The following is a 115,343-nucleotide window of genomic DNA, read 5'->3' on the forward strand; positions in this document are numbered from 1 at the left end:
ATTATAAGCAAGTTGTCTATAATATGGTGCAATATCTGCTAAAATAGGAGTAGCATTAATATTGAGTGCCATCATCGTTGTATTAGTAGAAACACTCATTATTATCCCATAGTATTGACTTTGTTTTTCTTGGATTATCTTATGTAATATCTCTTGTATCTTACTTTCTAAGAAAGCATTATCCTTGCCTAAATCTCTTGCTCTATTTGCTATATTTTTTATTTCTTCTTTTATAAATCTTTCTTGTTGTTCTTTGCTATGAAATACAAAGAGTTTTACTATATAATCATAAGGAGGTATTATCTTTCTAGCTCCAGGCGCATTAAAAGTATATAAAGCTTTAATATTATTTCTATTTTTATCATCACATAAACTTAAAGTAAGTATTTGAGCTAGAGCTCCACCTAGAGAGTGTCCTGTAATGTTAAGAGAATCTTTTTCTTTGATTTGTGGATAATCTTTAATACAAGCTTCATAAAAGTTTATCATATCTTCATATTGTGCTTTAGGTACAGAACCCACAGCCAAAGAAGCATCAGCTACAAACAAATCTTTGAAAGAACTTATTTCTGTTCCTCTAATGGCTAAAATATAATTGATATAGCCGTATTCACTTGTATAGCTAATCTCTTTAGATTCTGTATTCTTTTGTTTTCTTTTTTCTCCAAATAAAGTTGCAGAAAAACCTGAATTTGTATTAGGGCAATGTTTTAATAAATCATAGCGGGAAAAGAATTGTTTGGCTTGGGTTGGTGAAAAGTCGCCTTTGAGTTTGCCGATAGTAATTTCTTTCTTAAAAAATAAGTCGTATTGATATACTTCGTAATCTTTATAAGTCAAGTCCAATATATCGGTTTGAGCAATACACTTATTAGACAAACTGCCTTCTATAGTCTTGTCTTTAATTTTAATAAAAGAATCCTTATTATTTGTTACCAAATCAAAATGCCCATAACTAGCTTGAGCTAATTCTGCGTTATCTCTGAGCTTTTTTATCATCTTTCTATTTTCCATTTGTATCCTTAAATTATTTATAAAGATTGCCACAAGCAAGTTTGTCGTCTGTTAAGCTAAAATCCATATTTCCTTCATGACCACTTAATACATATCTTCTATTATGCCAATGTGGGCTTACACGCATATCAATAATATTTTGTAAAGACATTTGTATATTTCTTGGTTTTAATGCAAGATTGTCTATTTCTATCCTTTCTTGAAAATTTGAAGGAATTTTATAAACATCGTAATAGTAAATATAAAGCCATATGTCTATCCTAGCATCTTCTTTTAGATGTCGAAAATCATCAATATCACCCAGACTTTTCCCAAAATATCCCAAAATTTTATTATACTTCTCTTCATTATTAGGTAGCTCATTTAACTTACATAGTTTTCTAAACTCCCAATAACTTGGCTCTAAATAAAAAGAATAAGGCGTATAGTAAAATATCCCTAAAGCTATAAAAATTAAAAAACCATAAAATATTTTTTTCAATTTAATATCCTAAATAACTAATTCTAAATGCTTTATCAAGTTAAAGTAACCGTAAGCTGCCATTCCTAATTCTGCGTAGTCTTTGAGGTTATTGATTGCTTGTTTCATCTTTTTTATCCATATAAATTATAATAAATGTTATGATGTGTATAACAACACCTATTGAGTAAATAACGATATCGCGAGTAATAATAAGCAACAACAAATAGCAACAAATAGCAACAAATAGATTTTTTATTTTTCTCGCTTTGTCATAAATCAAGTAATAAAAATAGGGTAGTAGTGGAAGAATAGAAAATATTAAAAGAATTAAAATAGCTAATGAAAAACTTTCTAAAAAACTTTTATCGCTAAATATCATATAAAAAAAACCATACAAACTTAATATTGTTCCAAACACTAGCCAAATAATATAAATAATTCTTAATGGTTTCATCATATTTTTTTCCTAAACCCCACCACAAATTTACCTTTCTCTTTATCGTAAAATAGTGTAGCAGAAAAACCTGAAGTAGTGTTTGGCTGATGGAATTTAATTTCATATCTTTGAGAGAAATTTTTCACCCTAAGCATTATCATATCACCAATCAACATCAAATCCTCCATTCACCACTACAATCTCACTAACTCTTTTCTTTTCTTTTTCATCTTCTTTACGGATACATTCATCTATCCCTAAAGCAAATTCAAATTTTATCTTTTTTGCCTTATAAGGAGTCATAAAAGCAAAAATATATTCAGTATAATTTGGCATTTTATCTTTAACTTCTTCTTGACTTAGTTTTAAAGCTTTGATATTTGTATAAGAATGAAGTTGCTTAAATTCTCCTATCCCATAGTCTTTATCCTTATAGTTTTCATAGGCTTCTTTGTAAATTTTAGGAATGCTTTGAGGGATTATAAAATAAATATAAATCAGATTAGTATCAATTTTAAGTTTGATTTGTTTAAAAAGCATCTCTTTTTTAAATTCATTCTTTAGACTTTCTAAGAGGGTTAGAGTGTTTTGTGAATTTTCTTGTTCTTTGTCTTTGATTTCTAAGATTTCTTTTTCTAAATTGAGTTGTGTTAAAGGTTCATTTTCTTGTCTTGGATTATCATTTAAACTAAACCTATAGATGGGTAAATTATCTTTTTGAAATCTATCACTTTTATAATGCAATCTTATCATAGGCTCTTGAAGTTTTGTTAAGCTTTTGCTTTGTTGTTCTAATCCCTCTAAAGGATTAAAACTATGATCAAAAATAAATTGATTGAGCTTAGGCACACACTTTAAAGCAAAGCCTTGATTTGTGATTGAATTACTCACTAATTCTTGCAAGATAACAAATTCATCATTAACTTTCTTTTGAGATAAAGAACCTTTAACATTGACAACACGAGTGCAAGGAACACTCACCCCTGCTATGGTATGAGAACAGCCTTGTATCTTTGAATTTAAATAATCACTTTCCAAGATTAAAGGCACTCCATTTGATTTAAAGCTTTTTCCTTTGTTTGATTTAAGGATTACCTTACCTCCGTGAGGACATCTAATCACATCATCTTCAAGCACAGCATATAAAGAAGCTTTGCTTTGTTTGGCTTTTATTTCTAGTGCTTTGTTTTGATTTAAGGTTAATCTTGTTTGTTCTAGTGTTTTGATGTTTTCTTTATGGGTGAGTTTAAGTTTAATCTTTAAGCTTTCATTACTAAGAGAGTAGTTTAAAAGTGTTAAGGTAAGGTTATGAAGATAAATAGTGAGTTTTCCCTTATCAAGTGTTTCATCTTTAGGGGCAAAGTAATAACTTGGTTGTTCTTGTTTAATGTTTCCTTCTTTGTCTAATTCTCCAAAGAAGAAAGGATGGTTGGGGAGTTCTTGGGAGCCTTGGAGGTGAAAACCTTTAAAATGTATATCAGTATAACCTTGATTCTCTAATTCTAAGACATCTAATATTGCCTCATTTTTTCTTTCAATAAACACACTAGACATTGTTTGTTTGCCCTTGTTGCAAAAAGTCTCTATAATCCCCATAATCTTTTTGCTCCCCTATAATATTTTGAGCGAAATACTTTGGATATTTATCAAAGATATTTTCTTGTATTTGTATTGCCAAAGGATGAGGATTTTTTTCAAAAAGTATAGGCTGCTCATACCATAAAGAAATATTATGACTAGGGATATTTTTATCATAGATAAATTTATCAAAAACAAACTGGCTTTGAGAATCGGCTTTAAGATATTGTTTGTCTTTTTTGTCATATATAATTAAACTTATTTTTGTTTGCAAATTAGGTATATATTTTAATCTATCTTGAAAATAAGAAGCTATACAAAAATGAGTATTTAAACGCATAGCAACATCATCTTCTATTGCTTGTATTTCTATATTTCTTGGAAAAGCTTTTAGTTGATTATTGCTAATATGATTTGTAAGACGATTGAGTCTGGTGTCGTTTAAAAGATTGCTTTGTAAAAGAAATTCGCAATATTGACTATAAGATTTTAATCCTTGTTCACAATCCCAAGTTGGATCTATACTACATAAAATAGAATAATTTTGGTAAAAAAGTTCCACATCATAAAGCAAAAGAAAAATCGCATCATTTTTAGAAAGTGGATTTTTGTAGGTGTCTTTTTGGTTATTGTAATAATTAGGTTTCATATTTTGAATATGGCAAATAATGTCATAAGGGGTAATAGCTACCGATTTGTCGAATTTACTTGCTCCTATTAATTGAAGCTTATCCATCACAAAATCTACACAAGAATTGCCTACTACTTTATAATCTTTAAATATATTTCTTTGATTGCTAAAAATTTTTGAGCTTTGTCTTATATCATTACTTGATAAAAGGGTGTGAAAGAGAATTTGTTTAGCTATTTTCTCATATTCATTTTGATTTATTTCGATAACCTTGCTAAAACATTTTTGAAATGTTTTTAAAGGTCGCATTGTTGTAAGATGATGTTCTGGACTATACATAAAAAAGTCTTTGTCATCTTGATTTCGTGGTATTCTAGGCAAAGATTGATTTTTCAATTCTTCTTTATTCTTACTATCTATATTTTGCTTTTTTTCTTCAAATTTATCATTCCAATGATTATTTTGAAAGACCTTACCACCTGTGTTATGTTGATTTTTTTGATAATTATTAAATAAACTTGTTTTATAAGGTCCAAATCCAAAAAATCCTTCAATAGAATCTAAATTGCTATATGAAGACTTTGCAAACTCATTAAATAAATTTTCAAATTCATCAAAGCTCATTTCATTTTTCAGGTAATCATTACCTATATTTTTGATATTTTTTACCCAAATAAAAAACGGCTCTGTAATATCTGCATAGCATTGCCTAAGAAAAGTAAAATTATCATTAAATTCTTTTCGTAATATTTCATTAAAATCTTTATCATTTACTTTTGTCTTATCTAACTCAGTATCTATCCAAGCTTTAAATTCATCACTTTCATCAAAATAATATTCGTATTTTTTACTTAATTCTTGTTGTAAATCAAAAAGAGTATTTTCATCTATAAAACATCGCATTTTATCTATATTAATTTTACATTGATTGGCTTGTTCTAGCATATTATGTTTTAAATAATGTTGATACAAATTTTCTTGTATTTTTGTTTGCATATTGCTACATTGCACTTTCTCTCTTTTTAGTCCTAAGAACACATGAGGGTTTCCTTCGCTACCCATTGCAAAACCCCAATCATTAACATAGATTCCAAGAGAGTATTTGTAATTAAAAATCATTATTAAGTTCCTTGAGTTTTAAAATATCTATATCCCTTCTCTAAATTATTAAGATAATTTAGTTCATCCAATGAGCTTTCAAACACAAAATCATAATTGTAGTCCTTGTTTAGCTTAATAAAATCATTTGGTTTATCTAATAACCTTTCAAACACAATATAAATGCAATTTTCACAATTTTTATCTCTTTTTAAACTGCCTATCATCTCTTTGTTTTGTATTATTTGAGAGTTATTTATTGTAACGCTGTCTATTGAATTATAGTTTCTTTGTATTGTATTTGGAAGAAGCAATAAGTTAAATTTCCACTCATTCCAACCACCATAATAGCCCAGTTCTTTTATATAAACATATACAAGTCTTTCTGCTAAATATATGAATTCAATGCCCACAAACATATCCACATCTTTATTCTTAAAGCCATATCGATTTGTTCTAGCATAAAAGCTATCTTCATTTAAATCATTTTTTTCTATTTCTGTTAATGGTCTAGCATAAAGCACTCTGCCCAATTCTTGTTGTGAAAATTTTTTAAATTCTTTATACTGAGAATCTAAGAAATTTGGTATAAATGCTCTTAAGCTTGTAGGATAATAATAGCCTTTTACCACCGCAGGTATAATTAAAGCCAAAAGTAAGCCCAAAACAATAGAGGTTATTTTGGGCATTTTGATAAAAAGTATAATTAAAATTCCCATTGCTATCAATAGAGCAAAAAGCATAGGGCTTATAGTAACAAGTATAATGAAAATTCCAATGAATCCTAAAATAACATAGCTTATTTTACGCATATTTTCTCTCCTGTAAAGATAAGATTAAAGGCACTCCATTTGATTTAAAGCTTTTTCCTTTGTTTGATTTAAGGATTACCTTACCTCCGTGAGGACATCTAATCACATCATCTTCAAGCACAGCATATAAAGAAGCTTTGCTTTGTTTGGCTTTTATTTCTAGTGCTTTGTTTTGATTTAAGGTTAATCTTGTTTGTTCTAGTGTTTTGATGTTTTCTTTATGGGTGAGTTTAAGTTTAATCTTTAAGCTTTCATTACTAAGAGAGTAGTTTAAAAGTGTTAAGGTAAGGTTATGAAGATAAATAGTGAGTTTTCCCTTATCAAGTGTTTCATCTTTAGGGGCAAAGTAATAACTTGGTTGTTCTTGTTTAATGTTTCCTTCTTTGTCTAATTCTCCAAAGAAGAAAGGATGGTTGGGGAGTTCTTGGGAGCCTGTAAGGAGGGTGGAGTAAAAAAAGAGTGAAGGAGTGTAGCTTTGAAATTCTTCAAAGGTAAAATCCGCTGTTTTTTCTAGTCTAAAAAGTTCTTCATAAATACTTTGACAATCAATCACAGCCTTATCTTCACAAAGCAAATAGATGCTTTTTTTATCTTTATGGATAGAGTATAAAAAATTTTGACTTATCATCATTTCCCTTAGGCAATATCCACTTTAGCTTTTCCATTAAAATATAATGCTTGAGAAATTTTACAAACTCCGCCTAAATATAATTCATCCCAAATTTGATTGATTATATGATAGGCTTTTGAGTTGTATCCATAAATTTTATGGATATTATCAATTTTTTCAAGGCATTTTAAATCTTTATCAACGATGATAAAAATTCTAAATTCTCCAAGAGCGATTTTATAAGCTAAATTGTCTTTTTGATTGATAAAAGAGCAGTCTTTTCTATATTTATCAAAGTCATTTTGATGAAGGATTAAAATATAATATTCTTTTTCTTGTGCTTTTAAGATGAAGTCTATGATTTCATCTTGCTTGATGATAGAGCTTTGATAAATGCTAGAATAATTTTCATCGGTATAATTTTCATTTTCTTGCATTATAAAAGCAATTTGAGAAAGAAAGAATTCAAAAGAATTTAATGCTTCATAATTATTTTTTGAAACATTTTTATTGATTTTATGATTTTTAGTAATAAAAGTTTTTGTATATATCTCAATATTTTTCATAAAATGATTTAAATTTTCTAAACTTTCTTTTAAAGAATTATTTTTGATTATTTTGTTTTCATTTTCTTTAAGTTCTAAAAGATAAGTATAAAAATAAAGAGTGGTAACAAGAGACTTTATAGAGTGGTCGTTTTCTCCTGTGTATATACCTAAAGCATTATTTGCTCCATATTGAGCTGATGCGATGAGTTCAATGTATCCATTGTCGTAAATATGCGTGATTTTTTCTGAAATATCTATGGTATATTTTCCCAAAATATCTCGCATAATTTTTATGGTATTAGGATTTACAATTACATTAGGAGAATTCCAACCATAAATACTAGGAGCATTAAAGGTATAAACTTCGCTAGGACTAAAAGATAATTTATCTTTATGTTTTTTATCACAATAAATAAAAGCCATTTGGGCTAAATATCCTCCTAAGGAGTGTCCTACAAAGATAATTTTATTTGAATCTATCCCATTTAAAATGGGTGCTATATTTAATAAAAATTGCTTTAAAGCATTAGCTTGGAAATCTCCTTTGCCAAAGGTTAAATTTGCATCTTGAATTGCGTCTAAAATAGTTTCCCAATCTGTCTTAATGTTTTTGAAGGAAATTTCCGTTCCCCTAAATCCCACCACAAATTTATCTTTCTCTTTATCGTAAAATAGTGTAGCAGAAAAACCTGAAGCAGTGTTTGGCTGATGAAATTTAACCTCATATCTTTGGGAGAAATTTTTAGCTTGGAGTTCGCTAAATTCTCCGTTGAGTTTATCAAGATTTAAAGCTTCATTAGATTCATTTCTCATTTTTGTAAAAATATCATTACCTTTTTCTAAATTGATTAAAACTTTTTGTTCTTGATATTTTTGACTTATTGCGTGTTCTAAATTAATTTTGATTTCTTTATATTCTCTAGGATAATTTTCATCTTTGATTTTTTCTTTTTTAGAATTTAGTTCAAAAATATTTCTTTTGTCAATAAATTCAAAATAAAAATAAGCAGCTTGGGCTAATTCTGCGTAGTCTTTGAGGTTATGGATTTGGAGTTTATTTTTCATTTTAATCCCTATAAATAATAAGCTTACATTTTATCTTACCATAAAATAAAAAGAAGTAGAGAAAAGTAGAGAAAAGTAGAGAAAAGTAGAGAAAAGTAGAGAGGAAATTTCCTTCTAAATTTGATAGATATTATTAAAAAAGATAATGTATAGATACCAAGTGCTATCATATAGTTTAAAAAGCTTCCCGCAATAAATAAAAATAAATAAAAATAAATAAAAATAAATAAAAATAAATAAAAATAAATAAAAATATTTTTAGACTCGATGACTTTTTTCAGCACCAAGTATGATAAATATGGTAATAATGGATAAGAATAGATAAAAAATGAACTCTTCAACATATCGCCAAAAAATTCCATATCGCTAAAATAGGCATACAAAGAACCGTATAGTAAAATGATTCCCCAAAACACCACCCAAATAATATATAAAGATTTTAACACTTTCATCATATTTTTCCTCTAAATCCCACCACAAATTTACCTTTCTCTTTATCGTAAAATAGTGTAGCAGAAAAACCTGAAGTAGTGTTTGGCTGATGGAATTTAACCTCATATCTTTGAGAGAAATTTTTAGCTTGGAGTTCGCTAAATTCTCCGTTGAGTTTAGGATAAATAACAAAAGAATCATCGATGATTAAATACTCATTATAGTTTTTATATAATGCTTTAAAATATTCTAAATTTTCTAAATCGTCTTTATTCTTAAAAAACCTTGTTTGAGATATTTTATAATCATCAGCTTTTTGTTCTTTGATATAGTCGAAGTTAAAATAACTTGCCCAAGCAAGTTCTGCGTAGTCTTTGAGGTTATTGATTGCTTGTTTCATCTTTTTTATCCATATAAATTATAATAAATGTTATGATGTGTATAACAACACCTATTGAGTAAATAACGATATCGCGAGTAATAATAAGCAACAACAAATAGCAACAACAAATAGCAACAAATAGCAACAAATAGCAACAAATAGATTTTTTATTTTTCTCGCTTTGTCATAAATCAAGTAATAAAAATAAGGTAATAATGGAAGAATAGAAAATATTAAAAGAATTAAAATAGCTAATGAAAAACTTTCTAAAAAACTTTTATCGCTAAATATCATATAAAAAAAACCATACAAACTTAATATTGTTCCAAACACTAGCCAAACAATATAAATAATTCTTAATGGTTTCATCATATTTTTTTCCTAAATCCAACTATAAATTTACCTTTCTTTTTATCGTAAAATAGTGTAGCAGAAAAACCTGAAGTAGTGTTTGGCTGATGGAATTTAATTTCATATCTTTGGGAGAAATTTTTAGCTTGGAGTTCGCTAAATTCTCCGTTGAGTTTATCAAGATTTAAAGCTTCATTAGATTCATTTTTCATTTTTGTAAAAATATCATTACCTTTTTCTAAATTGATTAAAACTTTTTGTTCTTGATATTTTTGACTTATTGCGTGTTCTAAATTAATTTTGATTTCTTTATATTCTCTAGGATAATTTTCATCTTTGATTTTTTCTTTTTTAGAATTTAGTTCAAAAATATTTCTTTTGTCAATAAATTCAAAATTAAAATAAGCAGCTTGGGCGAGTTCTGCGTAGTCTCTTAATTTGCTAATTAATATTTTATTTTGCATTATTGCTCCTTAATGTATTGTATTTCTGCGCCCATATCAATGCAGGTTAAAATATTTTCGTCCCAGAAATCCATACTTCCTTCATTACCTGTTGGATAGTAGCGTTTAGTGTGCCAAGTAGCCAAAACCCCTATTAAAGGTAATTTTTGTTTAGAAAATTTTTCTTTAGAATTTGGATATAAAAAAACATGATTATAACCTAATCTACCTTTATTTTTGGGAATATTAGGGGAATAATTAATTGTTTTTGCCCTATAATCAATCATGATACGCGAATTGTAAGCTATTTGCGTATCATGATTCAACTCCTTCCAATCTAAACTATCCAAATCCGTATCAAAATAAGCCAGTATCTTATTATACTTTTCTTCATTATTTGGTAATTCATTTAATTTACATATCTTTCTAAATTTCCAATAACTCAGCTCTAAATAATATGAATAAGGCATATAGTAAAAAATAAAAAGTCCTATCCCTACAATAAAGACTAAAAGCTTTGAAACTTTCTTTTTGGATTTAAAAAGCTATTTAGAAATTAATGTAGAATTGCCCATTATGCTTGTAAACTGACTCTCAAAAAAACAAAATCCCTTTTTCAAATAAAAATCTTATTTGAAAAAGTTCAAAAATTCCATTAATTCTTATGCAATTAATAAGTCAAAAATGACAAAAAATGAGTAGAATAAAGGGTATGAATTCATAGCACATTAAAACGATAGTTAATGTATGAAGATACGAGTTATTTTTTATAAAAATTAAATATTGCTTAAATTCTTATTTTGTAATGATTTGAGAGAATTAAATGGTATGAATATCGCCCACATAGATAATTCTTTGCTATGTAATGAATTTAATTTATTTCCAATAATAAATTTTCTAAAACAGCTTATTATTAAGTTCTTATTGCATCTATATTCAAAACATAAAATCCCGCCACCATCTTCAAAAAATAAAGAAATTTGAGTATAATTGACTTTCTTAATCATAGCAAACCCCATAAGAACATAAGGACTTAAATATGGCTTTAAATTCTTTCATTACACTTGATATTTTAAATTCTTCTTTTTCTTTTAAAATCACTAAAGCAATCATCAAAGAAAGCCTTGAAGAACTTTTTAGTATAGAATGTGAAGGTTTTTTTGAAAGTTTAGATGAGGACTTTCTATTAAGCCAAGATTTCAATTTACATCCTAAAACTTTCATGGACCAAGAAGCGATTTTAAGCATTCATTCTCCTTATGAGAACAATTCCTTACACCTTGATAATAATGAAGTGAAACACTATAAAGGAATCATCACTTATATGCATTATCTTGGAAGCAATCAAGAAAGTGCCAATCATCTCGTAAGTTCTCACTTAAAATCCTTACAAACCAAACACTTCTTTTCTTTTAAACTTGAATCTGTTTTAAAAAGACTTTCTTTAAACAAAGCATCTAGAATTTATACCCATACCAATGCCTTAGAAGTGATTAAAAAAACCTTAGATTTTTATCAAGGCTTACTCAGCAAAGAAATCAATTTTTCTCATCTTCATCTTACCTATCCTAATAAAGAGCTTATTTCTCAATACAATGAAAGTGATTTAGCTTTCATCACAAGATTGGCTCACAATTATGGAATCTTTTTTTATGAAGATGCCCAAACAATTTATTTTTGCGATCATTATGCAAAAGCTCATCTTAAACATCTTAAATATAATGCAAATATCAATAATACTCTTCACGAACCTTGTATCACTCAAATGGATAAAGAGCAAAGTTTAAGAGCTAATTCTTTTACCCATTCTAGCTTCAATGCAAAGAATCCTTCGCATCTTTATTCCTTACAAACACATTTACCTTATACACAAGAACTTAACTCTCAAGCTTCTTATAATGAGCATTGTTATGAGAGTGAAGTTTCTTTTACTCAAGAACCTGATTTAAAGACGAGGCTCACTCTTAAAGAAAGAAGAAATTTAAGCTTAAATGAAAGCTTTAATGCAAAAAGTAATATTTATCATTTAAGCTTAAATGATAGCGTAAAAATAGAGTATGCAAATTCTTTAAATTCTTCTAAGGATTTAGAACAAGACTTTAGGATTGTTGCAAACACTCAAATTTTAATTGATGATGCCTTACTTGCTCATTCTATCAATCCTAAGGATCATTTAGAATTAAAAGATTTAAAACTAAGCAAATCTTATTCTAATACTCTCACACTTTTGCCAAGTCATTGTATCTTTACTCCAAGCTTTAAAGTTAAGCCTAAAGCTTTTAATAGCACCCAAGGAATTGTGATAGGAGAAAGTAAGGAGATAGAAAGTGAGAGAAATACCATCTATACTGATGCATATGGAAGGGTTAAGGTTAGAATGAATCTTTATGCCAATCAAGAAGAATTCGATCATCATCTTTTAAATCCACACACAAAAAACAATCCTAATACAAATCCTTCTAAAGATGCATTAAACCATACATATCAATCATATCATCACACTCCCTTTTTAAGAGTCTTAAGCCCTATTGCAAGCAATCATTCAGGATTTTTTCATATTCCAAGAGTTGGAGATGAAGTCATTGTTTCTTTTTTAGATGGTGATATAGATCAACCTTATGTGAGTGGAAGTTTATATAATAACACCAATCCAAGCCTTATCAATCTTCCTTTTAATGATCATCAAACCTCCCTTTCTTCTAAAACCATAGGCACAAATGAAGAAGGATTTAATGCACTCACTATGTCAAATATAAAAGATAAAGAGCAAATCTATTTAAAAGCCCAAAAGGATTATGATGAACTCGTGCAACATAATTTTTTTCAAAGAATTTTAAATGATAAAGATTCTATAGTGGATGGAATTTATAATGAAAGGATTAAAAAGATTCATACTCAAACCATAGACTTAGCTAAAAATGTCAATGTAGGAGGAGAGTATTTAACCAATGTCGCTCTTTCTAAAGATACGATAGTAGGACTAAGTCATACTTTAAATGTGGGAGTGGATCATAAAGTAAGAGTGGCTAAAAATGCAAGGGAATTTGTAGGGGAGAATAAAGAGGTGGAGATAAGCAACAATCTTCATACCATCATTCATAAAGATGCAATGCAAAATGTAAAAGGGAATAAAAAAGAGGTAGTTGGGGGACACTATAACATTAATGTTAGCAATAAAATGCAAGTTTTAAGTGAAAAAGAAATGGATTATAAAAGCAAAGATAATATTCTTTTTACCAGCAATGAATCCATAGGATTTGAAGGAGATAAAAACATAAGTTTTGTTTCTAACAACATCACAAGTTACGCCAAAACAACGCATCAAATGAAAGCTGATAATGAAGCAATGATACAAGTTGGGGAAACTACTATCACAGCAAATCAAAATTCTGTCATTATCAAAGCGGGTGGAGTAGAAGTTGTTATAGATGCAAAAGGACTAGTTGTTAGGGGTGGTGATGTTAAAGCAGAATAAACATAAGTATCTTATGATAAAAATGAGTAAATTTAAATGAAAGAATTTTTTGCTGAATTTAAACCCTTGTTTAACACAAAGCTTAAAAAAATCCTTTGGACCGTATTTATTTTAGTTTTGGGCTACTATATACTTTTTTATACCGAATTTGAAAATGGTTATGTGAAGATAATGCCTCGTCCTTTTATAGCACTACATCAAAATTGGTATTGCATAAAAGAAAATAGACAACTAGATAGAGACGAAGTATTTGAAAGAGCGACCAAAGATTTGCTTAAAAAACTTTATGATAACGCACATAGAGAAAGATGGTATCACGTAGATCAAGAAGAATGGTATTATAATGATAAATGCTTTTTTAGGGATAAAGAAAAGGAAAGAGAATCGCCTAATTGTCAATTTTTTAGCAATGGAAAGCAATTTGATATTGATGATATTATAAAACAAATTGATTTTAATAAAACCCAAGCAGAAAATCTTCAAAAAATAATGCAAGATTTTAGCGTCGTAAGACCTTTCGAGGAAAAAGAAAAAATTTTAATGGGGGATGCATATGAGCCAAGAGATTTAAAACTTAAATATTCTTTACTTTATGATGATAAGGGAACAATTATTTTTATTGATATTACATTTATGGAAGTTGGTGGGTATGATAGCTTCGTTATACCTTCAAAATTTGGTTATTATGATTATGGCCTAGCACTTAAAATGTATCTTATTGGCAAAAAAGAATCTGATAAAAAATTTGATGAAAAGGATTTGGAATATTGGAAGGACAATGATTTTCGCAGACATTATGATTACTATCCCATTACAAATTGCGGCGAAGTCAAAATACGCAGCAATGATAATTATGAGTGGATTAGTGAGCGAAGCACAGATTCTAGGTTTAACAGGAAAATAAGATGGATTTTTTAAATCTAAAAGGAGACTATGTAGTAGAAATTTTATCTTATTATCTTTGGGGGCAAAGCACTCCACCAAGTGATTTAGCTAGGAAAGATAACCGTGTGCTTATAGGGAAAGACTATCAAGCAAGAGATGAAAGAGCAAGTATAACCATAGAAGCTTCAGCATTTGATTATATGCAATATGTGGATAGATATACAAATGCTACAAATTTTGGAGTGTTTCAAAAATTTTTCAAATATTCATTTAACGAAGAAGAACTGAGACTATTTAAAGATAGAATAGAAAATGGATTTTATGTTTTAGGGTTAGATGATATAGTGAAGAAGCTGTATAAGAAAAATCCGTTTGTTGATGGAGAGGGGAAATACAATGAAGAAAATATGGATGTTGCAATTAGCCATTATGGCCTAGATTCAAACTCGAGCGATTATGCCAAAAGAGCTTTTGCCTTTGGAAGCACAAGAATAGCATTTAATGAAGATGTGAAATTCTATATCAATGCCAAAACTTATGAGCCTTTTTGCCTTTCTAATTTAAAGCTTTATCCATTAGAAGACAATTTTGACTTTGAAAGTGATAATGGCTTTGCAAAAATCATAAATCCTTACCTAGAAAAAAAATTAGACCCCTTAAAAATAGGCAGAATTGTTAATATTAAATTTGTTGATATAGAAAAAATTGAACCAATATCAATTTCTAAAAAATATTTTCAAGAGCTTGAAGATAAAAAACAAAATCGATTAAAATCCATATACTTAATGCCACCAAATTCACCCGCAACATCGTTGTCAACCGCATCATCTGAACCTTTCTTATCATCTAGAGCATTTCTTGCATATTACAACAACAATATCCTACCATCTGGAGTGTTATACACACAAGATGACGATATAAGCACCCACTTGCAAAATTCTACCTTCTCTAGTCAAAGCAAACAAGCTCATTCAACCACTTCCCCATCCTCCCCCAAAGAACCAAGCTTCATCACTCTCATCTTGCAAGATGAATGGGGTAAAGCGATTACAAATGCAAAAGTTATCATTAAAGGTTTTAGATATGATGAGAGTTTAAGTGTAGTGAAGTTAAAAAGAAAAAGTGATACATTAGGAAAGATTAGATTTGATAAGGAAAAGTATTTTAGGGATTGTTATAGCTTTAAAGTGAAGTTAGAGGATAATGAAGCTTATCTTTCTACTCCTTTACAAAATGCTAAAAGAATCTTTAATAATTATGTAAGTCATAAAGAAGGACTCATACTTAAATTTAAAGCGAAAGAGCATTTAGTTTATGATGGCTTTAATGTTTATTATTACAAAGGAAGGGATTTAATCACTTCTTATTTAGCAAGAAGTGGCACAGCTAAAGCAGATAATATAAAACAAAGTGATAAGCAAATCGCACATTATTTTTATCAAGATGAAAAGGATAAGAGTAAGGGGAAAAAGGCTTATTTTTATTATGATGATGCAAGTATTAAAGATCAATTTGGAACTTTACCTGAGGGAAAATATTATTTTAAAATCAATGAAATTGCTAAAGATTTAAATCCTAGTTTTTTAAAGGATTATCCTTTTGAGATAGGAAGAACTTGGGGAAAGTATTGTGTGAGATTATACACAGATAAAGAGTGTTCTAAGACTTCAAAAGAAATCAAAGATAAGGACAAAGAGCAAACCATCATAAAAGATAATTTATATTTATATAGTGTCAATGAAAAAGCAGAATTTGGTAGTAGTGGTAGCATAGGTATGGCACAAGGGGAATTGTTAGAATTATTTCATCATCAAAGTAGATTTGTAGAAGATGAAAGGGAGGGGGTTGTTTGCACTGAAGTAAGTTATCCCAAAAAAGAGACTAAGAAGATTGTATTTGCAAATGAGAATATCGATTTAAATACTTCTTTTGCACCGGGGACTTATATAAAATTACAATTAGAGGAAAAAGAAATAAGCGAAGAATTAACCTGGGCTTATATCCACTGCGAAAGCGAAACAAAAAAAGAAAGTTTTTTAAATGGTGCTTATATCATTAAAACTGATGAACTTGAAATTCTTAAATGCAATATAATAGACAAAACTTCAGCATTTCATTTGCCTATTAGTAGAAATAACGAACCCGTAGAAGAAACAAAAGATTATAAATACTATATCATAGTCTTTGCTTATGATGCTAAAAAAAAGTCCGTGCCTAACGAAGAAGATGCTTATATTATCATTGATATGAGTTTTAGAGTGGGTGTGGGAAGTGATGATGGTGTGAGAGAGAGTGTGCTAAGAAATAACTTTGATAGCAACAATAAAAATATAATTCAGACAAATTGTATTTTTAATGTTTTTGAAGCGATAGAATTTTTAAAAACTTGTCAAAAAATAAAAGAGGAAATCAGCGAAAGTAACAATCTTAATTTTTTCAAAAACTACCCACAACTAGCAGGAAAGATAGCTTATATTTATTATAGATTTGATTTGGCTGATGAAGAATTTATCAAAAGTGTAAGTGATGGAAATGAGTATTTAAAAGAAAGGGAGAGGTTTTATACAATTGCTTTAGAAATTTATAATCAAAATTCTACTTATAAAACAGCTTTTGAAAAAAGACTTCAAAATGAGCTTGTTGATATCAACATTGTGAAAGATTTTTTAAAGAACTTTGCTAAAAGATTAGGAATAGATGAAAAAGATTTGCCTGTCATTGGATATAATCCCCAAAAAGGAGATTCTGGGACATATGATTATAAAGCAAACACATTAAAATTAAATTCAGCTTCAATATATATTGATTTTGTTGATACCATCATCCACGAATTTAGACATTTTTATATTTATCGCATAAAAAATAATTCTCAAAATAGCATAGAAAAATTACTTTATATTAATACAACAGAATTTTATATAATGTGGAATTTTCATATACTATTTAATAGCTATGATAAAAAATGCTTGATTTATGATAGTGTAGAATATGGCACATTAAAATGCTATCTAAATCGAACTTACTATGAAAGTAGAAAAACAGAAAAAAAAGAAGCAGAAGGCAAAGTTGATTGCCCTTTGTATTTTATACAACCAGCCGAAAGAGATGCTAAAATCATAGCAGGAAAATTTAGAGAAAAAATAGGAGCGACAAATGCCTGATAATATAGGTCCATTATTAAGAATGGATAAATATGAACATTTCTTACAAACTAGAAAAGAGCCTCAGGCTATTTATTTAGCCATTAATACAAATATCAAAAGTTTTAATAATATGTGCCCTAGTAAAGAGCAACATTGGTTACTTGGTTATTGGAAAGAAGCTGAACTTAACAAATATTATAACCCTAGATTTGGCATATATCTTGGTAAAATTGTTTTTGATAAAAAGGGTAATAAACTCATTCCAAAATACCTACCTACAAATATTGAAAATTTAGAAGAAGAAGTTAAAAAGATAAAAAATCCTTTATGGCTTGCTAATAAAAATCTTAATTATATTAAACCCGAACTTCACGGCACCACAGAAGGACAAAGCTATTATATGGCAGATCCAAACAACCTAGAATACGAGTGTAAAATAGAAAAAAACACTCAAGTTTTAAGTCAGGTGCAAATCATTTCTTATGTCAAAGAAATTCATAGCAAAAATGTAAAAATGATACAAAATTATATGGATACTATTAATAAAGATTACGGCATAAAACCTTATGTTTTGAGTGATGAAATTTACGATGAATTAGGCAAAGTAGGCATTCTCACAAAAGAACAAGCAGAAAGATTTAAAGAAGGAGGTTATTCAATTAAAGGAATTCCATCACTATTGCTTACTGCACTTGATTATTTAGCAAAGCAAAATAAAAAAGATGAGGATTATTTAATCACTTTTGATGATGAGTATTTTTATGAGTATTTTGTTGAAAGTTTAGAGGGATTTACACTAGCAGAACTTTTTCAAGGTATGCTTCAAAACGAAACCAAACTTCTTTTTAATCCTGCAGCTTATATAGACGATACAAAAGTAAATTATAGAGACTTAAGCAAAGAATTCAATCAGCGTTATGAAAAAGAAATTTTTGAGATAGGATTTGAGAAAAAATATAATGCTTTTATGGATTATTATGACCGCTATTTTGAATATGATGGTTTTTTTCACACGCGTCATTTTGATGGTTTGTTATATGATGACTTAAATTTGGCTTCTTATATAAAATCACCTAATGTTGTCTATTATGAAGAAAAAAAATGGATTGAAAGAAGAAAACTTATCCCCTCTGTTTTAGGAAAATATTATTTTGAATTTGCTTACCAAGAAGGAGTTTATATAGAACTTTTACGCCCTTACTATCCAAGTATAAAAGATTTGCCAGAAGGTTGGGATAATAAAATGCTAGAAAAAGCCAATTATCAATGAAAAAACCTTTTTTTATAAATTTAAAAAATTTAAATGATTTAAACATAGAAATTTCAATCCCAAAGGAGAAGTCAATGTCTCTTTATAAAAAATGCGAAGTTTGTGGAGCAAAAATTAATAAGTTGCAAAATATCTCAAATATATTTTTACTAGGTTTTGGAAAAGAATTGCTTTGTAAAAATTGCAAAGCTAAATATAGAGCAAATTCATTGTTTATTTTTTGTATAGCGTTTTTAATGACATTTTGCTTTTATTTGTATTGTGGAGTTTATTAGAATTTTTTCACTTAAATGCAAATCTAAAAAATACTCTTTTCAGTATTTTTCTATTTATTCTATAAAATGATTTTAATATATTTCATACATTTAGATAGAGTAAAGGAAAATTAAGTGCCTAGTGATAGAAATGTCTTACAGCATATTGATGATTTTGTAAATGGTATATTTGATTCTACGGTTGTAACTGCTTTAGAATTGGGACATTTTATAATAAAAATTGTTGGAATTGAAAATATAGTTTTAAATGATAACACAAAGCAAGATGAAGCCATAGAGCAAACCCAAGTCTTTTTTCAAGCTATTAAACTTATAGTCTCAAATGAGAAAGTGAAAAAAGAAGCATTTGAATTATTAAAACAGGATTTTCAAGAACGACCATTATATTATCTTGGAAGCATCGTTGGTCCTGGTGCCGTGATGTCCCTGATTAAAAAACCAACACAAAAAATTATTTATTTTTGGCGTCAATAAAACCCAACAAGCATTTAATCTTTCCAACGATACCCTCTACCCCTACTACAAAAACATCCAAGAATCTTTTGCTCCCCTATGCTTAATAGATAATAAAAATAGCAATTTATTAAAAGAATTTAATTTTGATGATTTTTCTTGTAGCTTTTATAGCAATAGCATTTTTAATCAAAGCCTTAAGCATTTAAATCTTATGCAAGATGAAAAAGATTATATCAATGAATACAAAATGTTTTTAGAAAAGCTTAAGCAATTTAGCCAAAAGTATAATCACTATAAAATTATGCCTATACAGCTTATCAATAACTTAAAAATAGCCTACATACAAAAGCTTTCTTTAGAAGATATTAATAATATCAACATTAACTCTAAACTTCATCTTTTAAAAGCCTTGTATTTGTGTGAAGATTATGTTTTATTTGATAAGAATAAACAAGCCTTATTTAATGAAGAAAAAATCAAAGAATTAGATTTTAATTCTAGTTTTTATATTATATTCTCATTACACAAAGATAAAATCACAGATACTTATTTAAAAGCAAGGAAAAGGCTTTATAAAAGCATAGATACATTTAAAAAACTTGGCTTTAAAGATTTAGAAAATGCTTATGAAGTTTATATACAATCTTTAATGGCAAAGGAAGAAGCAAAAAAAGATGAAGCAATAAATAAAAACGAAAACTTTAGCATTTCACTCAATAATGCTAAAATACAAAATAATATTATTTTTAAAGGTAAAAAAACTTGCTTAAAACATCAAAAAGAATTTCTACTATAGTTTTTATTGTATTGATTTTTATCATAATTGTTAGTAATGTTTATGACTTTATCTATGAAGCTTTAGAATTTAAAAAAGCCAATGAAAATAAAGCAAGAGAAAATCTTAGCGCTTTAATTAGATGGAGTGAAAATGAGGGCAAAAAAGAATTAGAATTTGCAAAAAACTTATCCAAAGAAACCTATAAACAAGAAAGAGTTACGCAAATGATTATTAAAAATCTTAAGATGATACAAGCTAGCATTGAAGATATGAAAACTTTAACCTCTTACTATCCTACAGAAGAAGATGTTGAGCTTATGAGACAAGCTGGGCATGTTGCAACAGATTCAAATACTGATATTATACTTTATCTTTTATACAATGAAAAAAATATTACAAATCATAAAACTTATTTTTTATTTGACAAGGAAAGATTTAAAGTTTTTGAAGATTTTTTATTTTTTCTAAATACTCGTTTAGAAGAGGATTTTTTACAAAAAGATATTCATAAGTTTGATAGCTTTGATGTAGTTAGAATTGGAATGTATATGAACACCATAATTGGCTATAATTATGCATCTACTGATATGTATTTGAGTGAATTTTTACAAGATTATATTTGTGATTTAAATACCCCTAAAACTATGACAATTTTAAATGGTATGAGTCAAATTAACACTGCTACTGATAAAGTTTTATTGTTTTTTAATAAAGAATTAAAAATACACACTGATAGTTATTTAAAAATGCAATTAGAAAAAGCAATCTATAATTTTAAAAAATTCAAACTCGGTCAAAAACAAATCAATCAACTTCAATCTATACAAACCAAACTCAAAGAGTGCAAATAATGAATGATGAGTTAGAAAAAGAAATATTAACTCAAAAGGAATTAAACGAAACAGAAAAAGATTTGCAAATTGTTTTAAAAGATGCAGACATAGATGAAATAGGAGAGAAACTACTTCAAGAAGTAGAAGATACAAATAAAACGGAAAATTTTATGCACCAAAATGAAGTTCAAGCCATGAAAGGTGCTACTGGATTTATAGACAATACAAGTGATGCAATGTCTAACTTTTTCAAAAACCTCGAACCCTACCTTCTCCCTTTCAAAATCATTATAAAAAGAGCAGATAATACCCTTAGTGCAATTGATGCTTTAATAGAATATCAAAAAACAAAAGATGGTTTAAAAGTGATTGTAAAAATTGGAACTGAATTTATCACTTCAGCATTTTTTAAAATAGGTATGGAAATAATAATCCCGGCAACAATTTCTTCTTTTGTGGCAGTGGCTATTTACACAGGCAGTATGATGTTTGGGATTTTGGCAGGTGTTACTATTGTTAGTATAGCAATGACAACCTTTTGGTGGATTAATGCCAAAATGGAGGCTTGGCTAAAAAAGCTTGGTGTTTCATTTATTGATTTTATTAAAGAATTTGAAACTCACTTAAACTCTAAAGAAAAATATTATTATAACTTGGCACATTGTCATAAAACACAAATTAAAAATATGCAGAAAATTCAACTATATCGTAATGGTAAAATTTTAGAAGATTTGAAGCATTATTATTACCCTTTTTACGACTTTAAAAAAACTCCTACGCTTAATAATAAAAATATTATTGAAAGTATAAATGAATTAAAAAATAATTATAAAATATTGAGCCCAAAGGATACAATAGATAATATCCACATCAATTCAGAACCTTATTTATTAAAAGCCTTGTATTTTTGTGAAAATTTTACCAAACTTAAGCAAAATAATGAAATCCTACTCAATGAAGAAAAGATAAAAGAATTATTCCCCTACGACTCTAGCTTTTATATTATTTTTATCCTCCACAAAGCCAAACTAAATGATACTTATTTAGAGGCGAGAAAAAGGCTTTATGAAAGCATTATGGTGCTTAATCAACTTCAAAATAAAAACATATTAGAACAAAATAAAGAAAATTTTCAACAATACAATCCAGCTTCTCACTCCAAATCCCTAAACCTTTTCATCCTAGAAAACAAAGATAAAAGTAAAAGAATCATCTTTTTAGACAATGCTTCATCGATGTCAAATTTAATTCATCTTTATGATAATCATTGCGATATCTTTCTTAAAAATAAGTCTTTGCTTGATATTAAAAGGATAGAAAAAGAATGTGAAATTGACTTTAAAGCTCTTAATACTAAGGTATTTTTTTATGAAACACTTCTTTTAGGAGCCACTGAAAGTCATCAATTTTTATTTGAAGATAAAGAAGAAAATTTGCTTTATCATTTTAAATATGATAAAGAGAATTTAAGTGCTTTAGGGGATTTGAATATAAGATATCATCATTATAATGCAAAGATTAAACATTATTCTTTATTAGAAGAAAGCTTAAGTATCAAATTGAAGCCTAAAGAAATTCAAAAAGAAATTCTTTATAATGATCAAAGTTTTAATAAACTTTCAAAAGAAGTTTCAACCACTTCCCCATCCTCCCCCAAAGAACCAAGCTTCATCACTCTCATCTTGCAAGATGAATGGGGTAAAGCGATTACAAATGCAAAAGTTATCATTAAAGGTTTTAGATATGATGAGAGTTTAAGTGTAGTGAAGTTAAAAAGAAAAAGTGATACATTAGGAAAGATTAGATTTGATAAGGAAAAGTATTTTAGGGATTGTTATAGCTTTAAAGTGAAGTTAGAGGATAATGAAGCTTATCTTTCTACTCCTTTACAAAATGCTAAAAGAATCTTTAATAATTATGTAAGTCATAAAGAAGGACTCATACTTAAATTTAAAGCGAAAGAGCATTTAGTTTATGATGGCTTTAATGTTTATTATTACAAAGGAAGGGATTTAATCACTTCTTATTTAGCAAGAAGTGGCACAGCTAAAGCAGATAATATAAAACAAAGTGATAAGCAAATCGCACATTATTTTTATCAAGATGAAAAGGATAAGAGTAAGGGGAAAAAGGCTTATTTTTATTATGATGATGCAAGTATTAAAGATCAATTTGGAACTTTACCTGAGGGAAAATATTATTTTAAAATCAATGAAATTGCTAAAGATTTAAATCCTAGTTTTTTAAAGGATTATCCTTTTGAGATAGGAAGAACTTGGGGAAAGTATTGTGTGAGATTATACACAGATAAAGAGTGTTCTAAGACTTCAAAAGAAATCAAAGATAAGGACAAAGAGCAAACCATCATAAAAGATAATTTATATTTATATAGTGTCAATGAAAAAGCAGAATTTGGTAGTAGTGGTAGCATAGGTATGGCACAAGGGGAATTGTTAGAATTATTTCATCATCAAAGTAGATTTGTAGAAGATGAAAAGGAGGGGGTTGTTCCTTTAAAAGTGGAGTATGTTAAGAAAAAAAAGTATGAGCTTGAATTTATCAAAGAAATACAATGGGAGCTTGATAGGCGTAAAAATATAGTAGGCACTGAAAAGGGTGCGGAGCTTATCATTGATGAAAAAGCTTCTTTTGCACCGGGGACTTATGTAGAACTTAAAGCTGATGGATTGAAGGAAAATGCACATATCGTTTGGGTTTTAGCTGAGATTCACAACGAAACAAGACTTCAAAGAATTTTAGATGGTAAAGAAGAATTAGAATTTAAAGATGTAAAGTTTTTAAAGGATGAAAGCGGATATTTTCATCAATGCTATAAATCAAATAGTAAAGCAAATAGAGAATGCAATAAAATAGGATTTTCATTGCCATTAACAAGAACTAATGAAGAAGAATTTGATAAATATTATGCTTTGGTTTTTGCTTACGAAGATAAAATTAAAAGACTGCCTAATTTAAGCGATGCTTATAAAATCATAGATATGAGTTTTAGAGTCGGATTTGGTAGAGATGATAGAGTCCAAGAGCTATTTACAAGAGAAAAACTAAAAGTCTTTAATATATATCATCTTAACCAACAAAAATCAATTAATAGTATTGAAGAAGCAAATTGGTTTTTAAGAGCGATTTTGGAAGATTGTAAAACAGGAGATTTTTTCACTTATCTTAGAACCCACCCTCAACTTGCTGGAAAAATCGCCTATATATATTATAGATTTGATTTGATTAATAAAGAATTTTTAACAAGCGTATCGGAAAAAGATAAAAAAGCCTATCTTTGGGATAGAGATGATAAATATAGTAGCACTATCATTAATGAAATTTTAGCTTTAGAATATAAAGATGGCAAAAGTTTCAAGCAGTTTTACACAAAACTTGCAAACGATGAAGATAGAAATCTTAAAGAGTGTGAAGACTTTTTACAAGCCTTAACCCAAACTATTTGCGAAAAATTTAACCTGCCCTTAGAAAAAGTAGTATTTTTTAACAAAGAACCTAGCACAACCTTATTGTTTGGAGCTTATGGAAATAATAAAATAGGATTAAATCGATGTCTTATTAAAACCCATTTTGAAACGCTTGTAAAAACGGTTTTTCACGAATGCAGACATTTTTACATAGAAAAATATTATCATCGTCATATGGACGCTTTGAGTAGTTATGTGTTTTATTCTAGAAAAACTTACATTGATGAGAGGGTTATTTTCAATGGCTTTCATAAATTCTGTGACTGTAGCCAAAAGAATTTAGTGGATTGTATAATAAATCGTAACCAAAATGCTTATGAAATCCAGCCTAATGAAAGAGATCCAAGATATGTAGAAACCTTCATAGCTAGAAATTTATAATCAAGGAAAACAAATGAGACTTCCAGAAGAGTCGCTTGAATTCTATAAATCCAATATAAGAGAAGATAAGACCATTTATTTAGGCTTAGCAAGTAATGCAAAGATAAAGGGGCTTGATGAAGAATATTTAAAAGAAGGATTTACAGATCCTATTTTTGAAAGCAGATATGCAGGGTTGCTTTCACATCATTGGAGAGAATTTATATTTGAAGTTAGTATTTATTTGGGCAAAATTGTATTTGAAGGGAACAATATCGCCTTTAAAGCCTTTGATGTGGATGAAAATTCTTTTAAAGGGCTTAAAGAGCTTTATTTCAAAGATAAGCCTGATAAAACCATAAACGACTTAGAGCTAAAAAAATACTTTTTAAAGCTTTATAAAGATAATGCCGAGCTTTTAGCTTCTTATATCAATGAGATTAACCAAAACCGAGGCATTAAATTTTACTATGTTGAAGATAGTCAATATTTAGAACAAGATGAATTAGCCGCATCCCTAGGCAAAGTGATACAAACAAATGACTATGAGATCGTGGATTTTGGTGATGATTTATTTTATTCTTATCTTATATGGAGCTTGGAAGATTTTTTAATCCCCTACGATACAGGCTTAGAACAAGATAAAAAAAATTTATTTTTCAATGCAGCCGTCTATAAAATATATGATAATGATTCTATGTATAAAGAAGCAAGTAAAACAAATTATAAAAATTATGATTATCTTAATAATTTATTTTTCTCAGATATCGTCTCCCCCTTAAGATATGGTATAGGATATCTGCAAGAAGAAGTGGAACGCTTTGGGGAAGATTTGAAACACTCCCCAGGGACTCGTTTAACAAGAATTGTAAGCGTTCTTAATAAATCGTATTTCAGCCTAGAAGAAAGACCTTTTGAATATGTGCAATCTCTTGAACGAAAATGAAAATTTAAAGCAAATTTCTATAATATTAGAACACAAACAATATTATTTTAAGGATAAAAATTTTTGCTTGAATTTTCAAAAAAAAGCCGGATTATTATTTTAGGCTTCGCAGTTTTATTTGTGGTTATTAGTAGTGTTTATGACTTTATCTATGAAGCTTTAGAATTTAAAAAAGCCAATGAAAATAAAGCAAGAGAAAATCTTAGCGCTTTAATTAGATGGAGTGAAAATGAGGGCAAAAAAGAATTAGAATTTGCAAAAAACTTATCCAAAGAAACCTATAAACAAGAAAGAGTTACACAAGAAATCATTAAAAATTTTGAAAAGATAAAAACGAGTATAGAAAGCATGCGGACTTTGACTATTTATTCCATTACCGATGAAGATAACAAACTTGCAATAAAAGCTTACCCATGCTATTTTTAGGTCAAATACTGACATTATACTTTATCTTTTAGATAGAGAAAAAACCTTTATAGGACAAAAAACTTATCTTTTGTTTGATGAAAAAAGATTTAAAGCTTTTGAGGATTTTTTATTTTTTATAAATACGCATTTAGAAAAAGATGCTTTGCAAAAAGATATAAAAGGAAATATTTTCTCTGATGTTGTTCCTTATATAAATGCTTTATTTGGAGGTTTTTTGGGGTTTTCATATCTTTACACTAGAGAGATTTTAGAAAATTTCACTTGCAAATTTAATAATCCTAAAACCGTAGCGATTTTAAATAAAATGGAAAAATTAGATGAAACCGCTGGTATGATTATAAAATGATGGATAAAGATTTTTTTATAGATGAGAAATCTAAACAACTTTTTAGGCAAAACTTCAATAAGGCATTAGAAACCTTTCATAATTCATTAACGGAAATTAAATCTATACAAACCAAACTCAAAGAGTGCAAATAATAAATGATGAGTTAGAAAAAGAAATATTAACTCAAAAGGAATTAAACGAAACAGAAAAAGATTTGCAAAAGAATATTTAAGATATAATACCAAATTAAGTTTTAAATGTAAAAATCAAAAATTTGAAGAGCAATTATGAATTTATTTTACAAAATTTATTTTTTTATTTTATATCATCCCATAAAAGCCTTTTTTTATTCTTGTTCTTGCTGTGAGTTCTTTTTCGTTTGTTTATGAATTTATTTTGCCCAAAAAAGAAAAGCAACCATCTCCAATTATACAAATTGCAATAAAAGATTCTGAAAGTATCCCTGATTATATAAGCAATACCAAAAGCAAAGAAATTTTTCTCTCTCAAAAGCCAAGTTTAAAAGATTTATTAGAAAAAATATCTACGGAATATCCCTTAAAATCAGGGCTTAATTTTGGAAAACCCGAATATATTGCAGGGGTTGCCACTGTGGAGAAAGATTGGGGAGAATATATAGAAAAAATTTTGAAAGAAGATAGCGAAGAGCTCTTAAGAAAAGCCAATTCTTGTGAAATTATCAATGCAAAAAGCAAAATGCAATGTTTTATAGAAAAGATAAATTATGTTTTTAAGGTTATAGATTCTCAAAGAAAAAATTGCACACTTGATTTTGTTAATAATGAAGACTTTTATAACAATCTTTATAGTGTAATTTACTTTGCTTTTTATGATGATGAATATGATAGGAGTTTAAAAAAGGAAGGGTATTTCTTTTCAAAGGCTTACTATGCAGCAAGGGTCTATTTTTTAGCAAATAAACAATGCTTCAAAATAAATTAAATAATGGACAACTTAACCGAATTAAGAGAATCATTGACTTATGTCATACCATTGCAAGAATTGCTAGAAAACGAAGAGCTTTTGGAAGAAGCTATTAATCAATATATCAAAAATCACTTAGTCAGCTGGATTTGGTAACAAATTTTATAGAATCAAAAGAAGTGTATCATAAAACTAAGAACTTTAGGAAAGCTATTGTTCATTTTACAAGTAACTTAATTGGCGGAACAGTTGTTGCAGTAGGTATCGTGGGCGGAGTAAGAACTGCTCGGTTGGAAATTACTACAATTACAATTATTCACGCAAATGATATTCCTATTGCAATTGAAAATGCAACCAATAAAGCTTTTGATGCCTATGATAATGCTTTAGATACAATATTAGAATTTATTCTCAATGGCACAGTTTCTCTCGAAACAACAAATTTTCTTAATTCCATATATGAAAGGTTTTTTGCACCAAGAAAATTTAAGAAAATCTGTGATAGCCCCGAAGAATGTCAAATTTTACAACAAGATAACTTTCAAATTCTTATAAACAACTTCTCACTCCACACTCCTACCCTACTCATTCTAAAGAATATAAATTTGCCCTAGCAAAGAAAAAAGAGCTTTTAGCTAAAACAACTTTGACTTCTAATGCTTATATAAAAAGTGATATAAGCTTTATAGATAAAGAATATCTAAACAATATACAAGATTTAAAAGAACAAGAACGAATCATCAAGCAAGAAGAGCAAAAACATCAACTTGCTCTAAAACTTTACAAAGAAACTAATCAAATCAAAAATGCAATTTTTACTTTTTTATTTAAATCTTTAAATGAAAGTCTAAGCTTTCAATTAAAAAAAGAAAGAAGTATATTTTTAAATTCAAATCAAAGCTTAAGCATTATAGCAAGTCAAAATTATTTACTTAAAGTTTTAAGTTTAAAAGAGATAGAAAGTGTTAATGTTAATTCAAATTTTGCACATTTAAGAGCCTTATATTTGCGTGAAAACCTTTTGATTTTAAATAAAAATAATGAAACTTTATTTAATGAAGAAAAAGCAAAAGAAATTTTAGAATATAATGATGATGAATATATCCTCTTTATCTCTCACAAAACCAAACTCAACGACACTTATTTAGAAGCAAGGAAAAGGCTTTATAAAAGCATAGATACATTTAAAATTGGCTAAATGCTTATGAAATTTATAAGAGTTTATAAGTTATAATGAAGACAATGTTAAGGGATATTTTATGAAATTTAAAAAGTTATTTTATCTATCAATTTTTCTTATTATATTTCTAAGTTTAGCTTACACCTTTTTACAGCGACCTTTAGGGCTTATTGTTTGGGATAGGTATTATTATGAGAAGGAAAATCAAATTAGAAAAGGTATATTAAAATTATCCACAAATAATGAAGAAGAATTTAAAAAAGTTTTTTCAGAGCAAAATCTAAATCAAGAATTAAAAATAAATCAAAAAGAATTATTAAATTGTATGCATTATTTTAAAAAAGATTTTAAGCTGATGCAAATTTTAGGTTTAGATAATGCTTATCTTCAAGCTCTTAGAGATAAAGCAAGTTTATTTGGAAGACAAAGTGAGAACAATCTTTATTATTTTTATATCGCATCTAATAGCACTGATTTGGAGGAAATGAATAATTTTATAAGCATTATAGATAAATATACCGCTTTTATTAATGAAATTAATGCATTACCTGATACTAATATTTATACACCAATGAAAATAGCCTTTAACGCTGATTATTTTCTTTTTAATTTCACTCCATTTATTTCAAGTGTAGATAAAAACTTTATTTGCTCCATACCTCAAAAAGAACAATTATTAGAAAATATGATTAATTCTTATAAAAAAATGGGTTTATTATATAAAACAAAACTAAAAGAATTTCAAGAAGTGGTATACTCAATAATATATGGTGAAGACACCAGTCTCTTTATCAATGTTGCCAAAGGAAGATTAAGCGTATGCGGAAAATAATTTAAGTCTAGAAGAAATTTCAATCTCAAAGGAAAAATCAATGTCCCTTTATAAAAAATGCGAAGTTTGTGGATCAAAAATCAATAAGTTGCAAAATGCTTGGAATTTATTTTCAGGTAAATTAGAAATAAAATGTAAAAATGTCAAAAGCAAATATGGTGTTTCTAGTAAGATTGTAGAGTGGATATATGCTATCTGTTTTGAAAATTTATTAGCTTTTCCGCCTATTGTAATTTTAATTGTAGTCTATTTTGGTGGATACTTTTCAAAATATGGGTTATTTGAAATGATACTTTGCATATTGATTACTATTTTTCTCACTAGGAAATCAATCAGCATCATCCTACTTCTTTTTTGCAAATTTAAAAGGCTGGAAAATGAAGGATAAAGAATTAAAAAGGATATTAAAATTATGTTTTTTTATATGTTTTATTTACAACTATGCTTATGCTTTATGCACGGATGATTTTGGTGATGAAGATTTAAAATTTATACAAAAAGCAAATTTAAATCAAGTTAATTTTAAATGTAACATAAATAATCAAACATACTACCACAACAACCTTACCCAAAAAGAATATTTGCAAAACTTGGAAGAACTTAGGGCAATTTACTTTAATCTTAACCAAGAAGAATTAAAAGCATTGAGCTATGCTATCTATCTTAATGAAGCACTTTTTTATCTAAAACTTGATTTATTTTTTTTAAAAAACTTTTTTTCCGCACAAAAAAGTGATATTTTAAATCTTGAAAATCTAAGAAATTCTCACTATAAAAAAATAAAAAGCACCTTGAAGCCAAACCAAATAAAAGAGCTACAAAATTCTTTTACTCTAGCAGAAAAGATTTTGGAAAAAAACCAAATTGCAAAAGATTATGCTGATATTCCTTCTAAACTTATAGAGCAAAGCAAGCAAGAAAATAAACAAATTTTAAAGCATATTGAAAATGCAAACAAGGACATTTTTTCCCTTAAAAATATCAATCAATTAACATTTCTTTACAATGCAAATCTGCTTATAAACGAGGCAAAAAATTATTCGCAAAGATATGAACTTGCTTATGATAAAAAGGAAGCTTTAAGACTTTTAGAAACGCTTTTAAAAAAGATGGATAAAATTTCAAATAAAGAAGATGAGCTTGTGCTTTTGCAAAGCGCTTTAATCACTTATGATAAAGCTATATCAAGCTTAAATATCTCTTTGCCTTTAGATGAGCAAAAGTACAAAAAAATGGCTAAAAGAAAAGAATACATCATTTTAATGGGACGATTTTTTCAAAGCAATGCTTTTGCTTATTTTAATGCAAATATCAAAAAAGAGTTTAAATTTAAAAATGATTTTATTAAAATTTTTCCAAAAAGAACGAGCGAAATTTTAAAGCTCATCGCAATTTACAATAAAACGCAAAAAACCTTAATGCTTACAAAAGAAGCTTTAAGATATAAAGAGTAGATATGTCAGATAAAAATGATTTAATAATACCCGAAGAAATCAAACAAACTTGGGATGAAATAGAACCCATTTTAGATTCAGGAAATACCATTTTACAAATTTTCAATTCTTGTGGAATGATTTGTAAAAAAATTCCTATTGCTGGTGATACTATTAATTTTATTTTAGTTTGGGATGAAGAAAAAAGCGTAATTAAAGCTATAGCCAATTTAGGAATAGATAGGGTAGCTGATTTGACAATTATCTTCTCTATCTTTATGGATTTGGGAATGGCACTTGATAAAATAAAAGATATTGAAAACTCCAGAAAAGAAGCCAAGAAATTTACTTTTAATTTAATCGATTCTCTTGCGCACAATAAAACTTATAAACCCACCGCTCACACCCTCTACCCCTACTACAAAAACATCCAAGAATCTTTTGCTCCCCTATGCTTAATAGATAATAAAAATAGCAATTTATTAAAAGAATTTAATTTTGATGATTTTTCTTGTAGCTTTTATAGCAACAGCATTTTTAATCAAAGCCTTAAGCATTTAAATCTTATGCAAGATGAAAAAGATTATATCAATGAATACAAAATGTTTTTAGAAAAGCTTAAGCAATTTAGCCAAAAGTATAATCACTATAAAATTATGCCTATACAGCTTATCAATAACTTAAAAATAGCCTACATACAAAAGCTTTCTTTAGAAGATATTAATAATATCAACATTAACTCTAAACTTCATCTTTTAAAAGCCTTGTATTTGTGTGAAGATTATGTTTTATTTGATAAGAATAAACAAGCCTTATTTAATGAAGAAAAAATCAAAGAATTAGATTTTAATTCTAGTTTTTATATTATATTCTCATTACACAAAGATAAAATCACAGATACTTATTTAAAAGCAAGGAAAAGGCTTTATAAAAGCATAGATACATTTAAAAAACTTGGCTTTAAAGATTTAGAAAATGCTTATGAAGTTTATATCAATTCTTTAGCTATAAATGAAGATAAAACAACAAATCAAATTAAAGATGAAGAATTCAACAAAGATGAAAAGTTAAATAAAGAAAATAACATAAACAATACAATAAAAAATCCAAATTTTAAAGATGATATTTCTTTAACTTTAAAGCAGGAAAATAATGCAAACAAACAAGAATTTAATCTTTTAAGCTCTCACTCCAAATCCCTAAACCTTTTCATCCTAGAAAACAAAGATAAAAGTAAAAGAATCATCTTTTTAGACAATGCTTCATCGATGTCAAATTTAATTCATCTTTATGATAATCATTGCGATATCTTTCTTAAAAATAAGTCTTTGCTTGATATTAAAAGGATAGAAAAAGAATGTGAAATTGACTTTAAAGCTCTTAATACTAAGGTATTTTTTTATGAAACACTTCTTTTAGGAGCCACTGAAAGTCATCAATTTTTATTTGAAGATAAAGAAGAAAATTTGCTTTATCATTTTAAATATGATAAAGAGAATTTAAGTGCTTTAGGGGATTTGAATATAAGATATCATCATTATAATGCAAAGATTAAACATTATTCTTTATTAGAAGAAAGCTTAAGTATCAAATTGAAGCCTAAAGAAATTCAAAAAGAAATTCTTTATAATGATCAAAGTTTTAATAAACTTTCAAAAGAAGTTTCAACCACTTCCCCATCCTCCCCCAAAGAACCAAGCTTCATCACTCTCATCTTGCAAGATGAATGGGGTAAAGCGATTGCAAATGCAAAAGTTATCATTAAAGGTTTTAGATATGATGAGAGTTTAAGTGTAGTGAAGTTAAAAAGAAAAAGTGATACATTAGGAAAGATTAGATTTGATAAGGAAAAGTATTTTAGGGATTGTTATAGCTTTAAAGTGAAGTTAGAGGATAATGAAGCTTATCTTTCTACTCCTTTACAAAATGCTAAAAGAATCTTTAATAATTATGTAAGTCATAAAGAAGGACTCATACTTAAATTTAAAGCGAAAGAGCATTTAGTTTATGATGGCTTTAATGTTTATTATTACAAAGGAAGGGATTTAATCACTTCTTATTTAGCAAGAAGTGGCACAGCTAAAGCAGATAATATAAAACAAAGTGATAAGCAAATCGCACATTATTTTTATCAAGATGAAAAGGATAAGAGTAAGGGGAAAAAGGCTTATTTTTATTATGATGATGCAAGTATTAAAGATCAATTTGGAACTTTACCTGAGGGAAAATATTATTTTAAAATCAATGAAATTGCTAAAGATTTAAATCCTAGTTTTTTAAAGGATTATCCTTTTGAGATAGGAAGAACTTGGGGAAAGTATTGTGTGAGATTATACACAGATAAAGAGTGTTCTAAGACTTCAAAAGAAATCAAAGATAAGGACAAAGAGCAAACCATCATAAAAGATAATTTATATTTATATAGTGTCAATGAAAAAGCAGAATTTGGTAGTAGTGGTAGCATAGGTATGGCACAAGGGGAATTGTTAGAATTATTTCATCATCAAAGTAGATTTGTAGAAGATGAAAGGGAGGGGGTTGTTTGCACTGAAGTAAGTTATCCCAAAAAAGAGACTAAGAAGATTGTATTTGCAAATGAGAATATCGATTTAAATACTTCTTTTGCACCGGGGACTTATATAAAATTACAATTAGAGGAAAAAGAAATAAGCGAAGAATTAACCTGGGCTTATATCCACTGCGAAAGCGAAACAAAAAAAGAAAGTTTTTTAAATGGTGCTTATATCATTAAAACTGATGAACTTGAAATTCTTAAATGCAATATAATAGACAAAACTTCAGCATTTCATTTGCCTATTAGTAGAAATAACGAACCCGTAGAAGAAACAAAAGATTATAAATACTATATCATAGTCTTTGCTTATGATGCTAAAAAAAAGTCCGTGCCTAACGAAGAAGATGCTTATATTATCATTGATATGAGTTTTAGAGTGGGTGTGGGAAGTGATGATGGTGTGAGAGAGAGTGTGCTATCTAGTGGTTTAAAATCTGATACCGATTTTACAGCAGAATGGAAAAAGTTAAATTTAATCGCTGATTTTTATGATGCTTATAATTTTATAACCCTTTCATTACTTAGCATCCAAGCAATAAATTCTTTAGAGAAGCTAAAAAATTATCCGCAACTTTCAGGAAAAATAGTTTATATTTATCACCGATTTAATGCAGTAAAAATCTATCATCAAATCAAATCAAAAAGCGATATGCAAATAAAATATAAAAATTATTTTCAAGATATCAATGACTACGAAAGCAAGGTTATAAAAGTGCTAAAAGAATTTCAATATAAAGCAGATGAAATTTATCCTATAAAATGGTGGGGGAATTTAACAAGAAAAATTTGTGAAAATTTTAATTTAAACATTAACATTCAAACCATTTCAGGAGACTATGATGGTGCATACGATACGAAAACTTTGACCATATCTCTTAATCAAAAAGACGCAAAAAAAACAAAAGTGATGCTAAAAACCATCATACACGAAATACGCCACGCTTATATGCATCAAAAAGAACTTAAAAATGATGCTTTGCAAAGATATATATATTATACTTATCTATATGTTTATTTTGATAAGAATAAAAATAAAGAGTATTTTGGCACAGATAAGGACGAAACTAAAAATGTATATTTCTTCCAACCAAGTGAAAGCGAAGCTAGAGCAATAGAAAACGATATAATTAAGGAAATGCAATGAGATATCGTGAGCCAAATCTAGAAAAACATAAACAATTTTTACAAAATAGAAAAGAACAAAAGGCGATTTATCTTGCTATTAATACAAATATCAGAAGTTTTAATAATATTTGCCTTAGCGAAGATGTGTATTTTCCAAGTGAATTTATACTTGAAAATGCTCTTAAGGATTATGATTCAAAATTTGGCATTTATTTGGGTAAGATTATTTTTGAAAAAAAGGGAAAAAAGCTTATCCCAAAATATATCCCTACAAGCCTTGAAAACTTAGAAGAAGAATTAGAAAAAATCAATCCTTTATGGTTAGCAGAAAAAAATCCAAACTATATCAAGCCTGAACCAATAAAGCAAATAATTTCTATACCAGAATTTAAAATCTATAATATAGAACACACGCGTGGAGATTACCGCATAAACCAAAATAACTTGGAATTTCAATGTAAAATAGAAAAAAATACCAAAGTTTTAACCAAAGATCAAATTCGCTCTTATGTCAAAGAAATTCATAGCAAAAATGTAAAAATGATACAAAATTATATGGATACTATTAATAAAGATTACGGCATAAAACCTTATGTTTTGAGTGATGAAATTTACGATGAATTAGGCAAAGTAGGCATTCTCACAAAAGAACAAGCAGAAAGATTTAAAGAAGGAGGTTATTCAATTAAAGGAATTCCATCACTATTGCTTACTGCACTTGATTATTTAGCAAAGCAAAATAAAAAAGATGAGGATTATTTAATCACTTTTGATGATGAGTATTTTTATGCTTATTTGGTTTGGAGTTTGCATGATTTTTTATTAGATCTTTCTTGTGGTATGTTTCAAGATGAAACTAAGCTTCTTTTTAATCCCATAGCTTATATGGATGATACAAAAATACATTATAAAGATTTAGAGCAAGAAGTAAATAAGCGTTATGAAAAAGAATTGCTTAATGTGGGGTTTGAAAAAGAAGTGCTTGGTGTGGAATTAGGGTTTGAAAAAGAATATATCTATTTTGACGATTATTATGATTTTAACTTTAATTATACTGGCATTTTTGAATTTAACATAAAGAGCTATTTTGCTTATGATGAAATAGGATTAAAGGCTTATGAGTATGAATTTAAAGGTGTAAAGCGTATTGGGGTTATAGGTCTTAGTTCTGATAGTGCTTTTAATAGCCCTAATTTTATCCTTTCTGAACAATTTTATAGTAACAAAACATTCAAGCTTCCCCCCTCTGCTTTGGGAAGATATTATTTTGAATTAGAATATCAAAAGGAAATTTATATAGAGCTTTTACCTCCTTATTATCCAAGCCTTAATAACCTAGAGGGTTGGGATAAAAAGATGTTAGAAAAGGCAAATTTGAAGATAGTAAATGAGTTTTCTAATAAAGTATATGATAATTAGTAAATTAACATAGTATATAAAATTATATTATAGTATATAATAACATTTATTATAATATTAAAGGATATAAAATGGTTATTGCTGTTGTAAATGAAAAGGGTGGTAGTGGCAAAACCACCATAGCGGTCAATCTTGCCTGTCGTCTCGCTCAAGATGGAGATAGGGTAACACTCATAGATGCCGACCCACAAAAATCAACCGAAGTATTTTCAAATAATCGCAGCCTTTCAGAATTACCGCCTTTATTTTCAAATATCTCAAAAACAGGTGCAGCTCTTAAAGATGAGATTACGATACAAAAAGAAAAAATGATGTTGTTGTAATTGACACAGGCGGACGCGACTCTAAAGAAATGAGAATTGCTATGAGTAGGGCGGATTTGCTCATTATCCCTACAATTCCAAGTCAATATGATGTCGTAGTAATGGATAGAATGCTTGATGTTTTTGACCTAGCTAAAGAAAGCAATGAAAAACTTACAGCTTTAATTTTATTTAATAGAATTTCACCTAATCCTTTACTAGCAAAAGATTTAGAAGATTTAAGAGAATATGTAGCAAGAAGCATTAAAGAGAAAAATTTAAGCGATTTAATTGTTTTAAATTCTTTAATATACGAACGAAGAGCATATAAAAAAAGTGTAGAAGATGGTAAAACTTTAAATGAATTTGCACAAAATGACAATGATAAAGCAATTAAAGATTTTGAACTTTTCTTTGAAGAAGTTGTTAAAATCGGACATCAAATTTTAGAAAGAAGGAATTAAAATGGCATTTAAGCAAGCTCCAAAAAACAATGATTTCAAAAAACTTCAAGAAGATAAATTTATCGAACAAGCGCGTGGTGAAACAAATAATGAAGAAACAAAACCGAAACTAAAACCACTAAATGTTCCACTTCCCATTGAAACAATTAATTTGCTTAAAAACTATCAGCAAACGGAAGGTAAAAAAATAGAAACGCAAAGTTATATTGTCAATGAAGCAATTTTATTATGGTTAAAAAACAAAGGTTTTATTTCATAATCAATTTCGCTTTAAAAAACACTTTTTGGAGATGCTTAAATCTTCTTTTAACTTTTAAAGCAGTTATCATTAATTTAAACCTTAATTTTATTAGATTTATGTCAAAGGAAAGTTTGTAAGGATTTTTATGCCGAAGAAATTTAATATATTGACAAATGATTTTTTTAATGCAGACAAGTCTGTTGTTTTATGTAAGGATACTCTTAAATTAGAATTGGGTTCTGTTGCGATTTTGAGTGGCGCGAGTTCAATAGGAAAATCCTATTTGGCATTAAAAATTTGCGCGAATGCTTTAAATGAAGGTTTTGTTCCATTTTTTTGGAGTTTGGAGGATAAAATTGCTTCAATTAAAACTAGAATTAAAGATATAGAATATTTTTATCCTTTTGAAAGTGAAAAGCTTAATTTTTCAAATGAGAGACCAAATATCATATCATCTGATCCTAATGAAAAATTTAAGAAATAAGTTGATGGAGTTAGCAGATTGTAATTTAATTATTTTGGATACTTTTAGCACTTTTTTCGTATTTAGGCTTTAAAGATCAAAATAATCAAAATGACATTCAAAATTTTTTTAATGTTTTGTCAGAACTTGCTTTTGAAAATAATCAAGCGATTTTAATTTTGCATCATTTAGATAAAACGGGATCAAATCTTATGGGGAGTTCAGTTTTATTTAATTCCCCTAGATTGATTTATAAACTGGAATTTGAAAGTGATAAAAAGAAAAATTCATCTTGCCGAAAAGTAGAAATTCTTAAAGATAGTAATCAAATCAATAGTGATGGATATGCAGAAAAAATTCAGATATTTTCTTATTCTGATTTTGAATTAGAAATTGATGATGCTGAAATGATTAAAAAACAAGATATTGCTCCTGTATCTAGCAAAGAGATCGAGGGTGTTGTAACGATGCAAGAAAGTCGCGGTTTTTTTATTTAAGCTCTAAAAAAAACCTCTTTTTATCAAAAATTTAAAGAAAATAATAATGCTATTGAATTTAATATGTCAAATGGAGTCGGCTCTACTTATAGTATTAAATTAAAAAATTCTCTTTTAACGCAAACGCACAGAAGTATTATAGATGCGTTATTTTTATATATTAAAAATAACACAGATGCCAAAACTGTTAGAGAATATCAGGATAATCTTTTGGATATGACGATTAGGGTAGAGCCTTATACATTTTTAAAATATTATTTAAATAAAACACCATTAAGCTATGGGTGGTTGAAAAAAATTGGATGAAATTTCTCGTTTTGCCTATGATTTAACATACAAAACAACAATTGATGGAAAGGAGCATATTACAACATTAAGAGATAAAAGAATTTTAATGTTTGATTTAAGTGAACAAAAAATTAAAAAGCAAAATGGTGTTGAAGTTTCAACTTTTATTATTACAATTCAACGAGAATATATCAAAAGATTACAAAATGAATCAACCCTTGCCTATGATGAGGATTTGTCAAAAATTCTTGTGAATATAGGCTCATTGGTTGTTCAAGATTTAATTAGATTTTTAACAACTTTTTCAGAAAAGAAAATTTTAACTTTTAGTATTTTTTGTGATATTAAAACATACAAAACATACAAAACAGCTTCTGTGATTTCTAAAATAAAAAAAGAGATTATTAAAAATAAAGATAAACTCACAGAATTTGGTATTAGGATTTATGGGGAAGGGGTTCCCTTTGGTAAGGATGATGATGAAATTTCATATCAAAAATATAAAAATACAAATGATATTGTATTTATATCAGAAGGAAGTGATAGGGTTAAACGATTTATAAGCAAAAAAGACTCTATGAATAAGCTAAATACAAAAATTAATAAATATATCTTGGTTGATCATAATGATGAATTGTCAAATAACTAGATATAACGCGAGCTTAGCAACTTTTACAGATTTTAAGAAATGTCCCATAACGCTTTTTACCACATTTATCTTTATTTTTTCATTTAATATATTCTCTTGATTATTCACTTTTAATCAATCCAAATTTTTGTTTTTGGAACGATTTGATAAAGATAAGGCAAATTTTCTTTGGCTAAATCTCCAAAAGTTTTAACCGCTGAAAGCTCCAACATCAATTGCTCCTTTGTTATTGTAATCAAATTTATATCGCTACATTTATGGTTCTAAAAAGATATTGTTTTTTCTTGTATCTTATTTTTCTTTATAGCTTGATAATGCTCTCATAGTTAAATTTTCAAATAAATGTTTTTGCTCCTTTAAATTACCGCCAATAGCGGCTTTAAGATAGGTAAAAAAGGCATTGTCCTCCATTTCTTCAAAAATTGGACTATAAAGCTCCTTGCTAATAAGACTTAAAGCCATAAGATTAATAAGCTTTGTTGATTTGATAAGCGGAACATTAGCAATAATTTGTTCTAAATCCTCAATATTTAAATTTGCATAATGATTATTTAAAAAAGCACTTTTTTGATTTTGCTTAAGTTCTTTAAAAATTTTATCAAGGATTTTATCTACATTTTCTTTTGTCAATTCCAAAGAATTTTCTTTAAACATTAAAAAGCTATTATCTTGTTTTGTTTCTATAAAATCATAATTTGGCTTTGTTTCTATCAGTTCTTTTATGCCTTCTTTTTCATTAAAATCAGCTTCTACTTTTCCTCTAGGGAGAAGATTGATAGCATCTATGTTATCATCTTGTTTTGGTATAGATTCAAGTTTTTCTTTACTCTCTAAAAGTTCTTTGTTAATTTCTTTACTATCCACAAAGCGAAATTTAAGCAAACCTATCTTAAAGGTATCGCCTAGACTAATGATAACTTCATATCCTGCTTCCATAGGTGAAAAAGAGTCGTTGTAAAATACCTTACTTTCATTCATAGGAGAGATGGTAAAAAATCCTTCTTCAAATCCTATCTTAAGATGTTTTTGGTCAATGTTTTGCTCCTCATCTTGCACAAACAAAAAACATTCAGGTGAAGAACCTATAAAGCCCCCATCTTCATTAAAGATACAAGCCTTATGTCTTGTTTGATTCATTTCGTGATTTTCAATCACAAGTCCAATATTTCCCTTTTCCATCATTTTGCATTCCCTGTAACATTTTCTGTAATTTTAAGTGATTTAAGCGTGGTTATAATGGTATGTATATCGCCTATTAGAGCAAAATCAAAATACATCTTTGTGTTATTTTCAAAAATAAAGCCATAATTATTTGCTTTTTTATTTTCATTAGCAAATCGATACCAAGCCCATTCCCCTTTATAATTTTTCTGGTAACTTAGATTCGAATTCGCATAATTATAAGCTGTAAAATTTAAATTACTACTATGATTAAAATGCTCTGCAATGATTGCTAAATTTGTGTTTAAAGTATGGTCATACTTTGTGCTAAGATTATTGTATCCAAATTCTATAAAAGAAAAATCTGCACTTAAATCAAGGCTTTTGAGCGTATAACTTACTTTTATATTATCATTAGCGTTTAACATTAAATTGGAAAGCACATTTGCTGTAGAAATAAAATTTAAAAAATCTTTGGAAAAATTCATTTTTGAACTCAATTCATTTTTAACACTATAACTATTTTTTCTTTTAATTAAGACCCCATTAAAATATTTGTTTAAAAATCTATTTAAAGTTCCGTTTTTACCAAAAAAGCTTTTGAATGCATCTATACTTAATTCTTCAGAGCTTGTTTCATTAAATGGATACAATAAAGCAACATTGTTGATAAAAGGAGTATAAACTTCATCAAACCACGCTGTGTTAAATAAAGAAATTCCGTGATTTTCGATTAAATTCCAAGCATCTAAAGAAAGTTGTTTATAATACTTTTCAAATCCACCTGGAAGTTTTTTAATATCAGCATTAAAAAGAGTAAAAGCATCATTAGTATCTTTGCTTTTTCCAAGAGCGTAGATAATTTTTTCTTCAGCACTTTGTGTATTTGTCGTTGTAAATTCGGTAATTTTAGTGTGAATTCGCATAATATCAGCACTTAAAAGCTCTAAAAGTTTGACTTCATTTTTATCTTCTGTTTTTAAACCAAGAGCCGAGGTTCCTGCATCGACCAATTTATTTTGAGAATTTAATTGGTGATAAGGTTCAAATACCTTAGTAAAATTAACAAAACTATTTTTAATTTCACTAGCATTTAAACCAAGATTGTATGCTTGAGTGAGTAATAAAGGATCGTTTAAATTTGTATTAGAATTGATAATTGTCAGTAGAGTTTGCACAGGATTTTCTTTTTTAGATAATATACTAAGCTCGTTTAAAAATCCATCTTTTGTATTATATTTTTGTGGAGCAAGAGAATGTAATATGCTTTGCCATTTATTTTGATATGCATCAAGATAAATTTTAAGTATAGCCATGGCTAACGCGTTTTTATCTTCCGTTTTTAAATTTTTATTTGCAAACATAAAAGCTTCAATTTGGGTCGCTTTATCTATATCTGTGTTGAGGCTATTTAAAAACTCAAGCATTCCATTTTTAGTATAAATTCTTTCTATCAAGTCAATTTTGCTACTTGGAGCAAAAACACTATTGGCAGCAAATCCTAAATCATCCTTGAGATTGTATTTTTTTCTTTTTTTCTCATAATTTATAAAATCAAGTAAAATATAAATTCTTTCTGCTCTTGAAGTTTTGCCAAGTTTAAATATACTTGTGCGTATGCTTTGCTCGTTTTCTTTAAAATGATTTAAGTTAATTTTAGTCAGCTCATCGATACCGCTTAAAAAACTCTCATTTGAAATTTGATATTTGCTTAAAACCTGCCAATTTTCATTAATCCAAATTTTAAGTAAATTTTTATCAAGATATTGTTGAGCAAATAAAGATTTATACATGTATAGGGTTTTTACTAGCGTGCTACTATCATTGTCATTTTGTAAAATAAATTCCATTTCTTTAAGCAAAGTGTTTTTAAGCACATCTTCATTTAGTTGATAATAAAACTCTTGAGCCTTTGAAAAAGCTTTATATGAAAGTTCGATTTTAAAATAATCCACAAAATTTGCTTCATTGCCAAGTTGAGGATACACACTAAGGATATTTTTAAGATGTGCTAAAAGCTCAGCCTTTTTGTTAATGTCAAAATTTTCATAATTTTTAGAATTTTGCAAAAGGGCATTAAGATTATATAAAGCGTTGTGTGCTTTTTCTTGTTCATTGATATTTTTAGAAATAAAATGAAAGGATATAAAATAAGTTCCTAGAAAAAGTAAAATTGCTAAGGAAACAAAAGAGATTTTTTTCAATAAATTTTTAACATGACTTAAAGGCGTGTCTTTAAAGATGATATCCTCCAGTAAAGATTTTACAAAAAAACTTTGTTCTGTTTTAATACGACTTGTTTTAACTAGGGCTTTTTTAATATTGTATTTTTCACAAACTGCATCAAGTAAGAAATTTCTTGGAACATTTTCCTGATAAGCACTTACAAAATACATCCCTCTTAAACTAGAATTATTTTTTAAAGAATTCTCGTTTTGAAGTTGTAAAATAAAGTTCTTAGCCAAAGCAAATAGATTATCGAGCTGTTTAAGAAAAAAGTATATTTTATTCTTTTCTTCCAAAGAATGGATGTGATGATTCATACTTGTAAAAGCATAAAATAATGACTGGCTTATTTCTTTAAAATCCTTGTCTAAAATATTCTTATCAATCGTTCCGCTGAAGCTCAAACCAAGGATTTTATTGGCGATTTTTTCATTAAAAATATTCATAAATTCTTTCATACCTTCAAGCAAATCAAGCTTAGAAAAAACGATATAAATGGGAAGTCTTAAATTCAAAGCATTTTCACAATCATTAACCCTTTTGGTAAGGTAACGGATAATGTTTTGAGAGTATTCTTTAGGCTGTGTTAAAAAAAGTTTTGTATCAACAATCAAAACGATGCCATTAAGCTTACTATGAAAAAAATTTTTATTTAAAAAATTCAAAAATGAACGCCAAATGTGTTTCTTTACCAAAAATTCTTTATTTTTATCTATATCATCTTCTGGTAATTCATCGCTACTTTGAGGACTAAAAAATTCCTCTTGAGAAAAATAATTTCCTTCCGTATCAAGCAAAGCTCCATTTTTAGAAACATACAAAGAAAAATTAGTGGTTGATTTATGAAGTTTTTTATAAGATTCCAAACTATCGCTTAAAGGATATTCTATATTTGAGTAGTTAATAAAAGTGCTTTTTCCTGCCCCTTCATTTCCTATAATGATAATAAGAGGTAAATTTTTAGTTTTTATATCTTGTTTCCAAGTATTTTTAGCATCTTTCATGGAAATAAAAAAATTTCTTTTAGCTTTAAATAAAAATTCATTGGCTTCTTTTTTGAGAGCTTTAAGTTTGCTTCTTTTTTCATTTTTAAAAGAAGCAAAAAAGTTTATGATAGGCTTTAAAAGAAAAAATAAAAAAATAAAAAACCAAAGAACAAATACAATTCCAAATCTAAGATAAGGATTGGCAAAAATATAGACATCATTAAAGGCAATTAAAGAACCCCAAAAGCAAAAAAACACACTCATAATAAAAAGAACACTTAAAGAAAAAAGTGCTAAAAAAAGTTTAGATTGTAAAAAATTTTTTATTTTTTGAAACATAGTTTTCCCACTAAAATTAAATCATTTAAAAATTGAAGAAGTATTTTATAAAACTTTTGCATAGTTTATCCTAAATTTTAAATGAAGATGGTATAATTCACATTTTATTTTAAAATAAAGGAATAATTATGGCACAACCAGCTTACATTAAAATCGAGGGTTCTTCTCAAGGTCTTATTTCAAGTGGTGCTTCAACTGAAGCTAGCATAGGTAATCGCTATCAAGCAGGACATGAAGATGAGATTATGGCTCAAGAAGTTTCACACATTGTTGAAGTGCCAACTGACCCACAAAGTGGGCAACCATCAGGGCAAAGAGTTCATAAACCCTTCTCTTTCACTTGCTCACTTAATAAAGCCGTTCCGCTACTTTACAATGCTCTTACAAAGGGAGAAAAGCTTCCAAAAGTAGAAGTGCATTGGTTTAGAACCTCTACAAGTGGAGGAGGAGAACATTTCTTTACGACTATACTTGAAGATGCTATCATCACAAGTATCGATCTTGTAATGCCAAACGCACAGGATAAAAATAATAGTGATAAAACAGAACTTTTCAAAGTTTCTATGAATTATAGAAAAATCATTTGGGAACACACTGCTGCTGGCACAAGTGGAAGTGATGACTGGAGAGAGGCTAAAGCTTAAAGTTTAAGGCTCTTATTTATAGAGAGCCTTAAAACTAAATTTATGATTATAAATTTCACTCATTTTTTCATCTTTATCTATTCAATTTACCCTATCTCCGAACCATCTTTCATTATGATAGTAGTGGCTAATCTTCCCAGTAAATTTAGGACGGATTTGTTGTTTAATCCTTAATATGATGTCTTTTAGCATAGGCTTCTATCTCTTGTCTTAGATATTCAGGGAAGTTGTCCCTATAAATGGCTGGGATAGTGGGGTTGAGTTTTTTATCAAGTTCGCCATTTTTATAAAGTTCTTCTAAATACTCAGGGGTATAGTAAGTAGGTGCGTTGGGGTAGCCTTGATGAGGGGTGAGGGCTAAGATTTTAGCAGGTAAGAGCAATTTGTTTTCTATTCGCTCTCTTGCATCTGCTTCACTCCATTCATTTGGTATATCAAAATCAAAATTTGTAATAAACTTATATATTTTAGACCTACTTGTCTCATCAAATTCCTTCCTACTTTCAGGCGTAGAGTCCTTATCCCTTGGGTCTTTAAGCTTTCCTGCATCTACAAGGTCAAATAAACGAACGATTGGACCTTGATTTTGAGGATCCCAAGCCCAACCATACATAGTATTAAAGTCAATCACCCATTCAACTCCTATAAGTTCATCTAAATAGGGTATCATTCCAAATTTATCAAGTAAGGCTTTATGGTTTTTATTCAGTTCATAAATCATTTGGGCTCTTTGTTTATTCCAATGCAGTCCATCCATTAAAGCAAGTGAGCATAAAATAACATAGGCTAAATTTCTAAACGCATCTTCATCTCCTAATTGAGCTTGTAAAAAGAGAGCTTGATGATTCCTAGCCGTCCAACCTGTCGAGCTCATCTTCATAAAAGCTCTTCTATCTCCTAAAAAACCTCTTAATAAATTCCATTCATTTAATTCTAAATATTGAGAATAATACGCAGCAAATCTGTTTGAGTTTAAATTAGCGAGATAAAAAAACTCTTCATACTCAGGGTTAATGACCTTACCATTATCATCGACTCCAGCTATCGCATCAAGTGGCACATCTAAAATAGCAGGTCTTAATCCACTTCTGATGACTAAATATTTATATCTTTCTCTTTTTGTTTTTAAACTTTCATAATAGGCTTTTTCTTTTTTAGTCCAAGGGGCTATTTTACCTTTTGGGGGATCTTTTAGATAAAGTTCTTGCCAAGCTTTAAATTCTAGTAAGGTAGAACTTTGTCCCGTGTGAAGAGTGGGGTCTAGGTAGATGGGTTGGTAGGATTCTTTGTAGACTTTGGTTAATCTTGCTGCTTCAAACAAAGCCTTAGAATATCTTTGAGTGTATCGACCTGTTTCTTTTGACATTTTTTCAAAAATGATTTTATTACTTCCCTTTTCTACTTTTAAAATTAAAGCATTTTGCAAAATGATCTCATAAGTTTCACTCATCTTTTATCCTTTCTTATCCTAAATATAAACCATCTTCTATGATGATAGTCGTGGCTAGTCTGCCTATGGCTTTGGTAGGAATCGTTGGTTCATCTTTTGAATCTGTTTTATTGTTTGTTTTATTAAGAGTATCGCTAGCTATATTTTTTTCAGCTTTTTCTCCCTCATTCTTTTCTTTGACATACACGGCTTTAAGATTATTTTGTCCTATGATATCTAAAGCCTTAATTAGTTTTCTAGCTTTTCTTTTATCAAATAGATATTGACCTTCTATGAGAGTATTGGTAAAATAATGATTTGCATAGTCTTCAAGGATGGCTAAGGCTTCATTGTATAAACGAATAGGAGCCGCTCTATCATCTTTAAATTTATTTCTTCTTTCTCTTCTTCTAAATTCTTTATACAAAGCACTCGTTGTTTCAAGCTGATAAATCGTGCAATGATGAATTTCTATGTTTTTATAAGCTTTGCTAAAAAATTCCTTATCGCTAATAAAATCTTTAGGCTCTTTCATCTCATCTTTAGAACTCACACCCCTTTTTTCATCGATGATGAGATAGGATAAGAGTCTTCTTAGGGCGAATTCTTGATTTTCTCTTGAGTGCTCGTAGTAAAGATTATACATTAGGCTTAGGTGCGAGACAAAAACTCCCGTGCGAAGCTCTAAACCATAAATGATATCTTTAAAATCAAAACTCATCATTTTAGAATTAATCCTCATGGGATAATACACGAAATCTTCCTTTTCCACTGCCAAAGGTGCGTCGTATTTAAAGGTGTAAAATTTATGAATGGCTAATTTATGGCTTCTTTTTATCGCTTCGTAATGACTTGGAAAGATGGACTCTAAAATGAGATCTAAACCAGCTGAAGTTATAGCTTCTGCGAGGTTGGCTCTAAATTGTGCGATTATTTTTGTTTTATGAAAGCTTTTTGCTTTGGCAAGTGTACTTTGAAGTTGGATATATCCTATCCCAGCTCTTTGGTGATTGGTTGTATCATTATGATAAAAGAACATATTTTTAAGTAGTCTTACATCATCTTTCGTAAGTTTTTCTCCACCTATCTTAATCTCATTTTTTGCGTATAGCTCATTTATGAGTTTTGCTTTAGCTAAGTTTGGTGAAATTTTTTCTAATGTTGCTATGCTATCTAGCTTGTTTGTGATAAGAGCTTGTTTTTTTTCAAAAATTTCCTTTTGTTTTTGAGTGTGAATCAAATCAGCCTTTAAGAAAAATTGACTATATTTTTTAAGCTTTTCTTTATCTTTTAAAACTTCATCATCTATGCTAATTTTTACAAAGGTTTTATCAGGCTGTATTTTTTGCTTGGCAAGATGAAAAAAGCCAAGTTCATTTAAAAAAACTTCATCAAGTCCTTGAGTGAGCAAGGTAGTGAAGATTTTAAAGGCGTGTTCATAGTTTTTAAGTTCATTATCGATAAAGAAATTCATAAAAGGAAAGGCAGAAGCTAGGACTTTAAAGAAAGAAATTTTAAGAAGTTCTTCTAAATTTTTATCTTGCAATTGTTTGATTTGCTCCTCTAAATTTTCATAGTCTAGTTTCTTAAATTTTGTTTCAAAATCCCCATTTTCTTCAAAAAGGGAAAAAGACTCCAAAGGCTGGTTTAAATCTTTTTTTAATCTCTCACAAAGGCTTTGACTGGTAGAAGTTGTGCCTTGAAGAAAAGAATTTAAAAGCTTTTGTATAAAAATATCACTTTTTTCTTTGGTGTGAGTCAGAGTAAAGTTATATAAATAGATACAAAATTTAGCATTATCATACTCTATGTGTTGATATAGCTCCCAATCTATAATGTTTTCGGGTTTTATGGATTGATTATCTCTTTGTTCTTCGCTCAATGGATAATCTTTACATTCTAAATTTTCTTGATTGAAATCGATTTTATGATTGACATTATAGCCCAAACTCATTTGTAAATTGACACTTGGAAATTTTTGGGCGATATGATATAAAGCATAAGCTATAATGAAGCATTCTAAGATACTATAAGTTGTTGATCTTGCTTTTGCTTTTGGTTGGTGTATATTTTCAAAGAGAAATGTTTCAATCAAACTAAGATATTCTTTAATAGCTTCTTTTTCATTAAGTATAATATCTTCTTTGTCTTTAGCTTGTTTAAAATGGCTTGAGATATAAGGTAGGGAAAATTCTTTGTTTGAAAATTCATCACAAATATCTCTTTCTTTATCCCGATATAAATCAAGTATCGTTTTATACTCAGGATATCCGTAAGCATCTGGCGTTGTTTTAAAAAAATCAGCCCTTCGTGCTAAATCTAATAATTCTTCGCGTTCATTTTCAAATTCCTCAATTTCTTCTTTCTCTTTTTCATATTCTTTTTTTGCTATTTTTTGAAATAAAGAAAGCTGTAAAACATAAGGCTTATCGTCTTCATCTTCTACATTTATCTTAAAATTACTATAATCTCTAACGCTATTATAAGTGCTTTGATTTGGATTAAAATTAAAAGATGGTTCTTTTTTTCTGTATTGATCTATGATTTTATTACCAACAATTTGATTTGTTAAAAGCTCTGTAAGCTTGGCGTTATATTTGTTTGGGAAATTTGTAATTAAAAGATAATTTTTCCCCATGCTGCTTGCTGTTTTGTTTTCTTTATTTGAAAAAATCTCAGCAAGGTCAGAGGAGTTAAAATGAGGGCTTTCTATATAGGCAAAATGATTAAATTTCTTAACTTGTTCTTCGGCGTAATTTTTAAGGCTTTTTTGCTCTTCGTAATTTAATTTAAACTTTGAATTTAGCTTAAAGCTTTGCTTTTTTTCTTCTTTTGCTTCCCCTGAATTGGTTTTGTCTTGGACTTGCTGAAAGAATTGATCTGTATCAAAATTCATATCACAATTTGCTTCATAGGCTAAATTTAAAGATAGAAAATGTAAATTTTCACTCATACCCAAAGTAAAACAAGATAAATCAAGTAGATGTTTTTTATCATTTTTTTCTACGATTAAAGCAGAGCTTAAAAGTTTGGTGTTGATATGATTTGCAAACATACCAAATTCACCTGCTAAAAACTCAAGCAGAGGTCCTATGAATACATCGTTGCCTTTTTGTTCTATTTGTTTAAGGCTTAAGGCTAAACTTATAATAGAAAAGCCGACGGATATGCTCACAAAACCTCCCATGATGGCACTTGTGATCATTTTGTGTTTTTCATCATCTAAACTTTTGCCAAATTTGTTGATTTGTTCTAAAAGTCCTTTAAAATTTTGCTCCAAGCTCTCTTCAAGTTCGTTTTTAATAAGTGTGTCAAAAAGTTTATTTTCTCGTATGGCTCGAATTTCTTTTTTAATGGAGTTTTTGTGTTCTTGCAATATTTGTATTAATGGCTCTTTTGCATTTTGTGCTTTTAAGTCTTTGCTTGTAAGATTTTCATCGCTAAGAGCTTTTAAAAGATCACTGATCGTTTGTATGTCTTTCGTATCCTTGAAATGCTTTTGCAAAGCTGATAAAAAATTGATAAAGATATTATTAGGCTTGTAAGTTATAATTTTAATGCCCCTAATGCCATTTGCCTCACTTTCTTTTATGGGTTCAGCTTTTGGAGTTTCAAGGATATAGCCCATCTTATCTTTTTGCAAATCTTTTATATCCATTTCTTCGCTGATAACCCCAAGCGTATGGATATAAATTTGGACATTGGAATTTGCGCGTAGGATTGTAAAAAAATTCTCTATAAGTTCTTCAAAAAGAGATTTTTTAAAAGAATTAAAAATTTCATCTTTATTTTTTAAAAGCTTATGCAAGATATAAAAATCAGCACAAATAAAATCAATCCTTTGGGGTTTCTCACTGCCATTAAGCCCTAGCATATCATTTATTTTCACCCTAAGCATTATCATATCACCAATCAACATCAAATCCTCCATTCACCACTACAATCTCACTAACTCTTTTCTTTTCTTTTTCATCTTCTTTACGGATACATTCATCTATCCCTAAAGCAAATTCAAATTTTATCTTTTTTGCCTTATAAGGAGTCATAAAAGCAAAAATATATTCAGTATAATTTGGCATTTTATCTTTAACTTCTTCTTGACTTAGTTTTAAAGCTTTGATATTTGTATAAGAATGAAGTTGCTTAAATTCTCCTATCCCATAGTCTTTATCCTTATAGTTTTCATAGGCTTCTTTGTAAATTTTAGGAATGCTTTGAGGGATTATAAAATAAATATAAATCAGATTAGTATCAATTTTAAGTTTGATTTGTTTAAAAAGCATCTCTTTTTTAAATTCATTCTTTAGACTTTCTAAGAGGGTTAGAGTGTTTTGTGAATTTTCTTGTTCTTTGTCTTTGATTTCTAAGATTTCTTTTTCTAAATTGAGTTGTGTTAAAGGTTCATTTTCTTGTCTTGGATTATCATTTAAACTAAACCTATAGATGGGTAAATTATCTTTTTGAAATCTATCACTTTTATAATGCAATCTTATCATAGGCTCTTGAAGTTTTGTTAAGCTTTTGCTTTGTTGTTCTAATCCCTCTAAAGGATTAAAACTATGATCAAAAATAAATTGATTGAGCTTAGGCACACACTTTAAAGCAAAGCCTTGATTTGTGATTGAATTACTCACTAATTCTTGCAAGATAACAAATTCATCATTAACTTTCTTTTGAGATAAAGAACCTTTAACATTGACAACACGAGTGCAAGGAACACTCACCCCTGCTATGGTATGAGAACAGCCTTGTATCTTTGAATTTAAATAATCACTTTCCAAGATTAAAGGCACTCCATTTGATTTAAAGCTTTTTCCTTTGTTTGATTTAAGGATTACCTTACCTCCGTGAGGACATCTAATCACATCATCTTCAAGCACAGCATATAAAGAAGCTTTGCTTTGTTTGGCTTTTATTTCTAGTGCTTTGTTTTGATTTAAGGTTAATCTTGTTTGTTCTAGTGTTTTGATGTTTTCTTTATGGGTGAGTTTAAGTTTAATCTTTAAGCTTTCATTACTAAGAGAGTAGTTTAAAAGTGTTAAGGTAAGGTTATGAAGATAAATAGTGAGTTTTCCCTTATCAAGTGTTTCATCTTTAGGGGCAAAGTAATAACTTGGTTGTTCTTGTTTAATGTTTCCTTCTTTGTCTAATTCTCCAAAGAAGAAAGGATGGTTGGGGAGTTCTTGGGAGCCTTGGAGCTTTACTCCACATAGGTATATGGAAGAATTGATAATATCAATATTTTTAGCCCTTAAAATCTTACAATCAATCACTTCTTTATCATAAGCAAAGATTGTTTCTTTTATTTTCTTAAGAGACATAAACTTTCCCCAGATGCTTAGTCATTTTATGATAACTAGAACTCCAGTATTTCTCACTTCTTTTTCCTGCTAAAACATTAAAATAAAATTCATTTCTATCTTTTTGATATTCTTGTGAAATATTGCCATAATTATATTTATGATAAAGTATTCTTGAAATCATTTCATCTTTTAGTTTAAAGATGAAAGGGTAAAATTTGCAAACACTAAAATTATAATGCTTTTGACTTAAATCTAATTCTTGTATAATGATAGCTTCATAATTGTTACTTGCTTTTAAAAGTTTGATTTGCCCATCTTTTTTATCAAAATAAATGAATTTAAAATCACCTTTTAAATTTTCATAATTTGTATTTGTCTCTTTTAATCTTTGAATCAGCTTGTCAAGGAGTTTATCAAGGGTAGAATAGATATTTTCTAATTTCATTTTTTTAGTATGAACTAGTTTAAAGATTTGATAAAGTATTTCATCTTTTGTTTGACATACTGCCTTGAGTTTTTGCTCTAAAGCTTTATCATCAATATAGCAAATATAATCATTATTCATCATAGTTCTAGCCCAATCCCTAAAAGCTTTTGCGCCCTTAATGCTTTTAAGATTATCGTCAATGTTTTGGAATTTAAAGAAGGTGGAGTGAATGAGTTTTATGGTGGGGAAAAGCTCTTTTAAATCATCTAATATAGGAGCATTGGGTATCCATTCTTGAGTATAAATGACCTCTATGCCGATAAAATCTAGTTTATTTAAAACCCAAGTGGTGCAGTTGTGAAAGGGAAATTTATTAAGAGGATAAGAGTTATAATACAAATTCTCTTTCAATGTCTCTAAACTTACCATTTGACTATCATCTTGCGTTAAATTAGGATTCCTATCTTTTGTTTTTTCTATATCTTTTTTAATTTCATTTAATAAGGTTTCATATTGTTCTTTTGAAATTTCTAGGGTAAGGCGGTTGTATTGTTGAAAAACATTAACACTTCTTAACTCATACTCATATTGTTCTCTTTTTTCACTCCAATTTGGAATATATTGATTATTCTCAAAAACTTTGCCCCAATGGTTAGTAGTAGATTTTACGGGTGTAAAACCATAAAAACCATCATTAAATTCATTTGTTTCTAAACTTTCATACCATTTTTGATCTATCTTACCCCATTCTTTGTTTTTAAGATATTCTTGTCTTAATTGTTCATCTACTTTATCAAGTTCATCGGGATGCTTTCTTGTAAGTCCTAAGAAGGCGTGAGGAATGCTAAAATCCATAGGGTCAATATAAATGGTTACGAAGTATGGCATAAATTTTTCCTTATAAATGGTTGAAAAAATAATATCCAAATGCCGCATAACATATCATAAAAATTAACGATAAAAATAAACTTAATTTGTGTATTTTATAAAAGAAATTGATAATAAGAAATAAAACGATGCTTAAGGAAAAAAAACCAACAATTAAAATTGCTATATCATTAATAGTGTGAGTATTAATATTAAAAATCCATTGTGTGGGGTATAATAACCATTGTGTGGGGTATAATAACCATTGTGTGGGGTATAATAACCATTGTAAATTATCATTTTTTATTAGGTAAGAATATATAAATGGTGATATAATTACAACACATAAACACAAAAAACAATCCAATATAAACTTAGTCCATTGAAATTTTTCTTTCATAATAATACTCCCATAATTGACTATCCATAAATACTAGGAGCATTAAAGGTATAAACTTCGCTAGGACTAAAAGATAATTTATCTTTATGTTTTTTATCACAATAAATAAAAGCCATTTGGGCTAAATATCCTCCTAAGGAGTGTCCTACAAATACAATGTTTTTGTTTTCATTTTTGATTATTTTATCCACTTGTTTTAAGAAGTCTAAAAGGGCGGAAGATTGAAGGTTTCCATCAAGAGAAAGGGCTATGTCTTGAACTAAATCCATTAAAATCTCTTCTATTTCATCGATATCGGTTTCGGTCCCCCTAAATCCCACCACAAATTTATCTTTCTCTTTATCGTAAAATAGTGTAGCAGAAAAACCTGTATCATTATCTTGAGTAAAGGCTAATACTTCATAACGATTTACAAATTCATTAGCATTATCTTCATCAAAACTAATATTATAAGCATCAAACACAAGCATAGAGCTTTGGGTTAAGGCTTGGAAGTATGTAGGTAAAAATTGCTTCTTGCTAATTCTTTGTTTGGACATTTCACTGTCAACATATCCAAAACCTTCTTTCCCAAACATCCCATCGTTTAAACCTGTAGAATAGCTAGCCCAGCAAATTCTGGCATATTTATAAAGTTTCATATATTTGGCTTGTTTTTCACACATTAATAGTCTCTTTCTTTTATTTTTTTCTTATATTCATCAATGCCATCGCAACCTAATGTTCTTCCATTTTTAGCAAACATACCTATATCAAGCCAACCATATGTATAATAACTTTTATATAAAACATTTGTTGCAATTTCATAATATTGATATTCTACTTTTTGTATCCTTAATCCCATATTGCTCTCAACAAATTTTACTTTTACAACATTGTTCTTGCCTTTAACCCTATCATAAACTTCTTGATTATAAATCACTTCTTTATCTTTTAAATTCTTACACAAATTCTCAAATTCTTTAAAACTACTTTGCCATTCAAGAGGCACAAAAGAATAGCTAAACCAAGCAATCATAAACAAAGGATAAGGTAAAAACAAATAAAACTTTTTAATTTTTTTATCAATATTAAAAAGTTTAAAGATAAGATAAAAGACAAGCTTTAAAAATAAATATACCCATATAGTAGAAAGTATAAATAAGCTAATCCATCCAAAGAAAGGAAAAGGGGAAAAGGTTAAAAGAGTTAAATAAGTAATATTATAAAAAGTTAAGATGGCAAGGAAAAGATAAAATAAAGTTTGTTTTATATTTTTAAAGAATTGTTTTTTAAAATCATTTGGTTTTTCTTTATGATTAAAATAATGATAAAGCTTATTTTTCATATTATTTTATCCTTTAGCTTGCACATTGTGTGAAGATAGTCAAAGGGAATCTTAGAATCTTTCAAAAGAGAAATAAAGTCCGTCATATAATCATCTAAATCAAAGCTTCCCCTTATAGCTAGAGTATATTCTTTGCTTTGCTTATCTTGGAATAAAGCAGCGTGGAAGCCTTTTAATTGTTTTTTGCATCAAATTTAGGATAGAAATCTAATAAATTATATTTATCAAAGAAATTCTTAGCTTGAGTGGGAGTAAAATCGCCTTTGAGTTTGCCTATTTTTTCTTTTTTCTTTATTTTTGGATTGAGACGATATGCTTTATAATTTTTATAGGTATTATCCATAATATCAGCAAAAGTAATTTGTTTTACGATGGAATTTCCACTAGAATCTATTCTGTCCTTTCCTTCTTTATCTTTTAACACAATAAATGCTTGACTAGTATCGTTTGTCATTAAATCATAATAACCATAAGCAGCCCAAGCTAATTCTGCATTATCTTTTAACTTTTTAATCATTCCCTTATTTGTCATCACTTTGCCTCTTTGGAATCATATTTTCCTTTGCTACATCAACACAACTCAATGTTCTTTCTATCCACTCATAATTGTAGCTTACTCCACGCCTCTCTAAAAAATAGCGTCTTGTATCCCAAGAAATGTCTATTGACATTTGATAAATATTGTATCTATTTATTGGAGATTTGTTGCTTAAAAAAACGCTACCATTCCTGATCTTAAATTTAATTGTTTCTTTTCGCTTAAAGTTGCATATTCGTAGATTCCTTTTTTATAATATCCATTTTCATTGGTTACTTTCCATTTTCCTTTATTCAACTCCTTCCAATCCAAACTATCTAAATCCGTATCAAAATATCCCAAAATTTTATTATACTTCTCTTCATTGTTTGGCAACTCATTTAACTTGCATAGTCTCCTAAACTCCCAATAACTTGGCTCTAAATAATATGAATAAGGCGTATAGTAAAATATCCCCAAAGCTATAAAAATTAAAATAACATAGCGTATTTTCCATTTCAAAACAAGAAGTAAAACTAGAGGTGTGAATATGAAAAATATTAAAACTATCATAATATTCCTTTGTTTGATTTAAGGATTACCTTACCTCCGTGAGGACATCTAATCACATCATCTTCAAGCACAGCATATAAAGAAGCTTTGCTTTGTTTGGCTTTTATTTCTAGTGCTTTGTTTTGATTTAAGGTTAATCTTGTTTGTTCTAGTGTTTTGATGTTTTCTTTATGGGTGAGTTTAAGTTTAATCTTTAAGCTTTCATTACTAAGAGAGTAGTTTAAAAGTGTTAAGGTAAGGTTATGAAGATAAATAGTGAGTTTTCCCTTATCAAGTGTTTCATCTTTAGGGGCAAAGTAATAACTTGGTTGTTCTTGTTTAATGTTTCCTTCTTTGTCTAATTCTCCAAAGAAGAAAGGATGGTTGGGGAGTTCTTGGGAGCCTTGGAGCTTTACTCCACATAGGTATATGGAAGAATTGATAATATCAATATTTTTAGCCCTTAAAATCTTACAATCAATCACTTCTTTATCATAAGCAAAGATTGTTTCTTTTATTTTCTTAAGAGACATAAACTTTCCCCAGATGCTTAGTCATTTTATGATAACTAGAACTCCAGTATTTCTCACTTCTTTTTCCTGCTAAAACATTAAAATAAAATTCATTTCTATCTTTTTGATATTCTTGTGAAATATTGCCATAATTATATTTATGATAAAGTATTCTTGAAATCATTTCATCTTTTAGTTTAAAGATGAAAGGGTAAAATTTGCAAACACTAAAATTATAATGCTTTTGACTTAAATCTAATTCTTGTATAATGATAGCTTCATAATTGTTACTTGCTTTTAAAAGTTTGATTTGCCCATCTTTTTTATCAAAATAAATGAATTTAAAATCACCTTTTAAATTTTCATAATTTGTATTTGTCTCTTTTAATCTTTGAATCAGCTTGTCAAGGAGTTTATCAAGGGTAGAATAGATATTTTCTAATTTCATTTTTTTAGTATGAACTAGTTTAAAGATTTGATAAAGTATTTCATCTTTTGTTTGACATACTGCCTTGAGTTTTTGCTCTAAAGCTTTATCATCAATATAGCAAATATAATCATTATTCATCATAGTTCTAGCCCAATCCCTAAAAGCTTTTGCGCCCTTAATGCTTTTAAGATTATCGTCAATGTTTTGGAATTTAAAGAAGGTGGAGTGAATGAGTTTTATGGTGGGGAGGAGTTCCATAAAATTTCCAGGGATAGTATAAGTTTCATCAATGAGTTCTATGCCTATATTTGAAAGTTTTCTAATGACCCAAGTAACGCAATTATTATCAAGAAGTTTATAAGTAAATTCCTCATTGATAGATTTTAGACTTTGTGGTTTTATATCTTTTGTCATTTCGTAATCTTTTTGTATATCTTGCAAAAGTGTTTCATATTGTTCTTTAGAAATTTCTAAAGTAAGGCGGTTAGAGGGTTTGAAAGTTTGATGACTTCTTAGTTTTTTAAAATCATAAGTGTTCGTTTGTGTATTATTATCCATTACATAGTGGTTATTTTTAAAAACTTTTCCAGCCGTATCATTAATAGAATTTGTTCCCGTTCCAAACCCCCAAAAACCATCATTAAATTCATTTGTTTCTAAACTTTCATACCATTTTTATCAAAATCTTTCCAATCAGCATTTTTGAGTTTTTGCATTTTTATTTCATCGTCTATTTATCAAGTTCATCGGGGCTTTTATCTTTAGTAAGTCCTAGGAAGGCGTGGGTGAGGTCTTCCATTTCCCAATAACATTGATTTTTAAAATCCATAAAACACTCAACCAATGAATATAAATCGTTATGAAATATTTCATTTAACAAGTCCTCCTAGTATTCCAAATAACTTGAGCGAAAGAAATATAAAAGTCATACCTAAACAAAAAGTAATAAGACATCTCCATTTTTTTAGAATGAAACAAACTACTGTAAAAATAATAAAAGTTACTATTAAAAGATAAATTATTTCCCTAAAATGATAACTATAAGCCATAAATATCCAAATAAACGCTATGACCGATAAAATAAGTTTCATCTTACCTTTAATTATTCAAACATTTGCCTTAAAATCTCTTTCAATTCTTTTTGCTTTTTTGGCTCCAAAACAGCAATTTTATTTTTAAATCTTTCAATACTAACACATCTTATTTGGTCGCATAAAATTTTAGCTTTCTTATTTTCAAGAGTAAAATTCACTCTATAAGGTGCTTCAAAACCTTTTGAGCTAATGGGTGCAATCAATCTTGTTTTAAGATAACAAAGTTCATTAGGGGATATAATAACACAAGGTCTAATCTTTTCTATTTCTGCTCCACGAGTGGGATTTAAATCAATCCAAACAATATCAAATTGTTGCCATTTTACCATTGCCACTCTTTTAAATCTTCACTCAAATAATCCTCATTTACCTTTTCTTTTTTAGCCTCTTTTCTTAAAGCTTCACTATCCCAACCACTTCTAACATTTTTTGTTTTAAGCAATAAGCCTTCTTCTACAATTTGTAAATCAATGACACTATTACGCAAATTAGCTTTCTCTATCAAAAGCTTAGGGATTCGAATCCCATAAGAACTACCGATTTGAATTAGCTTTGTCATTATTTTTTCCTTATTATAATTATTTTATAATTATAAAGTAGAAAGGTTAATTGTTTTTATTTTGTTTCAAATTGTAAATAAAAGAAAAACAAAAGGTATTAGCCCTTGCATATCCAGCAAATCAAACTCAAAATTCTATCGTTGAAAAACTTGCAGGTAAATATAAAAATCATCAAAAGCCTCAAGAGAATTTAGAAACAATAAAAGAAAAAGCCATGTTTGAAGCTATGAAGGAAAAATATGGTTATCTCATTGATACAGCAAGAAATCCAAGTTGAGATTTTAAGTGGCGTCTTAATGGAAGCATATTTTGTATCGACAAAGTTTTATAAGATTGACAAAAATGAGATTATACAAGATTTAAAAACCATCATTTGTTTTGAGGGGGTAATTAATAAAATTTTGCTTAAGTTCTTTAAAAGATTTTATCTACATTTTCTTTAAACATTAAAAACACCTCAATACAAAAACCCTAGACCTTGCTTACAATCAACTCGCTGAGAGCTAGGAAGAAGTAGGTAGTTAAAAAATGCTATAATTTAAAATCTTAACATAAAGGAATTTACAATGCTTGGAACAAGATTTGAACTCGATGAAGAAAAAATTTTAAGAGAAAATGAATACGACTTAGAAGACATTTATGCAAAGATAGAAGAACTTGCCACAAAAAGAGCAGGACTGACTAAAGTTTCTAAAAATCATTATGAGTTTAGAGGTGAAAAAAATGCTCAAGCTCATTTAGGAATTTTAGTGTTTAATTGTTTAAAACACTGCGATTGGTTCGCTAAAAATGTAAAAACTTGGGAGTGGCTAGGTGATAGCAATGATGAAAACTATGTGGGTGATTTAATTGCTCTTTTTAAAAAGGACAAGGAAAATGTCATTTGGCAATAGTAAAAAACTCAAATCCATAGCCTTTGATTTAGATACTAAGGCTTTAAAACCTTAAACATTACAAAAGAAAAAGCTCTAAAAATTTCCAAATGAATCTACTTAAAAATTTTTTTTAAGAATACTTATATATAAAAAATTTTCATCTTCTCTAAAGTTGAGTAATTTAAAAGAGAGCATGATTAACTGGATTAGTGGATATGTGTAGGATTGCCGCTCATTAAAAAGCTCGTCAATTTGTTTATATATTCTTTTGCCAAAAGCATACAATAAAACACAAGAAATAATATCTAATGCATTAAAAACTATAAAAGCCCTTATACATCAATTTCTAATTTAACTCATTTTTGTCCAATAATTTCATTGACATTATAAGAGTTTTTTACTTTTATTTATATCTTTATCCATTTCTAGCAAGATGCTAATATTTTCATCAACTCTTACATTATTTGTTTCAATATCCAATAAAACATAAACATACACAAGTAAAATCACAGCTAAAGGAAGTCCTATAAATGTAGCTTTAAAGTATCTTCTTTGGAATTTTTGCCAAAAATTTTCTTTGGTGTGCTCAATATAAGCTTTTGTAAAAGCAAACTCTTCATTTATATTTAAAAGAGGACTTAAAGATGAAGCTATATTATTACAAAGATAAAGTATCCTTTCATTAACATCTTTATTGTTTGAGTATTTGCCCTTATATCCTAATACAAGCAAGGCATAAATAAATTCTAAAAAATCTTTGTTTTTAGCAGGATTGTTAAGCCAAGAAAGAGCGATATCATAAAAATTATCTCCCCCTAAAGTTTCATCAAAAAGTCTAATGGTAAGAGTGTTATTTGCCCACGAACTTGCCATAAAAAGTTCATTTTTCATTAAGCTTTCATCGATGAAGACGCAAAGGCAATACCTAAGCTTAATGATATCCTTTTCATCATACTCTTTAGAGTTGCTTAGTTTTGAACTCCAAGTTAAAATGTCATTGACAAATTCTTCTTTAAGATTTTCTATCGCACTTGTTTCAAGTGAACTGACTTTAGAAAGTCTAAAAGTGAGTAAAAGAAGTTCTAACGCATAGTCAATAACTTTATTATTTTTAAGTCCGCTAAGTTCAGAACTTAAAAGCAAACTTACTTCATTTGTGTCTTGAAAATTCTCTCGCATGATGTGCCTTTAAAATACAGCCCACATTTTTATATCAGGGTTTTTGATATTATGAGTTAAATATAAACTAATCACATTTGCACCCTTAAAATCAGCAAATAGCGGATCTTTTTTGTCTATCTTATAATAAATATATCCATTAAGATAAGGCAAAGCTGAAGGAATATTAGGAATTTGTTCTATATTAATGCCTTTAAGTTGTGTGGCAACGATATTTTTTATCTTACTTTGGGTGTAAAGTTTGCTTTGAGATTTAAAATTTTGAAGTAAATACTCATAACTCGCATCAGCACTGATAGCTAAAAAAATATCAGCTTCTTCCACTATGCCTGCATTATCAAAGAACATATCGTAAAAACCATTGCCAAGACTAGTAACATTTGCCATGGTATAACGAGGTGAAGTGATTTTGGCAAATAAAATGCGTATGTTATTCATCAGCGGAATAAAGCTTTCGTTTAAATTTTGATGTTTGTATGGGATAAATTCTAAAAAAGCACCTTCTGTATTAAAAATTCCAAGTTCACCTTGAAATTCAACAAGTTTTTCATACAAAAATTCAGGATGCAGTTTATCTTTGTGATTGAGATATGAAAAGATAAGATAATATTTTTTAAGCAAATTCAAAGCTAGATAGGTGCTAAAATCAAGAGTGTTTTTGGTTTGGTCTATGCCTTTAAAAATATTACCAAGTATTTCTTTATGTGATTTTATGGAGTATAAAATTTCTTCCAAAAATGCTTTAACAACAGAATTTTTACTGATATCAAGGCAAGTTGGGATAAAACTCTCATCAAGTTCTATTTTTTTATTATTATCTATACTTTTAATTTTGGCGATAGGAAGCTCTAACTCATCGGTTGTGCTATCCCCTAATATACCAAGTTTCAGTCTTAAACTTGCTAAACTAAGGCTAATTTTTTCTTGAGTAAAAGTCATACTTTGTTCACTAACATCTTCTAAATTTTGTATGATATCTTGATTTGTCTCATCATAAATTCTTGAACCAATCATACTCTTTAATGCTATATATTTAGTATCTGGCATATTGTTTAATAAAGCTATATCAGCTACACTCATAAAGCCCAATGGAATTTTTAAAGTAATAATAGAATTGACTAAAGAGTCATATTTTAATTCCAAAGGTTCGGGAAGTAAATCTTGCTGGGGTGCATCAAAAACACTTCCATCCTTGCTAATACCAGAAATTTTTGTAAGAGCTATTTTGCCCTCTATAAGTAATTCCCTAGAAAATTCGATATCTATAATACCATATAAGTTACTACCAACACCAATGGTCTTAACATCGACATACCTTTGCAGATATCTTTCTTGTTGTTCAAAATGAATTTTGTCTATATTTAAGCCATTAAACCAAGCAACTTTGAGTTTATCTGCCATTTTGCTCTTTCTCTATTTTTTTCTTTGTTTTTTTACTAAATTCTTCCACTCTTTTAATGCCCTCGTGCGTAATTTCAAATTTTAAACTTTTAGTCCAAATACCATTAGCATCTTTAGTTTGAGCCCAAACTTTTGTAATTTTTCTAGTATTATTGGCAAAGAGAGCTAACACTCCTATATAAGGAACTTCCTCATCTTCTATTTTTATAATAAAAACATTTTCATCTTGTGGGGCAAGTTGAATTTTTAAAGAATCAATTTTATCTTTACCTAAAACTCCATCTTCTCTAGCGATCAAATCCACTTCATTTGCATTTTCAAATTTTTTAATATCTTTAAGTTGATAGATAATAAGAGTGATTGGAACATCATCGTTTCTATTGTTTAGATTTGAATTTTCAGTGTTATTAAGACTCACGCTTACTGTTCTTGAACAAGCATTAAAAAACAATAAACTTAAAAGCAGAATAAGAATTTTCAAACGCATTTACACCTCTTGTTTAGTAAAAATTTATAAAAATTAAAATCTATAAAGCTTGAAAATTAGCATAAAATTCTTTAAAATTCCATATAATTATATGAAAAAATTTGGAGATTTTATATGTCTTTTTATGAAAAAGTAGAGGAAAATTTAGATCATTTAGAGCTTTATCAGCTTTTAGAAAATGAAATGTCAAAGTATAAAACATTAAATCATGAAAGCATTAAGTGGGATAAGGTCTATGAATGTAGCCTAGAGCTTTTAGAACAACACACTATCGATGCTAAAATTGCTAATTATTTTATGCTTTCTTGCCTTGTCTTAAAAAATGAACTTTGTTTCGATAAATTGTTAAAATATTATGAAAATTTTATGCAAATTTTAACACAGAGTCCAAATAATTTTGGCGATACTAAAAATCAAATTCTCCAAAAGAAAAAAATTAAAAATATGAGTGATTATTTTATTGCCGAATTTAATAAAAATGAATTTAAAGTCTCTCAAAAAATAAACTTAGAATTTGCTAAACTTTTTGAAGAACTAGAAGTGCTTTTAGAATGCAAATTTGCTAAACTTCAAATTCATCAAAAACAAAACATAGATGGAAAAACAAATGTGAGTTCCCCCATAAAACAAGTCAATGTCGATTTAAAAAATACAAACCTTAACTCTTTAAATGATAGAGAATATAGAGCTTTGTTTTTAAATTTGGCAAATGAGCTTTTACAAAATAATGCAGATGACATTAACGCCTATGCCTTTTTTGTAGAAGCTATGTGGGGTAGAATCAAATTAATGCCAGAACATAATGATTATATTACAAGAATTCGTTATGTTGATAAAAATGTAATCAAAATTCTACTTGAATCTAAAGATAATGAACTAGAACACATTAAAATTTTTATGGAAAATTTAGCCTTAAATCCTTTTTGGATAGAGGGAGTCAAACTTTTTTGTGAATTTTTAGAAAAACGCAAAAAAAATACAGCTTTAAAACTACTCATTGTTTTGGTAAGTGATTTTATTACTAAATTTGAAAATATTTCAAAACTTAGATTTGAAAGCGGTGAGCTTATGTGTAGAGAAGAAATTTTCAATTATTTTGTAAGGCAAGAACCAAATTCTCATAAAAACACTCCAAACCCAAAAAATGTAAAAAAACAAAAAGAATTTGAACAAGCCCTTTTTGACATCAACAATGAAAACTACGATAACTCCCTTTTTTATAATATCAATGCTTTACTTGATATGGCAAAACTCTTTGAGGAAAAAGAAATGCCAAAAAATGCTAAAATCATCTACATACAACTTAAAGAATTGATGGAAAAAACACTATTAAAAGATTATTTGTTGGATGATTATCAAAAGGCTAAAGCAAGAGCTGAAAAAAAATAGCCTTCTTTGTTTTTTTTTAATTTGATTTTGTTATAATTAACGGAATTTTTTAACAAAGGATTTATATGTTTGATAATTCTAAAGCTCCAAAAGAGCGTATCAATATCACATACAAGGCAAAAACAAATGGACAAAATGCTGATGTAGAACTTCCGTTAAAATTGATGGTTGTTTCAAATCTTACAGGAAATAATAAGCAAAATCTTGAAGAAAGAGAAGTCCTAACAATCAATAAAAATAATTTTAATCAAGTGATGGAAAAATTAGATATAAACACCGAATTTAATGTGAAAAATACACTAGGCACACAAGCTGAAGAGCTTGAAATAAAGCTCAATATCAAAAGTATGAAAGACTTTTCACCCGATCACATAGCAAAGCAGGTGCCAGAACTCAATAAACTTTTACAACTTAGAGAAGCTTTAATGGCTTTAAAAGGTCCAATGGGCAATATACCAAATTTTAGAAAAGCGGTTTTAGAAGCTTTGAAAGATGAAAAAACCAAAGAAAAATTACTTTTAGAAATTAAACAAAATAACGAAGAATAAAGGAGTTAGCAATGCCAAAAGAAAAAATCATTGAGACACCAATTATCGAAAGCATAATGGAAAAAAGCAAGTATGCAAAAAATGATGAGAGTTATAGTATCGCAAAAAGGGGCGTGGCTGAATTTATATCAGCTATTGTTAAAGATGATAAAGTTGAAGATAAGATTAATAAATTTGCCCTTGATGAAATGATAGCCCATATTGATACTTTACTCTCAAAGCAAATGGACGAAATATTGCACAATGAACAATTTCAAGCTTTAGAATCGACTTGGAGGGGTTTGCACTTCTTAGTTGATCGCACGGATTTTAATGAAAATATTAAAATTAATCTTTTTGATACTACAAAAGAAGAGCTTTTAGAAGATTTTGAAAATAATCCTGACATTACTCAAAGCGTTCTTTATAAGAATGTTTATTCAGCAGAATATGGACAATTTGGCGGAGAGCCCGTGGGGGCTATTATAGCTGATTATCAATTAAGCACAGCAAGTCCTGATATGACTTTTTTAAACAAAATTTCTAGCATAGCAGCGATGAGTCATTCTCCTGTGCTTACAAGTTGTAGTCCAAAATTTTTTGGCTTGGAAAATTATTCAGAACTTGCTAATATACAAGATTTACAAAGTTTGCTTGAGGGTCCTCAATATACAAGATGGAGAACTTTTAGAGAGAATGAAGACTCTAAGTATGCAGGTTTAATGGCAACTCGCTTTTTAACCCGCTCTCCTTATGACCCTGAAGAAAATCCTATTAAAAATTTTAATTATAAAGAAAATGTTCATACTTCACACGATCATTTACTTTGGGGAAATTCAGCCTATGCTTTTGCTACAAGACTAACTGAAAGTTTTGCAAAATATAGATGGTGTGGTAATATCATAGGACCAAAAAGTGGAGGTAGCGTAAAAGATTTGCCAACTTATGTGTATGAAAGCTTTGGCACAATGCAGGCTAAAATTCCAACTGAGGTTTTAATTACAGATAGAAGAGAATTTGAACTTGCTGAAAATGGCTTTATCACTTTAACACTTAGAAGAGATAGTAATAATGCTGCTTTTTTCTCGGCAAATTCTGCCTTAAAACCAAAAGTATTTCCAAACACCCCTGAAGGCAAAGAAGCAGAGACAAATTATAGGCTAGGCACTCAGCTTCCTTACATTTTCCTTATATCAAGACTTGCTCATTATCTTAAGGTTTTACAAAGAGAAGAAATTGGCTCTTGGAAAGAAAGAAGCGATATAGAAAAAGGACTGAATGAGTGGGTGCGTCAATATATATCAGACCAAGAAAATCCACCTGCTGAAGTAAGAAGTAGAAGACCTTTTAGAGGGGCGCAAATTAAAGTTGATGATATAGCAGGAGAGCCAGGTTGGTATAAGATAGGACTTAGCGTTCGCCCTCATTTTAAATATATGGGGGGAAATTTTGAATTATCTTTAGTAGGTAAACTTGATAAAGAATAATCAATGTCTTTACTTAATAGGGTTATCCACGAGCTTGATGAGCAAAATGCCAGTGTTGCTTTTTATGAAAATGAATTTGAAGATATTAAAAACAACATAAAAACACTCCTTAATACCAATCTTGATGATTGTATTATCTTAAATGACTTTGGTATAGGAAATTTTGCCACTATGAATTTTAATTCAAGCGAGCTTTGTTCTTTAATGGCAAAAGAAATTTGCAAACTTGTTGCCAAGTATGAAAAAAGGATTCAAATTACATCTATCACCTACGATAATTCTTTAGGTCCTTGGCAGCTTTCTTTTTTACTTGGTTGTGTGTTATTAAATGATGATTTTCAACAAAGTTTAAGCATACAGATTGTTTTTAAAAGCAACCGATACTGCGAGGTTGTATGAAAGAGGATATTTATTATTATCAAAAAGAACTTGCTTCTTTATATGAAATGAGAGAGCGGTTTGTTAGTCAATTTCCAAAACTTGCTCCTTTTTTATCTCTTGATGGTAAAGACCCTGATGTAGAAAGAATTATCGAAAATTTAGCTCTTTTAACCTCAAAACTTCATAAAGAACTTGATGAAAATATCCCTTATATAGCAGAATCTTTGATTAATATAATTTCTCCAAATTATGTCAATGCTATTCCATCTTTATGTATGCAAGAATTTTACTTTAATGCAAATTCTAAAAAAAATAAAATCCATATTCCCAAGGATGCAAGCATCAAATCAAAATCTATTAATGGAGTAGAATGCGAATTTAAATCATCTTATGAACTCACTCTTCATCCTTTGAAAATCGATGAAGTTTTTCTTGCGAGTAAAGAAAAATTTTATACAATGACTTTAAATTTAAGCACTACTAAGGAAAATTTAGAATTTAAAGAACTTGATTTGAAAAAGTTTTTGCTTTATTTAGGAGATGATGTATATACTTCTAGCATTTTGCTTTTATATTTTCATTTATATTTAAAAAATATTAAACTCATTGCTTATGAAAGTGCAGAATCTTTCAAGCTTGATTCTCAATGTGTTAAAAGAGTGGGTTTTAATCAAAATGAAAGTTTGCTTTCTTATGATGATTTGGGCTTTGAAGCTTTTTCTTTGCTAAGGGAGTATTTTTTCTTGCCTGAAAAATTTAATTTTATTGGCATTGAAGGGCTTGAACTTTTGCAAAATGTAAGAGGCGTTAAGTTTGGGATAGAATTTAGCTTTTCCAAACCTTTTCCTAAAAATTGTATTATTAGAAAAGATTTATTTTCTCTAAGCACAACTCCTATTGTTAATATTTTTACAAAAAATGCCGAACCTTTTATAAATGATGGACAAAAAGATAGCTACCCCATATTTATTGATAGAGTAAATACAAATGCCTATGAAATCATTCAAATTAAAGCCGTAAAAGCTCATAATAGCGATACGGGTTTAAGGGTGCTTAAAAATTATAAAAATTTTGAACGCTTTGAATTTATAGATGAAAATAATGCTGATTTTTATAGTCTAAGCACTAAAAAAAATTCTCAAAATCAAAGTTACAAAACTATTTCTTTTTTTTCAACTAATCATTCTGCTCAAACCATAAGTATTGAAACTTTATGTTCTAATAAAAATCTTCCAACTTTACTTAAAATAGGTGAAATTAATAAACTTGAAGCCATAAAAGATGTATCGACTAAAAATATAAAAATCCCAAGCCCTTTGAGAATTGTGCCAGTCAATGGCACATTATTATGGAAATTGGTTTCCATACTTTCTTTTTCTTATCAAACTATGCTAGATAAAAACGCATTTTTTAATGTTTTAGAAAGCTATAGCTTTGACAATGATAAACAAAGTGAAGAAATTTGTAAGCTTTTAAAACAAAGCATTATAGAGATAAAGGCTCACTCTGCTTATATTATAGATGAGTATATTACAAAAAAAGGCATAAGATGCATTATAAGCATTAAGGATTCTAATTTTTATTCTTTAGGAGAAGTTTATAAACTAGGGCTTGTTTTATCACATTTTTTTGCTTCTTTTGCAAGCATTAATTCTTTTTGCGAGTTAAAAATCAAATGCCTTGATGCTAAAGAAAGCTTTGAATATCCCGTGCAAAATGGCAAGAAAGCAAATTTATGACTCAATATAGTTTTTATAAACTTTTAAATAAATTGCTTCAAACATATGACAAAAAGGAGATATTTTTACGAACCAACAAAAGTCTTAAACACCCACATAAAGAGATAGAAAGTGTGCATTTTAGTCAAGATGAAAAAGCATTTTTAATTCAAATAATGATTAATTTTATGGGCTTGCAAGGAAGCACTTCACAACTTCCTAATTATATGCTTGATAAGCTCTCAAGAAAAGAAGATGATGGAGAAGGATGGACTTTATTTTTTGATTTTTTCAACCACTATATTTTATGGTTTTTTTATGAAATCATAAGTATTAAGAATTATTCAAGATCTTTTAAGCCTGATTTTAGTGATTCTATTTCTCAAGTTTTATTTGCTATGCTTGGTATCAATGATAAAAAAATTGCTAAACAATACTTACCCTTTGCTCCTCTACTTTTGAATTTAAGGCGTCCAAAATACTATATAGAAAAGGTTTTGCAAAGTAATTTTAATCTTAAAGAAAAATTAAGCATTATAGAATATGTTCCTCACAAAATCACTATTTCAAAAAATCAACAAAACCAACTCGGTGTGAAAAACAATATCTTAGGAAAAAACAATATCTTAGGAAAAAGCTTTCTTTCTTACCAAAGTAAAATAGCTATTTTTATACAAGATATTAACTATGTGCAAGCCTTAGAGTATCTACCAAATCAAACTAAATTTAAAGAACTTAAAGAAAGTATAATTTTTTTAACAAATGATGAATTTTGTGTGGATTTGTATCTTAAAGTTAGTATCAGTCATAGAATGCATTTTGTTTTAGGTGATAAAGCACAAGCTAAGCTTGGTTGGGGACTTATTTTAGGCAAGCCAAAGAAAAATTATTATCTTATTCACACCAAGCTTTACGAATAAATAAGCCAAACAAATTTACTTAATCCTTAATATAATGCTTTTTAGCATAGGCTTCTATCTCTTGTCTTAGATATTCAGGGAAGTTGTCCATATAAATGGCTGGGATAGTGGGGTTGAGTTTTTTATCAAGTTCGCCATTTTTATAAAGTTCTTCTAAATATTCAGGGGTATAGTAAGTAGGTGCGTTGGGGTAGCCTTGTTTTGGTAGTATTGCTACAATTTTAGTTTCTAAAATAAAATATTTATATATAATTTTGCCTCTTCCTCGCTCCATTCATTTGATATATCAAGGTTATAATACACAAATTATTGGCTAAAGTAATTCCACTTTCTTTATAAAATTCTCTTCTACTCTCAGGGGTAGAGTCTTGATATCTTGGGTCTTTGAGTGTGCCTTGTTTGATTTTGTCATATAAACTTCTTGTGGCACTACCATCATCAGTGGCATAATTATAAAGCATATTAAAATCCACAACCCAATCCACTACCATCATCTCATCTAAGTAAGGCAGCATTTCAAATTGATCATAAGGAGGATGTTTAGCAAATTCTTCGATTTGCTTGGCTCTTAAAGGGTTTTTATGCATCCCATCTAATCCAAATTCAAATCGTTCTGCATAGTGTTTAAAATCATAAGATAGATTAGTAGAATTCTTATCATACTTTCCTCCTGTCAGCTGTAAGCCAGAAATTCAACTTGACACGATCTAGCTTTAAAGCCGTGCATTCTGCCATAAATAAATATCCATCACTTAAATGAGCTAAGCCTCGATTCTTTTCCACTTCTTTAAAAAGATATTCATATGTTTTAAATTTCTCTTTGTTTTCATAACAAGCATAAGCTTCATAAAGGATATCAATCACAGCACTTCTTAATCCACTCCTGATGACTAAATATTTATATCTTTCTCTTTTTGTTTTTAAACTTTCATAATAAGCTTTTTCTTTTTTAGTCCAAGGAGCAATCATTCCTTTAACAGGTTCTTTTAAATAAAGTTCTTGCCATTGTTTAATTCGAGTAAGGTAGAACTTTCTCCTGTGCGAAGAGTAGGATCTAGGTAGATGGGTTGGTAGGATTTGTAGGGGGAATTTTCCATAGTCTGCCAAGCTTGTAAGAGGGCTTTGGAGTATTGTTTGGTATATTTATCTGTCTTTTTTTCCATTCTTCAAAAATAATTTCATTACTTTGTTTATCCACATTTAAAATTACACTATTTGGTGCCGTAATTTTATAAATCTCACCCATTTCTCATTCCTTTTTTTATTATTACTTTCGATCGTCTTTATCCTAATCTACAAACCATCTTTCATAATAATCGTTGTGGCTAAGCGTCCTATGAATTTAGGACGGATTTGTTGGCTTTCTTCCTTTTTATCTTTGTTTTCGCCAAAGATGTTTCCCAAAATAAGTTCTAGCTTTATAATTGTTTTTAAAGTCATTATGTATATTGGTTATAGGCGCATCATCAATAATTTCATTAAGTTTATTTGTGGATATAAGCAAGAGCCACAAATAAAAATAGGAGCGATATTTTTTGCATTTCTACTATTTTCATTGTCAAATCAGCTACTTCTTTTGAAATTTCACTACCATGTTGAGAGAAATTAATTGAATCATAAAGCTCACACCAATACAAATCTAAATTAATTTTGGAATTATATTAAAATTTTGATAATCAAGAAAAGCTTTTATATCGTGTTGAATGGCAAGTGGTGGAGTTTTTTACTTTCATACTCTCTCACATTTTTGTTAATATGTTTTTGCTCCCTCAAGCTCTAAATTTAAATAACTTTGTTTTTAAAATCAAGCTCGCATAGATTTGAGTGATATTTAATAAAGTTTTCATTAGTGTCTCCTTAATATATTAGTTTTGTTTTGAGTGTTTTGAGAAGTTAAGTTTGCTTCATCGTTTAAATCTTCTTTGTCAAACTCCATATTAGAGCTTACATCCAAGCCTTTCATAAGAATATCATTTGCTTTTGGCATTGAGTCTATGCTTTCTTGCTCTCGTAACAATTCACTCACTTTTGCTTCTAAATTGTTATTTTGATTTTGAGCTTCTTCTCTAAAAATCCTTTTGTTTCTTTCATAACTCTCTAATAACAAATGTTTTAATTCTTTTGCTCCACTTAAATGAGGAATTTGGCTAAGTTTTTCAATATAGCTTGGATATAAATCCAAATAAAGCTCCCGTATGTTTTGTAAGGACTTTTTCAAATCTAAAAAATCAATACCCAAAAACTCACTTGCTTGTTTAAAATAAGAAAGTTTGATTTTATCTTTCTTACCTTTAATACTTAAAGCACATTGTAGATTTGCTAATCCTTTAACCGCATAAATATTAATCACATCATAAACGGGACTTAGTAAGAGCTTATTTTCTTTAAAAAGAAAGCTAATGTTTTTTTTGTGTAAGTCGTTGTTATAAAGTAGAGCATTTGCATAAATATAGGTTAAAAACTTTATTTTTTCTTTTTCTTCCAGTCTTGTTTTTAAAAAATCAGCAATTTGTTCTATGCTTCCTGCATATTTGTCATTGCTTTGCATTAAGGCATTAAGGCTTGTTTGGGTAAGTGCTTTACCATTTTCATCTCTATCAAATCGTTTGATAAGATAATGATAGCTTTTTAATCTTTCATCATATACAATAGCATTAAAAGGTGTTTTAAAGCCAAGCTCTTGCATAAAGCTTACATTCAAATGCTCATTAATCGCTAAATTATAAAAATCATCACTTGCTGGTTTTAAAATAAAATCAGCATAATTTTCTTCAATTGTTTCATCAATGATACTAACTTGAAGTTTGTGCTGGTAACCACTTAAAGATAAGCGTTGTAAAGGCTTGAATTCTTTATTGGGCTTTAAGGCTTGTAAAGAAAGATTAATTTTTAAATCAAGCACATTAGGGAAAATTTGATTGAGCTTTAGATTAGAATTGATGCTTGTTTCACTTAGGGCATTAATATTTTTAGAAAAATAAAAATCTCCTATATTATTTTTTAGATAAGGCAAAAGTTCTAAAGGTTCTTTGAGCCTAAAAGTATGAAGCATTAGCTCAAGGTCAAGCCCCTCAGGTAAAATATCTAAAATTTCATTTATGCTCTCATTTGCGAGAATAAAGCTATCATTTTTTAAGAGATAATAATTTTTATCTTGTATTTTTGCATAGAGTTTGTTGTGTTTAAAGATAAATGTATCACTCATTGTCTTTTCCTGTTTTTTCAAGCTCTTTTAGCTTTTCTTTCATTGATACACCTATGAAGAAAAAGCCAAAAAATAAAAATATTGCTAATACAATTGATGACACAGTCCTTATATTTGGATCAGGCTCCACATTAATAAAAAAATAAGAAAAAGAACCTATAAATCCTGTTACGCAAAAATTCTGCGTTCGCCTAATATTTGTGATTTCCTCTTTAATTCTGTCTAGTTTCATTTTTATATCCTTTCTTGTAAAAGGATAAATTTGAGTTAAAAGCATCATCTCTTCCTAACTCTATTAGCGTGAGCATTTGTAATCTCTTTTAAGCTTTCGCTTGAGCTTGTCTCTAAAATATCACTTCGCTGTTCCTTAGCTCTTAAATCTGCCTCTGCTTGATGTATTTTAGTTTGTTCCTCTAAAGCTTCTTTTTCTTTGATAAATTCTAAGGCTTTTGTGGCTCTTTGTTGTATAAAGCTTTCAATAGGTTTTAACCATTCCTCGCTTAAATTATATTTTGCATGTCTTTTAAAAGTAAAGTGTTTGAGTTTTTCTAAATTCTCAGCGTGTCTTGGTTGGATAAAGAGTTTGAGCTGGGTATCAAAGTCATAAGAGAAGTTGCTAATTTTTTCTATTTTTGCGTTATTAATATTATTTAATTCATCTAGGGTTAGAAAATTCATTAAAGAATAGCCATTATCAAATATAGGTGCTACTCTTAAAAGTTTGCCTGTATTATTATCCACTATCATTCCAAAATTGCCTAAGTGTCTGTCAATATTATAAATTAAAGCATCAAATACGAGTAAATCTTGTAGCTTCTCTACGCCATAAAATTGTGCTATCATATCTACAAGTTCACCTCTTTTTGCAAATTTCCACTCATCATTATCAAAAACTTGATACATAGGTAAATAACCCTCATTTTCACTTGTAAAAATAGGACAAACGCTCACTATCTGGTTATGAAATTCTTTTAAATCATAAGATATGTGTGTAAAATTCATCAAAAAGGCAATTTGAGCCATATAATACTCACTATAAGCTTCTTTACCTCCATTAGCATATTCTTTAGAATTTGCCTTGTAAAGATAAATAACTCCATTATCTCTATGCCAACATTTTTTAAGCATACCATTAGTGGTGTATTCAGGGGAAGAGGTTAAACCTTTAATTTTTAGCAATTCTTCTCCAAATGAAGCTTTTTCAAGTGCTTCGTCAAATTCATTATCATAAAGATTATAATCTTTCCATTTGTAAGCTTTATCTTTAGGCACTATCCAAAAAGAGTCGTTGAGTGAAAGCCCTAAAGAAACATCAATGTAATCCATTAATTGTTCTTTACCATTAATAGCATAAGTTGCAATAATGTTTTCAACAAAGGCTCTATTTTGTGGGACTTTTCTATCTTTAATCCAAAGCTCTAAATTTCTTTCTAAATCATTAAGAGGTAAGTTTTTTGGAAATAATGCACTTTCTATGATTTCAATTTCTACTAATTTTTGATTAAGTTCTATGGTATTTGTAACCATAGATTTTGTTTCGATGTTTTCTACTTTAAATTTTAATACTGCCTTGTCTTTATTCTTTAAAACATAATCCATAATCTATTCCTTAAAAATTTATCTCAAATTATACCAAAGTCTTAACTCCACATAAACTTAGCAAAAATGTCAGTTTTGTGTTTTATAAGGTGTTTTATCACTATCATTTTCCTTTGCATAAGTTTCATCAAATCCACTCTCATTTGTAGGATTTTCACTCACTTCGTTTTTGACATATTCTTTAATCCTATCTTTAAACTCAAGGTATTTATAGTAAAACACCGCCCCTTTTCTTTTAACGCAATTTAGATGGATTAAATCTAATGCCCCTAAGAATTCTCTTTCTTTTTCATTTTTAGCGAGTATGTCTAAATTTGCGACTGAGATATTAAATTGTGGAGTGTATTTTTCCCAAAGCTCCATTAAGAAAAACTCTGCTAAATAATGATTATTGCAAGCGAGTTCTTTTTCATAATCGATTTTAACTTCTTTAAGTTTGATAAATTCCTCAAGCTTTTTAAAGATAATGGCAAAAATGGTATTGCTCTTAAGCTCATTTATATTTTTTACCATAGTTGGTTCTAAATGATGATAAAGCAAGAAAAACTCAGGCACGATTTTGCCATTTTTCATCAGCTTTTTACTTTCTTTATTGACACTTACTTCTATTCTATTGCTCTTTATGTCTTTTCTTGTTTTATAAACATTTTTGCATCTGCTTGCTCTGCTAAATACTCTGTAGAATAGCTTTCATAAGCCCACGCATAACCATTTTTAACCATTTCTTTATTGATGTCTTTTTCATTGAAATAAATTGTGCCGATAAATCTTTGGTATTTATCTTTATTTCTTTAACAATAAGCTAACAATCTCTCATCAAATATCTTTATCAAATCATCTAAAAATGTTTCTATTTTGCTTGGATTTAAGCCTATATGTGTTCCTTGTATGATTGTGGTAATTCTTGGAAAAGTCTTATTGTTTCTTTGTGTTGTTTTTAAGATATTTTCCCAATGATAAGAGCGGTTTCTAAGTGTATGTAAAAGACTTAAAACAATGTTGGCTTTATTGATATTATTGAAAAACGATTTTTCCCATTTTCAAAAAAGAAATAATCTTTGTTTGATTTATCATATTTTTTAAAGCTCATTTGATGAAGATGAATGATTTTATTTTGTAGTTTTTCGTTTTTAATCATATACACTATCGCTCAAGCTACTTATGTGATTAATCCTTTTTAAAGGATTAATGCCTTAAAGGAGTTTGTCCTTTTTTCTATGTATTTTACATTGATAAAATACAATCTTTTGAGAAATAAGCCTTGAGCTTACTTGCTCTAACTTTATTGAAAAATATTCTCACCTATATTTATTCACATTTCAAATTCTAATAATTTTTAAACATATCCTCACCATTAGAGATTTTAAGTGCATTATGATAATTTTTATTTTGTAAGTTTTTACTTAGTTTATGATAACTAGAACTCCAGTATTTCTCACTTCTTTTTCCTGCTAAAACATTAAAATAAAATTCATTTCTATCTTTTTGATATTCTTGTGAAATATTGCCATAATTATATTTATGATAAAGTATTCTTGAAATCATTTCATCTTTTAGTTTAAAGATGAAAGGGTAAAATTTGCAAACACTAAAATTATAATGCTTTTGACTTAAATCTAATTCTTGTATAATGATAGCTTCATAATTGTTACTTGCTTTTAAAAGTTTGATTTGCCCATCTTTTTTATCAAAATAAATGAATTTAAAATCACCTTTTAAATTTTCATAATTTGTATTTGTCTCTTTTAATCTTTGAATCAGCTTGTCAAGGAGTTTATCAAGGGTAGAATAGATATTTTCTAATTTCATTTTTTTAGTATGAACTAGTTTAAAGATTTGATAAAGTATTTCATCTTTTGTTTGACATACTGCCTTGAGTTTTTGCTCTAAAGCTTTATCATCAATATAGCAAATATAATCATTATTCATCATAGTTCTAGCCCAATCCCTAAAAGCTTTTGCGCCCTTAATGCTTTTAAGATTATCGTCAATGTTTTGGAATTTAAAGAAGGTGGAGTGAATGAGTTTTATGGTGGGGAGGAGTTCCATAAAATTTCCAGGGATAGTATAAGTTTCATCAATGAGTTCTATGCCTATATTTGAAAGTTTTCTAATGACCCAAGTAACGCAATTATTATCAAGAAGTTTATAAGTAAATTCCTCATTGATAGATTTTAGACTTTGTGGTTTTATATCTTTTGTCATTTCGTAATCTTTTTGTATATCTTGCAAAAGTGTTTCATATTGTTCTTTAGAAATTTCTAAAGTAAGGCGGTTAGAGGGTTTGAAAGTTTGATGACTTCTTAGTTTTTTAAAATCATAAGTGTTCGTTTGTGTATTATTATCCATTACATAGTGGTTATTTTTAAAAACTTTTCCAGCCGTATCATTAATAGAATTTGTTCCCGTTCCAAACCCCCAAAAACCATCATTAAATTCATTTGTTTCTAAACTTTCATACCATTTTTATCAAAATCTTTCCAATCAGCATTTTTGAGTTTTTGCATTTTTATTTCATCGTCTATTTATCAAGTTCATCGGGGCTTTTATCTTTAGTAAGTCCTAGGAAGGCGTGGGTGAGGTCAAATTGTTTTATAAATTTTTGAAAATCATCTTCTATTATAGTTAAAATATTTGTGTTTAAATATAATTCTTTTTCAAAAAGCTCATCAATATAAATTGTTATATAATGTTTTTCATTATAATTATTCATTTTGAAACGCCCCCATAAAAAAGTGCAAAAGGTATAAATCCTATCAATATTACAAATTCGAAACAAAAGTATATCATTAAGAATAAAAATTGAAATTTAAAAGACATTTTCACAAAGAAAAGCCATATGACTATTAATAGGATATTCATCATAATGAGCTGGGAATAAAATTCCTCTAAAAATGTGGCAAAGATATATGTAAAAATGCAGAAAAAAATATGAATTAAGAAAAAAAATTTATAAAAACTTAAACAAATAAGCCAAAATATAGCGGTAAAAAACAACAATATAGAAATATAAAATAATAAATACATATACCACTTAGATGAATAAATGAAATTATCAAATGAATTTCCGCATAAATATAAAGTAGGCCATAAAGCAAAACATAAGGCAATAAGCCCACTCACCACAAACCATGTAATCTGCCCACTTGTAGTGCTGTCTAAGCCTTTACTTTCTAATTTTGCTTTTAATTTAGAATAAATGGGAATTTTCAAATTTGCTCCTAGCTAATGTGATGGATATTATAATTAAAAATCTCTAAATTTTAACTTCTCATTTATTTCGTTTAACTCGTTAAGACTTTTACTTTCAGTAAATTCTAAAAAGGTATAGGCGAAGTCAAAATTCACTCACTTATCATTACGAGCAAGAGACAAGAACTTTGTCTGCTACAACTTCTTGTTTTTCTTTTAAAGCTCTTTGCGGAGGGTTTTGAAAGGGGAAAATAATTAATCAAAGTAAGTATTGACATTGTATTAACAATATGATAATATCCAAAGTATGAAATTTGAATGGGATGAAGAAAAAAATAAGACTAATCAAATAAAATACGGAATTTCTTTTGATGTGGCGAGAGAAATTTTTGATGACCCTTTTACCCTGTCTTTTCTTGATGAAAGATTTAATTATTTAGAGGAAAGATGGATAAGTATAGGGCAGAGCAAAAATGATAAAATTATAGTCGTAGCTCATTTATTTTATAATGAAAAAGGCGAAGAAATTATAAGAATTATTAGTGCTAGAAAGGCAACTCAAAAAGAAAGGAAAGCGTATGAAAAAATATGATGAATATAAAATGAAAGCAGAATACGATTTTTCACAAGGCATTAGAGGGAGATTTTATAAACCCAAAAAAATATCCACAACATTAAGACTAGATGATGATATTTTGTGTATTTTAAAAAAAAGAGCAAGTGAAAAGAAAATCCCTTATCAAACCCTTATCAATAATCTTTTAAGAGAGCAATGTGAGGGGTTTCAAACAGCCTTAAATAATTTGTGAAAATCTATTAAGCTAAATTTGCTAAAATTCTCTTGTTTGACTTCCCAAGTGAAAGCTTGGCGAAGATTTGACTTGCTCTTTGAGTGGGTTACCCAGCCTAAGTGCTGGGATACTTTAATATGTTTCTCGCTATTTTTTCTTTAATTTTATTTAATTCATCTTTATTAACTTTTGATAAGTAACTTTCAATTCTTTTTGTATCAAATGTTCTTATTTGTCCCAAGAGTGCAACAATGTTTGAGACTATCCAACAATAATATCTAGTTTTTTATTCACGCAATCATTTAAAAAAATATTGATTAAAACTTGATAAGGAACACCTTTTTTCTTTGCCATCTCTTTGAAATAATCAATAGTTGAGTTGTTAAGATTAATTGAAATTTGTTTTTTTAAATTTTTATCCACATAGGGATTTCGTATTGCATTTTTAAAATCATATTCTTTTTTCATAAACGCTCCTTGTATTGTTTTCTCTCTTTCGAGGTAGCTTTTCTAGCAGAAATGATACGAATAGTATCATTTTCTTTATGGCAATGCACCACAAGTAAAATTCTACTTTTATCACTCATACCTAAAAGTAAAAATCTCTCTTCATCTACTGAATGTTCTTCGTCAAAAAGCACTAAGCCATATTCATCACTAATACTGATTTAGCTTCTTCAAATGTTATTTTGTGCTTTGCAATATTTAGCTTTTCTTTAATAAAACTCCACTCATAATTCATACTTCTACCTTATAATTATGTGATAATTATAACATATATTTTATCAAATTATAATCCGCAGACAACACTTTAACCACTCACCCCAAATTCCCCAAAGCCTTCCTAAGCATTTCATTATTTGCCTTAGCATAAATGGTTGTTGTTTGCATACTTGCGTGTCTTAGTATCTTTTGTATAACGACAAGATTGACATTTTGTGAGGTGAGTTTCATCGCTAAGATATGTCTTAAGAGGTGCAGACCTTTTTTATGAATTAAAGCCTTAGCATAAATTCTATTAATGATAATAAAAGCATTGCTCCTGTTTAAAAGTTTTCCATTATGCGTTTGCATAATATAATTACTCTCTTTCAAATACTCTTTAAAATAATCAAGCTCATCATCAATATAAGCTTTTTTAATATAAGCAAATTGTTCCTTGCCTCCCTTAGCAAGTATATTAATTTTTAGCATATCTTCTTCATCTTCATTAAAATCACACAAACGCACTTTTAAGCTTTCTGAAATTCTAAGCCCCGCATAAAGCACTAATTTAATGAGAAGTGCATTTCTAAAACTTGCATAATCTTCTTTTTGTATTTTTAGTCTTTCTATGGTATTTATAAGTCTTTGAATTTCATCATCACTTAAATGCTCAAGCTTTTCTTCTCTTTTTTCATTTCTTGTATTAAGTTTTGAAAAATTAAAAGAGAACTCAAACAAATCTTCATTATTTTCATTAATGAAGGTAAAAAAGCTAGTTATTGCCCTTAGATAAGTAAGTTTTGTTTTTTTTAGAAAACTTTTTATGATTTTTAGACCTTGTTTCCAAATAACTTAAGAAATTTGAAATATAGGAAGTTTTTATTTCTTTAAACTGCATTTCATCACAAAACTCTAAAGAATATTCTCTAAATTCGTTTAAAACTCTTTTATAAAGTTAAATTGTATTCAAAGAATAATTTAAATCCTTAAAATGACAAAAATAAGCCTCAAGCTAAAAGTCTAAATCCTCTAAAAAATCGCCTCTTGTAAGCTTCATTTAAGTTTCCTTTTGTTTTGTATATCATAATAATATATTATGTTATATATTTAACCCTAACCTAAACCCAAAAAAGATAAATTTATGCCTTTATTGAGGTTTATGGATAAGTTATATATTATTATCATTATATCAAAAATATGCTAATAATATAAAATAATAAACAATTAACCTTTTTAAATTAAAAATAATTACTCTAATATGCTATAATATCCTCATAATTTCACAAAAAGGATAAAATATGAAAAATAATGCAGAGCTTTCAAATAAAAACGAAGAAAATATCATTTCAAAAAGAATTCTTTTTAATAAGAAAAGCTTAGAAATGATAAATATGATGTTACCCGCTTATAAAGATGAAATTGATGATAATTTAAAAGAAAGTGAAAAAATCTCTTTATTTATTAATCTTTGTGTAGAAAAAATGTTTAAAAAAGACTTTTTGGATAGGATTAAGGAATTTTAGGATAGATTGGGACGATATTACTCAAAGGCAGCTAGTCTTCTTTAACATTATGTTTTTTAGCATAGGCTTCTATCTTAGCTCTTAAATCTTGTGGGAAGTTATAACGATAAATTGCAGGGATTCTAGGGTCAAGAAGTCTATCAAGCTTATGTCTTTTATAATACCATTCTAGGTTTTCAGGGGTAAAATAATAAGGTGCATTAGGGTAGCCTTGAGGAGGAGTTAGGGCTGCTAGTTTGGCAGTTAATACTAGGGTATCTTTAAATAAAGTAGCCTGACGATCACCCCATTCATTTGGGATATCAGCATCAAATCTTGTTTCCATTCCATTTACATATCCATTCATATAATGATCAAATTCTTTCCTACTTTCTAGAGTAGAATCCACATCTCTTGGGTCTTTTAATTTGCCTTTTTCAATACCATTATATAAAGCCCAAATGATTCTTCCTTCTTCATCAATAGCAAAGCGATACCGATTTAAATCAATCACCCAATCTACCCCCATAATTTCATCTATAAAAGGGAGCATTCCAAATTCATCAGGCTTAATACTTTTAGCTAAATCTTTTACAAATTTAGCTCTTAAGGGGTTTTTGTGTATTCCTGCCATACTTATGCCTATTTCTAAAAGATTGTCAGCATAATTATAAATTCCTCTTTTTATGCTTAATTCTTCATATCCTCCACCTGTAAGTTGAATATATAAAATAAAACATTGTATCATTCTAGCATTAAAGCCATGATTTTTAGAACGCACAAAATATTCAGGCTTTCCTAGTATCCCAGCTGCTATACCCCACTCTTGTCTAAAAAGAGAAGATTTGAAAGTTTCTTTATTATTGCTAACTTCATCATAAATATAAGCATATTCTTCATTGATTAAATATCCTTTTTCATCTACATTACAATATGCCTCATAAGGGATATCTATCACAGCAGATCTTAAACCACTTCTAATAGCTAAATATTTACATCTTTCTCTTTTAGTTTTTAAAGACTTATAATAAGCTTTTTCTTTTTTAGTCCAAGGAGCAATTTTTCCTTTTGGAGGGTCTTTTAAATAAAGTTCTTGCCATTGTTTAAATTCTAGTAAGGTGGAGCTTTGTCCTGTTTTTAGAGTAGGGTCTAGATACTGGGGTTTATAATCTTTGTAGGGGGAGTTTCTTAAGATTTTATCACCTTCAAAAAGAGCTTTGGAATGTTGTTCGGTATATGCACCATTGCTTTTTGTTGTAAATAATATTTTATTGGTATCTTTTTCCACATCTAATATTGATCCATCTGGCGTATAAATCTCATAAGTATCACTCATCTTTTGCCTTTTTTAATTTTATCCTAAATACAAGCCATCTTCTATAATGATAGTGGTGGCTAGTCTGCCTATAAAGTTGGGGGGAGATTTTTGGTCTTTATTTTTGTCTATAATTATTTGGTTGAAATCATTTTGTCTGATTTTATTTTGATTTTGTATCTCTTTTTCTTCAATTTTCATATACATAGCTTTAAGATTATTTTGTCCTATGATATTAAGTTTTTCTAATAATCTTCTAGCTTTATTTTTATCTTCTTTGAATTTTCCTTTTTCATATTTGACATTATAAATTCCATTAGCAAAATCTTGTAAAATTTGTAAAACTTCATTATAAGCGTGGATAGGGCTATCTTCATCTTTTTTAAAAGCATCAATTTGCTTTTCTTTGTTTCTAAAATTTTTAAACAGAGAATGACTACAAGGGAGTTGATATATAGTGCATTTTTTAAGTTCTAAAGAATTTAATTCTTTAGAATAAAAAGTATAATCATCTATAATATATTTTTCTTCTTTCACATCCACTAAAGCAGTTGCATTTCTTTTTCCATCTATAATTAAAAAACATAAAAGCTCTTCTAAAAAAGATATACGATTAAAATCAAAGCTTCTCATATAAAAATTTTTTTGTTCTAAGTCTTTGATTAAAGAATTTAAATTCTCATAATGATAAGTTAAGAAATTAAAATCTTGATTATGATTGAAAGCATTCGCTTTATAATCTAAATGCAAATCATTTGAAAAACTCATAAGAGGGATGATAAACTTAGTATCCTTATATCTTAATCTTTGTTCTTTAAGAATGATTTCAAAAGAAAAAGGGAGGTGAAAGTATTGTAAAGGTAGGCTTAAAAGTTTTTCTGGAATATTATTTTGTAAAAAAGAATGTTCAAAGCTTGGACTAAGCAAAAACTCTTCTTGATTTCTCTCTTTATGCAAATTCATTAAAGCAAGACCCGCAAAAGAAAGTAAGCTTAAGTCTTTTAAGCTTCTTCTTCTTTGAGGGTCAAAATTTAAAGCTTTAGTGTTTGATTTAAATTCTTTCATTGTTTTTAATCCTTAATATGATGTTTTTTAGCATAGGCTTCTATCTTAGCTCTTAAATCTTGTGGGAAGTTATAACGATAAATTGCAGGGATTCTAGGGTCAAGTTTGGCATCTAAATGTCCTTTTTTATAAATCCATTCTAATCTTTCAGGTGTAAAATAATAAGGAGCATTAGGATAGCCTTGAGGAGGAGTTAGGGCTGCTAGTTTGGCATGAAGGATTAAAGTATCATCAAATAATCTAGCCGATTCTTCGCTTCTGCTATCACGAATATCAGAAGCAAAATTCATTCTGTTGCCAAATCTATAAGCGTCGGTTTCTTTATCAAATTCATTCCTGCTTTCAGGAGTAGAATCTATATCTCTTGGATCTTTTAATTTGCCTTTTTCAATATCATCATACAAAGCCCAAATAGAATCGCCTTTACCATCATAAGCAAATTGATACTGATTTAAATCAATCACCCAATCCACCCCTACAATTTCATCTATAAAAGGGAGCATACCAAATTCATCTAATAAACTCTCATAATGATTATCGTGCAAATCATAAATCATTTTTGCCCTAAGTTTGTTCCAATGCTGTCCTGTAAGAAAAGAATTAGAACACAATACTGCTAAACCTAAACTCTTAAAAGCATTTTTATCTCCAAATTGAGCTTGTAAAAACAAAGCTTGTTGTTGTCTTGCTTTAAATCCCACAGCAGCTGTAGGACTAGCTTTAATATTTCCCAAAAGTAAAGCAGACAACTCCCATTCATTAAAAAAAGAATAAGATTTTAATGTTCCACGATGGGCTTTTACTTCATCATAAATATAAGCATATTCTTCATTGATTAAATATCCTTTTTCATCTACATTACAATATGCCTCATAAGGGATATCTATCACAGCAGATCTTAAACCACTTCTAATAGCTAAATATTTACATCTTTCTCTTTTAGTTTTTAAAGACTTATAATAAGCTTTTTCTTTTTTAGTCCAAGGAGCAATTTTTCCTTTTGGAGGGTCTTTTAAATAAAGTTCTTGCCATTGTTTAAATTCTAGTAAGGTGGAGCTTTGTCCTGTTTTTAGAGTAGGGTCTAGATACTGGGGTTTATAATCTTTGTAGGGGGAGTTTCTTAAGATTTTATCACCTTCAAAAAGAGCTTTGGAATGTTGTTCGGTATATGCACCATTGCTTTTTGTTGTAAATAATATTTTATTGGTATCTTTTTCCACATCTAATATTGATCCATCTGGCGTATAAATCTCATAAGTATCACTCATCTTTTGCCTTTTTTAATTTTATCCTAAATACAAGCCATCTTCTATAATGATAGTGGTGGCTAGTCTGCCTATAAAGTTGGGGGGAGATTTTTGGTCTTTATTTTTGTCTATAATTATTTGGTTGAAATCATTTTGTCTGATTTTATTTTGATTTTGTATCTCTTTTTCTTCAATTTTCATATACATAGCTTTAAGATTATTTTGTCCTATGATATTAAGTTTTTCTAATAATCTTCTAGCTTTATTTTTATCTTCTTTGAATTTTCCTTTTTCATATTTGACATTATAAATTCCATTAGCAAAATCTTGTAAAATTTGTAAAACTTCATTATAAGCGTGGATAGGGCTATCTTCATCTTTTTTAAAAGCATCAATTTGCTTTTCTTTGTTTCTAAAATTTTTAAACAGAGAATGACTACAAGGGAGTTGATATATAGTGCATTTTTTAAGTTCTAAAGAATTTAATTCTTTAGAATAAAAAGTATAATCATCTATAATATATTTTTCTTCTTTCACATCCACTAAAGCAGTTGCATTTCTTTTCTCATCAATAATCAAATAAGACAAAAGTCTTCTTAAAAGAAATTCTTTATTTTCTTCAATGTTTTGTTTGATTTCATAATGAAAGGAAAAATGCGTATCAAAAACTCCCGTGCAAAGGTCTATGCCATAAAAAATTTTCTTTAAATCAAAGCTAATGAATTTCGAATTAATCACAAAAGGATAAGTTACAAAATTTTCCCTTATAACCGCCAAAGGAGAATCGTATTTAAAGGTGTAAAGCTGATAAACAATGCTTTCGTATTGTTCTTGTAGAGCTTTAAAATTTGTTGGAAGAAAGATATCTAGTCCTGTTTGCACTGCAGAATCAAGCAAAACTTCAAATAAATTCCATTTCATTGATTTTATAACAGTTTTTTGAATATAAAACATAGAATCAGTTTGATAATAAAGTTCTTTTAATAATTTCACATCTTTTGCATCTAATTTATAGCGTTTTTCTATATTTTTTTTAACCGTGCTAAAGCCAACAACATTAATATCGTTTTTTACCTGTTCTGCCATAAAGGCTATTTTTGTTTTATTGAAAAATAATTCTTCTTTAATTGTGGAAATTTTTTTCGCGGCAATTTCCTTGTTTATAGTCTTAAAATATTTTTTTCCGTGTTCCTTAGCTTCAACTTTTGGGTTTATAAGTAAATATATAATACTAAGTTGTTCGATTAAAACTTCTTTAAAACCTTTTGTTGCGTATTTAACGGAAATATTTGTGATATTTTGAGCTACTTTGATAGGATCTTTAATATGATAAATAAAATTGCCTAAAGGTATAAGGCTACTTATTACTTCCCAAAAGATACTATAATAGAGCTCCATTTTGCTTTCTTTAAGATTGTGTTCTAAAAAACTTTCACCATAAATTTCTTGAAGTCTTTGTTTTAATTCTTCATCTGTCAATTCGAGATTTAACTCTTTTAATAATTCATTGAAAAATTTCTCTATATTTTCGTTTGTTTTTTCACTTTCATTATTTTTCTCTTTATTTTCGTCATTATCTTTATTGCTTTCTATGAAAATATCTAATAAATCTTGAGTGAATTCTCTAACACTAACTTTTGGTTCAAAAATGTGCTCATTGTTTTCTTCAAAAATCCAACAATTATCATCTTCAAATACAAAATATTTTTCCTCCAAATATCTTACGCAAATATCTCCTAGCATATTTTTTATAAATTTTGACTCTAAATTACCAAAAGTCTGTTTTGCTCGATAAAGCTCCCAAGAAATTTGCAAACATTCTTTTATGCTGTAAGGTTTTAATCCTCTTAAAGTTTTTTGTTTAGAATTACTAATTTTTTTAAAAACCATATCTTGCAAATAGCTTAAATATTGGTGGGCTAATTTTCTTTCTTTTTCTATAATAGATTCTTTTTCTTCGTTTTGTTTAAAGAAATTTTTGATACACATATAATTATATAATTTAATATTTTCTAATTTTTTGTCAAAATCTGCTTGTAAATCCATATAGCGCATTGTTGCTGGATTATAATTAAATTGTAACTCTTCACCATAATGTGAAGCAACTAACACTTTATAAACATTTTGCATATCCTCATAAGCTTTTTTACTATCCTCATAAGATTCTTTAGATATTTTCACAAAAGGACTTAATTGTAAAATATAGGGCGCATTTTCATCTTGTGGTATTTCTATACTATATTCACTATAGTCCCTTGTGCTGCCATAAGTCTTTTTTGATGTATCAATACTTTTTTTAATTTTTCTGTATTTATCTTGTATGTTAGCAATTTCTTGTGTTAAACTTTCAGTAAGTCCTGCATTGTATTTACTAGGGATATTTGAAATAATTAGATAATTTTTATTCATTGTAGTGGTATTTAAATTCGTTTGTGCGTTTTGATTTTTTTGTGCAAAAAATTCAACTAATTTGCTTGAGTTAAAATTGGGACTTTCTATATAAGAAAGATGATTAAATTGTCTAATATCTTTTTGCAAATTTTCTAAAATGGTGTTATTTTTTAAATATAAATTGGATAATTTTTGCGTTGGAATGACATTAGCTTTATTGTTACACTCTTGCTCTTTTTGTTTTAAGCTTAAAAAGATTTCATTGAAGATATTTTCAATACTTTTTATTTCTTTGCTTAAAGTGATTCTATAAGCTAAATTTGAAGCGATATTGCTTTCATTGCTTCCAAGATATAGTCCAAAACCACTTAAATCAATAATTTCTTTTTTATCAATAATTAAAACGCAGGATAACAAGCGAGAATTAATATAATGAATAAACATAGCGCATCTAGTAGCTAAAAATGCAGCCATAGGTGTTAAAAGTGTGCCATATTCTTTTTGAGTCAATTCATAATACTCATTTGCAGAACCCATTAAGGAAAATAAACCAGCAGTCAAAATAGCTAGTCCTGTTCCACCCGTAAAAACGGCTGCCACCGTGGCTATTGCAACACCTGCTATAGCACTTAGTATGATCTTAATTTTTTCATATTCTTTTTCTTCGGCGAGTTTTTTAATATGTTCTAACAATTCATCAATGAATTTTTCATAAGTATTTTTTAAAGTGGGACTTATGTTGTTTTTGAAAAAATCCGATTCTACAATGCTTTCAATCTTTTCTAAAACTTTGTTCTTAAACTCGTCAAATTTCTCACTGCTTATATTATCAGTATCGATGTTTTGGATTAACTCGTCTAAGGTTTTTATATCTTTAGAATCTTTGACTAATTTTTTTAAAGTATTGATAAATTCGATACAAAGATTATTTTTATCTGTATAATAAAAAAGATTAAAACCTTTACTTTGTTTTTTATCTTGAATTTCTTCTTCCAAGCCTTTTAAATAAGCTTTAGTGTAAATTTCACTACTTGATAAATCTTTCAAATTTACATTTTGTCCAAAATCAAGCTCATTAAGGGTATGGATATTTACTTCTATATTATTGTGATTATCACAAGTTTGTTTTAAAATTTCTAGTATTTCCATAGCTAATATTTGATTTTTAGATAGGATTTTTTTTTGTTGGAAATTAATATTTTTTAGTATAGTATGTAAAATAGAAAAATTAGGATAAATAAAATCAATCTGCCTAACTTCTTTATTATTGATTGTTAAATTCTTAATAACTTGAATTAACTCTATTTTAGAACTTATAAACACAACAATTCCTTATAAAAACATTATTGCTATTTTTGTTAGAAATTAGCACAAGATTCCATATCGCCACTAAAATGAAAACCAGCTCCCTCATTTCCAGCTAATCTAGGGCGAAAATCTCGCCAAGAAACATAAAAGTAGGGTGTCTTATCTTCGAAATCTTGCCATCATTATCCCTTACAACTTCAATATTTGCCATAAATTCTATTTTATCGTTTATCCATACAGAATCAAAATAATATTTAAATTCGTTTGGGATAATTTTACCATTTAATGTTTGAATTTCAAAGGTTTTTTAGTTTTTAGCGTGGGGTCTCAATCTAAACCATAATACGCCAACACCTTATTATAATATTCCTCATCTAGAATCCTTTTTTAATAAATTTTCATAAACAATTTATCATTTATTTTTTTGAAAAAAGGCTTAAAAGTATATCTAAAAAACAAAAGCATTTATTTACATCGTCAAAGCTTCGCTCACATAAAAACAACTAAGGCATAAATTATTTTAATTTATTTGCTAAAATCGTTCAAAACAATTTGCTCTTTTCATTAATTAAATTATATTATCATTTCAGCAATTTAGAGGGCTAACCTGCCGAAAGTTGCGGAGAACTCTTCAGTGAGAGGCTACTCTAAATTCTTTTTGAAATATTTCTCTCTTCCTTTATTAAAATGTTTAAAAGAATAAGTTTTTATTTATTTCTCAAATCCCTCTCTGTCCGCCACTTCTTTTAAATTTATCGTTTTTTGTAGCATTTTTAAATTTGATAATCGTTGAAACTTTGCTTTAAATTTGTAATGGTGTTATAATTCGCCAAAAAGGAGTATCTATGCAAATCCATCAATTTCAGCCTATTATTAGTTTTATTTGGAGTGTGGCAGATGATTTACTACGCGATGTGTATGTTAAGGGCAAATACCGCGATGTTATCCTGCCTATGACGATTTTAAGGAGGCTAGATGCTATCCTAGAGCCGACAAAAGATAAAGTTTTAGAGACTTACAACGAAGACAAAGATATAGCAGATGAAGATACTCTAAAAGATTTACTATGCAATGCAAGTGAGACCACATTTTACAACCACTCAAATTTCACACTCAAAAAGCTCTTAAATGACCCCAAAAACATTAGAATCAATTTTGAAAACTACCTTGAAGGCTTTAGTGAAAACATCAAAGACATTATCACAAAGTTTAAATTCAAAAATCAGCTTGATACACTTGATGAAGCAAAAATCCTTTATGGCGTTATAGAGAGATTCTGCTCTACAAAAATAAATCTCTCTATGCACGATGTTAAAGACGATAAAGGCGAAGTTATCCACAAAGGCTTAAGCAACCTCGGTATGGGCTATGTCTTTGAAGAGCTTATAAGAAGATTTAATGAAGAGAATAATGAAGAAGCCGGCGAGCATTTTACACCCAGAGAGCTTATAGATCTTATGACGCATTTAGTCTTTTTGCCTATAAAAGATAGAATCCAAAAAGGCACTTTTACTATCTATGATAATGCTTGTGGAAGCGGCGGTATGCTTACAGAATCTAAAGACTTTATCACAGATGAAAAAGGGCTTATCCAATCTAAAGCTACAATTTATCTCTACGGGCAGGAGATAAACCCAGAAACCTACGCCATTTGTAAAGCCGATATGCTAATAAAGGGCGAAAATCCCGACAATATCAAATACGGCTCAACCCTAAGCGAAGATAAGCTAAGCGGCGAAAAATTTGACTTTATGCTGACAAATCCCCCTTATGGCAAATCGTGGGAAAAAGACCAAAAAGAATTAGATGTCAGCAAAAAGGGCGGAATCACCACTTGCAATGACCCAAGATTTCAGGTAGGCATTACAAGTAAAAGCGATGGGCAGATGATGTTTTTACTTAACCAACTAAGCAAGATGAAAAAGCCAAGCGAGAATAATGGCGTAGGCTCTCGCATAGCCTCCGTGCATAATGGTAGCTCACTTTTTAATAGCGATAGCGGTATGGTAGCTATCCGCAGATACATCATAGAAAACGACCTCCTAGAAGCCATCATCGCCCTGCCTACAAATATGTTTTACAACACAGGCATTCCCACTTTTATATGGATTCTAACTAACAACAAAATAGAATCTAAAAAAGGCAAAGTCCAGCTTATAAACGCCACAAAAGAGACATATTACACAAAGATGAAAAAGTCCTTAGGGCAAAAGCAAAATAATATGACAAAAGAGCATATTGACAAGATTACAAATCTTTTCTTAGCAAATAAAGAAAATGATGACTGCAAGATTTTTGATAACACCGAGTTTGGCTATACTAAAATCACTATTGAGAGACCAAAAAGCATAGAATTTTTAGTCAATGATGAAAAGTTTCAAGATCTAAAAGACAAAGATAAGATTCTAGCAAAACTACAAGAGCTAGATTCTAATCCGCAAGATTTCACAAGTAGAGCAGACTTTATAAAATTCCTTGATGTCAAACTCAAAAAAGCAGAGGAAAATTTACTCATAGATTCTAACACCACAAACAACACAGAGAAAATCCCCCTCACACAAGATATACAAAGCTACTATGAAAACGAAGTAAAGCCCTATGTGCCAAACTCGTGGATAGCGTGGGATACTCTAAACATAGGCTATGAGATTTTGTTTAACAAATATTTCTACACCTACACAGCCCCACGAAGCCTAGAATCTATCAATAAAGATTTACAAGACTTAGAGCAAGAAACGCAGGATTTATTAAGGGAGATTCTATAATGCGTGTTTATAAACCTAGCGGTATAGAATGGCTTGGGGAGATTCCACAACATTGGGAAAATGTCTCAATTCGCTCTTGCTTTACAGAATCTAATCAAAGGTGCAATACCGATTCTTATCCCTTATTGTCTGTAACAATAGCAAATGGCATTATTTACCAAGATAATATTGAAAACAAAAAAGATATATCAAACGATGATAAGTCAAATTATAAAATTGTCCCCCTAAATGCAGTTGCTTATAATAAAATGAGAATGTGGCAAGGAGCAGTTGGAGTAAATACACTTACAACAGGCATAGTAAGCCCCGCTTACATTGTAGCAATTCCAAATGAAAAAATACTGCCAAATTTTGTATCTTACTTGTTTAAATCAAAAATTATGATAGGCGAATTTGATAAAAACTCTTATGGGCTTTGCTTGGATATGAATAATTTAAGATATGATGATTTTAGAAACATTAAAATCCCCTTGCCGCCACTACAAGAGCAAAAAGAGATTGCGGAATTTTTAGATAAAAAATGTGAAAAAATTCAAAATTACATCAACAAAAAGCAAAAGCTCATCACACTTTTACAAGAGAAAAAACAAGCCCTAATTAACGAAGCCGTTACAAAAGGACTTAATCCAAGTATAGAATCTAAAAATAGCGGTATAGAATATCTCGGGCTTATTCCACACCACTGGGAAGTAAGGCGTGTCGCAACGCTTGGAAAATTTTTTAAGGGGAGTAATATTTCAAAAAATGATTTGCAAGATAGTGGCGTTTGCGTTGTTTTATATGGCGATATATACACAAAATATGAGATAAAAACAAAACAATTTCAATCAAAAATAGCGGAAAATTTTGCTAAGGATAAAACGCAAATCTTGTGTGGTGATTTGTTATTTTCTGGTTCTGGCGAAACAAAAGAGGATATAGGAAAATGTATTTGTTATTTGGGTAACGAAAAAGCGTATGTTGGTGGCGATGTAATTGTATTAAGGCAAATGGGGCAAGATAGCTTGTTTTTATCCTATGTTTTAAATAGTGATTACATAAAATATCAAAAAGCAGTAATAAGTAAAGGTGAAATTATAATTCACATTTATGCTTCAAATTTAAGAGATTTAAAAATCCCCTTGCCCCCACTACAAGAGCAAAAAGAAATTGCGGCATTTTTAGATAAAAAATGTGAAAAAATCAATTCAGCCATAGAGAAAACAAAAAAGCAAATAGAACTTGTGAAGGAATACAAAAACACACTCATAAACGAAGCCGTTTGTGGTAGGATAAATTTAGAAAGGAAGTAAAATGAGAAATTACACAGAAAAAGACTTAGAAAGCTTGATAGAAGCACATTTGCTAAATAATGGCTATATCAAAAGAGAAAGCAAAGATTATGATAAAAGCTTATGTATGGATAAAGAGCTATTTGAACGCTTTTTGCAATCAACTCAAGCAAAAGCCCTGCAAGAATTAGAAAAAAGAAATATAAAAGAGCAAGAGTTGCTAAAAAGAGTGGCTTCACAAATACAAAATAAAGGAATCTTAAAAGCCCTGCAAGCTCATATAGAAATAATGGGCGTTAAACTCTTTCTAGCCTACCCTAAGCCAAATTCAAATGCCAATCCACAAGCCCTAGAAAATTATGAGAAAAATATCTTTTCTATCACGCGTCAGCTTTATTATAGTGAGAGAAATACCAACTCTTTAGATATGGTGATTTTCTTAAATGGACTACCCCTTATCACTATGGAGCTTAAGAACCCTTTCACAGGTCAAAATGTCTATAATGCCATAGAACAATACAAAAAAGATAGAGACCCTAGAGAGAGTATATTTAAGCAAAGTGTGGTGCATTTTGCCCTAGATAGTGATTTAATTTATATGAGCACAAAGCTAGAGGGAGTGGGGACGAGATTCTTACCCTTTAACCGTGGGCTAAATAATGGCAGTGGGGCGATAGGGTGTGAATGTGGTGGAGGCAATCCAGCGGTAAAAGATAAGATGAAAACGAGCTATTTTTGGGAAGAGCTTTTGCAAAAAGATAATGTGCTGAATCTGCTTTTTAACTTCGCACAAATTGTGAAAAAAGATAAGGCGGAATTTGTGATATTCCCTAGATTTCATCAATTTGATGTCGTCCGTAAGCTTTTAAAAGATGTAAAAGAAAAGGGCGTGGGACAAAGGTATCTCATACAACATAGTGCAGGAAGTGGGAAAAGCAACTCAATAGCGTGGCTAGCCCATAATCTAGTAAGCTTACATAGAAAGCAAAATGATGAAGAAAAACCTGTCTTTGATAGCATTCTAGTCGTAACGGATAGAAAAGTGCTAGATAGACAAATACAAGAAAATGTCAAGTCTTTCACACAAGATAAAAACCTTGTAGAATCTATCACAGATGGAAGCAGACAGCTAAAAGCCGCCATAGAAGAGGGTAAAAAAATCATCGTTACAACCATACAAAAATTCCCCTATATCGCTGATGAAATCACGCATTTACAAGATAAAAGCTTTGCTATTATCATCGATGAAGCACATTCAAGCCAAAGTGGCAAAAACGCAGAAGAAATGGGAAAAGCCATAAGCAATAAAGATGATAAAGAAACGAGCGAAATGGACTTAGAAGAAGAGCTGATAAAAATCATCAAAAATAAGAAATTTCAAAAAAATGCAAGTTATTTTGCTTTCACTGCTACGCCTAAGCCAAAAACGCTAGAAATGTTTGGAAGTGCTTGTGAGATAAATGGGGAGAAAAAATTTATCCCCTTTCATCTTTACTCTATGAAACAAGCCATAGAAGAGGGCTTTATCCTTGATGTGTTAAAGGGCTATATCACTTATGCAAGTTATTATAAAATCGTATCTAAAAATGATAATAGGGAATACGATAAGAAAAAGGCAAATGCAAAATTAAGAGCTTATGTAACAAATCATATCGCAACGATTGAGAGAAAAGCAACAATAATGATAGAGCATTTTTTTCAAAATATTTATAAAAAAATCGGTGGCAAGGCAAAGGCAATGGTCGTTACAAGCTCTAGGGAAAATGCGGTTAAATATTATCTTTTCTTTAGGGAGTATTTGCAAGAGAATTACCCAGAGTATCAAGCCTTAGTGGCATTTTCAGGGGATAAGGAAATAGATGGGAGGAGTTATAGCGAAGCGGGGCTTAATGGCTTTAGTGAAGCTATGCTAAAAGATGAATTTAAAAAGGATAAGTATCGCTTTTTAATTGTCGCAGAGAAGTATCAAACAGGCTTTGATGAGCCGCTTTTACATACAATGTATGTGGATAAAGCCTTAGAGGGCATAAGTGCGGTGCAAACACTCTCACGCCTGAATAGAATCTGCAAAAATAAAGAGGATACTTGTGTGCTAGACTTTGCAAACACGCACGAGGAGATTGGCAAATCTTTTAGCACTTTTTATGGGCAAACTTATCTTAAAGAGCCAAGCGATATTGAAAAGATTTTCACACTTAAAAGCAATCTTTTTGAGTATGGAATTTATACGCAATATGAGCTAGATGACTTTGCAAAAGCTATTTTAGAAAGGCAAAGCGAGGATAAAATCCACTCTAAACTTGATAATATGATAAAAGAATATAACGCAAAAAGCGATGATAAAAAGACAGAGTTTTACACAAAGGCAAAGGCGTATTTGAGAGAATATTCCTTTCTCGCACAGATTCTTCCCTTTAATGATATAGAACTTGAAAAGCTATATATCTTGCTAAAAATGCTTATCACAAAGATAGCCCCACCACGCACAGAGGACTTAGTAAAGGGGATATTAAATAATGTAGATTTAAATAGCATACGCATAATACTTGAGAGCAAAAAGGATATAGAGCTAGAGGAGGATAAAGGCGGGGTTAAACCATCAAGTGCTGATGGCTCTAGCAAGAAAGAAGTAGAGCTTGAACGCTTATTAAACATCGTTAGGGAATTTAACACTAAATTTGGTAGCGTGGATTTTGGGACAAATGAAAAGATAGCAAAAGAACTTATGGATTTAAAAGATGATATTGCAAAGGAGCAGACTTTTAGGGATTCTCTAGGCGATGAGCAAAATGCACGCAGGTTATTTGCGGATATTTTTAAAAATCAATATTTACAATTTTTTAAGAGAAACAAGGATTTTTTTACACAGCTTGATAATAAAGAAGAATTTAAAGAAAGAGTTTCTAATGTGATATATGAGATGATTGATGAGGGTTATCAATATAATGCTTTTAAAAGTTTTTAAAAATTTAAACCGCCTTATAAATTACAATTTTAAATTTTTCTTAATCAAGTATTCAACATAAGCTGTTAGAATTCTCCCTTTTATAAAGAGGGTTTATGATGCGTAAAATTCATTTTATAGGTATAGGCGGCATAGGAATTTCTGCTTTGGCTAGATTTTTAAAAGAAAAGGGCTATGAGATTAGCGGGAGCGATTTAAAGCCTAGTAAAATCACAAAAGAGCTTGAAAGCGAGGGTGTGAGAGTATTTATCCCGCATAGTGAAGAAAATGTGTGTGGTAAGGATTTAGTTATTTATTCTGCGGCGATTAAGGAGGAAAATAAAGAATTTAAACACGCAAAAAAATTAGGAATCAAATGTCTTTCGAGAAAAGAGGCGTTGCCTTTGATTTTGCAAGATAAAAAGGTTTTTGCTGTGGCTGGAGCACACGGCAAAAGCACGACTTCTAGTATTTTGGCTTCATTGCTAAATGATACGAGTGTGATTATCGGGGCGGTGCTTAAGGAATTTGGTTCAAATATGATTTATAAAGAAAGCGAAAGACTTGTTTTTGAAGCTGATGAAAGCGATAGTTCTTTTTTAAATTCTAATCCTTACTTAGCCATAGTTACAAATGCAGAAGCTGAGCATTTGGAGCATTATAATAATGAGCTTTCGAAACTTCATAAAGCTTATACGAACTTTTTAGATGGAGCAAAAATTAGAGTCATTAACGCTGAAGATGAATTTTTGAAAAATTATAAAGGCGAAGCGTTAAGGCTTTATCCTAGCGTGGATATTAGAAATATTTCTATGCAAATTGAAGATTATAAGCCACTTACGCGTTTTGAATTTAAAGATTTGGGGCAATTTAGTGTTTTTGGTATGGGTTATCATTTGGCTATTGATGCGGCTTTGGCGATAATGGCAGCTTTGGAATTTGAGAGTTTGGAGCAAGTGCGTTTAAGGCTTAGAAATTATCAAGGTATCAAAAAGCGTTTTGATATTTTATATGCAGATAAAGATTTGGCGATTATTGATGATTATGGGCATCATCCAACGGAGATTAAGGCAACTTTAAAGGCGGCGAAAGAATATGCAAAATTGGCGGGTTACTCTAAACTTACGGCTATTTTTGAGCCTCATCGTTATACGCGTTTGGCGGCAAATTTGGAAGCTTTTAAAGAGGCTTTTGAGGGTGTTGATACTCTTGTTATTTTGCCTGTGTATGCGGCTGGAGAAGATGAGATTAAGCTTGATTTAAGGACACATTTTCCTAAGGCTTTGTTTATAGATGATATTAAAAGAGAGGGTAAATTTTTAGTGGCAAATAAAGGAGAACTTTTTGACGAGGGGCTTATTATAGGCTTTGGTGCGGGAGATATTAGTGTAAAATTGAGAGCTAATTAGCTTAAATTTAGAGCCTCTAACATTGCTTTTTGAATTTGCTTTTGTTTATTTTCTAGTTCAAAAAAAAGTTCAAAGGCAAAAACGCCCTGCCACAAAAGCATAGAAAGTCCATCTTTGTATTTTATATTGTTTTCTTCACAAAATTTAATAAAGGGCGTTTTTTTACCATAAATGACCTCAAAGGCATATTTTGTTTTAATTTTTTTTAACAAATCTACATTGCAGGGTAAATTATCATCATTTAAACCAGCTGAGGTGCTATTAATAATAATATCAAACTCAAAATCTTTTAAATCTTCATAAAGTGTGCATTTAAAGTCTTTAAAATGGGAGAAATTCCTTTCGCTTCTATTGGCGATAGTGCAGTGGATATTTCTTTGTTTTAGCGCATATGCGATAGCCCTAGTTGTGCCTCCAGCACCAAGAATTAAGGCTTTTTTGATATTTTTAAATTCTTCTATAGCTTTTAAAAAACCGGGGGCGTCCGTATTGTAAGCGTGGATTTTGTGATTTTTTAAGATAAGAGTATTGGCTGAACCGATTTGAAGTGTTAATTCATCTTTAAAATCCGCTATTTTAACAGCCTCTTCTTTGAAAGGCAGAGTGATGTTTGCACCATTTAGTTTAAGCTTAAATAAACTTTCTTTTAATTTATCTTTGTCTTTAAGATGAAAGCGGGAGTAAATGCCATTAAGTCCTAGGTGCTTAATGGCATTGTTGTGAATTCTAGGAGATTTAGAATGAGAAATCGGGTCTCCTATGACACAAAAAAATTTCATTTTAGCGTGAAAGAAAAGGCATCTTTTGCTATTTCTTGGCGAATTTTTGCAAGCTCATTTGCAATTTTATCTTTCTCAAAAGGACCGATTAAAACCTTAGTGATTTCCTTACCATTAACCGTCGTTTTAAAGAGTTTATAATCATATCCTTTAGCTTTCACATTGGCAAGTTCTTTAGATTTTTGGTCCAGATTGCTAACAGAAAAGATTTGCACATACATACCCATAGCAAGTCCGCTTGAGTGCGTTGGGACGGCTTCTACATTTTTAAACAAATCTTTAGGATTTGTTTCTTTCTTAGGGCTTTCTTTTACGACATTTGACTTTGTAGGTTCCGCTTTTGGTTTGACAACTTCTTGCTTTGGTTTATTGGTTTCTTGTTTGGAAGGTGGTGGAGGCGTTTGCTCTACTACAGGTTCTTGTGTCTGTGGTGGGAGAGGTGTTTGTGTTTCTGTATTTACGATAGGTTCTGTTTGGGTTTGAGAGCTTTCATTATTTTCTTCATTTTGAAGTTGTTTTCTTAAAAGGTCAAACTGGTCTTCTGGATTATTATTTTCCGTAATAGGCATATTTTCAAAGCCATTATTATCTTGCTCTCTCGGCGTTTCTGTTGCCACAGGCTCACTTGGCGGAGTTAGTTGCTCTGTATTTTCATCGCTGTTGATGAGTTTCATAACTATCATTACCACTAAAAAGAGTATCACAAGGGCAATGACTCTAAGAAGAATTTTTTTAATCTTCTCGTTTTTGTTGCTTTTTTCTAAGATGATGTCATCAAATTCGTTTTTATTGTTTTCCATAATTTTCCTTTTTACATATGTTTAGACCACGAGCTACCGCGTTCTTTTTGATAAACCTCGTAAGGCACCACTAAAATGTTAAAATCCCTTGGCATATCCATACTTGGAAAAACTTTCCATTCCACAGGCATTTTACTAGCAAACATCATAGAAAGTTTAGAAGCTAGAGAATATCCTTCATTCAAAGCCGTATGTCCTTTATGGATATAAAGATGTAGATGTCCGGGAGTTTTGGTTTTATAGGCTGTAAAGTTAATGAAGCCCTCCTCACGCAAGATGAGTTGCGCTCTATGCCAAAATCTTTCGGCGTTAAAGCCATTATAATCAAAGACGATATTTTCGACCTTATTATCTTTCGTGATAAGGTCGTGAGCTACTACAATTTTTTTACTAGCGTGTTCTCTTAAAACATTTGCATTTAAAGGTGCATCAACTCTTTCAAATTTATTGAAGAAATATCTACCTCTATGCTCACATTTGCTTACTATCCTATCTCGTTTAATATAATAATGGTCGCTTATCATCTTTATAAGCGACATATCCATAGTAGAAATCAAAACATAGCCTTTGGATAAATGATGAAATTACTCGCAAGGTTTTCAAGCTCTTTTTTTGTGCTTATTTGCAAATTTGTATTGTTGATATCATCTAAAATATTTGCAATGCAATGTGCCACCATTTCAATTTCTTTTTCCTTAAAACCTCTCGCGGTAAGTGCTGGTGTGCCAAGTCTTAATCCACTCGTTACAAAAGGACTACGCACTTCACCGGGAACGGTATTTTTATTAGCAGTGATACCAGCATTTCCTAGAGCCAAGTCTGCATCTTTTCCACTAAATTCTCTATCCAAAAAGCTCATTAAAACAAGATGATTATCTGTGCCATCGCTAACAAGTTTAAAATTTCTTTCCATTAAAATCTTAGCTAAAACTTTAGCATTTTGCACGACTTGTTTAGCATAGTCTTTCCACTCGGCACTTAGGTTAAATTTAAAGCCTACTGCCTTAGCGGCGATGACATGCATTAGGGGACCTCCTTGAATTCCGGGAAAAATAGCTGAGTTGATTTTTTTTGCTATTTCTTCATCGTTACTCATAATAATCCCACCTCTAGGTCCTCTTAAAGTTTTATGTGTGGTTGAGCTTACAATGTGAGCGTGAGGAAAAGGACTAGGATGTTCACCTGCTACGACAAGTCCTGCGATATGTGCAATATCTGCAAAAAGATAAGCACCAACTTCATCAGCTATTTCTCTAAATTTTGCAAAGTCAATAATCCTAGCATACGCACTTGCCCCGCAGACGATAAGTTTAGGCTTAACGATATGAGCAATTTCTCTTACTTTCTCATAATTAATACGCCCATCAAGTTCAACGCCGTAAAAAAAGCTTTCATACATTTTACCAGAACTACTTACCTTAGCTCCGTGCGTCAGGTGTCCTCCGTGGCTTAAGTCCATACCCAAAATTCTATCACCTGCGTTAAGCAAAGCGGCATAAACACCCTGATTAGCTTGAGAGCCTGAATTAGGCTGAACATTAGCAAAAGCACAATTAAAGAGTTTTTTACATCTTTCTATTGCGATATTTTCTATTTCATCGACTATTTCACAGCCTCCATAATATCTTTTGCCAGGGTAGCCCTCAGCATATTTATTTGTCAAAATGCTACCCATCACTTCCATCACTTCAGGTAGAGTAAAATTCTCACTTGCTATCATTTCTAGCCCATCACATTGACGCTTTAATTCTGCATTGGTGAGTTGATAAATTTCTTCATCAAATTGTTCTAAACTCATTTTTTATCCTCCTTAAGTTCTAATTTTAATGGACGCATCGCTGGAAATAAAATTACATCGCGAATTGATTTTTTCCCAGTCAAAAGCATTACAAGCCTATCTATGCCTATACCCTCACCAGCAGTTGGTGCCATACCATAACCTAGCGCATTGACAAAGTCCTCATCCATCTCGCAAGCCTCTTCATCTCCGGCATTTTTAGCTTCGATTTGTTTTAAAAATCTTTCATATTGGTCGAGCGGGTCGTTTAGCTCATTAAAGCCATTGGCGATTTCTTTTCCCGCTATAAAAAGTTCAAAGCGTTCCGCTATATTTTCATCTTTTTCGTTGCGTCTTGAAAGAGGGCTTATAGATATAGGAAAATCTACAATGAAAGTAGGATTAATTAATTTATCCTCAACATAATTATCAAAAAGCTCCGCTTGTAAATGTCCTAAATCTAATTTTTCATTTGCTTCAAAACCATCGCTTTTAAGTTTATTTAAAATTTGTTCTTTGCTTTCTATTAAATCCTTACTCAAATTTCCATATTTTTGCAAAGCTTCTTTGTAAGTAATCCTTTCAAAAGGTTTAGAAAAATCGATAATTTTATCATCAAATTCTATCTTTGTTTTTAGGTTTAATTTTTCTAAAAGTAGGGCAAAAAGCTCTTCTGTTAAATCCATTAAATCTTCATAGTTATGATACGCCCAGTAAAACTCAATTGTAGTAAATTCAGGATTATGTGTCAAATCCATTCCTTCATTTCTAAAACAACGATTGATTTCAAAAACAGCTTCAAACCCTCCAACAATTAATCTTTTTAAATGAAGTTCAGGAGCTATTCTTAAAAATCTTTCAACCCCTAGTGCATTATGAAAGGTAACAAAAGGCTTAGCATTTGCGCCACCTGCGATTGGGTGCATCATAGGAGTTTCGACTTCTAAAAATCCTTTTTCTTCAAAAAAATGCCTAATAATACTGACGATTTTAGAACGCGTTAAAAAGTCTTTTCTAACATTTGCATTCATAATCATATCCACATAACGCTTACGATATCTTTGCTCTATATCTACTAATCCGTGATATTTTTCCGGTAAAGGCACAATGCTTTTTGTCGCAAGGATTAATTCGCTTATATGCAGACTAAATTCTCCCATTTTTGTCAAGAAAGGGTAGCCTTTAGCTAAGATGATATCGCCCACTTCTAAATTTTTCTTAAAAAGATTAAATTTATCTTCTCCCAAACTATCTTTTGAAAAGTAAATTTGTATATTTTCGCTTTCATCTTCTATATTTGCAAATATAGACTTTCCCGCCACTCTTAAAAGCTTCAGTCGTCCAGCTACGCTTACAAGGACACTTTCATCTCTTTTTTCTTCTTTTTGGGCAACATAGGCGAATTTATCCTTAAATTCTTTGATGCTTAGTTCCTTTTGCAAGAAATGGGGATAGGGGTTAATCCCAGCTACTTTAAGTTCTGTCGCTTTGGCTAATCTTTGTTGTTCTAAAACACTATCAAACATTTATATTTTTACCTTTGTTTTATAATTACAATCGCTGCAAATTCCATAAAGCTGCATTAAATGTCCCGTAAGTTTAAAACGATGCTCGTTAGCTATTAGAGACTGCTGTCTTTCTATAATGGGATTTTCAAATTCTATAATTTTTCCGCAAACCTTGCAAATCATATGGTCGTGGTGGGGTTTATTGGCAAGTTCGTATTTTTTACCGGCGGAACCAAAAGATATTGAGGTTACCATTTCGGCTTCCTCTAGCAAATTGAGTGTCCTATAAACCGTGGCTATGCCGACATTAGAATTGGGCTCTGCTTGTTTTATCTCCATATATAAGCTCTCTGGAGTATAGTGCATATCGCTATGATAGAGCGTTTTTAGCAAAATTTCTCTTTGTTTCGTGTATTTAAGTCCGCCCTCGCGTAAAGTTTTCTTAAATTTTTCAAGCAAAACATCGTATTCTAAATTTTCCATTAACATCTATTGTCCTTGAGTTTCATTAGAGATGTTTTCTAAATTTTCTTTCAAGTTTTGTTCCGTTTCTTTTAAGCTTTGCTCTGCTAAAGGTTGATTCATTATAAAAGCACCTGTGTCTTTCAGCAAATTTAAGGTGTAGCTATCTTTAGCAAAATTTTCCAACTTATCATTTAAAAAATCTATCCTAGCGACACAAAAAACTAAGATGGCAAAAATCAAAAAAACTTTAGCGCCGCCAAATAAAAAACCACCTATTTTATCTAAAAAGCCCAAACCGCTAAGTTTGATGAGTTTGGCTAAAAAATTTCCAAGTAGCAAACAAACAATCCAAAAAATGACTAAAATCGCCAAAAAACCGGCGAAAGAGGCTAGAGATTCGTTCTCAATTTTATAAAAAGTATTTTGTATAAAAGAAGCACCGTCATTAGCGTATTTTGAAGCGATAAAAACTCCACCCACTATGCCCAAAAGTCCAAAAATTTCCTTAAATAATCCATTTAGAATTCCTTTAAGTCCTAGTAACAAAGTAAATCCTATAATGAAAGCATCAAACCAATAAAAATTCATCTTATTCTTACCTTAAAAATATCATTTTGGAACACATTTTACACAAAGTATAAAAATGATGGGTTAATCACTCTATAATTTTTGGCACGGAGAAAAATCTTCCTTCGTGGCTTGGTGAATTTTTTAGCACATTTTCTATAACTTCGGCAGTTTTTTCTTTATCAACTCTTAGGGGTGTTCCACCTTTTAGTGTGCTTATTGTGGCTTGGTTTTGACTTAAATCCAAAGTGTTTAACCTATCGACAAAATTGACTATTTCGCTTAATTCATTTATAACGCTCTGTCTTTTTTCCTCGCTAATTTTCAAGGCGCTAAGTTTTTCAAGTTTATTAAGAAGTTTTTCATCGATTTGCATTTATAAACCCTCATTTTTGTAAATTTTTTGCCAAATTATAGCATAAAAGGCTTAATTTGTTTAGAATATTTTGCATTTATTATGATACAATCCCAACTAAAATTCTTATAAAAATCAAAGGATATATTTTGGCATTAAAGGAAAATTTAAAAGCGATAAAAACTGAGCTTAATACAGAAGAGCAGTTTTTGGAAAATTTTATTAAGGGAGAGAGGTTTATACGCAAATATAAACTTTATCTTGTGAGTTTTGTAATTATTTTAGTTTTGTGGTTGGTCGTAAGTTTTATTATGGACACTATGAAGCAAAGTAGCATAGAGGAAAGTAATGAAATTTATACAAATTTATTACTTAAGCCTGAAGATAAAATGCTTTTGGAGCAGTTGAAAGATAAAAATCCTAACCTTTATGCCATTTTTTTAATGCAAAATTTGGATAAAAATCCTAACGATACGCAAATTTTAAAAGAACTTAGCACATTGAGTAAGGACGAAAAACTTGAGCCTTTGTTTCGAGATATTTTAGCGTTGGCTAATAATGAAAAATCGGTCTTTTTAAAAGATTATGCTAAAATCCTAGAAGCTTATACACTTTTGGAGCAAAAGAAGATAGAAGAGGCAAATATTATCCTTTCCCAAATTAAGCCTAATTCGCCTTTAGAACAAATCGCCAAAAATCTTAAACATTATCAAGGTATATCACAATGAAAAATGTTATAGTTGCTTTATTTTGTCTTTTCTTACTTTGTGCTTGCGGCACAAAAAGGCAGTATTTTACACCAAGCTATGAAGATGGAGTGTTAAATTCTAGTGAGAATTTAAGGGCTAAGATTGTTGATTATAATATTGCTTCGGCTAAGTTGAGTGATGATAAGGCTATTTTTAAAAATGAGGGAATTTTAGATTTTAAGCTAGAAAAAGACTATATGTTATTGCATTATCAAGATGGTGAATTTGTCATTGCGGATAATGATGGAAATTTAAAGATTTTAAATGCAGATAAAGAAGAGCTTTATACGCATAAATTTGATGCAAGTGTGTTGAGTGTAGCTTTAAATGGAGATGACATTGCTTTGGTTTTGGCAAATAACACTATCGTCCTAGCAAACCGTAGTTTGGGGGTGAAATTTTCTAAGACTTTTACCCAAGCTATAGCACAAGATAATCGTTTTGCTGCACCTATATTTTTAGGAGAGTTGATTGTCTATCCAACTTTAGACGGAAAGCTCATGATATTTTCTAGAGTATCTTCTCAAATAGTAAAAGATGTGGTTGTTTCGGCACAAGATTTCTTTAATAATATTATTCATTTAAGCGTTTTAGATGATAAGATGATAGCTGCAAGTGGGAAGAAAATTATAGTTGTAACACCAACTAAAACTTTTTATTTAGATACGGACATCAAGGAAGTGCTTGTAGATAAAAATGCAATTTTTATTTTAGGAAAAGATGGAAGTGTCGTAAAAACAGATTTTGAATTAAGAAAGCTTAATGAAAAAAAGTTTGAATTTGCTATTTTTAATAAGGCAAGTATTTATGAAAATTCTTTATATATTTTTGAAAAAATGGGCTTTTTAATTAAGTGTGATGTGGAGCTTGAGGATGTAAAAATTTTTAAGTTAGAGGGTGCGATTGATAAAAAGTCCTTTATGGACAGAAATAAATTTTATTACGATAGCTATATTTTAGATTTAGATAAAGTTTTATAAAGCTATGAATTTAAGCGAATTTACTAAGAAGAGAAGTTATTCTTGCGTTTTGAGTGGGGGAAATTTGATTTTTACTTACACGGGTAAAGCGCGGTTTTTACTAAAAGATGCGATATTTTTAGAGCATTTATGTTCTAAAATTTTAGAAAAATATGGCATTAAGGAAGCCAAATTTTCTTTTAATTTAAATTCTTCGCTTTGTTCTAAAGCAAAAGCTTATTTACAAATGAAAGGTTTTAGCATTAATGCTTTTGTGTGATATAGGAAATTCTAGTGCCAATTTTTTAGATGAAAATAAGTATTTTACTCTAAGCATAGAGCAGTTTTTGGAATTTAAAAGCACACAAAAGATATATTACATTAATGTTAATGAGAAACTTAAAGCCCATTTGTCTTCACAAAGTCATTTTATCAATCTTGAGCCTTATTTTACTTTTGATACTATTTATCAAGGGCTTGGTGTAGATAGGATTGCAGCTTGTTATACTATAAGCGATGGTGTAGTTGTGGATGCTGGAAGTGCTATTACTGTGGATTTGGTTTCAAATTTTATCCATTTGGGTGGTTTTATATTGCCGGGTATTGCTAATTACAAAAAAATTTACGCTCACATTTCCCCTCGTTTAAAAAGTGAATTTAATACCCAAATTAGTTTTGATGCCTTTCCGCAAAAAACGAGTGATGCTTTAAGTTATGCTGTTTTTAAGGGAATTTATTTATTAATTAAAGATGTGGCAAAAAATGAAAAATTATATTTTACGGGTGGAGATGGGCAGTTTTTAGCAAACTTTTTTGAAAATGCCATTTATGATAAATTATTGATTTTTAGAGGGATGAAAAAGCTCATTTGTGAAAATCCTCGCATTTTAAATTTATAGATGTTACTATTTTACCCATAGAATTTGAGCTTTTATAACTTTTATTTTTTTATAAAATAAAATGGACTACACTTTTACTTTGTAAAGAAATAAATTATCTCAAGGAAAACAAATGAGCCAGCAAGAATTTGATGTGTTGGTTGTAGGAGCTGGAATTTCTGGTGCAGCTTTATTTTATGAGCTTGCTAGATATACAAATATTAAAAACATCGCATTAATTGAAAAATATCACGCCCCAGCGACCATAAACAGCAAAAGCACAAGTAATTCCCAAACCATACATTGTGGTGATATAGAAACAAATTACACCATAGAAAAAGCACATAAGGTTAAACGCACAGCTGATATGATAGTTAAATATGGACTTTTGCAAAATGCGCAAAATAAATTTATGTTTTCGCATCAAAAAATGGCTTTAGCTGTGGGCGATGTGGAATGTAAGTATATGAAAGAACGCTATGAGGAATTTAAGGAACTTTATTCTTATATTCGTTTTTTTGATAAAGAAAAAATTAAGCAAATTGAACCTAAGGTGGTTTTAGGTGAAGATGGTGTTAGTGATAGAAAAGAAAATATTGTCGCTATGGGTGTTGAAGCGGGAGAGGTTTTTACAACTGTTGATTTTGCCAAAATGAGTGAGAGCTTGGTTGAAGAGGGACAAAAGCAGGGTAAAAACACTTTGGTGGCATTTAATGAAGAGGTTGTGCATATCTCTAAAAATGATGGAATTTTTACTATAAGAACGGCAAATTTTAAAGAATATAAGGCCAAAACTGTTGTGGTAAATGCAGGTGCACACTCTTTATATCTTGCTCATAAAATGGGTTTAGGGCTTGATAAGTCTTGTTGGCCTGTGGCAGGTAGTTTTTATCTTACAAAACAAAAGCTTTTAAATGGTAAGGTTTATATGGTGCAAAACCCTAAACTTCCATTTGCGGCATTGCACGGAGACCCTGATTTGATGGCTGATATGAATACGCGTTTTGGTCCTACTGCTTTGGTAATTCCTAAGCTTGAGCGCTATAAGGGTTTAAAATCTGTGCCAGAATTTTTCGAAGCTTTAAAGCTTGATAGAGTTGTGCTAAGTGTTAGTTTGGGTATGTTTAAAGACTCTACGATTAGAAATTATATACTTTATAATTATTTATATGAGTTGCCTTTCATCAATAAAAAATTATTTGTGAAAAATGCAAGGAAAATTGTCCCAAGTTTAAAAGCCGAGCAGCTTTATTATGCTAAGGGGTTTGGTGGGGTGCGTCCGCAGGTCATCGACAAAACAAAAAGAGAGCTTATGCTAGGCGAGGCTAGTATAAATGAAGTCGAGGGCATTATTTTTAATATGACTCCAAGTCCTGGTGCGACAAGTTGTCTTGGTAATGCCGAAAGAGACGCAAAGATGGTTTGTGATTATTTGGGTGCTAAATTTGATGAGGATAAATTTAGCACAGAATTATTATGAGGTTAAGAATGCTTAAAAAAACTAAGATTGTTGCAACTGTGGGTCCTGCTAGTGAGGGCGAAGATGTTTTACGACAAATGATAATTAATGGGGTTAATGTTTTTAGACTGAATTTTTCTCACGGAACACACGCATATCATAAGGCTAATTTGGACAAAATTCGCAAGGTTGCTAGTGAGCTTAATGCAAGAGTTGGGGTACTTCAAGATATTAGCGGTCCTAAAATTCGAACGGGTGAGCTTAAAGAGCCTTTTGAGCTTAAGAAAGGTGATAGGCTAGATTTTTATCGTGGGGTGATAGTTGGGGAGAGGCTTGGAGATGCACATTATAAATTAAGCATTAATCAAAGTGATATTTTAAATATGCTAAAGGTTGGAGAATATGTTTATCTTTATGATGGCAGTATCCGTGCGAAGATTGTGGATGTTAATGCAAATTTTATTCAAAGTGTGATTGAAAATGATGGCTTTTTAAATTCTAATAAGGGCATTAATTTTCCTAATACGCGTATTAATATTGATGTGATTACACAAAAGGATAGGGAGGATTTGCTTTGGGGTATTGAAAATTCTGTCGATTTTCTTGCTATTTCCTTCGTGCAAAACGCTCACGATATCGATGAAGTGAGGGAAATTTTAGTGCAAAATGGGGCAAAGATTGCTATTTTTGCTAAGATTGAAAAATTTGATGCTGTGGAAAATATCGATGAGATTATCGCTTCAAGTGATGGTATTATGGTGGCTCGTGGAGATTTGGGGATTGAGGTGCCTTATTATAAAGTGCCAAACATACAAAAGACGATTATTCAAAAGGCAAATAATGCTTCAAAGCCTGTAATTACAGCAACGCAAATGCTTTTTTCCCTTGCAAAAGCTAAAACAGCCACAAGGGCTGAAATTTCTGATGTGGCAAATGCCGTTTTAGATGGAACGGATGCGGTGATGTTAAGCGAAGAAAGTGCGGTAGGGATTGACCCTGCAAATGCCGTAGATGTAATGTGTAAGACGATAGTGGAAGTGGAGAAAAATTATCCTTACAATAAATTTGGTTCTTTTGACTATCTTGACGATACGGATAAGATTATGCAATCAGGAACCCATTTGGCTATGGATTTAAATGCAGATGCAATTTTTGCCCTTACTAGTAGTGGTAAATCTGCCATTAAAATTGCACGCTACCGTCCAAATATAGAAATTATCGCCATAGCACATTGTGAGAAAACTCTAAATTTTCTTAGTATAGTTTGGGGGGTTAATCCTGCCATTTTGGTTAATAAAAGCGATGAATTGACGAAATTGCTTAAAGATTCTGTGAAGTTAAGTGTAGAGAAAGGCTTTATGAACGAAAGCAAATGTTACATTTTAAGCGCAGGTTTCCCAACAGGGGTGGAGGGAACGAGTAACCTTATACGCATTTTAAAGAAAGAGCAAATCGCTTATTATCTTAAATGATGAGTTATTCGAAAATAATAACCCCATCTTCCGTTTGGTTTGTTGTCGATGTCTTTTGTGTGTGGTTTTCTTTTTCATTATGGCTTTGTTTGCTAGGATTTTCTTCACTAAAACTTTCATTGATAAATTCGTTATACTCTTTTACATTTTGTGGCTCACTTTTACCCAAGTCTGTGGCTTTTGGGAGGTTTTTGTGAAGAGAATTTAGGGTATTTTTATAAAAAGCTAAATAGGCTTTATCGATTTCAAAAGCAGGGCGTTCTAAACCTTTGTTTAGCTGAGTTGGAACATTACTAAGCGTGGTTTTAAACATTCCCACCCCCTCACCACTTTTAATAGGATAAGTTAGTTGCACTAAAGAATCGAGCTTTGTATCGCTTGAAATGTTGGTAGTATTTTGTGGATTATGTGCATCGGCAAATTCCATTTTGCCTTCAAATTTCAAACCGAGCTTAGAATCTATGGAATCTCCATTAAGCCACTCACTTGTTTTTTGAACTTCTTTTTCTTCAATAAAAATTTTAATCCTACCTTTGAGCGTATAATCGGGATTTTCATTATCTATCTCATAACCTCTAAGTTGAGCGATGACCTTAATTTGCTCTTCCAAGTTTTGCTTTAAAAGCTCATTTTCTTTATCAATGCGAATTCTAAGCACAGAGTTTTCAAAATTATCCGAATAATTGTTATTTTGCTCCATAATTAAAGGCTTTAAGGCAATTTTGATGCCAGAGTTTGTTGTTTGAATTTGAGTAGGACTTTGAGGTTTAAAATTAGGCATAGATACATTTACAAAATTTGAACTTGTGTTGGAACAAGCTATAAAAAGTAAAGTTGTACTAAGTAAAATCATTTTTTTCATCTCTAATCCTCAATTTTTAAATTTTGAGTAAATTATATAATAAGTTTAAAGTTTTTTGTTATATTTTCTTTAAAAAATTTGGATTTAAATATGGAAATTTGGCAAAATATCTACGCAAATTTTGATGTAGTAGCTTTTAATGTTTTTGGTTTTAAAGTGCATTGGTATGGCATTATGTATGCGATAGCTTTGATTTTAGCTTTATTTTTGGCAAAATTTTTTGTAAAGAAATTTAACCTAAACATAGAAGAAAAACATTTGGATAATTATTTTATTTGGGTGGAGCTTGGTGTGATTTTAGGTGCTAGGCTTGGTTATATTTTAATTTATGATTCTAATACCCTTTATTATCTTACAAATCCTTGGCAGATTTTTAATCCTTTTGATATTAATGGCGAATTTGTAGGCATTCGCGGTATGAGTTATCACGGAGCTATTGTAGGTTTTTTGTTGGCAACTTTTCTTTTTTGTAAAAAATATAAACAAAGACTTTGGCTTTATCTTGATGTAGTGGCTTTAAGTGTTCCTTTGGCTTATGTTTTTGGGCGTGTAGGAAATTTTCTTAATCAAGAGTTATTTGGTCGCGTTACTGATGTGGCTTGGGGGATTTATGTAGATGGGATATTGCGACATCCTTCTCAGCTTTATGAGGCATTTTTGGAAGGAATTGTTGTTTTTATCATTGTTTATTTGCTTAAATTGAAGCAAAGTTTTGAGGGAGAACTTATAGTTGCTTATGCGGCAGCTTATTCTTTGGCGCGTTTTATATGCGAGTTTTATAGAGAGCCTGATTTTGGGATAGGATTTGTAGCATTTGGGCTTAGTATGGGACAAATTTTAAGCTTATTAATGTTTGTGGGAGCTTTAATTTTTTATACTTTTTTGAAAAAAAAAAAATTAAAGTATTTTAAAGGCTAATAAATTTATAATTAATAGTTTTTAAATTTCATATTTTAAGGAGAAAAGATGAGTGATCTTATCGAAGGTTATTTGGGTAAGAGCATTGAGGGCAAAAAAAGCAAAATGCCTGCAAAACTGGATTTTATCCAGAGTGCTACGGGGCTTTTTTTGGGGCTTTTTATGTGGTTACATATGATTTTTGTCTCTACCATTTTGGTGAGCGAAGATTTTTTCAACTCTGTGGTGCATTTTTTAGAGTTGAAATTTGTATATGATAACCCTATGATGAGTTATATTACCTCATTTCTTGCAGCCTGTGTTTTGATTATTTTTATCGTGCATGCGGGTTTGGCTATGAGAAAATTTCCTATCAATTTTCGTCAATATCAGCTTTTAAGAACTCACGCAAAGAAGATGAAGCACGAGGATACTACACTTTGGTGGGTTCAAGCTTTTACGGGTTTTGTAATGTTTTTTTTGGGTTCAGCTCATCTTATCTTCATTATCACAAATGCCGATAAAATCAGTGGTGATATGTCGGGCGAAAGGGTGATTAATCACTTTATGTGGCTTTTTTATATTGTTTTGCTTATTTGTGTCGAACTTCACGGAAGCATAGGACTTTACAGACTTTGTGTTAAGTGGGGTTGGTTTGAGGGTAAAAATGCTAAAGAAAGTCGTAAAAAACTTAAAATGGCGAAATGGGTTATTAGTGTATTTTTCCTAGTTTTAGGCGTATTATCCCTTGCCGCATTTGCAAAAATTGGATATGAAAATTACCAAAATCAAGCACAAAGTGCAATGATTAAAACTTATAATGGAGCAAATTATGAATATACAATATAGTGATGCTTTAGTAATAGGCGGCGGTCTAGCTGGACTTAGAGCGGCGATTGAGGTGGCTAAGAGCGGACAAAGCGTAACACTTTTAAGCATTTGTCCCGTGAAGCGTTCTCACTCTGCAGCCGTGCAAGGTGGTATGCAAGCGAGTCTTGGAAATGGGGCTAAAGGCGAGGGCGATAATGAGGATTTGCACTTTGCTGACACGGTAAAAGGCTCAGACTGGGGATGCGACCAAGAAGTGGCAAGAATGTTTGCTCAAACTGCACCAAAAGCAGTTAGAGAGCTTGCGGCTTGGGGTGTGCCTTGGAGTAGGGTTACAAAGGGTCCAAGAACAGTGGTAATTAACGCGCAGAAAACCGTGATTGAAGAAAAAGAAGAAGCGCACGGACTTATTAATGCGAGAGATTTTGGTGGAACTAAAAAATGGAGAACCTGTTATATCGCTGATGCAACAGGACATTGTATGCTTTATGGCGTGGCAAATGAAGCAATTAAACATCAGGTTAAAGTTATTGATAGAATGGAAGCTGTGAGGATTATCCACGATGGCAAGAAATGTTTAGGTGTTATTGCTAGGGATTTAACCAACGGACAGCTTATCGCCTATATAGCAAGGGGAACTATGATAGCAACGGGAGGCTATGGTAGAATTTATAAGCAAACCACAAATGCCGTTATTTGCGAGGGAACAGGTGCGGCAATCGCTCTTGAGACAGGACTTTGCAGACTTTCTAATATGGAAGCCGTGCAGTTTCACCCAACTCCTATCGTGCCAAGTGGAATTTTGCTGACTGAGGGTTGTCGTGGTGATGGCGGAATTTTGCGTGATGTGGATGGTTACCGCTTTATGCCTGATTATGAACCTGAGAAAAAAGAGCTTGCAAGTCGTGATGTGGTAAGCCGTAGGATGATGGAGCATATCCGTAAGGGCAAAGGTGTGAAGAGTCCTTATGGTGACCACTTGTGGCTCGATATTTCCATTTTGGGTAGGGCACATGTTGAGAAGAATTTACGCGATGTTCAAGACATTTGTAAAACCTTTAATGGCATAGACCCAGCAGACGAAGGTCCTAAGGGCTGGGCTCCTGTGCTTCCTATGCAGCATTACTCTATGGGTGGAATTCGCACTAAGCCAACAGGTGAGAGTCAGTGGCTTGATGGACTTTTTGCTTGTGGTGAAGCGGCTTGTTGGGATATGCACGGCTTTAACCGTTTGGGTGGAAATTCTTGCGCAGAGACAGTTGTTGCAGGTATGATAGTGGGCGATTATTTTGCGGATTATTGTAAAAATAATGGTGAAATTGTAGATACTAATGTCGTCAAAGACTTTTTAAGCAAAGAATATCAATACCTTAAATCTTTAGTTGATAAAGAAGGGCAAAATGATGTCTTTGAAATTAAAAATAGAATGAAAGAGGTAATGTGGGATAAGGTTGCCATCTTTAGAACGGGTGAGGGCTTAAAAGAGGCAGTTAATGAGCTTGAAGAGCTTTATAAAAAATCTTTAAATGTTAAAGTGCATTGCAAAGAATTAAATGCTGCAAATCCTGAGCTTGAAGAAGCTTATAGAGTGCCAAGAATGTTAAAAGTTGCTTTGTGTGTGGCTTATGGAGCTCTTTTAAGAACAGAAAGTCGTGGAGCGCATTATAGAGAAGATTATCCAAAGAGAGATGATTTAAATTGGATGAAGAGAACGCTAACCTACTGGGTTGAGGGTGAGACCTTGCCTAAGGTTGAATATGATGAGCTTGACATTATGAAGATGGAAATGCCGCCAGCATTTAGAGGATACGGGGCAAAGGGCAACATTATAGAAAATCCTTTAAGTGAAAAGCGTCAGGCTGAAGTAGATGCGATACGCGAAAAAATGGAGAGTGAGGGCAAGGGGCGTTACGAAATTCAAAATGCTTTAATGCCTTATGAGCTTCAAGATAAATACAAAGCACCAAATCAAAGAATAGGAGTTGATTATGAGTAGAAAATTAACCATAAAGGCGTTTAAATATAATCCTTTAAGTAAAATTTCAAAGCCACATTTTGTAACTTATGAGCTTGAAGAAACTCCTTTTATGACTGTTTTTGTGTGCCTCACTCAGATCCGTGAAAAAATGGACGCAGATTTGAGTTTTGACTTTGTTTGTAGAGCTGGAATTTGCGGAAGCTGTGCGATGATGATTAATGGCGTTCCAAAGCTTGCTTGTAAAACTTTGACTAAAGACTATCCTGATGGCGTTATTGAGCTTATGCCTATGCCAGCGTTTAGACACATTAAGGATTTAAGTGTTAATACGGGCGAGTGGTTTGAGGATATGTGTAAAAGAGTGGAAAGCTGGGTGCATAATGAAAAAGAAACTGATATTTCTAAAATTGAAGAGCGCATCGAGCCTGAAGTAGCTGATGAAACATTTGAGCTTGATAGATGTATAGAGTGTGGCATTTGTGTTGCTTCGTGTGCAACTAAGTTAATGCGTCCAAATTTCATTGCTGCGACAGGGCTTTTACGCACAGCTAGATATTTGCAAGACCCACACGACCACAGAAGCGTAGAAGATTTTTACGAGCTTGTCGGTGATGATGATGGGGTGTTTGGCTGTATGTCTTTGCTTGCTTGTGAGGATAATTGTCCTAAAGAATTGCCTCTACAAAGTAAAATTGCTTATATGAGAAGACAGCTTGTTGCGCAAAAGTGCAAATAAAAATTTCCCCCTTTTTCAAGGGGGATTTTGATGCAAATACTCTTTCAAAGACTTTGGCAAAATCGTCTGCAGTTTTTAGATTTTAATTCCAATTTTAGTAATTCATCAAACCTTGATATTAGTGAGTTTGCTATTATTTTGAGTGTTGATGAGACAAATTATGATAGATATTTTCTCTTAAAAGAATTTGCAAATATTATGAAGAAAATTGCTTTAAGAGTTGATATTTTTAGCATTCAATATGCTCAAATTTGCACTTTAAATCTTTTGCGAAGAGGATTTTTAAATAAAAGAGACTTACTGAAAGCCTTAAAGATTTTAGAAAGCATTACAAATAATGATTTAATCATAGAATTTGTGGAAAGTGTAAATTTAGAAGAGCTCGATAAAAAAACATTTTTTAATACTACTTTTGGCAAGTTGGATTCTATAAATCTCAAGCTTCAAACGCTTGCTTTAAATGAGACTAATAGGCAAAATTTACAAAAAGCTTTGGAAAAATTTCAAAATTTAGATTTTAATGTCGCCATTACGGGTGTGATGAACGCGGGTAAATCAAGCCTTTTAAATGCTTTACTCAAAGAAGAGTTTTTGGGCGTTTCAAATATACCAGAGACGGCAAATTTAAGCGTTTTGCGATATGGGGAGTCTAAAAAGGCAAAAGTATATTTTTGGAGTGAAAAGGAATGGCAAAATATACTTTTAAATTCTAAATTTAGTGTTGAGCTTGAAAGTTTTGTCAATGGGCTTTCGAAAAAATATCATATCGATGAGTATATACAAAAAGATGGTTTGATAAAGGAAATTTCGCAAGAAGAGCTTAAGGAATTTAGTAGCGCGAAAAATCAAATTTCAGCTTTTATTAAAAAGATTGAGCTTGAGGCAAATTTAGAATTTTTGCAAAATAATATTTCCATAGTGGATACTCCGGGACTTGATGATGTTGTCGTTCAAAGAGAATTATTAACAAGAGAATATATAAAACAAAGCGATTTTTTAATCCACCTAATGAACGCTTCGCAAAGTCTTACACAAAAAGATATGGAATTTTTAGTTGAATGCCTTTTAAATTCGCGTTTAGGTAAATTTTTGGTTGTTTTAACTAAGGCGGATTTATTAAATCAAGAAGATTTAAAAGAGGTTATAAATTACACGAAAGCTTCATTAAAGGCAGGGCTTGAGGGCAAAGAAATGTTGGTGGAAAAAATCGACTTTCTTTGTGTGAGTGCAAAAAAAGCAAATGATTTTTATAAGCACTTGGTAAGCGAGGAAGAATTTAAGCAAAGCGGGATGAAAGAATTTGAGGCGTATTTGTTTGATGCTCTTTATAGCGGAGAGAAGAGTAAAACGGCTTTAAATGCTTATAGAAAAGAGCTTGGTTTGGAGCTTATGCAAATTTTAAGCGATTATGAAGCTCAAAATACACTCTTTAAAGAAAATTCTTACGCCACACAAGATGAAAATGCAAAATTTTTGCTTGAATTTAAAAAACAAGAAGAAGAGCTTTTAAATGCTAAAGAGGACATTAAAAATTCTATTTTTAAATTAGAAAATTCGCAAAATGATATTGCTTCGCTTGTTTTACTTTTAGCTAAGAAGCTTAAAGAGCGTTTGGTCGATGAGCTAAAATATCTTAAAGTTAAGGCTCAAAAGCCAGATTTAAATCGAATTTTAAGTATGGTTGATATTACGGCAAGAGACGGCATTAATGATATTTTGAGGGAAGTAAAATTTGAGAATTTGAAAAAAATCGATGAACTTAAAACAAATTTAAGTTTAAAATATAGCTTTTTACAAGAGGAATTTGATAGTGGCTTTGAAGATTTTAAAGATAAGATTTCAAAGGCGATAGAGGATATTTTTACTGCGGATAAATTTGCACTCTTAAAACTAGAACTTAGTCAAATTATACAAGAGAAAAATGATATTTTTACGATGGAAAAAAGATTAGATGAGGCTGTTGTTAAAGGCTTTGAGGGTTTTGAGCTTGATAAGGTTTTGGAAAATTTAGAGATAAATATGAGTTTTTTTAATTTTTTAAATGAAAAATTGGTGCATTTTGAAAAAAGCGTCAAGGAAAAATTAAAAAATCTTACTCATTTGCTTAAAAATTTAGAAAAAGAACAATTTGATTTTACCCAAAATTATGAAGAAAATTTGAAGAAAATTACCCAACTTAAAGAGCTTCAAAAGGAACTTTTAAATGCAAATTGAACTTTTGGAAAATTTTATCAATGCTTATGAAAATGCTTATAAAAAAGAATTTGATGAGAGTTTTGAGGGTAGGGTAAAGGTACTTTGTAAAGAGTTTGATGAACCTTTTATGCATCTTAGCTTGGGCTTAAAAGAGCGTTTAAAAGAGCTTATTTTTTCGTTGGATAAAAATATACAAGTTGCTATTATTGGGCAGTTTTCTAGTGGCAAATCAAGTCTTTTAAATTTGATTTTAAAGCGTGAATGTTTGCCTACTGGTGTTGTGCCTGTTACTTTTAAGCCGACTTTTTTGCACTATGGTGAAGATTATTTTTTGCGAGTGGAATTTGAAGATGGTAGCGATGTGATTACAAGCCTTAGTGAGCTTGAATTTTATACTGACCAAAGAAAAAATGTAAAGGAAGCTAGAGGAATTCACATTTATGCTCCCATTGAGCTTTTAAAAAATTTAACTCTTGTTGATACTCCGGGGCTTAATGCAAACGAGAGTGATACGCTGACGACTTTTAAAGAGCTTGAAAATATCCATTGTGCCATTTGGCTTAGTTTGATTGATAATGCGGGTAAAAAAAGTGAAGAAGACGCCATAAAAGCAAATTTAAAGCTTTTGGGTCAAAATAGTCTTTGCGTTTTAAATCAAAAAGATAAGTTAAGCGAGGTGGAGCTTGATAGAGTTCTTAAGTATGCAAAGGGAATTTTTGGTAAATATTTTAGTCAAATTATAGCCATCTCTTGTAAAGAGGCTAAGGAAAAAGAAAAGTATGAAAACTCAAATTTTAACGCTTTATTAAAATATCTAGAAAATATCAATGCAAAGGATTTGAAGCGCGAATTTAGCAAAAGAAAAATGCTAGAATTTTGTCAAATTACGAAAGAGGAAAATATTCTTTTTAATACTATTTTTGATGAGCTTGAGTTGAAATTTGAAAATTATGAAGCGTATTTGAGAGACTATTTTGCTAATTTGAAAGATAAGATTAAGCTTCTAAATCATCAAATTTTAGAGCAGCTCAAAAGTATAGCTCAGCGCTTAAGTGTGGAAATTTTTGGCTTCGTTAAGGAAAGAGAAAATTCTTTTTATAAGGAAGCGCAAGGTTTTTTAAAGAAAAATTTATATTATAAATATGATTATAAAGCTCCATATATTTCAAGCGATGACGCATTTTTAGCTATGTTTTATCATTCTGATGTAATGAGCAAGGAATTTAGGCGGATTAAAAAAGAATTTGAACTTTCTTTTGAAGATTTAAAGAGGCATTTAGGGGAGAGTTTTG

General features: G+C 29.8%; 115 protein-coding genes and 1 pseudogene (2 of these 116 cut by a window edge). 56 read left to right on the top strand and 60 right to left on the bottom strand.

Annotated elements, in window-relative coordinates:
- The 13 genes from CHELV3228_RS10470 to CHELV3228_RS03350 all read right to left on the bottom strand — a co-directional run.
- Nucleotides 1-1,014, bottom strand: partial view of a lipase family protein gene (locus CHELV3228_RS10470; RefSeq protein WP_244289601.1) — the 5' portion only. Its footprint begins 924 nt before the window's first position; the window shows 1,014 of its 1,938 coding nt (coding positions 1-1,014); the start codon lies at nt 1,012-1,014; the stop codon falls past the left edge of the window.
- A 13-nt stretch (nt 1,015-1,027) separates the two neighbouring features.
- Nucleotides 1,028-1,495 (bottom strand): hypothetical protein, encoded by a 468-nt coding sequence (locus CHELV3228_RS10015; RefSeq protein ID WP_115588753.1) that lies wholly within the window; start codon nt 1,493-1,495, stop codon nt 1,028-1,030.
- A gap of 88 nt (nt 1,496-1,583) precedes the next feature.
- On the bottom strand, nt 1,584-1,934 hold the full coding sequence (locus tag CHELV3228_RS10225) for a hypothetical protein (protein ID WP_167562787.1): 351 nt from the start codon (nt 1,932-1,934) through the stop codon (nt 1,584-1,586).
- Nucleotides 1,931-2,089 (bottom strand): hypothetical protein, encoded by a 159-nt coding sequence (locus CHELV3228_RS10230; RefSeq protein ID WP_167562774.1) that lies wholly within the window; start codon nt 2,087-2,089, stop codon nt 1,931-1,933. Before CHELV3228_RS10230 ends, CHELV3228_RS10225 begins: the two co-directional genes overlap by 4 nt.
- A complete protein-coding gene (locus CHELV3228_RS03305) occupies nt 2,076-3,467 on the bottom strand; it encodes a hypothetical protein (RefSeq protein ID WP_082199529.1) in 1,392 nt (463 codons plus the stop codon). Before CHELV3228_RS03305 ends, CHELV3228_RS10230 begins: the two co-directional genes overlap by 14 nt.
- On the bottom strand, nt 3,460-5,241 hold the full coding sequence (locus tag CHELV3228_RS03310) for a hypothetical protein (protein WP_082199530.1): 1,782 nt from the start codon (nt 5,239-5,241) through the stop codon (nt 3,460-3,462). The genes CHELV3228_RS03305 and CHELV3228_RS03310 overlap by 8 nt, the downstream gene beginning before the upstream one ends.
- Nucleotides 5,242-5,243: 2 nt before the next feature.
- Nucleotides 5,244-6,032: a hypothetical protein gene (locus CHELV3228_RS03315; RefSeq protein WP_082199531.1), complete on the bottom strand. Its 789-nt coding sequence runs from the start codon at nt 6,030-6,032 to the stop codon at nt 5,244-5,246.
- Nucleotides 6,025-6,660, bottom strand: a complete 636-nt coding sequence (locus tag CHELV3228_RS10360) for a hypothetical protein (protein ID WP_174900348.1) — start codon at nt 6,658-6,660, stop codon at nt 6,025-6,027. The genes CHELV3228_RS03315 and CHELV3228_RS10360 overlap by 8 nt, the downstream gene beginning before the upstream one ends.
- Before the next feature lie 8 nt (nt 6,661-6,668).
- On the bottom strand, nt 6,669-8,255 hold the full coding sequence (locus tag CHELV3228_RS03325) for a lipase family protein (protein WP_082199532.1): 1,587 nt from the start codon (nt 8,253-8,255) through the stop codon (nt 6,669-6,671).
- A gap of 35 nt (nt 8,256-8,290) precedes the next feature.
- Nucleotides 8,291-8,710 carry a hypothetical protein gene (locus CHELV3228_RS10235; RefSeq protein ID WP_167562788.1) on the bottom strand — a complete coding sequence of 140 codons (420 nt, stop codon included), beginning with the start codon at nt 8,708-8,710 and terminating at the stop codon, nt 8,291-8,293.
- The gene (locus CHELV3228_RS03335; RefSeq protein ID WP_082199533.1) at nt 8,707-9,087 is read right to left on the bottom strand and encodes a hypothetical protein; all 381 of its coding nucleotides are present in this window, start codon (nt 9,085-9,087) and stop codon (nt 8,707-8,709) included. The genes CHELV3228_RS10235 and CHELV3228_RS03335 overlap by 4 nt, the downstream gene beginning before the upstream one ends.
- A gap of 350 nt (nt 9,088-9,437) precedes the next feature.
- A complete protein-coding gene (locus CHELV3228_RS03345; protein WP_082199534.1) occupies nt 9,438-9,884 on the bottom strand; it encodes a hypothetical protein in 447 nt (148 codons plus the stop codon).
- On the bottom strand, nt 9,884-10,366 hold the full coding sequence (locus CHELV3228_RS03350; RefSeq protein ID WP_425266402.1) for a hypothetical protein: 483 nt from the start codon (nt 10,364-10,366) through the stop codon (nt 9,884-9,886). The genes CHELV3228_RS03345 and CHELV3228_RS03350 overlap by 1 nt, the downstream gene beginning before the upstream one ends.
- Nucleotides 10,367-10,902: 536 nt before the next feature.
- Here CHELV3228_RS03350 and CHELV3228_RS03355 point away from each other — a divergent pair.
- The 28 genes from CHELV3228_RS03355 to CHELV3228_RS10510 all read left to right on the top strand — a co-directional run bounded on the left by CHELV3228_RS03355 (nt 10,903) and on the right by CHELV3228_RS10510 (nt 38,939).
- On the top strand, nt 10,903-13,338 hold the full coding sequence (locus tag CHELV3228_RS03355; RefSeq protein ID WP_082199535.1) for a type VI secretion system Vgr family protein: 2,436 nt from the start codon (nt 10,903-10,905) through the stop codon (nt 13,336-13,338).
- 36 nt (nt 13,339-13,374) lie between these two features.
- On the top strand, nt 13,375-14,256 hold the full coding sequence (locus CHELV3228_RS03360) for a hypothetical protein (protein WP_082199536.1): 882 nt from the start codon (nt 13,375-13,377) through the stop codon (nt 14,254-14,256).
- Nucleotides 14,244-17,384 carry a hypothetical protein gene (locus tag CHELV3228_RS10475; RefSeq protein ID WP_244289603.1) on the top strand — a complete coding sequence of 1,047 codons (3,141 nt, stop codon included), beginning with the start codon at nt 14,244-14,246 and terminating at the stop codon, nt 17,382-17,384. Before CHELV3228_RS03360 ends, CHELV3228_RS10475 begins: the two co-directional genes overlap by 13 nt.
- Nucleotides 17,377-18,636, top strand: a complete 1,260-nt coding sequence (locus CHELV3228_RS03370; RefSeq protein ID WP_082199537.1) for a hypothetical protein — start codon at nt 17,377-17,379, stop codon at nt 18,634-18,636. Before CHELV3228_RS10475 ends, CHELV3228_RS03370 begins: the two co-directional genes overlap by 8 nt.
- A 74-nt stretch (nt 18,637-18,710) precedes the next feature.
- Nucleotides 18,711-18,911: a hypothetical protein gene (locus CHELV3228_RS03375; RefSeq protein WP_139026965.1), complete on the top strand. Its 201-nt coding sequence runs from the start codon at nt 18,711-18,713 to the stop codon at nt 18,909-18,911.
- A 114-nt stretch (nt 18,912-19,025) separates the two neighbouring features.
- A complete protein-coding gene (locus CHELV3228_RS03380; RefSeq protein ID WP_082199539.1) occupies nt 19,026-19,385 on the top strand; it encodes a hypothetical protein in 360 nt (119 codons plus the stop codon).
- 193 nt (nt 19,386-19,578) lie between these two features.
- Nucleotides 19,579-20,163, top strand: coding sequence for a hypothetical protein (locus CHELV3228_RS03385; RefSeq protein ID WP_167562789.1), 585 nt, complete (start codon nt 19,579-19,581; stop codon nt 20,161-20,163).
- 11 nt (nt 20,164-20,174) lie between these two features.
- Nucleotides 20,175-20,996 (top strand): hypothetical protein, encoded by an 822-nt coding sequence (locus CHELV3228_RS03390; RefSeq protein WP_167562790.1) that lies wholly within the window; start codon nt 20,175-20,177, stop codon nt 20,994-20,996.
- Complete coding sequence (locus CHELV3228_RS10480) at nt 20,996-24,844, top strand: hypothetical protein (protein ID WP_244289604.1); 3,849 nt, start codon at nt 20,996-20,998, stop codon at nt 24,842-24,844. The genes CHELV3228_RS03390 and CHELV3228_RS10480 overlap by 1 nt, the downstream gene beginning before the upstream one ends.
- A 13-nt stretch (nt 24,845-24,857) precedes the next feature.
- Nucleotides 24,858-25,769 carry a hypothetical protein gene (locus CHELV3228_RS03400; protein ID WP_082199541.1) on the top strand — a complete coding sequence of 304 codons (912 nt, stop codon included), beginning with the start codon at nt 24,858-24,860 and terminating at the stop codon, nt 25,767-25,769.
- Between the two features lie 63 nt (nt 25,770-25,832).
- The gene (locus CHELV3228_RS10020) at nt 25,833-26,195 is read left to right on the top strand and encodes a hypothetical protein (protein WP_115588754.1); all 363 of its coding nucleotides are present in this window, start codon (nt 25,833-25,835) and stop codon (nt 26,193-26,195) included.
- A gap of 70 nt (nt 26,196-26,265) precedes the next feature.
- Nucleotides 26,266-26,544: a hypothetical protein gene (locus CHELV3228_RS10025; protein WP_115588755.1), complete on the top strand. Its 279-nt coding sequence runs from the start codon at nt 26,266-26,268 to the stop codon at nt 26,542-26,544.
- A gap of 345 nt (nt 26,545-26,889) precedes the next feature.
- A complete protein-coding gene (locus CHELV3228_RS03410; protein WP_167562791.1) occupies nt 26,890-27,489 on the top strand; it encodes a hypothetical protein in 600 nt (199 codons plus the stop codon).
- A gap of 3 nt (nt 27,490-27,492) precedes the next feature.
- The gene (locus CHELV3228_RS10660) at nt 27,493-27,627 is read left to right on the top strand and encodes a hypothetical protein (protein WP_256594214.1); all 135 of its coding nucleotides are present in this window, start codon (nt 27,493-27,495) and stop codon (nt 27,625-27,627) included.
- Entirely contained in the window at nt 27,621-28,085 is a 465-nt protein-coding gene (locus CHELV3228_RS10245) for a hypothetical protein (protein WP_167562792.1), read from the top strand. The genes CHELV3228_RS10660 and CHELV3228_RS10245 overlap by 7 nt, the downstream gene beginning before the upstream one ends.
- A 32-nt stretch (nt 28,086-28,117) precedes the next feature.
- Nucleotides 28,118-28,669 carry a hypothetical protein gene (locus CHELV3228_RS10250; protein WP_167562793.1) on the top strand — a complete coding sequence of 184 codons (552 nt, stop codon included), beginning with the start codon at nt 28,118-28,120 and terminating at the stop codon, nt 28,667-28,669.
- A 61-nt stretch (nt 28,670-28,730) separates the two neighbouring features.
- Nucleotides 28,731-29,483 carry a hypothetical protein gene (locus tag CHELV3228_RS03420; RefSeq protein ID WP_082199542.1) on the top strand — a complete coding sequence of 251 codons (753 nt, stop codon included), beginning with the start codon at nt 28,731-28,733 and terminating at the stop codon, nt 29,481-29,483.
- A gap of 40 nt (nt 29,484-29,523) precedes the next feature.
- Nucleotides 29,524-29,871, top strand: a complete 348-nt coding sequence (locus tag CHELV3228_RS03425; protein ID WP_082199543.1) for a hypothetical protein — start codon at nt 29,524-29,526, stop codon at nt 29,869-29,871.
- On the top strand, nt 29,861-30,937 hold the full coding sequence (locus tag CHELV3228_RS03430) for an Ntn hydrolase family protein (RefSeq protein ID WP_082199544.1): 1,077 nt from the start codon (nt 29,861-29,863) through the stop codon (nt 30,935-30,937). Before CHELV3228_RS03425 ends, CHELV3228_RS03430 begins: the two co-directional genes overlap by 11 nt.
- 2 nt (nt 30,938-30,939) lie before the next feature.
- Nucleotides 30,940-34,635 (top strand): hypothetical protein, encoded by a 3,696-nt coding sequence (locus CHELV3228_RS10485; protein WP_244289605.1) that lies wholly within the window; start codon nt 30,940-30,942, stop codon nt 34,633-34,635.
- A complete protein-coding gene (locus CHELV3228_RS03445) occupies nt 34,632-36,035 on the top strand; it encodes a hypothetical protein (protein ID WP_082199545.1) in 1,404 nt (467 codons plus the stop codon). The genes CHELV3228_RS10485 and CHELV3228_RS03445 overlap by 4 nt, the downstream gene beginning before the upstream one ends.
- A 71-nt stretch (nt 36,036-36,106) precedes the next feature.
- Nucleotides 36,107-36,358: a ParA family protein gene (locus CHELV3228_RS10665; protein WP_147733913.1), complete on the top strand. Its 252-nt coding sequence runs from the start codon at nt 36,107-36,109 to the stop codon at nt 36,356-36,358.
- Nucleotides 36,359-36,387: 29 nt separating this feature from the next.
- Nucleotides 36,388-36,801 carry a hypothetical protein gene (locus CHELV3228_RS10670; RefSeq protein ID WP_270981493.1) on the top strand — a complete coding sequence of 138 codons (414 nt, stop codon included), beginning with the start codon at nt 36,388-36,390 and terminating at the stop codon, nt 36,799-36,801.
- Nucleotide 36,802: 1 nt separating this feature from the next.
- A complete protein-coding gene (locus tag CHELV3228_RS03455) occupies nt 36,803-37,060 on the top strand; it encodes a hypothetical protein (protein ID WP_082199546.1) in 258 nt (85 codons plus the stop codon).
- Between the two features lie 127 nt (nt 37,061-37,187).
- A complete protein-coding gene (locus tag CHELV3228_RS10495) occupies nt 37,188-37,526 on the top strand; it encodes a helicase RepA family protein (protein ID WP_234981035.1) in 339 nt (112 codons plus the stop codon).
- Between the two features lie 116 nt (nt 37,527-37,642).
- Nucleotides 37,643-38,002 carry a hypothetical protein gene (locus CHELV3228_RS10500; protein ID WP_234981034.1) on the top strand — a complete coding sequence of 120 codons (360 nt, stop codon included), beginning with the start codon at nt 37,643-37,645 and terminating at the stop codon, nt 38,000-38,002.
- Between the two features lie 63 nt (nt 38,003-38,065).
- Entirely contained in the window at nt 38,066-38,308 is a 243-nt protein-coding gene (locus CHELV3228_RS10505) for a hypothetical protein (protein ID WP_234981033.1), read from the top strand.
- Entirely contained in the window at nt 38,301-38,939 is a 639-nt protein-coding gene (locus CHELV3228_RS10510) for a hypothetical protein (RefSeq protein WP_234981032.1), read from the top strand. The genes CHELV3228_RS10505 and CHELV3228_RS10510 overlap by 8 nt, the downstream gene beginning before the upstream one ends.
- Before the next feature lie 291 nt (nt 38,940-39,230).
- Here the strand turns inward: CHELV3228_RS10510 and CHELV3228_RS03465 are convergent, their stop codons facing one another.
- Both CHELV3228_RS03465 and tssM read right to left on the bottom strand, forming a co-directional pair.
- Entirely contained in the window at nt 39,231-40,121 is an 891-nt protein-coding gene (locus CHELV3228_RS03465) for a hypothetical protein (protein WP_082199547.1), read from the bottom strand.
- Complete coding sequence (gene tssM, locus CHELV3228_RS03470; protein WP_082199548.1) at nt 40,118-43,651, bottom strand: type VI secretion system membrane subunit TssM; 3,534 nt, start codon at nt 43,649-43,651, stop codon at nt 40,118-40,120. Before tssM ends, CHELV3228_RS03465 begins: the two co-directional genes overlap by 4 nt.
- Before the next feature lie 128 nt (nt 43,652-43,779).
- Here tssM and CHELV3228_RS03475 point away from each other — a divergent pair, with 128 nt between their 5' ends.
- A complete protein-coding gene (locus CHELV3228_RS03475; protein ID WP_082199549.1) occupies nt 43,780-44,295 on the top strand; it encodes an Hcp family type VI secretion system effector in 516 nt (171 codons plus the stop codon).
- Between the two features lie 163 nt (nt 44,296-44,458).
- Here CHELV3228_RS03475 and CHELV3228_RS03480 read toward each other — a convergent pair whose 3' ends face one another.
- The 13 genes from CHELV3228_RS03480 to CHELV3228_RS03550 form a co-directional block, all read right to left on the bottom strand.
- Nucleotides 44,459-45,745, bottom strand: a complete 1,287-nt coding sequence (locus tag CHELV3228_RS03480; RefSeq protein ID WP_082199550.1) for a hypothetical protein — start codon at nt 45,743-45,745, stop codon at nt 44,459-44,461.
- Nucleotides 45,746-45,758: 13 nt separating this feature from the next.
- A complete protein-coding gene (locus CHELV3228_RS03485; protein WP_082199551.1) occupies nt 45,759-49,643 on the bottom strand; it encodes a hypothetical protein in 3,885 nt (1,294 codons plus the stop codon).
- Nucleotides 49,630-51,045, bottom strand: a complete 1,416-nt coding sequence (locus tag CHELV3228_RS03490; RefSeq protein WP_082199552.1) for a hypothetical protein — start codon at nt 51,043-51,045, stop codon at nt 49,630-49,632. The genes CHELV3228_RS03485 and CHELV3228_RS03490 overlap by 14 nt, the downstream gene beginning before the upstream one ends.
- On the bottom strand, nt 51,035-52,342 hold the full coding sequence (locus tag CHELV3228_RS10515) for a hypothetical protein (RefSeq protein ID WP_244289606.1): 1,308 nt from the start codon (nt 52,340-52,342) through the stop codon (nt 51,035-51,037). The genes CHELV3228_RS03490 and CHELV3228_RS10515 overlap by 11 nt, the downstream gene beginning before the upstream one ends.
- A gap of 399 nt (nt 52,343-52,741) precedes the next feature.
- Nucleotides 52,742-53,386 (bottom strand): Tle-like phospholipase domain-containing protein, encoded by a 645-nt coding sequence (locus tag CHELV3228_RS03505; RefSeq protein ID WP_240811588.1) that lies wholly within the window; start codon nt 53,384-53,386, stop codon nt 52,742-52,744.
- Nucleotides 53,386-54,048 carry a hypothetical protein gene (locus CHELV3228_RS03510; RefSeq protein ID WP_082199553.1) on the bottom strand — a complete coding sequence of 221 codons (663 nt, stop codon included), beginning with the start codon at nt 54,046-54,048 and terminating at the stop codon, nt 53,386-53,388. The genes CHELV3228_RS03505 and CHELV3228_RS03510 overlap by 1 nt, the downstream gene beginning before the upstream one ends.
- Before the next feature lie 172 nt (nt 54,049-54,220).
- A complete protein-coding gene (locus CHELV3228_RS03515) occupies nt 54,221-54,580 on the bottom strand; it encodes a hypothetical protein (RefSeq protein ID WP_082199554.1) in 360 nt (119 codons plus the stop codon).
- Entirely contained in the window at nt 54,570-54,719 is a 150-nt protein-coding gene (locus CHELV3228_RS10740; protein WP_156890188.1) for a hypothetical protein, read from the bottom strand. The genes CHELV3228_RS03515 and CHELV3228_RS10740 overlap by 11 nt, the downstream gene beginning before the upstream one ends.
- A 38-nt stretch (nt 54,720-54,757) precedes the next feature.
- The gene (locus CHELV3228_RS10380) at nt 54,758-55,138 is read right to left on the bottom strand and encodes a hypothetical protein (RefSeq protein ID WP_315971468.1); all 381 of its coding nucleotides are present in this window, start codon (nt 55,136-55,138) and stop codon (nt 54,758-54,760) included.
- Nucleotides 55,135-55,650, bottom strand: coding sequence for a hypothetical protein (locus CHELV3228_RS10385; RefSeq protein WP_174900349.1), 516 nt, complete (start codon nt 55,648-55,650; stop codon nt 55,135-55,137). The genes CHELV3228_RS10380 and CHELV3228_RS10385 overlap by 4 nt, the downstream gene beginning before the upstream one ends.
- Entirely contained in the window at nt 55,640-56,617 is a 978-nt protein-coding gene (locus tag CHELV3228_RS10520) for a hypothetical protein (RefSeq protein WP_244289607.1), read from the bottom strand. Before CHELV3228_RS10520 ends, CHELV3228_RS10385 begins: the two co-directional genes overlap by 11 nt.
- Before the next feature lie 544 nt (nt 56,618-57,161).
- The gene (locus tag CHELV3228_RS03545; RefSeq protein ID WP_082199556.1) at nt 57,162-57,482 is read right to left on the bottom strand and encodes a type II toxin-antitoxin system PemK/MazF family toxin; all 321 of its coding nucleotides are present in this window, start codon (nt 57,480-57,482) and stop codon (nt 57,162-57,164) included.
- The gene (locus tag CHELV3228_RS03550; RefSeq protein ID WP_082199557.1) at nt 57,476-57,712 is read right to left on the bottom strand and encodes an AbrB/MazE/SpoVT family DNA-binding domain-containing protein; all 237 of its coding nucleotides are present in this window, start codon (nt 57,710-57,712) and stop codon (nt 57,476-57,478) included. Before CHELV3228_RS03550 ends, CHELV3228_RS03545 begins: the two co-directional genes overlap by 7 nt.
- A 240-nt stretch (nt 57,713-57,952) precedes the next feature.
- Here CHELV3228_RS03550 and CHELV3228_RS10525 point away from each other — a divergent pair, with 240 nt between their 5' ends.
- Both CHELV3228_RS10525 and CHELV3228_RS03560 read left to right on the top strand, forming a co-directional pair.
- Nucleotides 57,953-58,156, top strand: coding sequence for a hypothetical protein (locus CHELV3228_RS10525; protein WP_082199558.1), 204 nt, complete (start codon nt 57,953-57,955; stop codon nt 58,154-58,156).
- A gap of 123 nt (nt 58,157-58,279) precedes the next feature.
- Entirely contained in the window at nt 58,280-58,606 is a 327-nt protein-coding gene (locus tag CHELV3228_RS03560; RefSeq protein WP_082199559.1) for a hypothetical protein, read from the top strand.
- Nucleotides 58,607-58,972: 366 nt separating this feature from the next.
- Here CHELV3228_RS03560 and icmH read toward each other — a convergent pair whose 3' ends face one another.
- The 3 genes from icmH to tssJ are packed head-to-tail and all read right to left on the bottom strand — an operon-like array spanning nt 58,973 to nt 61,655.
- The gene (icmH, locus tag CHELV3228_RS03565; RefSeq protein ID WP_171050692.1) at nt 58,973-59,767 is read right to left on the bottom strand and encodes a type IVB secretion system protein IcmH/DotU; all 795 of its coding nucleotides are present in this window, start codon (nt 59,765-59,767) and stop codon (nt 58,973-58,975) included.
- A 9-nt stretch (nt 59,768-59,776) separates the two neighbouring features.
- Nucleotides 59,777-61,168, bottom strand: a complete 1,392-nt coding sequence (gene tssK / locus CHELV3228_RS03570) for a type VI secretion system baseplate subunit TssK (RefSeq protein WP_082199561.1) — start codon at nt 61,166-61,168, stop codon at nt 59,777-59,779.
- Complete coding sequence (gene tssJ, locus CHELV3228_RS03575; RefSeq protein ID WP_082199562.1) at nt 61,158-61,655, bottom strand: type VI secretion system lipoprotein TssJ; 498 nt, start codon at nt 61,653-61,655, stop codon at nt 61,158-61,160. Before tssJ ends, tssK begins: the two co-directional genes overlap by 11 nt.
- Nucleotides 61,656-61,769: 114 nt before the next feature.
- On the opposite strand from tssJ, the gene CHELV3228_RS03580 reads away from it, so the two are divergent.
- The 6 genes from CHELV3228_RS03580 to tssG all read left to right on the top strand — a co-directional run bounded on the left by CHELV3228_RS03580 (nt 61,770) and on the right by tssG (nt 68,077).
- Nucleotides 61,770-63,044, top strand: a complete 1,275-nt coding sequence (locus CHELV3228_RS03580) for a type VI secretion system domain-containing protein (protein ID WP_082199563.1) — start codon at nt 61,770-61,772, stop codon at nt 63,042-63,044.
- A gap of 65 nt (nt 63,045-63,109) precedes the next feature.
- Nucleotides 63,110-63,592, top strand: a complete 483-nt coding sequence (gene tssB / locus CHELV3228_RS03585) for a type VI secretion system contractile sheath small subunit (protein ID WP_082199564.1) — start codon at nt 63,110-63,112, stop codon at nt 63,590-63,592.
- Between the two features lie 11 nt (nt 63,593-63,603).
- Nucleotides 63,604-65,058, top strand: a complete 1,455-nt coding sequence (gene tssC / locus CHELV3228_RS03590; RefSeq protein WP_082199565.1) for a type VI secretion system contractile sheath large subunit — start codon at nt 63,604-63,606, stop codon at nt 65,056-65,058.
- A 3-nt stretch (nt 65,059-65,061) separates the two neighbouring features.
- Nucleotides 65,062-65,457 (top strand): type VI secretion system baseplate subunit TssE, encoded by a 396-nt coding sequence (tssE, locus tag CHELV3228_RS03595; protein ID WP_082199566.1) that lies wholly within the window; start codon nt 65,062-65,064, stop codon nt 65,455-65,457.
- Nucleotides 65,454-67,178 (top strand): type VI secretion system baseplate subunit TssF, encoded by a 1,725-nt coding sequence (tssF, locus tag CHELV3228_RS03600; RefSeq protein ID WP_082199567.1) that lies wholly within the window; start codon nt 65,454-65,456, stop codon nt 67,176-67,178. Before tssE ends, tssF begins: the two co-directional genes overlap by 4 nt.
- Nucleotides 67,175-68,077 (top strand): type VI secretion system baseplate subunit TssG, encoded by a 903-nt coding sequence (gene tssG, locus CHELV3228_RS03605; RefSeq protein WP_082199568.1) that lies wholly within the window; start codon nt 67,175-67,177, stop codon nt 68,075-68,077. The genes tssF and tssG overlap by 4 nt, the downstream gene beginning before the upstream one ends.
- 19 nt (nt 68,078-68,096) lie before the next feature.
- On the opposite strand, the gene CHELV3228_RS10530 is transcribed toward tssG, so the two are convergent.
- The 12 genes and pseudogenes from CHELV3228_RS10530 to CHELV3228_RS03660 form a co-directional block, all read right to left on the bottom strand.
- Nucleotides 68,097-68,351: a hypothetical protein gene (locus tag CHELV3228_RS10530; protein WP_082199569.1), complete on the bottom strand. Its 255-nt coding sequence runs from the start codon at nt 68,349-68,351 to the stop codon at nt 68,097-68,099.
- Entirely contained in the window at nt 68,320-68,664 is a 345-nt protein-coding gene (locus CHELV3228_RS10535; protein ID WP_082199570.1) for a hypothetical protein, read from the bottom strand. The genes CHELV3228_RS10530 and CHELV3228_RS10535 overlap by 32 nt, the downstream gene beginning before the upstream one ends.
- A gap of 70 nt (nt 68,665-68,734) precedes the next feature.
- Nucleotides 68,735-69,046 carry a hypothetical protein gene (locus CHELV3228_RS10540; protein ID WP_234981037.1) on the bottom strand — a complete coding sequence of 104 codons (312 nt, stop codon included), beginning with the start codon at nt 69,044-69,046 and terminating at the stop codon, nt 68,735-68,737.
- A gap of 85 nt (nt 69,047-69,131) precedes the next feature.
- The gene (locus CHELV3228_RS10545) at nt 69,132-69,323 is read right to left on the bottom strand and encodes a hypothetical protein (protein WP_234981038.1); all 192 of its coding nucleotides are present in this window, start codon (nt 69,321-69,323) and stop codon (nt 69,132-69,134) included.
- A 47-nt stretch (nt 69,324-69,370) separates the two neighbouring features.
- Nucleotides 69,371-69,517, bottom strand: a complete 147-nt coding sequence (locus tag CHELV3228_RS10055) for a hypothetical protein (protein WP_156890189.1) — start codon at nt 69,515-69,517, stop codon at nt 69,371-69,373.
- Nucleotides 69,518-69,923: 406 nt separating this feature from the next.
- Nucleotides 69,924-71,282: a HipA domain-containing protein gene (locus tag CHELV3228_RS03625; RefSeq protein WP_082199571.1), complete on the bottom strand. Its 1,359-nt coding sequence runs from the start codon at nt 71,280-71,282 to the stop codon at nt 69,924-69,926.
- A complete protein-coding gene (locus CHELV3228_RS03630) occupies nt 71,275-71,514 on the bottom strand; it encodes a hypothetical protein (RefSeq protein ID WP_131936671.1) in 240 nt (79 codons plus the stop codon). Before CHELV3228_RS03630 ends, CHELV3228_RS03625 begins: the two co-directional genes overlap by 8 nt.
- 44 nt (nt 71,515-71,558) lie before the next feature.
- Entirely contained in the window at nt 71,559-72,881 is a 1,323-nt protein-coding gene (locus tag CHELV3228_RS03635; RefSeq protein WP_244289608.1) for a HipA domain-containing protein, read from the bottom strand.
- 69 nt (nt 72,882-72,950) lie between these two features.
- Complete coding sequence (locus CHELV3228_RS03640) at nt 72,951-73,454, bottom strand: hypothetical protein (protein ID WP_082199573.1); 504 nt, start codon at nt 73,452-73,454, stop codon at nt 72,951-72,953.
- A gap of 47 nt (nt 73,455-73,501) precedes the next feature.
- Nucleotides 73,502-73,657 (bottom strand): annotated as a pseudogene (locus CHELV3228_RS03645) (thermonuclease family protein); the annotation flags it as partial.
- A gap of 550 nt (nt 73,658-74,207) precedes the next feature.
- Complete coding sequence (locus tag CHELV3228_RS10390) at nt 74,208-75,230, bottom strand: hypothetical protein (RefSeq protein WP_174900350.1); 1,023 nt, start codon at nt 75,228-75,230, stop codon at nt 74,208-74,210.
- A 172-nt stretch (nt 75,231-75,402) separates the two neighbouring features.
- On the bottom strand, nt 75,403-75,594 hold the full coding sequence (locus CHELV3228_RS03660) for a hypothetical protein (RefSeq protein ID WP_084112201.1): 192 nt from the start codon (nt 75,592-75,594) through the stop codon (nt 75,403-75,405).
- A gap of 786 nt (nt 75,595-76,380) precedes the next feature.
- Here CHELV3228_RS03660 and CHELV3228_RS03670 point away from each other — a divergent pair.
- Together CHELV3228_RS03670 and CHELV3228_RS03675 are read left to right on the top strand one after the other, a co-directional pair.
- Nucleotides 76,381-76,665, top strand: coding sequence for a BrnT family toxin (locus CHELV3228_RS03670; RefSeq protein WP_082199576.1), 285 nt, complete (start codon nt 76,381-76,383; stop codon nt 76,663-76,665).
- A complete protein-coding gene (locus tag CHELV3228_RS03675; protein WP_082199577.1) occupies nt 76,652-76,882 on the top strand; it encodes a CopG family antitoxin in 231 nt (76 codons plus the stop codon). Before CHELV3228_RS03670 ends, CHELV3228_RS03675 begins: the two co-directional genes overlap by 14 nt.
- Nucleotides 76,883-76,979: 97 nt before the next feature.
- On the opposite strand, the gene CHELV3228_RS10770 is transcribed toward CHELV3228_RS03675, so the two are convergent.
- From CHELV3228_RS10770 to CHELV3228_RS03690, 4 genes are all read right to left on the bottom strand, one after another.
- Nucleotides 76,980-77,105 carry a type II toxin-antitoxin system PemK/MazF family toxin gene (locus CHELV3228_RS10770; RefSeq protein WP_167562794.1) on the bottom strand — a complete coding sequence of 42 codons (126 nt, stop codon included), beginning with the start codon at nt 77,103-77,105 and terminating at the stop codon, nt 76,980-76,982.
- 20 nt (nt 77,106-77,125) lie between these two features.
- Nucleotides 77,126-77,332, bottom strand: a complete 207-nt coding sequence (locus CHELV3228_RS03680) for a CopG family antitoxin (protein ID WP_082199578.1) — start codon at nt 77,330-77,332, stop codon at nt 77,126-77,128.
- Entirely contained in the window at nt 77,329-77,505 is a 177-nt protein-coding gene (locus tag CHELV3228_RS10550) for a BrnT family toxin (RefSeq protein WP_234981047.1), read from the bottom strand. Before CHELV3228_RS10550 ends, CHELV3228_RS03680 begins: the two co-directional genes overlap by 4 nt.
- A 178-nt stretch (nt 77,506-77,683) precedes the next feature.
- A complete protein-coding gene (locus CHELV3228_RS03690) occupies nt 77,684-78,307 on the bottom strand; it encodes a tyrosine-type recombinase/integrase (protein WP_244289609.1) in 624 nt (207 codons plus the stop codon).
- A 560-nt stretch (nt 78,308-78,867) separates the two neighbouring features.
- On the opposite strand from CHELV3228_RS03690, the gene CHELV3228_RS03695 reads away from it, so the two are divergent.
- Nucleotides 78,868-79,092: a mobilization protein gene (locus tag CHELV3228_RS03695; protein WP_082199579.1), complete on the top strand. Its 225-nt coding sequence runs from the start codon at nt 78,868-78,870 to the stop codon at nt 79,090-79,092.
- A gap of 31 nt (nt 79,093-79,123) precedes the next feature.
- Here the strand turns inward: CHELV3228_RS03695 and CHELV3228_RS03700 are convergent, their stop codons facing one another.
- Genes CHELV3228_RS03700 through CHELV3228_RS03715 form a run of 4 tightly spaced genes read right to left on the bottom strand, consistent with a single transcriptional unit; the run spans nt 79,124 to nt 86,412 of the window.
- On the bottom strand, nt 79,124-80,407 hold the full coding sequence (locus CHELV3228_RS03700) for a hypothetical protein (protein ID WP_082199580.1): 1,284 nt from the start codon (nt 80,405-80,407) through the stop codon (nt 79,124-79,126).
- 18 nt (nt 80,408-80,425) lie between these two features.
- Nucleotides 80,426-81,451: a hypothetical protein gene (locus tag CHELV3228_RS10555; RefSeq protein ID WP_082199581.1), complete on the bottom strand. Its 1,026-nt coding sequence runs from the start codon at nt 81,449-81,451 to the stop codon at nt 80,426-80,428.
- Nucleotides 81,452-81,456: 5 nt separating this feature from the next.
- Nucleotides 81,457-82,719 carry a hypothetical protein gene (locus tag CHELV3228_RS03710; RefSeq protein ID WP_082199582.1) on the bottom strand — a complete coding sequence of 421 codons (1,263 nt, stop codon included), beginning with the start codon at nt 82,717-82,719 and terminating at the stop codon, nt 81,457-81,459.
- A gap of 18 nt (nt 82,720-82,737) precedes the next feature.
- Nucleotides 82,738-86,412 carry a hypothetical protein gene (locus CHELV3228_RS03715; protein ID WP_082199583.1) on the bottom strand — a complete coding sequence of 1,225 codons (3,675 nt, stop codon included), beginning with the start codon at nt 86,410-86,412 and terminating at the stop codon, nt 82,738-82,740.
- Nucleotides 86,413-87,242: 830 nt separating this feature from the next.
- Between CHELV3228_RS03715 and CHELV3228_RS03720 the strand changes: the two genes are divergently transcribed.
- From CHELV3228_RS03720 to murC, 4 genes are all read left to right on the top strand, one after another.
- Nucleotides 87,243-89,162, top strand: coding sequence for a type I restriction-modification system subunit M (locus CHELV3228_RS03720; RefSeq protein WP_082199584.1), 1,920 nt, complete (start codon nt 87,243-87,245; stop codon nt 89,160-89,162).
- Nucleotides 89,162-90,454 (top strand): restriction endonuclease subunit S, encoded by a 1,293-nt coding sequence (locus CHELV3228_RS03725; protein WP_082199585.1) that lies wholly within the window; start codon nt 89,162-89,164, stop codon nt 90,452-90,454. The genes CHELV3228_RS03720 and CHELV3228_RS03725 overlap by 1 nt, the downstream gene beginning before the upstream one ends.
- Nucleotide 90,455: 1 nt before the next feature.
- Nucleotides 90,456-93,398: a type I restriction endonuclease subunit R gene (locus tag CHELV3228_RS03730; protein WP_082199586.1), complete on the top strand. Its 2,943-nt coding sequence runs from the start codon at nt 90,456-90,458 to the stop codon at nt 93,396-93,398.
- Nucleotides 93,399-93,493: 95 nt separating this feature from the next.
- Nucleotides 93,494-94,786, top strand: a complete 1,293-nt coding sequence (gene murC, locus CHELV3228_RS03735) for a UDP-N-acetylmuramate--L-alanine ligase (RefSeq protein ID WP_082199587.1) — start codon at nt 93,494-93,496, stop codon at nt 94,784-94,786.
- Here murC and CHELV3228_RS03740 read toward each other — a convergent pair.
- From CHELV3228_RS03740 to gatC, 8 genes are all read right to left on the bottom strand, one after another.
- Nucleotides 94,783-95,565, bottom strand: a complete 783-nt coding sequence (locus CHELV3228_RS03740) for a shikimate dehydrogenase (RefSeq protein ID WP_082199588.1) — start codon at nt 95,563-95,565, stop codon at nt 94,783-94,785. The genes murC and CHELV3228_RS03740 overlap by 4 nt on opposite strands.
- Entirely contained in the window at nt 95,562-96,365 is an 804-nt protein-coding gene (locus tag CHELV3228_RS03745; RefSeq protein ID WP_082199589.1) for an SPOR domain-containing protein, read from the bottom strand. Before CHELV3228_RS03745 ends, CHELV3228_RS03740 begins: the two co-directional genes overlap by 4 nt.
- An 11-nt stretch (nt 96,366-96,376) precedes the next feature.
- Nucleotides 96,377-96,922: a DUF1882 domain-containing protein gene (locus CHELV3228_RS03750; RefSeq protein WP_082199590.1), complete on the bottom strand. Its 546-nt coding sequence runs from the start codon at nt 96,920-96,922 to the stop codon at nt 96,377-96,379.
- Nucleotides 96,919-98,163 carry a serine hydroxymethyltransferase gene (locus tag CHELV3228_RS03755; RefSeq protein ID WP_082199591.1) on the bottom strand — a complete coding sequence of 415 codons (1,245 nt, stop codon included), beginning with the start codon at nt 98,161-98,163 and terminating at the stop codon, nt 96,919-96,921. The genes CHELV3228_RS03750 and CHELV3228_RS03755 overlap by 4 nt, the downstream gene beginning before the upstream one ends.
- A complete protein-coding gene (gene lysS, locus CHELV3228_RS03760; protein ID WP_082199592.1) occupies nt 98,160-99,668 on the bottom strand; it encodes a lysine--tRNA ligase in 1,509 nt (502 codons plus the stop codon). The genes CHELV3228_RS03755 and lysS overlap by 4 nt, the downstream gene beginning before the upstream one ends.
- A complete protein-coding gene (locus CHELV3228_RS03765; protein ID WP_082199593.1) occupies nt 99,669-100,139 on the bottom strand; it encodes a Fur family transcriptional regulator in 471 nt (156 codons plus the stop codon).
- Entirely contained in the window at nt 100,140-100,703 is a 564-nt protein-coding gene (locus CHELV3228_RS03770) for a CvpA family protein (protein ID WP_082199594.1), read from the bottom strand.
- 67 nt (nt 100,704-100,770) lie between these two features.
- Nucleotides 100,771-101,058: an Asp-tRNA(Asn)/Glu-tRNA(Gln) amidotransferase subunit GatC gene (gatC, locus tag CHELV3228_RS03775; RefSeq protein WP_082199595.1), complete on the bottom strand. Its 288-nt coding sequence runs from the start codon at nt 101,056-101,058 to the stop codon at nt 100,771-100,773.
- A gap of 128 nt (nt 101,059-101,186) precedes the next feature.
- On the opposite strand from gatC, the gene CHELV3228_RS03780 reads away from it, so the two are divergent.
- From CHELV3228_RS03780 to pyk, 6 genes are all read left to right on the top strand, one after another.
- Nucleotides 101,187-101,765 carry a hypothetical protein gene (locus CHELV3228_RS03780; RefSeq protein ID WP_082200742.1) on the top strand — a complete coding sequence of 193 codons (579 nt, stop codon included), beginning with the start codon at nt 101,187-101,189 and terminating at the stop codon, nt 101,763-101,765.
- Nucleotides 101,762-102,766, top strand: coding sequence for a hypothetical protein (locus CHELV3228_RS03785; RefSeq protein WP_082199596.1), 1,005 nt, complete (start codon nt 101,762-101,764; stop codon nt 102,764-102,766). The genes CHELV3228_RS03780 and CHELV3228_RS03785 overlap by 4 nt, the downstream gene beginning before the upstream one ends.
- Before the next feature lie 4 nt (nt 102,767-102,770).
- Nucleotides 102,771-103,025, top strand: coding sequence for a hypothetical protein (locus CHELV3228_RS03790; protein ID WP_082199597.1), 255 nt, complete (start codon nt 102,771-102,773; stop codon nt 103,023-103,025).
- Nucleotides 103,012-103,644 (top strand): type III pantothenate kinase, encoded by a 633-nt coding sequence (locus CHELV3228_RS03795; protein ID WP_082199598.1) that lies wholly within the window; start codon nt 103,012-103,014, stop codon nt 103,642-103,644. Before CHELV3228_RS03790 ends, CHELV3228_RS03795 begins: the two co-directional genes overlap by 14 nt.
- A gap of 112 nt (nt 103,645-103,756) precedes the next feature.
- Entirely contained in the window at nt 103,757-105,103 is a 1,347-nt protein-coding gene (locus CHELV3228_RS03800; protein WP_082199599.1) for an FAD-dependent oxidoreductase, read from the top strand.
- A gap of 8 nt (nt 105,104-105,111) precedes the next feature.
- Nucleotides 105,112-106,554: a pyruvate kinase gene (gene pyk, locus CHELV3228_RS03805; protein WP_082199600.1), complete on the top strand. Its 1,443-nt coding sequence runs from the start codon at nt 105,112-105,114 to the stop codon at nt 106,552-106,554.
- 4 nt (nt 106,555-106,558) lie between these two features.
- On the opposite strand, the gene CHELV3228_RS03810 is transcribed toward pyk, so the two are convergent.
- Nucleotides 106,559-107,416, bottom strand: a complete 858-nt coding sequence (locus CHELV3228_RS03810) for a hypothetical protein (protein WP_082199601.1) — start codon at nt 107,414-107,416, stop codon at nt 106,559-106,561.
- A 90-nt stretch (nt 107,417-107,506) separates the two neighbouring features.
- Here CHELV3228_RS03810 and lgt point away from each other — a divergent pair, with 90 nt between their 5' ends.
- The 6 genes in view from lgt to CHELV3228_RS03840 are tightly spaced (at most 48 nt apart) and all read left to right on the top strand, a layout consistent with a single transcriptional unit that may run on beyond the window.
- Complete coding sequence (lgt, locus tag CHELV3228_RS03815) at nt 107,507-108,334, top strand: prolipoprotein diacylglyceryl transferase (RefSeq protein WP_082199602.1); 828 nt, start codon at nt 107,507-107,509, stop codon at nt 108,332-108,334.
- 48 nt (nt 108,335-108,382) lie between these two features.
- On the top strand, nt 108,383-109,162 hold the full coding sequence (locus CHELV3228_RS03820; protein ID WP_082199603.1) for a fumarate reductase cytochrome b subunit: 780 nt from the start codon (nt 108,383-108,385) through the stop codon (nt 109,160-109,162).
- Nucleotides 109,146-111,137 carry a fumarate reductase flavoprotein subunit gene (locus CHELV3228_RS03825; RefSeq protein WP_082199604.1) on the top strand — a complete coding sequence of 664 codons (1,992 nt, stop codon included), beginning with the start codon at nt 109,146-109,148 and terminating at the stop codon, nt 111,135-111,137. Before CHELV3228_RS03820 ends, CHELV3228_RS03825 begins: the two co-directional genes overlap by 17 nt.
- Nucleotides 111,130-111,855 carry a fumarate reductase iron-sulfur subunit gene (locus tag CHELV3228_RS03830; protein ID WP_004276551.1) on the top strand — a complete coding sequence of 242 codons (726 nt, stop codon included), beginning with the start codon at nt 111,130-111,132 and terminating at the stop codon, nt 111,853-111,855. Before CHELV3228_RS03825 ends, CHELV3228_RS03830 begins: the two co-directional genes overlap by 8 nt.
- Nucleotides 111,856-111,885: 30 nt before the next feature.
- Entirely contained in the window at nt 111,886-114,069 is a 2,184-nt protein-coding gene (locus CHELV3228_RS03835) for a dynamin family protein (protein WP_082199605.1), read from the top strand.
- Nucleotides 114,059-115,343, top strand: the 5' portion of a protein-coding gene (locus CHELV3228_RS03840) for a dynamin family protein (RefSeq protein ID WP_082199606.1). It continues 545 nt past the right edge of the window; the window shows 1,285 of its 1,830 coding nt (coding positions 1-1,285); the start codon lies at nt 114,059-114,061; its stop codon lies beyond the right edge, outside the window. The genes CHELV3228_RS03835 and CHELV3228_RS03840 overlap by 11 nt, the downstream gene beginning before the upstream one ends.

Origin of the sequence: Campylobacter helveticus, assembly GCF_002080395.1 — a bacterium.
Classification (GTDB): Bacteria; Campylobacterota; Campylobacteria; order Campylobacterales; family Campylobacteraceae; genus Campylobacter_D; species Campylobacter_D helveticus.

Bases quoted from the DNA above. Each gene is read 5' to 3' on its own strand.
- CHELV3228_RS10225 (WP_167562787.1), bottom strand. From the start codon at position 1,934: ATGATGAAACCATTAAGAATTATTTATATTATTTGGCTAGTGTTTGGA.
- CHELV3228_RS10230 (WP_167562774.1), bottom strand. From the start codon at position 2,089: ATGTTGATTGGTGATATGATAATGCTTAGGGTGAAAAATTTCTCTCAA.
- CHELV3228_RS03305 (WP_082199529.1), bottom strand. From the start codon at position 3,467: ATGTCTAGTGTGTTTATTGAAAGAAAAAATGAGGCAATATTAGATGTC.
- CHELV3228_RS03310 (WP_082199530.1), bottom strand. From the start codon at position 5,241: ATGATTTTTAATTACAAATACTCTCTTGGAATCTATGTTAATGATTGG.
- CHELV3228_RS03315 (WP_082199531.1), bottom strand. From the start codon at position 6,032: ATGCGTAAAATAAGCTATGTTATTTTAGGATTCATTGGAATTTTCATT.
- CHELV3228_RS10360 (WP_174900348.1), bottom strand. From the start codon at position 6,660: ATGATAAGTCAAAATTTTTTATACTCTATCCATAAAGATAAAAAAAGC.
- CHELV3228_RS03325 (WP_082199532.1), bottom strand. From the start codon at position 8,255: ATGAAAAATAAACTCCAAATCCATAACCTCAAAGACTACGCAGAATTA.
- CHELV3228_RS10235 (WP_167562788.1), bottom strand. From the start codon at position 8,710: ATGATGAAAGTGTTAAAATCTTTATATATTATTTGGGTGGTGTTTTGG.
- CHELV3228_RS03335 (WP_082199533.1), bottom strand. From the start codon at position 9,087: ATGAAACAAGCAATCAATAACCTCAAAGACTACGCAGAACTTGCTTGG.
- CHELV3228_RS03345 (WP_082199534.1), bottom strand. From the start codon at position 9,884: ATGCAAAATAAAATATTAATTAGCAAATTAAGAGACTACGCAGAACTC.
- CHELV3228_RS03355 (WP_082199535.1), top strand. From the start codon at position 10,903: ATGGCTTTAAATTCTTTCATTACACTTGATATTTTAAATTCTTCTTTT.
- CHELV3228_RS03360 (WP_082199536.1), top strand. From the start codon at position 13,375: ATGAAAGAATTTTTTGCTGAATTTAAACCCTTGTTTAACACAAAGCTT.
- CHELV3228_RS10475 (WP_244289603.1), top strand. From the start codon at position 14,244: ATGGATTTTTTAAATCTAAAAGGAGACTATGTAGTAGAAATTTTATCT.
- CHELV3228_RS03370 (WP_082199537.1), top strand. From the start codon at position 17,377: ATGCCTGATAATATAGGTCCATTATTAAGAATGGATAAATATGAACAT.
- CHELV3228_RS03375 (WP_139026965.1), top strand. From the start codon at position 18,711: ATGTCTCTTTATAAAAAATGCGAAGTTTGTGGAGCAAAAATTAATAAG.
- CHELV3228_RS03385 (WP_167562789.1), top strand. From the start codon at position 19,579: ATGCAAGATGAAAAAGATTATATCAATGAATACAAAATGTTTTTAGAA.
- CHELV3228_RS10480 (WP_244289604.1), top strand. From the start codon at position 20,996: ATGAATGATGAGTTAGAAAAAGAAATATTAACTCAAAAGGAATTAAAC.
- CHELV3228_RS03400 (WP_082199541.1), top strand. From the start codon at position 24,858: ATGAGACTTCCAGAAGAGTCGCTTGAATTCTATAAATCCAATATAAGA.
- CHELV3228_RS10660 (WP_256594214.1), top strand. From the start codon at position 27,493: ATGGACAACTTAACCGAATTAAGAGAATCATTGACTTATGTCATACCA.
- CHELV3228_RS03420 (WP_082199542.1), top strand. From the start codon at position 28,731: ATGAAATTTAAAAAGTTATTTTATCTATCAATTTTTCTTATTATATTT.
- CHELV3228_RS03425 (WP_082199543.1), top strand. From the start codon at position 29,524: ATGTCCCTTTATAAAAAATGCGAAGTTTGTGGATCAAAAATCAATAAG.
- CHELV3228_RS03430 (WP_082199544.1), top strand. From the start codon at position 29,861: ATGAAGGATAAAGAATTAAAAAGGATATTAAAATTATGTTTTTTTATA.
- CHELV3228_RS10485 (WP_244289605.1), top strand. From the start codon at position 30,940: ATGTCAGATAAAAATGATTTAATAATACCCGAAGAAATCAAACAAACT.
- CHELV3228_RS03445 (WP_082199545.1), top strand. From the start codon at position 34,632: ATGAGATATCGTGAGCCAAATCTAGAAAAACATAAACAATTTTTACAA.
- CHELV3228_RS10665 (WP_147733913.1), top strand. From the start codon at position 36,107: ATGGTTATTGCTGTTGTAAATGAAAAGGGTGGTAGTGGCAAAACCACC.
- CHELV3228_RS10670 (WP_270981493.1), top strand. From the start codon at position 36,388: ATGAGAATTGCTATGAGTAGGGCGGATTTGCTCATTATCCCTACAATT.
- CHELV3228_RS03455 (WP_082199546.1), top strand. From the start codon at position 36,803: ATGGCATTTAAGCAAGCTCCAAAAAACAATGATTTCAAAAAACTTCAA.
- CHELV3228_RS10495 (WP_234981035.1), top strand. From the start codon at position 37,188: ATGCCGAAGAAATTTAATATATTGACAAATGATTTTTTTAATGCAGAC.
- CHELV3228_RS10505 (WP_234981033.1), top strand. From the start codon at position 38,066: ATGTCAAATGGAGTCGGCTCTACTTATAGTATTAAATTAAAAAATTCT.
- CHELV3228_RS03465 (WP_082199547.1), bottom strand. From the start codon at position 40,121: ATGATGGAAAAGGGAAATATTGGACTTGTGATTGAAAATCACGAAATG.
- tssM (WP_082199548.1), bottom strand. From the start codon at position 43,651: ATGTTTCAAAAAATAAAAAATTTTTTACAATCTAAACTTTTTTTAGCA.
- CHELV3228_RS03475 (WP_082199549.1), top strand. From the start codon at position 43,780: ATGGCACAACCAGCTTACATTAAAATCGAGGGTTCTTCTCAAGGTCTT.
- CHELV3228_RS03480 (WP_082199550.1), bottom strand. From the start codon at position 45,745: ATGAGTGAAACTTATGAGATCATTTTGCAAAATGCTTTAATTTTAAAA.
- CHELV3228_RS03485 (WP_082199551.1), bottom strand. From the start codon at position 49,643: ATGTTGATTGGTGATATGATAATGCTTAGGGTGAAAATAAATGATATG.
- CHELV3228_RS03490 (WP_082199552.1), bottom strand. From the start codon at position 51,045: ATGTCTCTTAAGAAAATAAAAGAAACAATCTTTGCTTATGATAAAGAA.
- CHELV3228_RS10515 (WP_244289606.1), bottom strand. From the start codon at position 52,342: ATGCCATACTTCGTAACCATTTATATTGACCCTATGGATTTTAGCATT.
- CHELV3228_RS03505 (WP_240811588.1), bottom strand. From the start codon at position 53,386: ATGTGTGAAAAACAAGCCAAATATATGAAACTTTATAAATATGCCAGA.
- CHELV3228_RS03510 (WP_082199553.1), bottom strand. From the start codon at position 54,048: ATGAAAAATAAGCTTTATCATTATTTTAATCATAAAGAAAAACCAAAT.
- CHELV3228_RS03515 (WP_082199554.1), bottom strand. From the start codon at position 54,580: ATGACAAATAAGGGAATGATTAAAAAGTTAAAAGATAATGCAGAATTA.
- CHELV3228_RS10740 (WP_156890188.1), bottom strand. From the start codon at position 54,719: ATGTCAATAGACATTTCTTGGGATACAAGACGCTATTTTTTAGAGAGG.
- CHELV3228_RS10380 (WP_315971468.1), bottom strand. From the start codon at position 55,138: ATGATAGTTTTAATATTTTTCATATTCACACCTCTAGTTTTACTTCTT.
- CHELV3228_RS10385 (WP_174900349.1), bottom strand. From the start codon at position 55,650: ATGTCTCTTAAGAAAATAAAAGAAACAATCTTTGCTTATGATAAAGAA.
- CHELV3228_RS10520 (WP_244289607.1), bottom strand. From the start codon at position 56,617: ATGGATAATAATACACAAACGAACACTTATGATTTTAAAAAACTAAGA.
- CHELV3228_RS03545 (WP_082199556.1), bottom strand. From the start codon at position 57,482: ATGGTAAAATGGCAACAATTTGATATTGTTTGGATTGATTTAAATCCC.
- CHELV3228_RS03550 (WP_082199557.1), bottom strand. From the start codon at position 57,712: ATGACAAAGCTAATTCAAATCGGTAGTTCTTATGGGATTCGAATCCCT.
- CHELV3228_RS10525 (WP_082199558.1), top strand. From the start codon at position 57,953: ATGGTTATCTCATTGATACAGCAAGAAATCCAAGTTGAGATTTTAAGT.
- CHELV3228_RS03560 (WP_082199559.1), top strand. From the start codon at position 58,280: ATGCTTGGAACAAGATTTGAACTCGATGAAGAAAAAATTTTAAGAGAA.
- icmH (WP_171050692.1), bottom strand. From the start codon at position 59,767: ATGCGAGAGAATTTTCAAGACACAAATGAAGTAAGTTTGCTTTTAAGT.
- tssK (WP_082199561.1), bottom strand. From the start codon at position 61,168: ATGGCAGATAAACTCAAAGTTGCTTGGTTTAATGGCTTAAATATAGAC.
- tssJ (WP_082199562.1), bottom strand. From the start codon at position 61,655: ATGCGTTTGAAAATTCTTATTCTGCTTTTAAGTTTATTGTTTTTTAAT.
- CHELV3228_RS03580 (WP_082199563.1), top strand. From the start codon at position 61,770: ATGTCTTTTTATGAAAAAGTAGAGGAAAATTTAGATCATTTAGAGCTT.
- tssB (WP_082199564.1), top strand. From the start codon at position 63,110: ATGTTTGATAATTCTAAAGCTCCAAAAGAGCGTATCAATATCACATAC.
- tssC (WP_082199565.1), top strand. From the start codon at position 63,604: ATGCCAAAAGAAAAAATCATTGAGACACCAATTATCGAAAGCATAATG.
- tssE (WP_082199566.1), top strand. From the start codon at position 65,062: ATGTCTTTACTTAATAGGGTTATCCACGAGCTTGATGAGCAAAATGCC.
- tssF (WP_082199567.1), top strand. From the start codon at position 65,454: ATGAAAGAGGATATTTATTATTATCAAAAAGAACTTGCTTCTTTATAT.
- tssG (WP_082199568.1), top strand. From the start codon at position 67,175: ATGACTCAATATAGTTTTTATAAACTTTTAAATAAATTGCTTCAAACA.
- CHELV3228_RS10530 (WP_082199569.1), bottom strand. From the start codon at position 68,351: ATGGAGCGAGGAAGAGGCAAAATTATATATAAATATTTTATTTTAGAA.
- CHELV3228_RS10535 (WP_082199570.1), bottom strand. From the start codon at position 68,664: ATGCATAAAAACCCTTTAAGAGCCAAGCAAATCGAAGAATTTGCTAAA.
- CHELV3228_RS10540 (WP_234981037.1), bottom strand. From the start codon at position 69,046: ATGATTGCTCCTTGGACTAAAAAAGAAAAAGCTTATTATGAAAGTTTA.
- CHELV3228_RS10545 (WP_234981038.1), bottom strand. From the start codon at position 69,323: ATGGGTGAGATTTATAAAATTACGGCACCAAATAGTGTAATTTTAAAT.
- CHELV3228_RS10055 (WP_156890189.1), bottom strand. From the start codon at position 69,517: ATGACTTTAAAAACAATTATAAAGCTAGAACTTATTTTGGGAAACATC.
- CHELV3228_RS03625 (WP_082199571.1), bottom strand. From the start codon at position 71,282: ATGAGTGATACATTTATCTTTAAACACAACAAACTCTATGCAAAAATA.
- CHELV3228_RS03630 (WP_131936671.1), bottom strand. From the start codon at position 71,514: ATGAAACTAGACAGAATTAAAGAGGAAATCACAAATATTAGGCGAACG.
- CHELV3228_RS03635 (WP_244289608.1), bottom strand. From the start codon at position 72,881: ATGGATTATGTTTTAAAGAATAAAGACAAGGCAGTATTAAAATTTAAA.
- CHELV3228_RS03640 (WP_082199573.1), bottom strand. From the start codon at position 73,454: ATGAAAAATGGCAAAATCGTGCCTGAGTTTTTCTTGCTTTATCATCAT.
- CHELV3228_RS10390 (WP_174900350.1), bottom strand. From the start codon at position 75,230: ATGGATAATAATACACAAACGAACACTTATGATTTTAAAAAACTAAGA.
- CHELV3228_RS03660 (WP_084112201.1), bottom strand. From the start codon at position 75,594: ATGAATAATTATAATGAAAAACATTATATAACAATTTATATTGATGAG.
- CHELV3228_RS03670 (WP_082199576.1), top strand. From the start codon at position 76,381: ATGAAATTTGAATGGGATGAAGAAAAAAATAAGACTAATCAAATAAAA.
- CHELV3228_RS03675 (WP_082199577.1), top strand. From the start codon at position 76,652: ATGAAAAAATATGATGAATATAAAATGAAAGCAGAATACGATTTTTCA.
- CHELV3228_RS03680 (WP_082199578.1), bottom strand. From the start codon at position 77,332: ATGAAAAAAGAATATGATTTTAAAAATGCAATACGAAATCCCTATGTG.
- CHELV3228_RS03695 (WP_082199579.1), top strand. From the start codon at position 78,868: ATGAAAAATAATGCAGAGCTTTCAAATAAAAACGAAGAAAATATCATT.
- CHELV3228_RS03700 (WP_082199580.1), bottom strand. From the start codon at position 80,407: ATGAGTGATACTTATGAGATTTATACGCCAGATGGATCAATATTAGAT.
- CHELV3228_RS10555 (WP_082199581.1), bottom strand. From the start codon at position 81,451: ATGAAAGAATTTAAATCAAACACTAAAGCTTTAAATTTTGACCCTCAA.
- CHELV3228_RS03710 (WP_082199582.1), bottom strand. From the start codon at position 82,719: ATGAGTGATACTTATGAGATTTATACGCCAGATGGATCAATATTAGAT.
- CHELV3228_RS03720 (WP_082199584.1), top strand. From the start codon at position 87,243: ATGCAAATCCATCAATTTCAGCCTATTATTAGTTTTATTTGGAGTGTG.
- CHELV3228_RS03725 (WP_082199585.1), top strand. From the start codon at position 89,162: ATGCGTGTTTATAAACCTAGCGGTATAGAATGGCTTGGGGAGATTCCA.
- CHELV3228_RS03730 (WP_082199586.1), top strand. From the start codon at position 90,456: ATGAGAAATTACACAGAAAAAGACTTAGAAAGCTTGATAGAAGCACAT.
- murC (WP_082199587.1), top strand. From the start codon at position 93,494: ATGATGCGTAAAATTCATTTTATAGGTATAGGCGGCATAGGAATTTCT.
- CHELV3228_RS03740 (WP_082199588.1), bottom strand. From the start codon at position 95,565: ATGAAATTTTTTTGTGTCATAGGAGACCCGATTTCTCATTCTAAATCT.
- CHELV3228_RS03745 (WP_082199589.1), bottom strand. From the start codon at position 96,365: ATGGAAAACAATAAAAACGAATTTGATGACATCATCTTAGAAAAAAGC.
- CHELV3228_RS03755 (WP_082199591.1), bottom strand. From the start codon at position 98,163: ATGAGTTTAGAACAATTTGATGAAGAAATTTATCAACTCACCAATGCA.
- lysS (WP_082199592.1), bottom strand. From the start codon at position 99,668: ATGTTTGATAGTGTTTTAGAACAACAAAGATTAGCCAAAGCGACAGAA.
- CHELV3228_RS03765 (WP_082199593.1), bottom strand. From the start codon at position 100,139: ATGTTAATGGAAAATTTAGAATACGATGTTTTGCTTGAAAAATTTAAG.
- CHELV3228_RS03770 (WP_082199594.1), bottom strand. From the start codon at position 100,703: ATGAATTTTTATTGGTTTGATGCTTTCATTATAGGATTTACTTTGTTA.
- gatC (WP_082199595.1), bottom strand. From the start codon at position 101,058: ATGCAAATCGATGAAAAACTTCTTAATAAACTTGAAAAACTTAGCGCC.
- CHELV3228_RS03785 (WP_082199596.1), top strand. From the start codon at position 101,762: ATGAAAAATGTTATAGTTGCTTTATTTTGTCTTTTCTTACTTTGTGCT.
- CHELV3228_RS03790 (WP_082199597.1), top strand. From the start codon at position 102,771: ATGAATTTAAGCGAATTTACTAAGAAGAGAAGTTATTCTTGCGTTTTG.
- CHELV3228_RS03795 (WP_082199598.1), top strand. From the start codon at position 103,012: ATGCTTTTGTGTGATATAGGAAATTCTAGTGCCAATTTTTTAGATGAA.
- CHELV3228_RS03800 (WP_082199599.1), top strand. From the start codon at position 103,757: ATGAGCCAGCAAGAATTTGATGTGTTGGTTGTAGGAGCTGGAATTTCT.
- pyk (WP_082199600.1), top strand. From the start codon at position 105,112: ATGCTTAAAAAAACTAAGATTGTTGCAACTGTGGGTCCTGCTAGTGAG.
- CHELV3228_RS03810 (WP_082199601.1), bottom strand. From the start codon at position 107,416: ATGAAAAAAATGATTTTACTTAGTACAACTTTACTTTTTATAGCTTGT.
- lgt (WP_082199602.1), top strand. From the start codon at position 107,507: ATGGAAATTTGGCAAAATATCTACGCAAATTTTGATGTAGTAGCTTTT.
- CHELV3228_RS03820 (WP_082199603.1), top strand. From the start codon at position 108,383: ATGAGTGATCTTATCGAAGGTTATTTGGGTAAGAGCATTGAGGGCAAA.
- CHELV3228_RS03825 (WP_082199604.1), top strand. From the start codon at position 109,146: ATGAATATACAATATAGTGATGCTTTAGTAATAGGCGGCGGTCTAGCT.
- CHELV3228_RS03830 (WP_004276551.1), top strand. From the start codon at position 111,130: ATGAGTAGAAAATTAACCATAAAGGCGTTTAAATATAATCCTTTAAGT.
- CHELV3228_RS03835 (WP_082199605.1), top strand. From the start codon at position 111,886: ATGCAAATACTCTTTCAAAGACTTTGGCAAAATCGTCTGCAGTTTTTA.